The organism is Sphingobacterium sp. UBA1498 (assembly GCF_002325125.1).
Lineage (GTDB): Bacteria > Bacteroidota > Bacteroidia > Sphingobacteriales > Sphingobacteriaceae > Sphingobacterium.
On the sequence record NZ_DCRG01000021.1, the window covers coordinates 115344 to 230686 of the forward strand.

The 115343-nt window shown below is 39.3% G+C and carries 104 protein-coding genes, 1 tRNA gene and 2 pseudogenes (2 of these 107 cut by a window edge); 59 read left to right on the forward strand and 48 right to left on the reverse strand.

What is annotated here, in order from left to right; translation table 11 throughout:
- The 4 genes from B3139_RS11720 to B3139_RS11735 all read left to right on the forward strand — a co-directional run.
- Positions 1–95: the final stretch of a succinate dehydrogenase/fumarate reductase iron-sulfur subunit gene (locus tag B3139_RS11720; protein WP_293883217.1), read on the forward strand. The gene continues 658 nt to the left of window position 1, outside the view; only the last 95 of its 753 coding nucleotides appear in the window; the start codon falls outside the window, past its left edge; its stop codon occupies positions 93–95.
- Between the two features lie 263 nt (positions 96–358).
- Positions 359–1246 (forward strand): polysaccharide deacetylase family protein, encoded by an 888-nt coding sequence (locus B3139_RS11725; protein WP_293883219.1) that lies wholly within the window; start codon positions 359–361, stop codon positions 1244–1246.
- 540 nt (positions 1247–1786) lie between these two features.
- Positions 1787–5002 (forward strand): SusC/RagA family TonB-linked outer membrane protein, encoded by a 3216-nt coding sequence (locus B3139_RS11730; RefSeq protein ID WP_293883222.1) that lies wholly within the window; start codon positions 1787–1789, stop codon positions 5000–5002.
- A 27-nt stretch (positions 5003–5029) separates the two neighbouring features.
- Positions 5030–6913, forward strand: coding sequence for a RagB/SusD family nutrient uptake outer membrane protein (locus B3139_RS11735; protein WP_293883225.1), 1884 nt, complete (start codon positions 5030–5032; stop codon positions 6911–6913).
- A gap of 40 nt (positions 6914–6953) precedes the next feature.
- Here B3139_RS11735 and B3139_RS11740 read toward each other — a convergent pair whose 3' ends face one another.
- Together B3139_RS11740 and B3139_RS11745 are read right to left on the reverse strand one after the other, a co-directional pair.
- On the reverse strand, positions 6954–8177 hold the full coding sequence (locus B3139_RS11740; protein ID WP_293883228.1) for an MFS transporter: 1224 nt from the start codon (positions 8175–8177) through the stop codon (positions 6954–6956).
- A 73-nt stretch (positions 8178–8250) separates the two neighbouring features.
- Entirely contained in the window at positions 8251–8910 is a 660-nt protein-coding gene (locus B3139_RS11745) for a FadR/GntR family transcriptional regulator (RefSeq protein WP_293883231.1), read from the reverse strand.
- Between the two features lie 115 nt (positions 8911–9025).
- Here B3139_RS11745 and B3139_RS11750 point away from each other — a divergent pair, with 115 nt between their 5' ends.
- Positions 9026–9292, forward strand: a complete 267-nt coding sequence (locus B3139_RS11750) for a hypothetical protein (RefSeq protein ID WP_293883234.1) — start codon at positions 9026–9028, stop codon at positions 9290–9292.
- Between the two features lie 75 nt (positions 9293–9367).
- On the opposite strand, the gene B3139_RS11755 is transcribed toward B3139_RS11750, so the two are convergent.
- Positions 9368–10945, reverse strand: a complete 1578-nt coding sequence (locus tag B3139_RS11755) for a Na+/H+ antiporter (protein WP_293883237.1) — start codon at positions 10943–10945, stop codon at positions 9368–9370.
- 143 nt (positions 10946–11088) lie between these two features.
- Here B3139_RS11755 and B3139_RS11760 point away from each other — a divergent pair, with 143 nt between their 5' ends.
- The 3 genes from B3139_RS11760 (at position 11089) to B3139_RS11770 (ending at position 14227) form a co-directional block, all read left to right on the forward strand.
- On the forward strand, positions 11089–11577 hold the full coding sequence (locus B3139_RS11760) for an NUDIX hydrolase (protein WP_293883239.1): 489 nt from the start codon (positions 11089–11091) through the stop codon (positions 11575–11577).
- 23 nt (positions 11578–11600) lie between these two features.
- The gene (locus B3139_RS11765) at positions 11601–12302 is read left to right on the forward strand and encodes an HAD family hydrolase (protein WP_293883241.1); all 702 of its coding nucleotides are present in this window, start codon (positions 11601–11603) and stop codon (positions 12300–12302) included.
- A gap of 173 nt (positions 12303–12475) precedes the next feature.
- A complete protein-coding gene (locus B3139_RS11770) occupies positions 12476–14227 on the forward strand; it encodes an amidohydrolase (RefSeq protein WP_293883244.1) in 1752 nt (583 codons plus the stop codon).
- Positions 14228–14237: 10 nt separating this feature from the next.
- On the opposite strand, the gene B3139_RS11775 is transcribed toward B3139_RS11770, so the two are convergent.
- Positions 14238–14537, reverse strand: a complete 300-nt coding sequence (locus tag B3139_RS11775) for a hypothetical protein (protein WP_293883247.1) — start codon at positions 14535–14537, stop codon at positions 14238–14240.
- A 209-nt stretch (positions 14538–14746) separates the two neighbouring features.
- Here B3139_RS11775 and B3139_RS11780 point away from each other — a divergent pair, with 209 nt between their 5' ends.
- The 7 genes from B3139_RS11780 to B3139_RS11810 all read left to right on the forward strand — a co-directional run bounded on the left by B3139_RS11780 (position 14747) and on the right by B3139_RS11810 (position 29828).
- A complete protein-coding gene (locus tag B3139_RS11780; RefSeq protein ID WP_293883250.1) occupies positions 14747–18757 on the forward strand; it encodes a hybrid sensor histidine kinase/response regulator transcription factor in 4011 nt (1336 codons plus the stop codon).
- A gap of 182 nt (positions 18758–18939) precedes the next feature.
- The gene (locus B3139_RS11785) at positions 18940–20148 is read left to right on the forward strand and encodes a PA14 domain-containing protein (RefSeq protein WP_293883253.1); all 1209 of its coding nucleotides are present in this window, start codon (positions 18940–18942) and stop codon (positions 20146–20148) included.
- Positions 20049–21587 (forward strand): TIM-barrel domain-containing protein, encoded by a 1539-nt coding sequence (locus B3139_RS11790; RefSeq protein ID WP_349676348.1) that lies wholly within the window; start codon positions 20049–20051, stop codon positions 21585–21587. The genes B3139_RS11785 and B3139_RS11790 overlap by 100 nt, the downstream gene beginning before the upstream one ends.
- Before the next feature lie 28 nt (positions 21588–21615).
- Positions 21616–24753 (forward strand): SusC/RagA family TonB-linked outer membrane protein, encoded by a 3138-nt coding sequence (locus tag B3139_RS11795; RefSeq protein WP_293883256.1) that lies wholly within the window; start codon positions 21616–21618, stop codon positions 24751–24753.
- Between the two features lie 12 nt (positions 24754–24765).
- Positions 24766–26394: a RagB/SusD family nutrient uptake outer membrane protein gene (locus B3139_RS11800; protein ID WP_293883259.1), complete on the forward strand. Its 1629-nt coding sequence runs from the start codon at positions 24766–24768 to the stop codon at positions 26392–26394.
- A gap of 49 nt (positions 26395–26443) precedes the next feature.
- Positions 26444–27379 (forward strand): hypothetical protein, encoded by a 936-nt coding sequence (locus B3139_RS11805; protein ID WP_293883261.1) that lies wholly within the window; start codon positions 26444–26446, stop codon positions 27377–27379.
- Between the two features lie 4 nt (positions 27380–27383).
- Positions 27384–29828, forward strand: a complete 2445-nt coding sequence (locus tag B3139_RS11810; protein WP_293883264.1) for a glycoside hydrolase family 2 TIM barrel-domain containing protein — start codon at positions 27384–27386, stop codon at positions 29826–29828.
- 210 nt (positions 29829–30038) lie between these two features.
- Here the strand turns inward: B3139_RS11810 and B3139_RS11815 are convergent, their stop codons facing one another.
- Both B3139_RS11815 and B3139_RS11820 read right to left on the reverse strand, forming a co-directional pair.
- Positions 30039–30407 (reverse strand): response regulator, encoded by a 369-nt coding sequence (locus tag B3139_RS11815; protein ID WP_293883266.1) that lies wholly within the window; start codon positions 30405–30407, stop codon positions 30039–30041.
- 438 nt (positions 30408–30845) lie between these two features.
- A complete protein-coding gene (locus tag B3139_RS11820; protein ID WP_293883268.1) occupies positions 30846–31646 on the reverse strand; it encodes an SMP-30/gluconolactonase/LRE family protein in 801 nt (266 codons plus the stop codon).
- Between the two features lie 430 nt (positions 31647–32076).
- Between B3139_RS11820 and B3139_RS11825 the strand changes: the two genes are divergently transcribed.
- From B3139_RS11825 to B3139_RS11835, 3 genes are all read left to right on the forward strand, one after another.
- Positions 32077–33078, forward strand: a complete 1002-nt coding sequence (locus B3139_RS11825; RefSeq protein WP_293883270.1) for an alpha/beta hydrolase family protein — start codon at positions 32077–32079, stop codon at positions 33076–33078.
- 372 nt (positions 33079–33450) lie between these two features.
- A complete protein-coding gene (locus B3139_RS11830; protein WP_293883274.1) occupies positions 33451–34146 on the forward strand; it encodes a hypothetical protein in 696 nt (231 codons plus the stop codon).
- A 29-nt stretch (positions 34147–34175) separates the two neighbouring features.
- Positions 34176–34889 carry a hypothetical protein gene (locus B3139_RS11835; protein WP_293883277.1) on the forward strand — a complete coding sequence of 238 codons (714 nt, stop codon included), beginning with the start codon at positions 34176–34178 and terminating at the stop codon, positions 34887–34889.
- A gap of 125 nt (positions 34890–35014) precedes the next feature.
- On the opposite strand, the gene B3139_RS11840 is transcribed toward B3139_RS11835, so the two are convergent.
- The 5 genes from B3139_RS11840 to B3139_RS11860 all read right to left on the reverse strand — a co-directional run bounded on the left by B3139_RS11840 (position 35015) and on the right by B3139_RS11860 (position 41614).
- The gene (locus B3139_RS11840; protein ID WP_293883280.1) at positions 35015–35824 is read right to left on the reverse strand and encodes a helix-turn-helix domain-containing protein; all 810 of its coding nucleotides are present in this window, start codon (positions 35822–35824) and stop codon (positions 35015–35017) included.
- Complete coding sequence (locus B3139_RS11845) at positions 35825–36796, reverse strand: aldo/keto reductase (protein ID WP_293883283.1); 972 nt, start codon at positions 36794–36796, stop codon at positions 35825–35827.
- A gap of 120 nt (positions 36797–36916) precedes the next feature.
- Entirely contained in the window at positions 36917–39883 is a 2967-nt protein-coding gene (locus B3139_RS11850; protein WP_293883286.1) for a response regulator, read from the reverse strand.
- Between the two features lie 124 nt (positions 39884–40007).
- A complete protein-coding gene (locus tag B3139_RS11855; protein WP_293883288.1) occupies positions 40008–40604 on the reverse strand; it encodes an NAD(P)H-dependent oxidoreductase in 597 nt (198 codons plus the stop codon).
- Positions 40605–40666: 62 nt separating this feature from the next.
- Complete coding sequence (locus B3139_RS11860; RefSeq protein WP_293883290.1) at positions 40667–41614, reverse strand: NADP-dependent oxidoreductase; 948 nt, start codon at positions 41612–41614, stop codon at positions 40667–40669.
- An 85-nt stretch (positions 41615–41699) separates the two neighbouring features.
- Here B3139_RS11860 and B3139_RS11865 point away from each other — a divergent pair, with 85 nt between their 5' ends.
- Positions 41700–42551 (forward strand): AraC family transcriptional regulator, encoded by an 852-nt coding sequence (locus tag B3139_RS11865; RefSeq protein WP_293883292.1) that lies wholly within the window; start codon positions 41700–41702, stop codon positions 42549–42551.
- A 105-nt stretch (positions 42552–42656) separates the two neighbouring features.
- Here B3139_RS11865 and B3139_RS11870 read toward each other — a convergent pair whose 3' ends face one another.
- The 10 genes and pseudogenes from B3139_RS11870 to B3139_RS11910 form a co-directional block, all read right to left on the reverse strand.
- Positions 42657–42971, reverse strand: coding sequence for a nuclear transport factor 2 family protein (locus tag B3139_RS11870; protein ID WP_293883294.1), 315 nt, complete (start codon positions 42969–42971; stop codon positions 42657–42659).
- Between the two features lie 85 nt (positions 42972–43056).
- Positions 43057–43299, reverse strand: a pseudogene (locus tag B3139_RS21545) (MBL fold metallo-hydrolase); the annotation flags it as partial.
- A 221-nt stretch (positions 43300–43520) separates the two neighbouring features.
- A complete protein-coding gene (locus B3139_RS11875) occupies positions 43521–44303 on the reverse strand; it encodes a phosphatase PAP2 family protein (protein WP_293883296.1) in 783 nt (260 codons plus the stop codon).
- A complete protein-coding gene (locus tag B3139_RS11880; RefSeq protein ID WP_293883299.1) occupies positions 44304–45506 on the reverse strand; it encodes a DUF3570 domain-containing protein in 1203 nt (400 codons plus the stop codon).
- 30 nt (positions 45507–45536) lie between these two features.
- On the reverse strand, positions 45537–45767 hold the full coding sequence (locus tag B3139_RS11885; protein ID WP_293883301.1) for a DUF4266 domain-containing protein: 231 nt from the start codon (positions 45765–45767) through the stop codon (positions 45537–45539).
- Positions 45764–46690 carry an FAD:protein FMN transferase gene (locus tag B3139_RS11890; RefSeq protein WP_293883303.1) on the reverse strand — a complete coding sequence of 309 codons (927 nt, stop codon included), beginning with the start codon at positions 46688–46690 and terminating at the stop codon, positions 45764–45766. The genes B3139_RS11885 and B3139_RS11890 overlap by 4 nt, the downstream gene beginning before the upstream one ends.
- Positions 46687–47136 carry a thioredoxin family protein gene (locus B3139_RS11895; protein ID WP_293883309.1) on the reverse strand — a complete coding sequence of 150 codons (450 nt, stop codon included), beginning with the start codon at positions 47134–47136 and terminating at the stop codon, positions 46687–46689. Before B3139_RS11895 ends, B3139_RS11890 begins: the two co-directional genes overlap by 4 nt.
- Positions 47137–47146: 10 nt before the next feature.
- Entirely contained in the window at positions 47147–48301 is a 1155-nt protein-coding gene (locus tag B3139_RS11900) for an efflux RND transporter periplasmic adaptor subunit (RefSeq protein WP_293883312.1), read from the reverse strand.
- Positions 48302–48303: 2 nt separating this feature from the next.
- Entirely contained in the window at positions 48304–52647 is a 4344-nt protein-coding gene (locus B3139_RS11905; protein WP_293883314.1) for a CusA/CzcA family heavy metal efflux RND transporter, read from the reverse strand.
- Between the two features lie 168 nt (positions 52648–52815).
- Positions 52816–53211 (reverse strand): hypothetical protein, encoded by a 396-nt coding sequence (locus B3139_RS11910; protein ID WP_293883316.1) that lies wholly within the window; start codon positions 53209–53211, stop codon positions 52816–52818.
- A gap of 220 nt (positions 53212–53431) precedes the next feature.
- On the opposite strand from B3139_RS11910, the gene B3139_RS11915 reads away from it, so the two are divergent.
- The 5 genes from B3139_RS11915 to B3139_RS11935 all read left to right on the forward strand — a co-directional run bounded on the left by B3139_RS11915 (position 53432) and on the right by B3139_RS11935 (position 59450).
- Positions 53432–56311: a PAS domain-containing hybrid sensor histidine kinase/response regulator gene (locus tag B3139_RS11915; RefSeq protein WP_293883318.1), complete on the forward strand. Its 2880-nt coding sequence runs from the start codon at positions 53432–53434 to the stop codon at positions 56309–56311.
- A 42-nt stretch (positions 56312–56353) separates the two neighbouring features.
- Positions 56354–56935, forward strand: coding sequence for a Crp/Fnr family transcriptional regulator (locus B3139_RS11920; protein ID WP_293883320.1), 582 nt, complete (start codon positions 56354–56356; stop codon positions 56933–56935).
- Between the two features lie 63 nt (positions 56936–56998).
- Complete coding sequence (locus tag B3139_RS11925) at positions 56999–57388, forward strand: RidA family protein (RefSeq protein WP_293883322.1); 390 nt, start codon at positions 56999–57001, stop codon at positions 57386–57388.
- Between the two features lie 519 nt (positions 57389–57907).
- A complete protein-coding gene (locus B3139_RS11930) occupies positions 57908–58531 on the forward strand; it encodes a hypothetical protein (protein WP_293883324.1) in 624 nt (207 codons plus the stop codon).
- A 181-nt stretch (positions 58532–58712) separates the two neighbouring features.
- The gene (locus tag B3139_RS11935) at positions 58713–59450 is read left to right on the forward strand and encodes a hypothetical protein (protein WP_293883326.1); all 738 of its coding nucleotides are present in this window, start codon (positions 58713–58715) and stop codon (positions 59448–59450) included.
- A gap of 49 nt (positions 59451–59499) precedes the next feature.
- Here B3139_RS11935 and B3139_RS11940 read toward each other — a convergent pair whose 3' ends face one another.
- The gene (locus B3139_RS11940) at positions 59500–60201 is read right to left on the reverse strand and encodes a VIT1/CCC1 transporter family protein (protein WP_293883328.1); all 702 of its coding nucleotides are present in this window, start codon (positions 60199–60201) and stop codon (positions 59500–59502) included.
- 332 nt (positions 60202–60533) lie between these two features.
- Here B3139_RS11940 and B3139_RS11945 point away from each other — a divergent pair, with 332 nt between their 5' ends.
- From B3139_RS11945 to B3139_RS11955, 3 genes are all read left to right on the forward strand, one after another.
- Positions 60534–61214: a type 1 glutamine amidotransferase domain-containing protein gene (locus B3139_RS11945; protein WP_293883330.1), complete on the forward strand. Its 681-nt coding sequence runs from the start codon at positions 60534–60536 to the stop codon at positions 61212–61214.
- 142 nt (positions 61215–61356) lie between these two features.
- Positions 61357–62676 (forward strand): NAD(P)-dependent benzaldehyde dehydrogenase MdlD, encoded by a 1320-nt coding sequence (gene mdlD, locus B3139_RS11950; protein WP_293883333.1) that lies wholly within the window; start codon positions 61357–61359, stop codon positions 62674–62676.
- Between the two features lie 217 nt (positions 62677–62893).
- The gene (locus B3139_RS11955) at positions 62894–63259 is read left to right on the forward strand and encodes a response regulator (protein ID WP_209579570.1); all 366 of its coding nucleotides are present in this window, start codon (positions 62894–62896) and stop codon (positions 63257–63259) included.
- A 30-nt stretch (positions 63260–63289) separates the two neighbouring features.
- Here the strand turns inward: B3139_RS11955 and B3139_RS11960 are convergent, their stop codons facing one another.
- The 5 genes from B3139_RS11960 to B3139_RS11980 all read right to left on the reverse strand — a co-directional run bounded on the left by B3139_RS11960 (position 63290) and on the right by B3139_RS11980 (position 68237).
- Positions 63290–65269, reverse strand: coding sequence for a PAS domain-containing sensor histidine kinase (locus B3139_RS11960; protein WP_293883338.1), 1980 nt, complete (start codon positions 65267–65269; stop codon positions 63290–63292).
- A 158-nt stretch (positions 65270–65427) separates the two neighbouring features.
- Positions 65428–66669, reverse strand: coding sequence for an RNA polymerase sigma factor (locus B3139_RS11965; protein WP_293883341.1), 1242 nt, complete (start codon positions 66667–66669; stop codon positions 65428–65430).
- 83 nt (positions 66670–66752) lie between these two features.
- Positions 66753–67097: a YciI family protein gene (locus B3139_RS11970; protein ID WP_209579575.1), complete on the reverse strand. Its 345-nt coding sequence runs from the start codon at positions 67095–67097 to the stop codon at positions 66753–66755.
- Positions 67098–67387: 290 nt separating this feature from the next.
- On the reverse strand, positions 67388–67579 hold the full coding sequence (locus B3139_RS11975; protein ID WP_209579577.1) for a cold-shock protein: 192 nt from the start codon (positions 67577–67579) through the stop codon (positions 67388–67390).
- 340 nt (positions 67580–67919) lie between these two features.
- A complete protein-coding gene (locus B3139_RS11980) occupies positions 67920–68237 on the reverse strand; it encodes a winged helix-turn-helix transcriptional regulator (RefSeq protein WP_293883346.1) in 318 nt (105 codons plus the stop codon).
- 152 nt (positions 68238–68389) lie between these two features.
- Between B3139_RS11980 and B3139_RS11985 the strand changes: the two genes are divergently transcribed.
- From B3139_RS11985 to B3139_RS12005, 5 genes are all read left to right on the forward strand, one after another.
- Positions 68390–68785, forward strand: a complete 396-nt coding sequence (locus tag B3139_RS11985; RefSeq protein ID WP_293883349.1) for a DoxX family protein — start codon at positions 68390–68392, stop codon at positions 68783–68785.
- A gap of 102 nt (positions 68786–68887) precedes the next feature.
- The gene (locus tag B3139_RS11990) at positions 68888–69601 is read left to right on the forward strand and encodes a DsbA family oxidoreductase (protein ID WP_293883351.1); all 714 of its coding nucleotides are present in this window, start codon (positions 68888–68890) and stop codon (positions 69599–69601) included.
- 33 nt (positions 69602–69634) lie between these two features.
- Positions 69635–70297 (forward strand): SDR family NAD(P)-dependent oxidoreductase, encoded by a 663-nt coding sequence (locus tag B3139_RS11995; protein ID WP_293883354.1) that lies wholly within the window; start codon positions 69635–69637, stop codon positions 70295–70297.
- Positions 70298–70403: 106 nt separating this feature from the next.
- Complete coding sequence (locus B3139_RS12000) at positions 70404–71513, forward strand: NAD(P)-dependent alcohol dehydrogenase (protein ID WP_293883357.1); 1110 nt, start codon at positions 70404–70406, stop codon at positions 71511–71513.
- A 172-nt stretch (positions 71514–71685) separates the two neighbouring features.
- Positions 71686–73683: a PAS domain-containing sensor histidine kinase gene (locus B3139_RS12005; RefSeq protein ID WP_293883360.1), complete on the forward strand. Its 1998-nt coding sequence runs from the start codon at positions 71686–71688 to the stop codon at positions 73681–73683.
- 71 nt (positions 73684–73754) lie between these two features.
- On the opposite strand, the gene B3139_RS12010 is transcribed toward B3139_RS12005, so the two are convergent.
- Complete coding sequence (locus B3139_RS12010) at positions 73755–74858, reverse strand: serine hydrolase domain-containing protein (RefSeq protein WP_293883363.1); 1104 nt, start codon at positions 74856–74858, stop codon at positions 73755–73757.
- 258 nt (positions 74859–75116) lie between these two features.
- Positions 75117–77480 (reverse strand): TonB-dependent receptor, encoded by a 2364-nt coding sequence (locus B3139_RS12015; protein WP_349676346.1) that lies wholly within the window; start codon positions 77478–77480, stop codon positions 75117–75119.
- Positions 77481–77926: 446 nt separating this feature from the next.
- On the opposite strand from B3139_RS12015, the gene B3139_RS12020 reads away from it, so the two are divergent.
- The 4 genes from B3139_RS12020 to B3139_RS12035 all read left to right on the forward strand — a co-directional run bounded on the left by B3139_RS12020 (position 77927) and on the right by B3139_RS12035 (position 81004).
- The gene (locus tag B3139_RS12020; RefSeq protein ID WP_293883368.1) at positions 77927–78622 is read left to right on the forward strand and encodes a hypothetical protein; all 696 of its coding nucleotides are present in this window, start codon (positions 77927–77929) and stop codon (positions 78620–78622) included.
- 120 nt (positions 78623–78742) lie between these two features.
- The gene (locus B3139_RS12025; protein ID WP_293883371.1) at positions 78743–79315 is read left to right on the forward strand and encodes a Crp/Fnr family transcriptional regulator; all 573 of its coding nucleotides are present in this window, start codon (positions 78743–78745) and stop codon (positions 79313–79315) included.
- A gap of 89 nt (positions 79316–79404) precedes the next feature.
- Positions 79405–79926 (forward strand): YceI family protein, encoded by a 522-nt coding sequence (locus B3139_RS12030; RefSeq protein ID WP_293883374.1) that lies wholly within the window; start codon positions 79405–79407, stop codon positions 79924–79926.
- A gap of 10 nt (positions 79927–79936) precedes the next feature.
- Positions 79937–81004 (forward strand): NAD(P)H-dependent flavin oxidoreductase, encoded by a 1068-nt coding sequence (locus tag B3139_RS12035; protein WP_293883377.1) that lies wholly within the window; start codon positions 79937–79939, stop codon positions 81002–81004.
- A 207-nt stretch (positions 81005–81211) separates the two neighbouring features.
- Here the strand turns inward: B3139_RS12035 and B3139_RS12040 are convergent, their stop codons facing one another.
- Positions 81212–81442, reverse strand: coding sequence for a hypothetical protein (locus tag B3139_RS12040; RefSeq protein WP_293883380.1), 231 nt, complete (start codon positions 81440–81442; stop codon positions 81212–81214).
- Between the two features lie 122 nt (positions 81443–81564).
- Between B3139_RS12040 and B3139_RS12045 the strand changes: the two genes are divergently transcribed.
- From B3139_RS12045 to B3139_RS12065, 5 genes are all read left to right on the forward strand, one after another.
- Positions 81565–82356, forward strand: coding sequence for a hypothetical protein (locus B3139_RS12045; RefSeq protein WP_293883383.1), 792 nt, complete (start codon positions 81565–81567; stop codon positions 82354–82356).
- A gap of 473 nt (positions 82357–82829) precedes the next feature.
- Positions 82830–83216, forward strand: a complete 387-nt coding sequence (locus B3139_RS12050) for a hypothetical protein (RefSeq protein WP_293883386.1) — start codon at positions 82830–82832, stop codon at positions 83214–83216.
- 199 nt (positions 83217–83415) lie between these two features.
- The gene (locus B3139_RS12055; RefSeq protein ID WP_293883672.1) at positions 83416–83805 is read left to right on the forward strand and encodes a PD-(D/E)XK nuclease family transposase; all 390 of its coding nucleotides are present in this window, start codon (positions 83416–83418) and stop codon (positions 83803–83805) included.
- 9 nt (positions 83806–83814) lie between these two features.
- The gene (locus B3139_RS12060) at positions 83815–84069 is read left to right on the forward strand and encodes a hypothetical protein (protein ID WP_293883389.1); all 255 of its coding nucleotides are present in this window, start codon (positions 83815–83817) and stop codon (positions 84067–84069) included.
- 489 nt (positions 84070–84558) lie between these two features.
- Positions 84559–84987, forward strand: a complete 429-nt coding sequence (locus B3139_RS12065) for a hypothetical protein (RefSeq protein ID WP_293883391.1) — start codon at positions 84559–84561, stop codon at positions 84985–84987.
- A 325-nt stretch (positions 84988–85312) separates the two neighbouring features.
- Here the strand turns inward: B3139_RS12065 and B3139_RS12070 are convergent, their stop codons facing one another.
- Positions 85313–85750 carry a carboxymuconolactone decarboxylase family protein gene (locus B3139_RS12070; protein ID WP_293883393.1) on the reverse strand — a complete coding sequence of 146 codons (438 nt, stop codon included), beginning with the start codon at positions 85748–85750 and terminating at the stop codon, positions 85313–85315.
- A gap of 282 nt (positions 85751–86032) precedes the next feature.
- Between B3139_RS12070 and B3139_RS12075 the strand changes: the two genes are divergently transcribed.
- Positions 86033–86374: a GNAT family N-acetyltransferase gene (locus tag B3139_RS12075; RefSeq protein WP_293883396.1), complete on the forward strand. Its 342-nt coding sequence runs from the start codon at positions 86033–86035 to the stop codon at positions 86372–86374.
- A 236-nt stretch (positions 86375–86610) separates the two neighbouring features.
- On the forward strand, positions 86611–87393 hold the full coding sequence (locus B3139_RS12080) for a hypothetical protein (protein WP_293883398.1): 783 nt from the start codon (positions 86611–86613) through the stop codon (positions 87391–87393).
- 322 nt (positions 87394–87715) lie between these two features.
- On the opposite strand, the gene B3139_RS21550 is transcribed toward B3139_RS12080, so the two are convergent.
- Positions 87716–87883 (reverse strand): DUF1398 family protein, encoded by a 168-nt coding sequence (locus B3139_RS21550; RefSeq protein WP_409530112.1) that lies wholly within the window; start codon positions 87881–87883, stop codon positions 87716–87718.
- 13 nt (positions 87884–87896) lie between these two features.
- On the opposite strand from B3139_RS21550, the gene B3139_RS12085 reads away from it, so the two are divergent.
- The gene (locus tag B3139_RS12085; protein ID WP_414711828.1) at positions 87897–88214 is read left to right on the forward strand and encodes a VOC family protein; all 318 of its coding nucleotides are present in this window, start codon (positions 87897–87899) and stop codon (positions 88212–88214) included.
- Positions 88215–88436: 222 nt separating this feature from the next.
- On the opposite strand, the gene B3139_RS12090 is transcribed toward B3139_RS12085, so the two are convergent.
- Positions 88437–89003 carry a TetR/AcrR family transcriptional regulator gene (locus tag B3139_RS12090; protein ID WP_293883403.1) on the reverse strand — a complete coding sequence of 189 codons (567 nt, stop codon included), beginning with the start codon at positions 89001–89003 and terminating at the stop codon, positions 88437–88439.
- Positions 89004–89127: 124 nt separating this feature from the next.
- Here B3139_RS12090 and B3139_RS12095 point away from each other — a divergent pair, with 124 nt between their 5' ends.
- Complete coding sequence (locus B3139_RS12095; protein ID WP_293883406.1) at positions 89128–89475, forward strand: nuclear transport factor 2 family protein; 348 nt, start codon at positions 89128–89130, stop codon at positions 89473–89475.
- 185 nt (positions 89476–89660) lie between these two features.
- Positions 89661–90089, forward strand: a complete 429-nt coding sequence (locus B3139_RS12100; protein ID WP_293883409.1) for a GNAT family N-acetyltransferase — start codon at positions 89661–89663, stop codon at positions 90087–90089.
- 60 nt (positions 90090–90149) lie between these two features.
- Here the strand turns inward: B3139_RS12100 and B3139_RS12105 are convergent, their stop codons facing one another.
- The 3 genes from B3139_RS12105 to B3139_RS12115 all read right to left on the reverse strand — a co-directional run bounded on the left by B3139_RS12105 (position 90150) and on the right by B3139_RS12115 (position 93347).
- Positions 90150–90482 (reverse strand): DUF4870 domain-containing protein, encoded by a 333-nt coding sequence (locus B3139_RS12105; RefSeq protein WP_293883412.1) that lies wholly within the window; start codon positions 90480–90482, stop codon positions 90150–90152.
- 115 nt (positions 90483–90597) lie between these two features.
- The gene (locus B3139_RS12110) at positions 90598–91341 is read right to left on the reverse strand and encodes a LytR/AlgR family response regulator transcription factor (RefSeq protein ID WP_293883415.1); all 744 of its coding nucleotides are present in this window, start codon (positions 91339–91341) and stop codon (positions 90598–90600) included.
- A gap of 2 nt (positions 91342–91343) precedes the next feature.
- On the reverse strand, positions 91344–93347 hold the full coding sequence (locus tag B3139_RS12115; RefSeq protein WP_293883418.1) for a sensor histidine kinase: 2004 nt from the start codon (positions 93345–93347) through the stop codon (positions 91344–91346).
- 177 nt (positions 93348–93524) lie between these two features.
- Here B3139_RS12115 and B3139_RS12120 point away from each other — a divergent pair, with 177 nt between their 5' ends.
- The 6 genes from B3139_RS12120 to B3139_RS12145 all read left to right on the forward strand — a co-directional run bounded on the left by B3139_RS12120 (position 93525) and on the right by B3139_RS12145 (position 97865).
- On the forward strand, positions 93525–94013 hold the full coding sequence (locus tag B3139_RS12120) for a hypothetical protein (protein ID WP_293883421.1): 489 nt from the start codon (positions 93525–93527) through the stop codon (positions 94011–94013).
- Between the two features lies 1 nt (position 94014).
- Positions 94015–94473, forward strand: a complete 459-nt coding sequence (locus B3139_RS12125; protein WP_293883424.1) for a hypothetical protein — start codon at positions 94015–94017, stop codon at positions 94471–94473.
- Positions 94460–94969, forward strand: a complete 510-nt coding sequence (locus B3139_RS12130; RefSeq protein WP_293883427.1) for a hypothetical protein — start codon at positions 94460–94462, stop codon at positions 94967–94969. Before B3139_RS12125 ends, B3139_RS12130 begins: the two co-directional genes overlap by 14 nt.
- A gap of 55 nt (positions 94970–95024) precedes the next feature.
- Positions 95025–96704, forward strand: a complete 1680-nt coding sequence (locus B3139_RS12135; RefSeq protein ID WP_293883429.1) for a tetratricopeptide repeat protein — start codon at positions 95025–95027, stop codon at positions 96702–96704.
- 36 nt (positions 96705–96740) lie between these two features.
- Positions 96741–97241: a GNAT family N-acetyltransferase gene (locus B3139_RS12140; RefSeq protein ID WP_293883431.1), complete on the forward strand. Its 501-nt coding sequence runs from the start codon at positions 96741–96743 to the stop codon at positions 97239–97241.
- Between the two features lie 87 nt (positions 97242–97328).
- Entirely contained in the window at positions 97329–97865 is a 537-nt protein-coding gene (locus B3139_RS12145) for a hypothetical protein (protein ID WP_293883433.1), read from the forward strand.
- Positions 97866–97922: 57 nt separating this feature from the next.
- Here B3139_RS12145 and B3139_RS12150 read toward each other — a convergent pair whose 3' ends face one another.
- Positions 97923–98507 carry a hypothetical protein gene (locus B3139_RS12150; RefSeq protein ID WP_293883435.1) on the reverse strand — a complete coding sequence of 195 codons (585 nt, stop codon included), beginning with the start codon at positions 98505–98507 and terminating at the stop codon, positions 97923–97925.
- A 251-nt stretch (positions 98508–98758) separates the two neighbouring features.
- Between B3139_RS12150 and B3139_RS12155 the strand changes: the two genes are divergently transcribed.
- Positions 98759–99277 carry an N-acetyltransferase gene (locus B3139_RS12155; protein ID WP_293883437.1) on the forward strand — a complete coding sequence of 173 codons (519 nt, stop codon included), beginning with the start codon at positions 98759–98761 and terminating at the stop codon, positions 99275–99277.
- A 116-nt stretch (positions 99278–99393) separates the two neighbouring features.
- Here the strand turns inward: B3139_RS12155 and B3139_RS21555 are convergent.
- Both B3139_RS21555 and B3139_RS12165 read right to left on the reverse strand, forming a co-directional pair.
- Positions 99394–99477 (reverse strand): annotated as a pseudogene (locus B3139_RS21555) (hypothetical protein); the annotation flags it as partial.
- A 62-nt stretch (positions 99478–99539) separates the two neighbouring features.
- The gene (locus B3139_RS12165; RefSeq protein WP_293883441.1) at positions 99540–100946 is read right to left on the reverse strand and encodes a PLP-dependent aminotransferase family protein; all 1407 of its coding nucleotides are present in this window, start codon (positions 100944–100946) and stop codon (positions 99540–99542) included.
- 75 nt (positions 100947–101021) lie between these two features.
- Here B3139_RS12165 and dxs point away from each other — a divergent pair, with 75 nt between their 5' ends.
- On the forward strand, positions 101022–102935 hold the full coding sequence (gene dxs, locus B3139_RS12170; RefSeq protein WP_293883443.1) for a 1-deoxy-D-xylulose-5-phosphate synthase: 1914 nt from the start codon (positions 101022–101024) through the stop codon (positions 102933–102935).
- A gap of 166 nt (positions 102936–103101) precedes the next feature.
- A complete protein-coding gene (locus B3139_RS12175) occupies positions 103102–104310 on the forward strand; it encodes an MFS transporter (RefSeq protein ID WP_293883445.1) in 1209 nt (402 codons plus the stop codon).
- A 371-nt stretch (positions 104311–104681) separates the two neighbouring features.
- Here B3139_RS12175 and B3139_RS12180 read toward each other — a convergent pair whose 3' ends face one another.
- Entirely contained in the window at positions 104682–105605 is a 924-nt protein-coding gene (locus B3139_RS12180) for a helix-turn-helix domain-containing protein (protein WP_293883447.1), read from the reverse strand.
- Between the two features lie 104 nt (positions 105606–105709).
- Positions 105710–106474, reverse strand: a complete 765-nt coding sequence (locus tag B3139_RS12185) for an SDR family NAD(P)-dependent oxidoreductase (protein WP_293883449.1) — start codon at positions 106472–106474, stop codon at positions 105710–105712.
- A 376-nt stretch (positions 106475–106850) separates the two neighbouring features.
- Between B3139_RS12185 and B3139_RS12190 the strand changes: the two genes are divergently transcribed.
- The gene (locus B3139_RS12190) at positions 106851–107867 is read left to right on the forward strand and encodes an LLM class flavin-dependent oxidoreductase (protein ID WP_293883451.1); all 1017 of its coding nucleotides are present in this window, start codon (positions 106851–106853) and stop codon (positions 107865–107867) included.
- A 139-nt stretch (positions 107868–108006) separates the two neighbouring features.
- On the opposite strand, the gene B3139_RS12195 is transcribed toward B3139_RS12190, so the two are convergent.
- A complete protein-coding gene (locus tag B3139_RS12195) occupies positions 108007–108891 on the reverse strand; it encodes an NAD(P)H-binding protein (protein WP_293883453.1) in 885 nt (294 codons plus the stop codon).
- 80 nt (positions 108892–108971) lie between these two features.
- Between B3139_RS12195 and B3139_RS12200 the strand changes: the two genes are divergently transcribed.
- Positions 108972–109325: a winged helix-turn-helix transcriptional regulator gene (locus tag B3139_RS12200; protein ID WP_293883455.1), complete on the forward strand. Its 354-nt coding sequence runs from the start codon at positions 108972–108974 to the stop codon at positions 109323–109325.
- Positions 109326–109542: 217 nt separating this feature from the next.
- Here B3139_RS12200 and B3139_RS12205 read toward each other — a convergent pair.
- A tRNA-Ser gene (locus B3139_RS12205) sits at positions 109543–109633 on the reverse strand.
- Between the two features lie 144 nt (positions 109634–109777).
- On the opposite strand from B3139_RS12205, the gene B3139_RS12210 reads away from it, so the two are divergent.
- Both B3139_RS12210 and B3139_RS12215 read left to right on the forward strand, forming a co-directional pair.
- On the forward strand, positions 109778–110248 hold the full coding sequence (locus B3139_RS12210) for a hypothetical protein (protein ID WP_293883457.1): 471 nt from the start codon (positions 109778–109780) through the stop codon (positions 110246–110248).
- 74 nt (positions 110249–110322) lie between these two features.
- Positions 110323–110835, forward strand: coding sequence for a BON domain-containing protein (locus tag B3139_RS12215; protein ID WP_293883459.1), 513 nt, complete (start codon positions 110323–110325; stop codon positions 110833–110835).
- A gap of 75 nt (positions 110836–110910) precedes the next feature.
- Here B3139_RS12215 and B3139_RS12220 read toward each other — a convergent pair whose 3' ends face one another.
- The 5 genes from B3139_RS12220 to B3139_RS12240 all read right to left on the reverse strand — a co-directional run.
- The gene (locus tag B3139_RS12220; RefSeq protein WP_293883461.1) at positions 110911–111636 is read right to left on the reverse strand and encodes a tRNA threonylcarbamoyladenosine dehydratase; all 726 of its coding nucleotides are present in this window, start codon (positions 111634–111636) and stop codon (positions 110911–110913) included.
- Between the two features lie 75 nt (positions 111637–111711).
- Positions 111712–112377: a TatD family hydrolase gene (locus B3139_RS12225; RefSeq protein WP_209580694.1), complete on the reverse strand. Its 666-nt coding sequence runs from the start codon at positions 112375–112377 to the stop codon at positions 111712–111714.
- A 61-nt stretch (positions 112378–112438) separates the two neighbouring features.
- Positions 112439–113725, reverse strand: a complete 1287-nt coding sequence (locus tag B3139_RS12230; RefSeq protein ID WP_293883465.1) for an anthranilate synthase component I family protein — start codon at positions 113723–113725, stop codon at positions 112439–112441.
- Positions 113726–113728: 3 nt separating this feature from the next.
- Complete coding sequence (locus B3139_RS12235) at positions 113729–115006, reverse strand: adenylosuccinate synthase (protein ID WP_209580692.1); 1278 nt, start codon at positions 115004–115006, stop codon at positions 113729–113731.
- 127 nt (positions 115007–115133) lie between these two features.
- Positions 115134–115343, reverse strand: the final stretch of a protein-coding gene (locus tag B3139_RS12240) for a Fur family transcriptional regulator (RefSeq protein WP_209580691.1). Its footprint extends 282 nt past the window's final position; only the last 210 of its 492 coding nucleotides appear in the window; its start codon lies beyond the right edge, outside the window; the stop codon is at positions 115134–115136.

The window sequence follows — 115343 nt, forward strand, 5'->3', positions numbered from 1 at the left end:
GTGAGGTAGAGTGTCCTCAAGGTATATCCGTATTGAATATTGCACGTATGAATTTTGAATATAACAAAGCTTTGATTTTTAAGAAGCGGCAATGATCTTCATGAATGGTATTCTATAAAACTGGCACGATTGTTTCTTCAATCGGACTTTAAGTATAGAATTGACTTCATAAAAAAAAGATGCATAGTTTATTGCATTGTATTATCGACATAGAGATAAAGAATTTAAAATATTTTATGGACGAAAGAAGGGTTTTTTATACTAATTTTGGAAAAAGAAAGTCATTAAAGTTATAGCGATTGATATGAAGTGTAGCAGGTTGTTTGCCTTAATTTTCACATGTAGCGTGATGTTAAGTATGACGTCATGTAAAGATTTTTCAAATAAGGTTTTAGGAAAGGGGGATCTGAAAGATACAATTACAGAGCAGTTAAAGGTTGAGGAAAAGATACCGCATTTGTTGGACAGATGGGATTCTCTTCAAAAAAATCAGATTCTTTTTACGGTTGACAGTCTGCATCCTATTTCCGTAAGACAGCAAAAGCGTGAACTTAAAGATTCCTTGCGTAAAGCTTTTGATAGACACCCTAAACATATTTATTTAACTTTTGATGACGGTCCATTGATTGGTAGTGCTTTTATTGACTCCATTGCGAAGGAGAAAAATATCAAAGTTAGCGTATTCCTTATTGGTAAGCACGCCAATATGAGTAAAGGTAGGAAACGTGATCTTGCGCGATATGAATCAAATCCTCTTGTAGCGTGTTACAATCATAGTTATACACACGCGAATAATCAATATTCTAGATTTTATAATAACCCTCAAAAGGCTTTTGCTGATTTTGAAAAAAATGAAACAGATCTCAACTTGAAGCATAAAATCGTTCGACTTCCAGGAAGGAATATCTGGATCTATGAAAATGTTCGAAAGATCGACCTCAAGAACGGGGCCAGTACGGCGGATTTGCTTCATAAAAATGGATATACGATTTATGGTTGGGATGTGGAGTGGAGACTCAATAGTGTCACTGGAGCACCCATTCAGAGTCAAGAATCGACCTTAAGTCACATTAGGAATTATATGAACAACAAGAGTTCAATGGTACCGAACAATGTCGTTTTCTTGATGCATGATGATATGTTCCAAACGAAAAAGGGACAGCAGGAATTGTCTTTGTTAATTGATGCACTCAAAAGCGAAGGCTACCAATTTGAATTTATGCAAGATTATCCCATTAAGTATTAATTAAGCACGCTGGCATCAAAGGATTACAGCGTGTTTTAATTACCTACCTTTCTATTTGCTCTCCTGGAGTTTTTTTTCTTATCTCTTAATAAGTGCTATTTAATTACTGCGGTATCCTGCAATTTTGGCTATTTTTATTAAATTAATTATAGATGTAATTAGAAGGCATGAAAAGCTGTCTTTTCATTTTATCTGCACTAATATAATTTCGATATTGTAAAGATGTTTTTATTCATGCAATCGATTGTAAAGTTCTATGTTATAGGGCGGTCAAAACAACCTTAAAAAAACTTTTAAAGTCATTTTACGATCTGTGCGAAAAGGTGGCTTACTTATGAAATTTCAAATAGCTTATTTACAAACGTTTGTGTAAAATATGTTAAATAGTGTAAAAATAACACTTGTATTTTATCATAATTTTTGTAAATTCAAAGTGAATATTCAATTATAAACCGCTGTCTTAAGATGCTAAACCGATAAATCTTATCACAGCAAAAAAAATAACTATTATAAATAGAATTTAAACATTAAACAGTTTTTATGATCAACTGCCATTATTTCTCAAATCAATGGAAGAGAGCGTTTTGGACAGGTTCGTTGTGTTCTTTAGTCACATTGAGTCCCCAATTCGTCGACGCTGCAACGTTTGCAAGCTATGGAATTTTCTTTCAACAAGAGTTAAGTGTTACCGGTAAAGTGACCGATGAAGCTGGAATGCCTATTCCAGGAGTGACCATTTCGGTAAGTGGAAGTAACTTAGCGACTAAAACCGACAACGAAGGTAAATACAAATTGGATAAAGTGCCAAGTAGTGGTACCCTCAATTTTCGAATGGTTGGTAAGCTATCTATGGATGAAGCTGTAAAGGGAAGACGTATTGTTGACGTCATTCTACTCAATTCACAATCTAGTTTGGAAGAGGTTATCGTGGTAGGTTACGGAAAGCAAAAAAAGGAGACTGTGACTGGGTCAGTTGCGACGGTTAAAGGGAGTGATCTTGCCAAATCACCAGCATTAAACATCTCAAATGCGTTAACAGGCCGGGTACCTGGTGTCACAGCGACCAATGGGAGTGCTGAACCCGGTTATGATGGATCTAACATCAAGATCCGCGGGACAAATACGTTAGGGAATAGCAGTCCTTTGGTGGTAATTGACGGTGTTCCGGCGCGTGAAGGCGGAATCGAGCGGCTTAATCCCCGTGATATTGAAAATATATCGGTACTTAAAGATGCTTCCGCAGCAATTTATGGGGCCCGTGCAGCTAACGGCGTTATTCTTGTCACTACGAAAAGAGGAAAAACAGGCAAGCCACAATTTTCCTACACTTTTAATCAGGGATATTCCCAACCTACAGTAATCCCCAAATTGACCACTGCTGCTCAATTTGCTGAAATTAGAAATGAACTTGAGATCTATAATCTATCGGTCGACGAATGGTCTGCAGCATATAGCGCAATAACGGATAAAGGGAGTTATATTAAAAAAGATGGTGGAATATTAGATGCACCTTTTAAACCCGAGGATATCCAAAAATACCGCGACGGGTCTGATCCTTGGGGCCATCCAAATACAGATTGGTATAAGTCTACCCTAAAAGATTGGTCGCCGCAACAACGCCACAATCTTCAGATCAATGGCGGTACTGAGGATGTCAAATATTTGATGTCCCTGGGCTATCAAAATCAGGATGCATACTACAAGAACTCCGCCACAGGATATAAACAATATGATTTGCGAATTAATCTCGATGCTAATATAAGTCAATATATAAAAACGCAATTCGGCGTATTAGGGAGACAGGAAAATCGCAATTTTCCAACAAAAACTGCTGGTACAATCTTCAGAATGCTCATGCGCGGAAATCCCACTCAACCTGCAATTTGGCCAAACGGTATGCCAGGGCCAGATATAGAAAACGGTGAAAACCCCGTCGTTATCACTACTAATGCCACAGGATATGATAGGGACAAACGCTATTATTTCCAAACGAATGGACAGGTTGAAATTACTAATCCATGGGTTGATGGTCTGAAGCTAACACTGAATGCATCTGTAGACAAATATGTGAAAAACCAAAAAACGTGGGTGATACCTTGGACATTATATTCGTGGCAAGGTGCATATGAAGCTGATGGGGAAACACCACAACTGGTCCCTGGGCGGCGTGGTCCTGCGGATCCGAATCTGAATCAAAGCAATGAAGATCAATTAAACATCTTGCTTGGTGGTATTTTGAGCTTTGACCGGAAATTTGGAAACCATCAAGTGAATGCCATTGCGGGTATCAATAGAGAAACAATTGATAACGATAAGTTCAGTGCTTATCGCCGCTACTTTCTTTCCAATGCGATTGATTATCTTTTCGCCGGCGGGGAACAGGAAAAAAATAACGACGGTGCGGCATGGAAGCGCGCTCGTCTAAATTATTTTGGTCGGTTTGGTTATAACTATAAAAGTAAATATATCGCCGAACTCTTGTGGCGTTACGACGGTTCTTACATGTTTCCTGAAAAGGAGCGATTCGGGTTCTTCCCTGGGGCAATGGCTGGATGGGTCGTGTCAGAAGAAAATTTCTGGAAGGAAAATGTACCTGTAATTAATTATTTCAAAATCCGTGCTTCGTACGGCCAGATGGGAAATGATAACATCTATTATGATGATAAATTACAAGAATATCAATATTTTTCCACGTATTCTTTTGGAACGTATATCGTAAATGACAAGTTAGCCAAGTCTCTTTACGAAAGTCGTGTACCAAATGAAATGATTACTTGGGAAGTAGCCAATAATTACAATCTCGGATTTGATTTTCAGTTTCTTCAGGGCAAGTTGAACTTGGAATTTGACATCTTCAAAAACCGGCGTAATTCAATTTTATGGCGCAAAAATGCGTCCATACCGCAAAGTACAGGAATGACGCTCCCAGCCGAGAATATCGGTAAGGTCGATAATAAGGGATGGGAGTTTAATCTCGGTTATCATGGTAAAGTCGGGGAACTTGGTTATACTGTAGGTGTTAACGGTGGGTATGCGAAGAATAAAATCATCTTCTGGGATGAGGCACCAGGAGCGCCAGCATGGCAGCAGAGTACAGGAAAGCCAATAAAAACTGATATCTATTATATCTATGATGGCGTATTCAGGGATTTAAATGATATTGCAAACAATCAGTTAGATTATAGCGCCATAACAAAAACTCTGCGTCCTGGTGACATGAAGTATAAAGATTACAACGGTGACGGAAAAATCACACCCGATGATAAAGTTAGACGCGATAAAAATAGTGATCCGACATTTCAAGGCGGTTTCAATTTTAGCCTTACCTATAAAGATTTTGACTTATCGGTATTATTTCAGGGTGCTACAGGCGGAGAGATCCGTGTCGGTACAGATGAGTCTGGATCTATTGGAAATTTTGTGGAGGAATTCTACGAAAACCGCTGGAGTATCAGTAACCCGAGCAGTGTATATCCACGTCTAACAGACCGCGGTAATCAATATTATTCCTATAATAACACGTATTGGATGCGAAGTACAGATTACCTCCGACTTAAGAATGTAGAATTAGGATATAATCTATCCTCTAGTATTTGCAATAAAATTGGTATAGGCTCATTGCGTTTATTTGCGAATGGAATGAACCTCATTACTTGGAGTAAAATCAAAATGTATGATCCGGAAGCTGTGAATGCATTAGGACAATATTATCCGCAAGCAAGATTAATCAATCTGGGCGCGTTGTTATCGTTTTAATCAACCCGAATTTAAAAGAAGAAGAAGATGAAAATGAAAAAGATTACCAATATATCACTCATGCTACTCGTATTATCTGCAACATTACACGCTTGTAATGATGATTTTGTAAGTACAAAGCCACTTAGTGAAGTGCCACAGGAGGTGGTGTGGTCAGACGCGGGCTTATCAGAAGCTTTTGTGATTGAAATTTATAATGGATTTGGAGTAGGTGGATTTTATGAACAGCAAATGGCTTCGATGACAGATGAAGCACTATTCACCCATCCAAACCGGGGAATAAATACAGTTACTGAATCGCGCTCGAATCCTGCCGATCAGGGCTATATTATGGAAACTTATGAATATGGGCGCATGTATACACGCATCCGGGCGACTAATATTGCGATTTCTAATTTAACAGAAGCCAAATTTGATAAAACAAAGGCAGATAAACTTTTAGGGGAGGCCTATTTCTTACGTGCTTATTATTATCAGCAGTTGTTACGTTACTATGGCGGAATACCGATCGATAATAAGATCTATACGCTGAACGATAAAGACTACATGGTTCCTAGAAATACCTATGAGGAATGTGTCGATGCCATAGTTAAAGATCTTGACAACGCGGCTCAGCTTTTGAAAGGGGCATCTCAAGTAAAAGGACGGGCGAGCGAAGCTGCTGTACTGGCATTAAAATCAAGAGTTTTGTTGTATGCCGCTAGTGACCTTCACGATGCAAATAAAGCAAAATCAAAATCTACATTATTAGCAGGATATAAAAACCCAGAATACCTCATGTATACCACAGGTAATCAAACAGATCGTTGGACAAAAGCAAAGGCCGCTGCCAAGGCTGTCATTGATCATAGCGAATTTGCCTATAAACTTGATTTAAATCAGCCTGTTTCGGCTTCCGATGGAGCGATTAATTACATGGCTCTTTCCTTAGGAGGGGGGAGTAAAGCAGTTGACTTTACGGCGGCTAAAGACATTATTTTGGGGCGATTTTTTATCGACGAAAAAGATGAACGCGGTGGTTGGGTAGGTCGCGACAATGGACCGAATGGCTACCACAATTGGGCTGGAAATACGCCAATACAATTGTTGGTAGATGATTACGAGACGATTGCCGGTGAAAAGTTCGATTGGTCAAATCCAACTATGGCAGCCAATCCTTATCAAAATCGTGATCCGCGTTTGAAGGCAACTCTATTGTATGATGGTGCAGACTGGAAACCTCGAACAGCTGATGTTGCCGCCCGGGATAAGGTAAACCAGATTCAGACAGGGCAATATGAGGTTGTTAATGCACAAGGTCAAAAAACCACACATTTTGGTCTCGACACAAGAAAGAGCCCTATTGAAGATTGGAATGGCTCCCGAACGGGCTATTATATCCGTAAATTTACCGATCCAGATCCTACAATGGAAGACCAAAATACAAGACAACGTATTCCATGGCCGATGTTTCGTTATACGGAAGCGGTATTAAACTACGTCGAGGCATGTCTGGAGTTAGGTGAGGAAGGCGAGGCTAAAATATGGATGAATAAAGTTCGGTTTAGAGCTGGAATGCCTGCAATACCTAGTAGTGAGAGTGGAGCGGCGTTAAAAGCACGCTATCGAAACGAACGTCGTGTAGAGTTAGCTTATGAGGAGCATCGCTTCTTTGACGCGAGACGTTGGATGATAGCTGCAGAAACAATCGGCCGCAAGGCAAATATTATCAATATTACTGGAACTCTTAAGGCAGGCAAAAGTGTGACACAATACAAATACGATCCAAGCAGTTACACCTATAAATATGTTGTATCGGATATTGATCCAGGAATTGAAAACCGAAACTGGGATGACAAGATGTATTTTACATCTTTGCATCGGGACGAGATTAATAGAAATACGAAATTAATTCAAAATCCCGGATATTAATTCAGAAAGGCCTTCATTATAAATGGAGGCCTTTTTAACGTTATTTCTTAGGATGATTCATATTGGGTAATAATCCGGTCACAATACCAATCAATGGGAGGTAGGCGCAAATGTTAAATACGTGCTCAATGGAGGTACGGTCTGCTAACCACCCCAATAGAGCAGAACCAATTCCCCCCATTCCAAATGCAAAACCGAAAAATAAGCCAGCGATCATGCCCACTTTCCCCGGGATGAGCTCTGTTGCATAAACTAGGATTGCTGAAAAAGCAGAGGAGATTATAAGGCCAATTGATATTGAAAGGATAATTGTCGCTTCAAGACCTGCATGTGGTAAAAGTAGCGTAAACGGTGCGGCACCGAGAATCGAAACCCAGATAATGAGCTTTCGACCGTAACGATCTCCTAATGGTCCGCCTAATATTGTTCCCGCAGCAACCGAGGCGAGAAATACAAAGAGGTAAATTTGAGATTCCTGAACTGAAACATGAAACTTATTGATCAGATAGAAAGTGAAGTAGCTGGTCATCGAGGCCATGTAAAAATATTTGGAAAAAATCAAAACCAATAGAATCCCCAAGGCAAAAATTATCTTTGATTTTGGTAGTTTCGATGTTGGCTGATTTGCCGGTATAACCTCTGTTTTAGGTTTGAGATGAATTTGATACCACTTCCCAACGTAGGTCAATATCACGACTGCAACGATTGCCAATACGCCGAATAAGCCAATGTAATTTTGACCAAAAGGAATTACAATGAGTGCTACAAGGAGGGGCCCAATGGCACCACCTGCGTTTCCACCAACTTGAAAAATGGATTGTGCAAGACCTTTTTTTCCACCTGAAGCTAAATGTGCTACACGTGAAGCTTCAGGATGGAATATAGAAGATCCCATGCCAATGAGACTTACAGACAATAGTATATACAGGAAGTTTGAAGCAAAAGAAATACAAATTAACCCCATTAATGAGAATAACATGCCAACGGCTAAGGATCTCGGTGTGGGATTTTTATCGGTATACAAGCCAACAAATGGCTGCAAGATAGAAGCCGTCAGTTGAAATACCAATGTTATAATACCAATTTGTGTAAAAGTAAGCGCATAATTCGATTTTAGCATCGGATATACCGCGGGAATGACAGATTGAATTAAATCGTTGAGCAGATGTGATGCACTGATGGCAAATAAGATTGGGTACACAGTGCCGGAACTATTCCAAGAAGCACGTTGGTTTAAGGTTTTAATTTTTAGAGGACTTTTCATCAGGTCATCAGATGTTTGTTGCTAAATTGATAGCGGATTGTTAAATTTGATTTTGAAAATTATTATTAAGTAATTATAGTTGTTTTATAATTCGATTAGCGATGTCGACCGCCCGTTTGACATCCCTATCTTTAATCGCCAGCATTAACTCTTCATGTTGTTTTTGAGATGATAGGAAGGGAGTGGTGTCTTTATATATGGACATAAAGAACTTATTGACATGCACCGATAATGTGGTATACAGTGCTGTTAAAATGCTATTTCCGCAAGATTCTGCAATTGCACTATGAAAAGCTATATCAGCTTCAACACAGGCTATCAGATTATTTAACTCTGCATATTTTAGTCTATTCTTTAGCGCCGAAGCCATATCTTTCAGCCCCTTAGTTGTCCTATTCAGGGCAGATTTTTCAATAATTCTAATCTCCAATACTTGCCTAACTTCAAAGATATCATCAAAATTTCCTTTTTCAATTTTGGCATCCAAGGCGTGATGTCCTATTGAACTCTTCACAAATGTTCCCAACCCCTGTTGTACATTTAGATAGCCAGACTGGCATAAGTATTTAACAGCTTCGCGAATTGTTGATCTACCTACAGCAAATTGCTTCATTAATTCAGGTTCCGTGGGAAGTTTTGACTCTACCGGAAAAGCGCCCATTTTGATTTTTTCTTCAATTGCAGTAGCAACTTCCTCTGCTAGCGATTTCCTTATAATAGCATCATTCTTCATATAATCACATCATCTGATGATTGCAAAGTTAGTAGAATTTGTTTTACAATTAGTTCAGACGTGGAAAAATTTTTGGGACAGGTGAATTGCGCCACTTTTTTCTTAATTTGCATGCATGTCAAATCAAGCGAGTAATTATCAGTTATTTTCTACTGATATTTTGGCACTTTGGAGAAGCCAAAATGTTTCTTATATCAAAGTGGAGGAACTATCTGTTGTTAATGGAGTCACCTTTTTTGAACTTATACCAGATTCGGAACTGTTGGATGAGGGAGGGCTTGACACCCTTTACCCTATAGATTCTGAAGATGTTGAAGATATGATTGTTTTCAACAAGGATATTAAATTTGTCGTTCATGGTATTTACCTGGATGAAGATTAATCAGTTTTTTATTCATGATCGGTCAATATTTTTATTGCCGATCATGAAAAATTAGGTGATCTGATTGTACAAGACCTAGCTCTTCATATTTAATCTTTCTTCCTGAAGATCCAATAAACGAAGGTGCTTCTTAATAATTTCTTCGTCTAGTAAAAGCTCCTCACGATTTTTATTGATAAGCCACATGCGTTGCGTTTCAAGAATGTCAATATATATTTTGCGATATTCTGCATAATTAATGATAATTTCAGAGCTCCGCAATTGATTTTCATACTTATCTAACTGATCCTTTAAGGTCGGAAAATTTTCAATTTTGTCGGCGTAGTCATTTCGAATTTTATCGACAGCAACTTGAGCTAGCCTATTCTGAATTTCATAATCGATTTCCTTCTCGCTTCGGACAAAATCTCTATCTACTAATTTGATTGTTCTTAATATAAAAGGAAGTGTTAATCCTTGAACGACTAAGGTTAAAAGAATGACGACAAATGTGATAAAAAGAATAAGGTTTCTTTGTGGAAAAGGGGTACCATCCGCCAGTGTTAAGGGAATGGACAGAGCTGCCGCCAGAGAAACTACACCACGCATTCCGGTCCAACCAATAATCATTGGAGTTTGCCAACCTGGTGATTGGGCATCGGCGACTGTTATGAAATGTTTCATTACTAAAGTGGTGATTACCGCAGCATATCCAGCGAAAATTCTGACGAGAATAAGGACTATTGTTACGGCTACACCGTAGCCGATCGCGGTAGAAATATTGGTGTCTCCCAATCCCGAAACAATTTCAGGTAAATCTAATCCGATAAGCATAAAGACAATACCATTCAATAAAAAGCAGAAGCTTTCCCATACTGTTACGGTGCGGATTCGGGATGCGCTACTCAAAAAGTCGTGGCTGCGATAGGATAAAAATAATCCGCCACTTACCACTGCCAAAACGCCGGAAGCGTGAAGTTGTTCTGCGATCAAATACATAGAGAAAGGCGCTATGAAAGTTAGCAATAAGTCTGTATTTGAATCGGTGGGCAAAAGTTTGTGCATTTTAAGGAAAACATATGCGATTGCAAGCCCTATTGCTACACCGCCAACGCACATCCAAACAAAGCTTCCGGCAGCTTGGTACCATACAAATTGTCCTGTAGCTGCGGCGATCATTGCGAATCTGAAGATTATTAATGAGGAAGCATCGTTCAATAAACTTTCACCTTCCAGAATGGAAGCCAATCTTTTGGGTACTTTTACGAATTTTAAAATTGCACCAGCACTAACCGCGTCAGGCGGTGAAACTATGCCTCCCAATAAAAATCCAAGTGCTAAGGAGAATCCTGGGATAAAATAGTTAGCAAATACGGCAACCGATAAGGCTGTAAAAAAGACCACAACGAAGGCAAAGCTAAATATAATCCTACGCCATCGCCACAGTTCTTTCCATGACGTTGACCAAGCAGCCTCGTACAAAAGTGGAGGTAAAAAAATAATAAATATTAATTCGGGCTCTATTTTTATAGTAGGAACTCCTGGTATAAAACTAATTACAAGTCCGGCTAATACAAGTAAAACGGGGTAGGCAACCTGAATTTTTCTCGCCAGTAAGATCAGCATCGTGATCAATAGGAGCACAAATAGATAGAATTCAAAATTTTCTAACATATATAAACTTTAGGTATATAAATATAAATCAAATTTCCAAAATTCTTTCAAAAAAGAGGGCTAATCTGCTTATTGAAAATTGGAAGAAATATTTCTTGAAGACTGTCGCATCTTTTCCTATTTTTGTTAGAAACAGAAAAAAGATGGAGAACGAAGTGATCGGTTTGAAACGAGTCGCAACACTATGTATCTTGAGAAATAAAGATAAATTCCTATTATTAAGACGCTTAAAAGAACCCAACAAGGATATGTACGTTCCTGTTGGTGGAAAAATAGACCCCTTTGAAAATCCTGATGTGGCTGTTGAGCGAGAGGTAATCGAAGAAACAGGTATCCATATAACTTCAAAACAGTTTTGTGGTATTTTGACAGAAACTTCTCCAGTTAATTACAATTGGATCAGTTACGTATATGTATCAGACATCGAATTTGTCGATGTACCTTATTGTAATGAAGGAGATTTAGAATGGATTTCAGCAGCGGATTTATCCGCTATTCCGACGCCAATAACCGATCTCTATATCTATGATTATGTGGCAAAGAAAAAGCATTTCGCTCTTAATGCTACCTATGACTCAGCCGTAAACTTGACGGGACTATGGGAGCAGTATAGCAATACTAAGCTTATTTAGGACGCTTTAATTGAATAAGAAAAATGACTATCGATAAAGACGCGATTAAAATCATTGCCTTTGATGCTGATGATACATTATGGGTAAATGAACCCTATTTTCAAAAAGCAGAACATGATTTCTGCGCACTGTTAGAGAACTATCTTCCGCAGCATGCAATTTCGCAGGAACTATTTAAGACGGAAATGAACAACCTGTCGCTTTACGGATATGGCGTAAAAGGTTTTATTCTTTGTATGATAGAAACTGCCAGCCGTATTTCTGCTGGCCAACTGCCTTTGAGCACAGTGAACAAAATTATAGAAATTGGACAATGTTTATTAAAAATGCCGATTGAATTATTGGATGGCATAGAGGATACGTTGGTACAACTTAGTGCACATTACAAATTGATTGTAGCGACAAAGGGCGATCTGTTGGATCAGGAAAGAAAGTTGAAGAATTCGCCTCTTCAAAAATATTTTCATCATGTTGAGATTATGAGTAACAAAAAAAGTGCGGATTATACGAAATTGTTAAGCAAAATTGAATGTCCGTCCAAGAATTTCATGATGATAGGAAATTCAATAAATTCCGATATTCTACCCGTTTTGGAAATTGGCGGACAGGCAATACATATTCCGTATCACGTAACGTGGTCCCATGAACAATCAAGCGATGACATAAAGCCGAGTAGTTTTCTACAGATAGACAGTTTAGATCAATTGCTACCAATCTTGCTTTAGTTAAAGATATAGATCTCGTTAAGCGTTTGTTGTAAAATCACTTTTTTAACTTGAAGGACCCAACTAATATCGCCATTTAATAGTTAAATTTCCGTTTGTAGATTGGTCGTTTTAATAACATTAAAACAATGAAGATACTTCATTGTTATTAGAAAATATTATTAACCGGTCACATGGAAACAGTTAGAAACGTAATCATTTTCCTTTTTTTCTTAATTTTTTTAGGCTGTAAGAGTAATCAGCAAAAAGGAGACGTTGTATATTTCGGCGGAAATATTGTTACGATGGAAGCGGATTTTCCGGAAGTAGAAGCTCTAGTATTAAAGGAAAGTAAAATCATTTTTGTTGGAAGCCAAAAGGAAGCGGATAACTACATAAAAGACAATACAAAGCGGATTGATTTAAAGGGTAAAACCCTACTTCCTGGTTTTATTGATGCTCATGGGCATATCACTTCAAGAGCCGGGATGGAACAAGCAATAGATCTTTCTCCAAGCCCTTATGGAACCGTAAATTCCATACCGGATCTTCAAAAGACATTAAAAATGGTAATAGATCGGATGAAACCCGGATCTGTTGCGCCGATATTGGGAAACGGCTATGACGATGCTATTATGCGTGAACATCGCCATCCTACCCGTCAGGAACTAGATGCGGTTAGCACTACACATCCTATTATTGTCATCCATTCTTCTGGTCATGCGAGTGTTGTTAATAGCGCTATGCTGACCTTGTTAAATATTACAGAAAACGTCAAGGATCCAGAGGGAGGACACTACGGGCGAAGTTCCGATAATCGCTTAAATGGTAAGTTGGAAGAAAATGCCTCCTTTGCGGCATTAATAAAGCTGACAGCTTTGTTGCCTAAGCCCAAAGAGGCTAAAGACGAACTATCTCAATCGCTTAAAGATTTTGTTAAAGCGCAAGACGAGTGGCTTAGTTATGGTCAGACAACGATCTGCGACGGGCGTTCGATGGGAGGGAATATTGAACTCTTAAAAGAAGCCGCTTCAAAAAATCTTCTTAAGGCAGACGTGATCTATTTTCCAGATTTCGAAGCCAACAAGTCAGATTGGAATTCCTTTAAATCTAATTATATGATATACGAAAAGCGTTTGAAATTTGGCGGTTTTAAATTTTCAAACGATGGTTCTCCGCAGGGAAAAACAGCGTGGTTAACAGCACCCTATCTCGTTCCTCCACAAGGCCAGTCGACAGATTATAAAGGCTTTCCAATATTTTCGGACGAAGCTCTATACAATGATCTGAAAACAATATTTTCACACGATATTACGGCGCAACTCCACGTCAATGGTGATGCGGCTATTGATCAGGCGATTCGGGTGATCGAAAAACTGAAAAATGAAGGGGTTTACAAGCCCGAACTCAGAGCGACGTTAATTCACGTGCAAAACAGCAGACCTGATCATATCGCTAAGATAAAAAAAATTGGCGTTATACCGTCTTATTTTTCATCCCATGTATATTTGTGGGGAGACTGGCATTATCAAAGTGTTTTTGGCCCAAAACGTGCCTCTTTTATAAGTCCCGCGCAATCAGCAAAAACTGCTGGAATACTTTTTACTATCCATCATGATAGTCCTGTAACACCACCTGATTTAATGACTGGGGTGTACGCCGCTGTCAACCGTATAACGCGGAGCGGAATGGTATTAGGGCCAGGAGAACGTATTAGCGTATGGGATGCGTTAAAAGCAATTACGATAAATGCGGCGTATCAATACCAAGAGGAAAAAAGTAAAGGGTCTCTGAAGGTAGGGAAGTTAGCCGACCTTGTTATTTTGAATCAGAATCCGTTAACAATAGATCCTCTAAAATTAAGAGATATCATCGTTGTAGAAACGATCAAAGAAGGCAAGTCAGTTTTTAAGCGAGATTTAGAGAACCCTTTTAATTCTCATTAATGTAATCCTCCTAGTGATGCCTTTTCCCTCTTTGGTGGTAGGGCACATGTTTAGCGAGGCTTTGTGCAACCTCATTACTGTTGGAAGATATGGATGAATTAGCATACTGCAACGAAACAATATCTGCAGCATCTATGTCTGGAAGGTTTTTGATTTGATTGTGCCATTTAGGTGGATAGAATAGATTGCTCTTTTCGTGTTGATGGTCTTTCTCCGTATTGATATTTACAAATCGTCTTTTCCAACGGCTGTAAATAAATGCAGCAACACCCGCTGCTGCTGTGATCATTAATCCAATTCGTGTATTCATTGCTCTGATTTTTTTATTAGTTGAACAGTTCCTCAGTTCAAATTGTTCAAAAAACTTTAAATTGATGTTACCAGAGATGACACATCTAGATTGACATGATCTCCTCTTAAACCATACAAATGAGTCAATGTAGGAGGTATACACCTGAAATCGTACAGCAGATTTGCTGGATTTGCTCAATTTTTGTATCATTGGGAAGATCATAACCAATGCAGCAACTTAAGTCTTTTTTATACGCGTATCTCAACCTTTTTCTTCTCCTTTTCATAGGTCATTTTTCGGCTTGGAGCCAGGTCAATACTTATGCGTTTAAAACCTTAACTTCTGACCAAGGCTTGGTTCATAATCACGTCAACTGTGCCATTAGAGATAAGAATAATTACCTGTGGTTTGGTACCGAGTCGGGCTTGAGCCGATTTGATGGGGTACAATTCACAAATTTCCGATATTCTGCCAGTAAGCACACAGGCCTGAGTGGAAATGTGATTTCAGCAATCTTCGAAGGACCGGAAGGCAATGTCTGGATCCGTACCAACAACGGGATGAATGTGTATGATCAGCGCTCAGGCATTATCCGCCAGCACCTGGATTCTATACTCACCAGCTTGAAGCTGCCCGTCAAAGACGTACACACGATAAGGCCGCTTGAAGAGCAGACCTTTGCACTATTGTATAGCGATCGTTCGCTGGTCCTGTACGACGCCCTAACCAAAACGTACCGTACTGTGCCGCAGCTGACCAAAAGCAGCCGAATTGCGGATGTGATAGCGGGGCAAGGGCAAACGATCTGCGTAATCTACGAAAATGGCCTCCTTGGCTATATCGATACAAAGTCGCTGCAAAGTATCAAAACCAGTTTATTGCCGCTCATTAATAAAACGGTAAATTATAATCTATTTGCCGATCAAGAGGGCGTCATATGGATATTCTCAAAGGATATCCCCATTGGGGTATACTGGCTTGACCCGAAAGACGGGGTAATTCGGCATATTCAAAAAGAACTGTCCAACCCCTTTGTAGGCAATATCGTGGAAGACGACAAAGGACTTCTCTGGCTGGGCACAGACCATGGTGGCATCAATGTCTACGATAAGAAAACGAAAAGTGTCGAAATCATCGGCAATGATAAATATGACTTACGGAGTCTGCCTTACAATAGTATAACGTGCTTATATCGGGATAAGTCAGGCATTATATGGACAGGAACCTATAAAGGTGGCATCAGTTATTATCATCCCAACCTGTTGTTATTCTCCTTAATCAAGAACTATCTGGGGCTTCCCAGATCACTTCCCTTTGACGATGTCAATAAGTTTGTACAGGATCGCAGGGGCAATCTCTGGATCGGGACAAACGGTGGGGGATTGCTCTATTATGATATCAGTCAGAAAACATTTAAGCAATATTTGCATGATCCTCGGGATCCCAATAGTTTGAGTTCCAACGTAATTGTTTCCTTATTGCTGGATACAGAAGACAGGCTGTGGATCGGAACTTATCGAGGTGGTATGTGTCGATTCGACGGCAAAAGTTTTAAAGTTTTCCATCGTGACCCGGCACCTGGAAAATTGAACGACGATAGTGTTTGGGAGATCTATGAAGATAGTCAACATCGGTTTTGGATAGGAACCCTAAGTTCCGGCTTGTACCTGTTTGATAGAAAAACAGAACAGTTTTCGAAAACGTATTCTCGGCAGGGCCAAGCCATCAACAGCAATTATATCTCCGTCTTATTTGAGGATTCGAAAAAAAGGCTCTGGATTGGCACAGCTACGGGGTTGGAATTATTGGGTCCCGACGGTAGGATCAGCTATATTAATACCTCCAGTTCGCCTATGAAACTCATGAATGATCTGATTTATGATATCAAGGAGGACAAAACCGGTCGCATCTGGATAGCGACACAAGAGGGGTTGCATGTAATCGACGGGACGAAAATAAGCTGTCTCACACAGCAGGATGGGCTCAGCGACGATGCGATCCTGGCACTATTGGTCGATAACCAAGAGGATATTTGGGCTTCAACAAACAAAGGACTGTCGGCGATCGTCGGCAAGGGGCAGGCCGAGAAATTCATCATTCGCAATTTTACACAGGAATCGGGCCTACAGGGGAATGTATTCAATGAAAATGCGGCTTTAAAAATTAGGGACGGAAGACTTGTCTTTGGTGGACCAAAGGGATTCAATTTTATCGACCCTACAAAAATTAGCAGCGAAAATGAACTGGTCTTGCCCCTTTTGTCCAACCTTTATTTATTTAATAAGCGGGTAGCAGTAGGAGAGGAATTTTCGGGTCGGGTCATTTACGATCAAGCCCTGAATAATCTCAAGGAACTGAGTCTTCCGTACAATCTAAATGCCATTTCGCTGGAATTCTCGACTTTTGATTACCTGCAACAGCATAATGGACTCTACCAATATCAGCTCGCCGGTCTAAGTGATGAATGGTTTGATTTTGAACCGGGGACCATGCGCGCCAATTTCACCAATCTAGACACCCGCAGCTACAGCTTATTTATTCGGCATGCCATCGATACGAATAGCTGGTCGGAGGGTGTACTGCTCTTGAAAATCGATGTACAGCCGCCTTTTTGGCGTTCTACCTGGGCCTTTCTTTTTTATGCCTGTATGATACTAGTCGTCCTATGGGCTTATTTTTATTTGACAAAACTGCGTGTCAAGACGCGTAATCAACTTTACCTTGCCCAGGAGCAGGCAGCCCAGGCAAAGGAGCTGGATGCTTTAAAAACACGTTTCTTTACCAATATAAGCCATGAATTCAGGACTCCGATCAGCTTGATCCTAACTCCAGCACAACAGTTGCTGGAGGAAGAACAGCATCCAGAAAAAAAAGCTGACCTAAATTTGATCAAGAAGAATGCGGACCGCCTCCTCAAACTGGTTAACCAGCTGCTGGACTTTAGGAAATTAGAGAAAAGTGAACTGGAACTGAGCGAGGAATATGGGGATCTCATGGGATTTATCCATGAACAGCTCAATGCCTTTGCCGGAATGGCCCAAAGCAATCAAATCTCCCTACAGGTCAATATTGCCCAAGACACATACCCGGCGTGGTTCGACAAAAACAAACTGGAAAGCATTATTTTCAATCTGATGTCGAATGCGATCAAATTTAGTCCGATATCCGGCATTGTGGCCTTCAATGCCGAAGTAACTGAAGAAGAAGCAGGAAAGGTACTGCTTATTGAAGTTCAAAACCAGGGTACAGCGATTCCAGAAAATCTACAATCCCGTGTTTTTGAACGTTACATACAGCTGGATGTGCCAAATGGAAAACTGAATCAGGGTACGGGCATCGGGCTCTCCATTGTCAAAGACTATGTAGAATTCTTGGGTGGAAATATCAGGCTGAGCAGCAATGGGCAATGGACGATATTTTATGTTCAACTACCTTTAAATAAGGTCGCAGCGAGCACTGACTCTGTCGAAAGCAAAAGGCAGGATAAACCCGCTATTTTATTGGTCGAAGATGATATTGACTTTCTTCATTACCTGGAGCGGACCCTAAGGTCAACCTACGTAATCCACTCTGCAAAAGGTATCAATGAGTCGAAATTGATTTTAAGCAAGCAACAAGTTGATCTTGTCATCACCGATCTCAGCCTGCCCGGGGAGAGTGGGTTGGATTTTTGCCGCTATATAAAAGCCCAGGCTAAGCTGGTCCATATCCCTGTGCTGATTGTAACGGCGATAGTCAATCAGAAAATTGAACTGGAAGCCTTGCAGTCCGGTGCTACAGATTACATCAACAAGCCTTTTAATATTAACCTGCTGCGTTCCAAATTAGCGCAGATACTCCATCAGCAGCAGACGATGGTAAAACGGTATAAAAAACAGATTAATGTCAATCTGGCACAGCCGGATATCGCATCTGCTGATGAACAGTTTATCCGTGCGCTGGTAAAGGAAATTGAACAGGATCTCAGTGACTCTTCGCTTTCTGTCGAACTGCTTGCCAAAAGAATGAACATCACCCGCGTAGGCCTTTATAAAAAGGTGCTTGCCATCACCGGTTATTCGCCGATGGAATACATCCGGCATATCCGGCTCAAACGTGCCATGCATTTAGTTCAGAACTCGAAATTATCGATAGCTGAAATTGCTTATGAAGCGGGATTCGGAAATCCGAAACAGTTCAGCAAATATTTTAAATCTGCATTTGGAAACCTACCGTCTTTTTACCGAAAAAGCCTGTAATTCATAGGTTTGAAGTTTATTGTACCTTCAAATGATCCCTTACATGTTAACAAAGGAGCCCCTAAAAGTTAACAAAATATACCCCTTATACAACCGGTTACATTCTATATTTGATCAGTTCTTTCAATAGGAAAGGACGTGTAATAACCAAGGGAATATAATAACCAATAAATCTTATTTAAATGCGCAACTTAACGTACGCTTTAAGTGGTCTGATGCTCTTCGCGATCGTGCAGCAGGGATTCAGCCAGACGAATAAAGCTCATTATGAAAAAACACCTACTGGTATTAAAGTTAGCTTCAAAAATTCGGAAACCTCCATTGATCAGGATGTCTATTTGGATGTCGTGACCGATAAGATCGTGCGTGTCACGGCTGTTCCGGCTGGTGCAGCCTTACCAGGACAAACAAGCTTAGTGATCGTCGATTCACTGCGCCGGCAAGTAAAATCACTCGCGGTAAGTTCGACCGACTCGACGGTACATGTACAAACTGCCAATATGCAGGCAGTAGTTTCCTTGATGAATGGTAAAGTGGAATTTTTTGACCTTAAGGGGCAATCCATCCTTAAAGAAGCAAAGCGGAATTCAAGTTCTTTCTTAGCCAATAGTTATCAGGGAGATGTCTTTTATCAACTTAACCAAGACTTTATTGTCGATCCTGAGGAAGGGATCTATGGATTCGGCCAGCATCAGAATGCCGTGATGAACTATAATCGCGGAAAACAGGTTTCGCTGCTGCAGTACAATACAGAAATCGGAATACCCTTTTTACTGTCCACCAACAACTACGGTATCTTATGGCACAATTATTCCATTACAAAAGCGGGCGATGTGAGACCATTATTGCCCTTAAATGCTTTTAAGTTGCAGTCCAAGGAAGGTGAGCCGGGCTGGCTCACTGCAACCTATGTAAATCGAAACAAAGTCAACGAGGTCTATTTATCCCGGCCGGAATCGATTATCGATTATGGCTATCTAACGGATCAGCACAAGTTTCCAAAGGGAGTAAATCTGGCCGACAGTAAGGTTATCTATGAGGGAAATTTCTCGTCGCCCTACACGGGCAGGCATGTGCTGCATTTTAAATATTCGGGTTATATGAAAGTCTGGATTGATGGTGAAGAGGTCGCCGACCGCTGGCGGCAATCCTGGAATGCTGGTACCTTTGAAATAGAAAAGGACCTGCAGAAAGATAAGACGCACCAGATCCGAATGGAATGGATACCGGATGGGNNACGCAAGCGGAAATTGAAGAGGTGGCAACCGAATTTCGCAAGCGCAAGATCCCGATCGACAATATTGTGCAGGATTGGTCTTACTGGTCTGAAAACGACTGGGGGAGTCAGAAATTTGATGGAAAGCGTTTTCCAGATCCTCAGGCCATGGTGAAGAAGCTGCATGATCAGCACTTTAAGATCATGATTTCGGCCTGGCCCAAAATCAATGAAGAATCTTCGGTATACCAAGAATTTAAAGCGAACAAATGGATCTATCCACGCAATATCTATGATGGTCGTAAAGATTGGATTGGAAAGGGTTATACCTCAACTTTTTATGACCCTTTCAACAAAGAAGCACGCGATGGGTTCTGGAAATTGTTGGACAACAACCTTTTCAAAATCGGGATCGATGCCTGGTGGATGGATGCCAGCGAACCCGATATTCATTCCAATATTGATCTGGATGAACGAAAGTCGGTTTTTCAGCCAAGTATAGGATCATCGGTGCGCTATTATAATGCGTTCCCTTTACAAAATGCTAAGGGCATCTACGAGGGACAGCGTGAAACAGACCCCAATAAACGGGTATTTATTTTGACACGCTCCTTTTTTGCAGGCCAACAGCGCTATGCCGCGGCGGCCTGGAGTGGCGATATTGCTTCTAGATGGCATGATATGAAAGATCAGATTGCAGGGGGCATCAATTTCTCGATGTCCGGTACTCCGTACTGGACAATGGATGCCGGTGGTTTTTTGGTTGAAAATAGATTTCACAAACCTAATGCGGTGGACTTGGAGGAGTGGCGCGAGCTGAATAGCCGCTGGTACCAATACGGGGCATTCTTGCCTTTGTTCAGGGCGCATGGACAATATCCCTACCGCGAGCCGTACAATATCGCTCCGGCAGATCATCCAGCCTATAAAAGCATGACTTATGCGATCGGCCTAAGGTATAAATTACTCGCCTACAACTACAGTCTTGCCGCAAAGACTTTTTTTGAAGACTATACGATGATACGTGGGCTTGCCATGGATTTTCCACAAGACAAAGATGGATTCGATAGCAATGACCAATACCTCTGGGGGCCATCTTTATTGATCAATCCAGTTACAGAAAAAGGGGCGACTTCACGCAAGATACATTTTCCGAAAGGAACCAGCTGGTATGATCTATACAATGGCAAGATGATAGCAGGTGGGCAGGATCTGCTTGTTGCGGCACCCTACGAACGTATCCCTGTCTATGTCCGGGCCGGATCTATATTACCTATTGGACCCGTTATGCAGTATACGACAGAGAAAAAGGCGGATGTGCTGGATCTTTATATTTATGCAGGGGCAAACGGTCAGTTTTCACTCTATGAAGACGAAGGCTGCAACTATAATTATGAAAAAGGAAGGTACAGCCGTATTGATTTCAGCTACGACAATTCGACACAGACACTTTCTTTGGCTAACCGTCGGGGAGATTTCGAGGGCATGTTGACCAAAAGAAAGTTCAATATCATTTTTGTCAGCGATAGCAACGCCGTCGGACTGGATGTTTCATCAAAAAAATCAACAGCAGTAACCTTTACAGGGAAAGCCGTACAGATCAAATTAAAATAATAGAAAACCAATTTATAAATCAAGACATATGATAAGCAAACAATTGTTGAGCAGGGGCGTGGCCGTCGTGGTCATGACCAGCGTGACCTCTTTGGTCTGGGCACAATCCTTCACCGGATCGGTTGTTTCGGCTGATTCAGGCTTGCCAATCGTGGGAGCGAGTATTAGCATAAAGAATCAGAAGATTTCAACCAGCAGTGATGAATCGGGCAGGTTTTCACTGAAGGCCAGCACAGGGACAGTATTGACCATTACCTACGTGGGGTATAGAACAGAGGAAGTTAAAGTTACCGGCCCCAATATGGTAATCCGCCTGCAGCCGCAAGCTTCTGATCTTGAAGAAGTGGTGGTCATTGGCTACGGTGTACAGAAGAAAAAATTGAATACAGGAGCCAATTTGAAAGTTGAGGGTGAAGAACTGCAGAAACGCAATCAGCTGAACCCGCTGCAGTCGCTTCAGGGGCAAGCACCGGGTGTATCCATTACATCAACTTCGGGTCAGCCGGGAGCAGATATGAAAGTCGTCGTCCGCGGACTGGGGACAATCGGTAACTCAGGTCCTTTGTATGTCATTGATGGTGTCCCAGGAGGAGATATTTCGGTCTTGAATGCGGCCGATATCCAATCTATCGACGTACTTAAAGACGCTGCTTCGGCTGCCATCTATGGGTCGCAAGCGGCAAACGGAGTGGTCCTGGTCACTACCAAAATGGGGGCAGCGGGTAAAAATGTGCTATCGTTTGATGGCTATACAGGCATTCAGAATGTTTCGCGTAAAGCGAAATTACTGGATGCAGATCAGTACAAGCTAATCATGAATGAGCAATCACTGAATTCGGGAGCCGCGCTGATTGATTTTAACAGCATGGAAGGTTTGGCCAATACCAATTGGATGGATTACATGTTCAAGGATAATGCAAAAACGGACAATTACAATTTTGGCCTGACCGGTGGGAATGAGAAATCCACCTACGCTTTATCCATGAACTATATTGGTCAGGAGGGAATTGTGGGTGGTAAGGACGTTTCCAACTATCAGCGTTATGGTTTCCGGACGAACTCGGAGCATAAACTTTTTGATAACTTTGTGAAAATAGGTCAACACCTCAACTTTAACTACATTAAGAATCGAGGCATCAGTGTCGGCAATCAGTACAGTAATACGCTGCGTGGTGCTTTTGCTACTTCGCCCTTGTCACCGGTGTATTCGGACAATGGCTTGTACGGAAGTCCTTTCAATGATACCTCCAATTCGCCCTGGTACAATGGGGACAGCAATCCATATGGGGTGATGATGACCAATTCGAACAACGCCAATGATGGTCAAAAATTACTGGCCGATGTATTTGCAGAGATCGAACCGATTAAAGGCTTAAAGGTCCGCTCACTGCTGGGGTTCAACTATTATGCTTCAGAATACAGAAGTTTTACGCCCTTATATCGCTTCTCCATCTACACCTACAACCAAGATCATACAACCACCTCGCAGAACATGAGCAAAGGTCATACGCTGACCTGGACAAATACCGCTTCCTATGACTTTGATATTCACACGGATCACCGTTTTTCGGCCATGGTCGGTATGGAGTCGCTACGTTACCAGGGAACTTACCTTTCGGGGGCCAACTGGAATCTGCTTTCGCAGTTCAACGATTTTGCACATGCCTATTTGGACAATACCACAGGCCAGGCACACCTGGATGAAAAAGGTAATGTCGTCGAAACGCGTACGGTGTCTGGAAAACCAGAGAACATCACCCGCAGGGTCTCGTATTTTGGACGCCTGGGCTATAACTATAAGGAAAAGTACCTCTTGAATGCTACATTGCGTGCCGATGGATCCTCTAAATTTTCGCGTAGCAACCGCTGGGGATATTTCCCTTCGGTATCGGCGGGCTGGGTAATTTCTTCTGAAGAGTTTTTTAAAGAGCATTTAGCGGCTGTAAACTTCTTTAAACTCCGTGCTTCATGGGGACAAGTTGGTAACCAGGATATTGCTGATTTTCAATATGCGGCACCCATCAGTACCTCAACTGGCATTACATCGTCCAACCCCGGCGCACATTATGTTTTTGGAACGAGCAACAATAATATCGCTGGGGCCTATCCGAGCCGCTTATCCAATCCGAATCTGACCTGGGAAACTTCCGAACAGACCAATATCGGATTTGATGCCAAATTTGCGAACAGCCGTCTGGATGTTGTTGCCGACTTTTATGTCAAAAAGACGAAAAACTGGCTGGTTACAGCGCCTGTTTTGGCGACAACTGGAACGTTGCCCCCTTTTATCAATGGCGGTGACGTGAAGAATACAGGGGTGGAACTGGGACTAAATTGGGCGGATAAGATCAATGAAGTCAAGTATCGTCTTGGGGTAAATGGTGCCTATAACAAAAATAAGGTGGGACAGATACCAACTGAAGATGGTATTATCCACGGACAGACAGCCATGTTATACGATAACTCGGAAGAATTTTACCGCGCCGCAAACGGCCTACCCATTGGCTACTTCTGGGGGTATAAAACAGACGGTCTATTCCAGAACCAAGCCGAGATCGACGCCTGGAAAACAGCCGGAAAAGGTATCCTTCAAGCGGATGTAAAACCGGGCGATGTGAAATATGTAGATCAGAATAACGATGGTATTATCAATGCCTCGGATAAGACAAATCTAGGTGTTGGCATGCCTAATTTTACCTATGGATTTAATATTGGACTGGATTATAAAGGATTTGATTTCTCGGTGAATGCCTACGGTTCCCTTGGAAACAAAATTGTACAGTCTTACCGCAATCATGCCAATAAACAAGCAAACTATACCACACGAATATTAGACCGATGGACCGGAGAAGGTACTTCCAGTAAGATCCCCCGTGTTACGGAAACTAATGTCAATTGGCAGTTTTCAGACCTTTATATTCAGGATGGAGACTTTCTTCGGATCAGCAATGTGACCTTTGGTTATGATCTGTCGAAGCTGATCAAATGGAAGTATGCTAATCAGATCCGGTTCTACGTACAAGGTCAAAATCTGTTCACGTTCACCAAATATGATGGGATGGATCCCGAGATCGGCTATGGAACAGATGGTTGGGTATCGGGTATCGACCTCGGCTACTATCCAAGACCAAGAACGGTATTATTTGGCCTAAATGTTAAATTCTAAACACAAGAAATCATGAAAAAAACGAGCTATATCTATCATTCCATGTTATTTGGGTCCTTAATTTTAGGATCGTGTTCATCTAGTTTTTTGGATGTCGAACCGATGACAAGCGTTTTGGAAAGCAATTTTTATAAAACCGTCGCCGATGCTGACATGGCGCTGGTTGGTTGTTACGATGGTTATCAACGGACGACCTCCAATGGGAGCCAGTCTTTCTATCTGACAGCAGAGGTGGCTGCAGACAATTGTTTTGGCGGAACAGGTACAACAGACGGTCGCTCATTTCAGGCAATAGACCGTTTTGATATTGCGCAGTCCCAATCGGACAACAATATCTTTGACGGCACCTGGTCGGATTACTATGCTGGAATTTTTAGGTGTAATACGCTGTTGGGAAAATTGGACGGTACTGATTTTTCGGGCAATACAACTGCACGGGCACGTATTGAAGGAGAAACGAAATTCCTGCGGGCCACCATGTATTTTGATCTCGTCCGCCTATTCGAAAACATACCTCTGCTTACAAGCCCAACCAATGAGAATATCCCGCAGTCGGACCCCAAAGCGATTTATCAGCTGATTGTTTCCGACCTTAAGTTTGCGGCAACCAATATCCCAGCCACAGCTTACCCCAAATCAGCTGCGGCAACCAATGATGGCCGGGCAACTCCCTTTGCTGCAAAAGCACTATTGGCCCGTGTCTATCTATTTTATTCCGGTTATTATGGAAAGGAAGATATCGGTATCTCCAAAGCCGAAGCCCTTGCAGGCTTAGAAGAGATCATTAGCAGTGGTCAGTATGCGCTGGTGGCCGATTTCAAAAATCTGTGGCCGGCAGCCAGTTATATTCCGAATGCAAGCAATAATACTCTAGACATCTCCAAATATGCCGGTAAGGGGAATGTTGAGGTGGTATTTGCACAGAAATTCAACAATACATCGAATTACAACGGTTATGTTGATGGCAATCGCTGGGTCGTCTTTCTGGGCCTACGTGGTAAAAATTGGTCGCCTTATGGCCAGGGATGGGGTGCATGTACGGTAAGCAAAAAATTCTTCAATGAGTTTGACAACACGGATACGCGCAAGACTGCTTCAATTATTGATATTGATGGCGAGAAGATTACGGGATTTGACCTGAAAGATCAGCGTGAGTATACAGGGTACACTATAAAAAAATACGCCCCCACAGCATTGCCGGACGGTACCAGCAATACAGGTGGCGATAAGGATATGCAATTGTCCCAAGACCAGGATTACTTTGTTATCCGCTACGCTGATGTCTTGTTGATGGCGGCAGAACTCGGTTCCGCAAATGCGCAGAAATACTTTGATGAGGTACGAAAAAGAGCCTATAAGACCAATTTTGTCTCCTTATCAGTTTCAAAAAATAATATTCTGAAGGAAAGAAAGTTTGAATTTGCGTTTGAAGGTGTCCGCTATTGGGATGTATTGCGGCAGGGGCTAAACAATGCTGCTGCTACACTGGAAACAACAGAAGATGTCCTCAGCGGTTCAGTACCGGAGAAGGTCACCGTAACTAAAGAGCGTTTTCTGACAACGAAAGGATTTATGCAGATTCCAAACAAGCAGATTACTCTTTCCAATGGCGTACTGAAACAAAATGCCGGCTGGAACTAGACAAAATCTTAGTAGAATTTGGTACCCGTTGAATTATAACTAGACAAACATGAAAAAGATATTCACATATGCCATCTGCTTCTTTGTAGCGATGGTACTTTTTGGAGCCTGTTCTCCGGAGAATTATACACTGGGGGACATCGATGTCACATCGGCACAGTTGGAGAAGGGAAAAGCCTTTACTGTTGAACATGATGCCAATAATCCCAATATAGTGTATTTGACAAGCTTGATGGATGCCAGATACACCCCATTGTGGGAACATCCACAAGGGCGGAGTCAAGAGAAAAAGGTAACCCTGAAAATGCCTTTTCCCGGTGAATACACCCTTAAATTTGGTGTCGAGACGCGTGGCGGGATTGTCTACGGTGAACCTGTAACATTTAAAATCGATCAGATGTATGCCGAATTTATCAGTGACGAGACCTGGACCTTATTGACGGGCGGGGCCGGGGAAGAGAAAACCTGGTACCTCGATCTAGATGCTGACGGTATCTCTCGTTACTTTAAAGGTCCGCTGTACTTTTACGGCACCGGTGACTGGTGGGGTAGCATCAACGAAACAGCTGCGCCTCTTAACAGCGATAGTTGGAGCTGGGAACCCGACTGGAAAGGCAATAGTTGGCTGATGCCTGCAGGCGATTATGGGAGTATGACCTTTGACCTGAAAGGTGGAGCAAACATCAATGTGAATCATGCCATGTTGGGTAAAGTACAGAAGGGGACTTTTAATATCGATACTGAAAAGAAAACCATCCGTATGACGGGGGCTTCGCCTTTACATGGAAAACCACAAGATGGGATCGTAGTCGACTGGGGTGATGTCCGTATTATGTCGTTGACCGAGAATACCATGCAATTAGCGGTATTGCGAGATCCGGTGCTTTCGAATGATGGAGCGGCCATGCTGACCTTTAATTTTATTAGCAAGGCCTTCAAGGAGAGTCTGACCGAAAATAGGTCGAATACCAAAATGAACAAATAAATGTATGTTGAAGCAATTATTTGACATGGGGTATAGCAGATTAATAGGTATATTGTTGCTATTATTGACGCTCACGGGCTCCGTGATTGGACAGTCCAGAAAGGTTATTGATTTTAATGGGGGCTGGTGGTTTAAACTGGATAGCAACCAGCAATATAGCGATGGACGAAAAGGAGAAAGCTGGCGAAAGCTCGATCTGCCGCACGACTGGAGCATCGAAATGCCTTTTAGAGAAAACAGTCCCGCAGGCAGCGGGGCTGCTTACCTCGATGGTGGCGTAGGCTGGTATCAAAAATCTTTTAAGCTGCCTAGCGCGGAGCGGGGCCAGCGGATATTTGTCGCATTTGAAGGTATATACGAAAACAGCGAAGTCTGGATCAACGGGCATTTCTTAGGGAAACGGCCCAATGGTTATATCGGATTCGAATACGAGCTTTCCCCTTATTTATACTGGGATGGTAGGGACAACCTGCTTTCAGTAAAAGTAAACAATAAGAATCAGCCCAATTCGCGTTTCTATTCGGGTTCGGGTATCTATCGGGATGTCAAATTAATCAGCCGGAATCCAGTCAGTATAGGAACGAACAGCACCTTCATAAGGGCTGAGCAGCTCAGCGAGAAACGTGCTGTCGTGGATCTTTCCCTGGAAATTGAGCACAGCCGTAAAGAATCAAAAAAGATGACGCTGCTGACGGAGGTCCTTTCCGCTCAAGGTGCTGTTATCGCAAGCAAACGTACATCTTTGAACGCCGTCAAAGCAGGTCTACATCCCATCGCTCAGCAGATTGTTCTCGAAAATCCCGTCTTATGGGATATTGAAAAGCCCTATCAATATACAGCAAAAATGCAGCTCATTGTGGATGGTGAGGTGCTGGATGAACAGCATACCAAATTTGGCTTACGCCATTTTAGATTCGATCAGCAGCAGGGCTTTATACTGAATGGAAGACAGCTTAAAATCCGAGGGGTCTGTTTACATAGTGACCTCGGCGCACTAGGCATGGCATTTAATCGGTCTGCAGCATTACGTCAGCTCCGCATGATGAAAGCAATGGGGGTGAATGGGATACGAACATCACACAATCCCTCGGCCCCAGCATTTTTGGACCTTTGCGATAGCTTGGGTTTCGTCGTGATGAGTGAAACATTCGATGTTTGGAAAGGTCGTAAAAATGCCTATGACTATCATTTATACTGGGACCAATGGTACAAGCGAGACTTCTCGGATCATGTCAAACGGGACCGGAATCATCCGTCGCTGTTTATCTGGTGTCTGGGCAATGAAGCACAGGAGCAGTGGCATTCCAAAGCTGATGGTACAGCTATTCCAATATCGTTAGCCGCAATCGTCGATAGCCTGGATGGCACACGCCCGACCGCCATTGCCAATAATGAGCTCTCCAAAGCCAATCCCGTACTCATGAGTACGGCGGTGGATTTAGTTGGCTATAATTACAACCATCACAAATGGGCAAGCTTCCCACAGGATCATCCGGGAAAGAAGTTTATTGTAACAGAAAGTACTTCGGCATTGGAAAGCAGCGGGAAATATGATTTGGTTCCTTACGATTCCATTCGTATGTGGCCTGAAAGATGGGATATTCCTTTTGATGGGGGCAACAGTGACAGGAGCATATCAGCTTACGACAATGTATTCACGCCTTGGGGATCAAGCCATCAGACGAGTTTGCGGCTAATGGAGAAGTACAGCCATATTGCAGGCATGTATGTGTGGACGGGTTTTGATTATCTCGGTGAACCCACACCATACACTTGGCCAGCGCGAAGTTCGTACTTTGGTATTGTGGATCTAGCTGGATTTCCGAAGGATGTTTACTACCTGTATCAAAGTGTGTGGACAGAAAAACCGGTTTTACATGTATTACCACATTGGAACTGGAAAAAAGGCGACCGAGTTGACGTGGTGGTCTATTTTAATCAGGCTGATCGGGTAGAGCTTTATCTAAACGACAGAAAAATACGAGAACAGTCCAAAGATCCAGATCGGTACGACCTTGTATTTAAAGGAGTGGAATTTGAGCCTGGTAAGCTCGAAGCGGTATCGTACCTTGGAAACAAGAAGGTACTCAGCAAGGCAGTACATACTGCGGAGAGCGCATATCGAATCAAACTAATGGCAGAAAATTCGATCGCAAAAAACGGCAGCGATGAACTATTCTTTGTGCAGGCCTTCATTGTTGATCAATATGATACTATTGTTCCGGATGCAGCTGATGAAATAGAATTTATGACAGATTCTGCCAACACAACGGTTATTGTCACTGATAATGGTAATACAGCCGACTTAACTAGTTTTCAATCAACAGCCCGAAGGGCATTCAACGGCAAAGCTTTGGTGATGATAAAAAGCAAAGAAAAAGGTAAAATCATCCTTCGAGCCAAAAGCAAGGGGCTTTTGGCTGATGAAGTAGTGTTGATGAGTGAGTGAATTATAATTCAACTTAACAGCAACAACTATTAACGCACTGTCTGCATAAATCATACTTTCAGTGCGTTAAATTACGTCCATAAAGGTCCTGGAGCGACAGCATTTACGCGAATACTTTTAATCTGCTCTAGAAGCATTTGTGGGAGATTCGGAACAGTATGTGGTGTACAGGAGATGCTGTACGCAAAAAGAATTGAGGATATATTTTGTCTATTCCCTGTTAATCATTCTATCAATATTCGCTTTAATGTCATCTAGATCAAAAGGTTTTGCTATAAAGCCATTTGCTCCATTTTCATTGGCTATGGTGGCGCCATCAACACTAGCGGAAAGTACTATAATAGGCAAATCCATTATTTTACCGTTTTTGCGAATCAGGCTTATCACCTGATCGCCAGACAACAAAGGCATCCAAAGGTCAAGCAGGAGCAGATCAGGTGAATGCATTTCTATCTGCTCAATTAACAGGGTACTATTGGCGACAGTGAAGACAACATAACCTTCCAATTCTAAATATAGCTCGAGAACTTCAAGTATTCCCTCGTCATCGTCACAAATCATTATTCGTTTAGCTTCCATGTATTTTTTGTTTTTGCATAATAGGTAATGTAAAATTAAAAGTAGCACCCTCATCAACCGACCTTTCCATCCATAATGTACCTTAATGATTCATAATGATTTCTTTGGATGTATAGAACCCAATACCTAAGCCTGGGAATTTCTTTTGTGTAAGTTGAAGGTGTTGCTTTAATTGCTTTACATTCGCGTTGTCTTTTATAATATTAGGGCGATAAACGACCTTATAGCAGGCTATAATAGCATAGTATCTACAAGGCAATTATACTTATCAGAAGAATTACAAATCATATGCCTTTAATACCGCTGACCGTATAAATCACGGGTAATTCAAGTAGTTTAACTCTTAAGAACCGCGGTAGGAAACTTTTTTAAATGGATTTAATTCAACAGAATCTGAGCGACATGGATACATGTTTAATTAAGGATACTGGAGATATTTCATTTAACTCCTTTTGTGCGCATTGGAATACAATATATTGCTGTAGATGCGGTAATAAATAAATCAGTCCTATCTTTTCCTCCAAAACACACGTTCGATGTCCAAGGTTCATTTATCTCAATATGTCCGATCAATTCACCTTTCGGGCTATAGATAGAAACACCTCTTCCAGTAAGGTAAATATTTCCTTGGCTGTCTAGGGTAAGTCCGTCAGAACCTTGCTCAATGACCGCTGTCTGACTACTTAATTTACCTTTAGACTCAATGACATATCTATACGTTTTATTCCGTTCAATGTCTGCTACATACAAATATCTTCCATCAGGCGAACCTACTATTCCGTTGGGCTTAGTGAGATCATCAGCCACCACAATTGGCTTCTTTCCTTTTCCGAAAGGAAGGTAGTATACTTTTTGCCCCGCTATCTCGGGTTTCTTTCTATCCCAATAATCACGCTGATAATAGGGGTCTGTAAAGTAAATGCCTCCTTTTTCATCCACCCATAGGTCATTTGGACCATTCAATTTTCTTCCATCTACAGCTGATAGCAGGACCGTAACCTTACCATCCATGTTGATTGACCAAATTTCGTTTTTCTCATCCGAACATGAAAGCAGTTGATTCAGATGATTAAAGTAAAGTCCATTTGCACGGCCTGAAGAATCTTTAAACAACGAAAGATCACCATTTGTGCTGTATTTCCAGATTTTGTTATTTGGCTGGTCAGTAAAATAAATATTCCCCTCCCGATCCACGGCAGGACCTTCTGTAAATGTAAACTCCCGAGATATTAATTTCAAGCTGTCTTGATTAAATAACTGCGCTCTTGTGTTTATTCCCCCTACCATGAAAAGGATGAATAAGAACGTATGAGAGTACCTGCAATAACTAACTGAATGTCCCATAGTAAAGTTTATAATTTCAAATTATTATCATCAATTAGCGTTCTACCATTAACGTGAAATGTCCTATTAATATACTTGCTAAAGAATCCATATCTTGATGTGGTCGAATGATCAGATACAATATAGCTTTTATTCTTTAAATTTATTGGTAAAAGTGTCTCTTTAGCAGCGATATGAAAAACCTTTTTGAATAAAGTAACGATTTTTATTTATATGGTTAAATATAACCATTGACTGAAGTATAACATCGCTGGTAACTTTGGGAGTTGTATAGATGTTCTATTTACTATTTAAAGTGTTAAGATCCAAATTAGCAGTGCCAAATATGACTATTCCATTTAGTATTGTTTTGTTAAGTCTTTTTATGATGATTTATCATACGCCTATTACAAACGTAGGAGAGCGGCAAGTTACTTATACTGATCATTCTCGAGAGCGACCTTTGAAATCCCAAATTTGGTATCCAACAACGGGTACGAATTTTAAAAATACGCAACAACCATTCGTTTTACCACCGACAGTAAAAGATGCAGAATTTATACAAAAAAAATATCCATTGGTTGTCCTTTCTCATGGGACAGGAGGCAATCGATATAGCTTATCATGGTTGGCGATTGAATTAGCTAAAGACGGATATGTTGTGATAGCTCCGGATCATTGGGGAAATACTCTCGATAATAAAATTCCTGAAAACTTTGTACGTTATTGGGATAGGCCGCTGGATATGAGTTTTCTAATTTCATCATTGCTTGATGATCCTGTTTATAATAGTTACATAGACAGTAGTAAAATAGCGGGAATCGGATTTTCGTTAGGTGGATACACCACTTTAGCACTTGCTGGAGTTAAAATAGATTGTGATAAACTCAAGATAAATGCATCGATAGCCAAAAATCGCAACCAATTTGTTGTTCCTGAACTGGGTGATCTTCAAGAACTCATACAAAAAATCCCATGCAACCAAGTGCCAGAAAATTTAAAAGATAGTCGATTTAAAGTCAACATAGCTTTATCTCCGGCTTTGGGACTGGGACTTTCGGAAGAAAAACAAAGCACAAAATCTTCGGTTTTGATCATCGGTGCCGCAGATGATTCCATTGCTCCGCTGGCATCGAATGCGCTTAAATATAGTGAAGTAATAAAAGGCTCAAAATATAGCGTACTTCCAGTTAAAACGGGGCATTATGTTTTTTTAAATGAAGGAAAATCATTTTTAGTTAATGAAGAACCGACTTTTTACAACGATCATGAAACTATTGACAGAAAATCGGTACATCGTCAAGTGGCTTCAGAAATAAAAAATTTCCTTAGAGAGCATCTGAAGTAATTGACCACTGATTTGTTAATATTAAGCTCAAATGCTTATCAGAGAATTTATTAAGGGTAGAATTTATGTTGAATTTTAAAATATATCAATTGCTTGCAACCTTTTTAATGAGGCGAATTATTTTTTAAATGTAATTTCATCGCATATCATCGGGTTAGCATACCACGGTCTAAAGTATTTGAAAAGTAACATGGTCGTAATTCAATTAGTCAAAAAATAAATTTATTAGTTTCTGTATTAATAAGTTAATTGATACAGGATTGTTACAAATAAAGTTTTTTCTTAATTTTGGCATTTTAGTATTTATAATTTATTCAATTTATGCTTTTCATTTATACGCGTTACGAGTACGTTCTAGGGAGTAAAAATATCTTGGCAACATTAAAAAATGAGGCCGTACCCCAGAACTTTAATCTTAGTATCATCACACCTGCAACCAAATTTTTAGGATTCCCAGTTGGTGGAGGTTTAGTAAAAATGTCTCGTTTAGTGAATCAAAACGGACAGGTCATCCACGCTAGAAATTATTCACCTGAAATAAAAGAAGAGGTTAAAAAATTTAAAAAGACGCTTAAAATTCCCTATTTCAAACTATGGAAAGGGTACTTGATGATAGCCTCAATAGCAATTGTCGGCTCTATTATTTACGGTATAAAACTAAATTTGGATGGCAAAAAATATCGTAATGAAAAGGATAATCTTGTGAAATCGGCTCGACAATTACACGCGGGTCAACTTTATGGAGCAAGTTTTTTTACTGACGCTGAAGGAAATAATATCGAAGGTTTGCCTGTCGGTTGGGTTAAAATTCTAAAGATAGAAGGAGATACAATTTTCGTCCAACGGTCAAAAAAAATGACAGATCGCGCGATGTTTGAAATGAAAGATTTGCAATCAATCAAGCCAACAACAGATGAAGACTGGAATAACCATATCGAAAAGATGAATTATCCACTATTTAAAGAAGCTTCCCTCAATAAAGATTTATCAAGAATAGATCTGTCATATATTGGTGCAGACCATGATAAATATTCTGGCGTCATCATGTCTTTCAAGGGTGTTGAGTAGTTACTTTTCTTAAACTAATCATATGGAAAATGGGAGAGAAGTTTACCAAATTCGACGGGGTGGAAAACGAAAATAAGCAGGAAACACAACACAGTATAATATTTCAAAAAAGTGGTCGATTTTTAATTGTGTTGCCTTTTTTAATCCCCTTATTTTTTATCGGAAAAACTTTTGGTTGGTGGCAAAAGGAATTTGTTGCCAGAGGTTATATTATTGGGATTTCATCAAATGGTAAAATCTATGAGCTCGGCAATGGAGGTGTTTTTGCGTTCAGTAAACGTTTCGTTAGGGATAAGAAAGTGTTTTTGAAGGCAGGATCAGGCACGGTATGTTTTATTTCTGCACTAGCGGAGCAACACTATCAACTCAATTCTGAAAAACCGAGCAATCCATTTTTCCAGGGGAGCGTCACCTTTATCAATTACGACAAATCGAAGATTTACTGTCGGGAGGAGAGAAAATACATTGACGCTAGTTCATACTATACCGTAAATAGTGCGTTTGATCGCAATGGCCAACTTTTGTTAGCTTACAGTACTGACGACGAAGCTCCAAAATCCTTAAGGCAGCCCCAATTTATAAAAACAATCATTAATCAAGGCATGTCTCGGCGCTCGGGAGGAAGTGTAAGTGATGTTGAAGATCCTTATATTGATGTATCAGCGATCTTTGAGCAATTTTTTCATAGAAAATTGAATTATTCGGTTGACGAGGAAAAGAAAATCATACGTTTAATCTTATAATTATCAATGGAGATCTTGTACGTGCACTATGCAAAAAACTAAACTTAGATTTTTTTATAGCCTTTGTAGTTATGGATGATCGCCCACCTTTTTTGGATGTCAAGTTCATGTGCAACACAAGCTTTTTAGCCAACTAGGGTAGGCGCTTTTCCAAATTTTTTCTTAAAGGCAGTGGAAAAATGAGACAGGCTCTCGAAGCCAAGATCTAAATAGATAGTTGTGGGCTTTTTTTTCTTTTTTTCAATTAAATACCATGCTTCGTTTAATCTTTTATCCTGTAGCCACTTTCGTGGCGGCATACCAAAAGCCCTCTGAAAGTCTCTTTTATACCCTGAAAGGCTTCTTCCTGTAAGTTGTGCAAATTTCTCGATGGGAACGTTAAAATGAAAATTGTGGAGCATAAATTTTTCAAGGTCTATTTTATAATTTTCCGAAAAATCAAAGAAAAAGTTACGTAGTGCTGGCACTGCAATCAGTATCAATTTGAGTCCCTCTTTGACTTTTAAAAGTCCCATTTCATCAGTCATTTCACGTCCAGCGCTTCGAGCATAGGGTATAATCGATTGAAAATAGCCTGTGAGATATATATTATTGGGGAGACATAGATTCAGCGGTCCGCTGTATTTACCGCTAACTTCCAATTTTTCCTCAAACGCAATCTGACGCATTAGATTTTCTTGCAGGGATATAACAATTGTTTCATAATGGCCATTTGTTTCAGGTGTTTTAGTTAACGTTCCAAGTTGATTTTTATGAATTAGCAATACTTCTCCAGCAGTTATGCTTATATTCTGTTGAGTAGTTTCGAGATGCATGTGACCTGATACCTGCAATATTAGGGTATGGTGATTCCAAACGCATGCTTTCTCTTTTCGCTTCGAAGAAAGGTAAGAATAGAATATAACGCCGGGAAGTATTTCTGCTGGACTCTCCATTTATCTTTGTAAGTATGTACTGCCTTTGATTGCACCTATTGCAAATGTACTGTTTAAAAGGCTCATCTCCTGCGGTGTAAATACGATTTTCATAGCAGCAATATTTTCAGGTAGCCTTGATCTGCGGCTCATACTCACCAATGGCATGATATTGTCGCTTTGTTCTTTAACCCATGCGATTGCAAGCTGCGCAGGTGTGACATTTTTAAGATGCGCAATTTCTTTTAATATGTCAACTTTTTCAAGATTATGGATTAGGTTATTGCTCTGAAAACGGGAAAAATGGTTTCGATAGTCATCCATAGGAACTGGCGCTTTTAGCTGACCACTTAGCAGACCTTCGGCAGTATTAGCAAAAGCCACTACACTAATTCCTAACGCTTCAGCCACCGGCAAAAGATCCTTTTCGATCTGACGGTCGGTCAAAGAATAGGCGATTTCAAGTGCACTGATGGGGTAAACATTATTTGCTCTACGAAGTTGATCAGCGGTAATTTCTGATACGCCGATATGGTGTACTTTACCTTCTTTAACCAAGTCGGCTATTGTACCGATAATGTCTTCTATCGGCACGCTGCCATCCATTCTACTGGGCTGGTATAGGTCGATGGCTTCAATGCCTAGACGTGTCAAGGAGTAATTGATAAAGTTCTTAATGGCTACAGGGCGGAGATCCAAGCCGATCCATTGTCCATTATGGAAGATCGCGCCAAATTTGACACTGATGAAAGCATCATTCCTTCTTTCTCTAATTGCTTTCCCAATAAGCATCTCGTTGTGCCCTGCGCCATAAAAATCTCCGGTATTCAGGAAGTTGATCCCCATGTCCAACGCCTGATGGATGGTCGCGATGCTCTCCTTTTCATCGGGCGTAGCACCGCCCCATATTGATGACATCCGCATACAACCCAAGCCGAGTTTTGAAACCGCAGGTCCATTTTTGCCCAGTTGAATTCTTGTAATTTCTGACATTTGATTGATTTTAATGTAATAAGACAAAAGTCTTTATTTTGTAACATAATCACTTTCTTACACGGTTCAATTTGCTTGTCTGTATGGTTCTGATATGATTTTAAAATTATTAAGTAATAATTACTCAACATTTATATATTTTTTGAGTACTTCAAAAAGGTCAGCCTGTCGTATAGGTTTGGCAAGAAGGTCATTCATTCCGCATTCAAGGCAATTTTCTCTTTCTCCATGTACATTTCCAGCAGTTAGGCCTATGATAGGTACATCTTGATAACCTGGCAACATTCTAATATATCGGGTTGCATCAATACCACTCATTATTGGCATCTGTACCTCAATAATAATAACAGAGAACTGCTTCTTCTTACATTCTTCCAATGCCTGCAAACCATTGACAGCTTCTGTTAGTTGCACAGTAGGGGCAAAGGATCTGATTATCTTATTATTCAGGGCCATATTCACAGGATTGTCATCAACCAATAGTACGTCCGATGATAGAACAAATAACGGTGAATGTCCTCCAACTTGGTCAAGGATGTTTTCTGTTGCATTACTTTTGTCAATGTTTTTAAGTATTTGGTATAATTCATCGGATTTTATAGGCTTCATCAATAGATACATATTTTCAGTATTTTTACGGGATGTATACGTATCCATTTCCTCTGAAGAAGCAGAGAGTAGTATAAATGGGGTAGTCTCTTTGCGCTGATTTAACAATCCTTTTATTTTATCGATTGTTTCCAATCCTGACATAATAGGCATATGATAATCCATCAGGATCACGTCGAACCGTTCACCTCTCAACATGATATCTAACGCTTCCATTCCATTAGAAGCCAAGGTAACCTTGATATCTTTATAGGCAAGCATGTGTTCTAAAATGATTCTGTTGGACTCATTATCATCGACGATTAGAGCCGTTTTGATAGATATCTCATCCTCATCTCGCCATTCGGTGATTTCATAGGGGACCTTGATATCGAAGAAAAATACGGAACCGTTTCCCATTTGGCTAATTAGGGATAAATGACTTCCCATATATCCCAAAATATTGTTCGAGATGGTTAGCCCGAGCCCCGTGCCTCCATATCTTTTGCTAATAGAACTGTTTTCCTGGGTAAAAGCATCAAAAATATATTTCTGTTTCTCAGCAGGAATTCCAATTCCGGTATCTCTTACTGAAAAGCGTAGAGTGATGGTATTATTGTCTATACGTAATTTCTCTACCTTTAATTCAATCTCTCCCTGTTCTGTAAATTTAACGGAATTACCCAAAAGGTTGATTAAGATTTGCTTTAACCTTGCTTCATCAATGGATAGCATTTTCGGCAATTCCGGTTCTACATTCAGCAAGAGTTCGATATTTTTTTTCCGGCATTGATAAAGAATAACATTTATAACTTGGCTTAGTATATCATAAATATTGCTTTTTTCGATTGAGAGCTCCATTTTTCCGGATTCTATTTTAGAAAAATCCAATATATCATTGATAATTCCAAGCAAGTTTTCACCGGACTCGTTGATATAATTCAGATATTGCATCTGTGTTTCATTCAGTGGTGTTCTCAAGAGAAGGTCAGAAAAACCAATAACCCCATTCAAAGGGGTACGAATTTCATGACTCATGTTGGCTAGAAATTCAGATTTTGCCTTGCTGGCAAGATCTGCGGCTTCTTTCGCATTTTTTAGCTCTTCATTAATTTTCACGGCATTAGTAATATTCTGTATGGAAATAATTACGCCGCCTACCTCGTCTTTTGTAAGATACCAAGGCCCCACTTTAAGGTCGTAATGCTGCATTTCTTCCTTTCCCTTCACCTTTAATTTAAAATCTCCATCGGTGTAAGTTTGTCCTAACAATGCATCCCTGTAGATTTCCTTTCTTTCTCCAGGAATATCCGGAGATGTGCTGAAGAGATTTTTACCGATAAGATCCACATCATGAATATCAAATTCCTCTTTCCATTTGCTACTTACAGCAACATAGTTAAGGACTTTGTCGAACATCGCTAAAGGAATAGGGACATCAGTGGCAAAAGATTGCATCATCGCCTCTTTCCGCGTGATTTCCAGAAACATTTTTTTAAAGGTATCGATGTCCTGGATAATTCCATAAACTCTGTTGCAGATTTCATCTTCAAATTCAGGAATACCCTTTACTCTTACCCAGATTGTAATGCCGTCATTACGCAAAAGCTGAAGCTCTTCATCAAAAGAAATTCCTTGTTGTACAGCCCTGTCAAAGAGATATCTTATTCGTTTTTCATTTTCTCCTTCATAAAATCCAAGAGCATTTTCAAAAGTTGGTTGAAAATTGCTTTTGATTTTGTGAATTTCCCTCGTGCTTTGAGACCAGAAGAGCTTACCAGTTTTCATATTAGCCTCCCAGCCGCCAACTTGTGCAACCGCACTTGTTTCCTCAAGCATTTCCTTGGTACGAAAAAGATCCTTTTCGAGCTTATCTCTGCGTAAGATGTCGGATTTTAATTGTATATAAACGAAGATAGTAACACCAATGGCTGCAACTGCAGAAAAGAGGATAAATAGAATAGTCCATCTAGAAGACGTATTTAGATCTTCATTTTTTATAGCGAGCTGAATTTCCTCATATTTGACAAATTGGTTAACGAGCATACGACATTTATCCATTGTCCTCTTATTTTGGATCAGTTCTTCTGAGGTCATTAATACCCCCTTTTTACGATTTTCAATCAGTAAGACATAACCTTTCATCATTGCTTCTGAAGTCTGTAGCAGATCACTTAAGGTATTCATTTGTTGTTTATCTTTGAGATGAAATGTGCCTTTTTGAGCAACTAGCAGCGGATACTCTTTCCTGCTTTTGTTAAAAGGTTCCAGAAAATTATCCCTACCGGTAAGCTGATATCCCCGATTGCCTGTCTCAGCATCTAAGAGTGTGTTTAGAAGATCTTTTATCAAACTGATAGATTCCTTACTTTTTAGGAAGCTTTCTCTATTCTCCATCTGGTTTCGTATGCTGATATAGGATGCTACGGAGCTCGCAATCAGCAGTATCAAGGAGAGCACTACACCTATCTGAAGATTTCTAATAATTTTTTTAGGCATTGTATGTTTGTTTACAGTTAAGATACTAAAAAAGTGGAACATTATATACTCAGGTACAAACGTACTTTAAACTATCAAATATGCACAGCGATTTATAATAATCTCTAATAAAAAAAACTGTAAACTAAGTTGCGGGTGTTATATTCATATCATTAAAAGCCATCGAGGCTGTATATTCCAAATATTTTGCCCTATCAAATCTATCCATATTGTGTAATGGGCCTATAAATGCACTTTGAATGGAAGACACGCCACAATATCCCAATATGCCTTTTTCCAATTGAACGAGCCCACAAGAATGATAAATTTCTTGATAAGTATCCAGAGATAAATCGCCTGATGTGGTAATAATTCTTGCTGTTTTTGAACGTAGCAGACCCGTACTAATCCCATTTTTATCAGTTTTAAAAGCTAATCCTGGTAGAAATAAACGATCGATAAAGCCTTTCATAATTGCAGGCATACCCACCCACCACAGCGGATGTATCCAAACCTGGTGTTGGCTCCATTGTATATCTTCCAATGCTTTTACCAAATCTGGTTCAAGATCCATCCTTTGTCGATAACCAAACTGGAGATTGGGGTTAAAATTTAATGCTCCTATGGCTACGTAACGTATATCAGCGCCATTTGCTAAGGAAGATTTAATATATGACTGTGCTAATGCTTCGTTGAAACTTTCGTTATCGGGATGTCCGTTGATGACTACTATTTTTTTCATTTCTTTTGACTTAAAATGCTGCTGGATAACTTGACTGGGTGGTTGTAAAATGGCTGAACGTTTTATAAAGTGACTACTATTTTTCCGACTGTACGGCCGGTTTCGATGTGTAGATGTGCCTTTGCCATCTCGTCGAAATTGTACACATGAGAAATATGAGGTTTCAGAATACCTCTTTCTAATAGTGATGCAATTCGCTGCATATCAACACCGCTAGAATAAACGGACATGAAATAGCAGGCATGTAACTGCTTTTGTTGCGCTTTAAGCTCATCGTCTTTAGTATGGCCAGACGGTAATGCCACTATAGTTCCAAACGGTTTTAATACACTTACGGACTTTTGGAAATTATCGCCTCCAATGGATTCTAGTACAAAATCTATGTCATGAAGTACATCTTCAAAATGTGTCGTTTTATAATTAATGTGTTTATCTGCACCCAAGCTGAGGACGAAATCTCGATTGGAATTAGATGATGTTGCAACCACATAAGCACCAATATGTTTTGCAATCTGTATAGCAAAATGTCCTACGCCTCCCGACGCTCCGTGAATAAGAACCTGATCGTGCGGTCTCAATTTTCCATAACTGTCAAACGCCTGCCATGCTGTTAAGGCCGATAGGGTACTGGCCGCCGCTTCGATATGGCTAATGCTATGCGGTTTCAAAGCAAGATGTTCCGCTGGTGCGGAGACGTATTCGGCGTACGCTTTGCCGTGACCAACAAAATTGATCATCCCGAAAACTTCATCACCAATTTTGAATTGCTGAACCTGCTCCCCGGTTTCTATCACTTCTCCAGATACATCCCACCCCAAAATCAATGGATCATGATGTGCTAAATCTTCTGCTAAAGGTGCTTGCCTGCTACGGACTTTAGCATCAACAGGATTAACACTTATGGCTCTCACCTTTATCAACACTTCATGTGCTTTAACACTTGGTCTTTCCATATTCTTGTAAACAAGACCAGTTGTATTTCCGAACTTTTCTAATATTATTGCTTTCATTTTCTTACGATTTATTAGGCAAATATAGACCGATAAAAGTCCCTAAAACAGGTACTTTTACAGTATTTATTGGTATTTTTGCAGTATGCCGAAGGAAAATATTTATCAATCAATAGAAGTTTTTTATGAAAAGGTGGACCACTGCCCATTGCGTGACAGAGAATTTAATTTTTTTGAATTGGTTTATGTTATTTCGGGATGTGGAGTTCACGTTGTCAATGGGAACAAGGTCGCTTACCATACGGGTGATATGTTTCTTCTTGCACCGCATGATCGTCACGAGTTTGATTTAGAAAGCGTATGTGAGTTTATGGTTGTGCGTTTTGGGGAAAGCTATATAAAGGAATACCAATGGAAAAGTATTGACCATTTGGAATGTATATTATATTATGCTTCCCATATAGCTGGCTCCGTCCTTGTAAATAGAGAAGATCAGCAAATGGTTTCTTTACTTATGCAGAATTTAAGACAGGCCATAGCCCATCAATCTATGTACAACGAGGATCTTATCCGTCATTTGGTCAATGCTGTAATTGTCATTGCAGGAAGAAATATTGCTGTGATGAAGCCTAATGGCATCTCCTCTAAATCAGACGGTCGAATATTGCAGATACTGGATTATATACAGGAAAATATTCGAGAGCCAGAATTACTGAAAATTTCAGCAATTGCTAATCAGTTCGGTATATCTCCAACTTACCTCGGTACTTATTTTCGAAGACAGTGCAACGAAACCATCCAAAGTTATATATCCTCCTATCGTATTCGTTTGATAGAACATAGATTACGGTTTAGTGACAAAAGGGTTCATGAATTAGCCGATGAATTTGGGTTTGCAGATGAAAGCCATATCAATAAGTTCTTCAAAAGGCATAAAGGGTTGAGTTTAAAAGGTTATCGCAATACTGTACACTTAAATATGGGAGAAGACTCCTAAAACAAATGCAGGCGCAGCTATGCCATTTTTTTTCAGATGATAGAGTATACCGTTATTGTCACAAATAAGTGTATGCATGTAGGAAAGAAAGGCTGACGCATTAATTTAACTCATGGCATCTACTACAATTTTACTATCCACAAATTGTTCAAAGCGTACAATTTTGCCTTCTTCCAATTCCCACACATGGACAACTCTTGCGGCCATTGCTTTTAATGTAATCTTATAAGTACCTGTGTATGTGCCAATAACGGCGATATGACTATCACTTACGATATATTTCTCGGGCGTAAATTTATAATCTATCCATTCTGTTGCTAATCGATAGAAAACATTTTTCGAAATTTCCGCTATTCCAATATAAGTTCCGGCGTAAGGAAAACCCGCAGCTTCTGTCCATTTTTTCGCCTTCCAATTCAATTGTATTACCTTTTAAAACTTGAGGCAGCACCACGTTAGATGTAATTTCATTACCTAAACGTTCGCCCCAAACATCTAATTTTTTCTGTGAGGTTTGCATAATCTTTTCAACGACAGCGGGCACTGCATAAGCTGTTACTTTTGGGAAATGCTTTTTAAAAACTTCCAACCCGAAATAAAAATCCGGATCATTATGTGATACGTAGACTGTGGTCAGATTTTTTCCAGATGCTGCAATTTTTTGGGCGACCGTTTCTGCGTCAGCCAATGTGAATTGCGCGTCAATTAATATCGCATCAGTTTTTCCTGAAACGATTATAGATGCCACACCAAAGTTGTTTTCCGATGCACTGAATACATCAAGGTTATAATTGTTTGCTTTAATCCTATACCTAATTTTAGGAACTAAATTATAATGATCGACCTAAATTAATGATTATAATCTAATTCCTAAGGGTAGTTTGTATTGAATTTGCTCAGCCGTCTGATAGATCATTTTATATCATGAATCGGTAGATTTATTAATGGCAAAAAAGAATATTTCATTTTTTAAAACTTTAAAATACAGGCGACCCCCAACTTATTTGATTGATAGTAGGGTAAAACAAGTGGATTTTTTTCCCTTTTGCTCGAAAATAATTCAGACAGTTTTGGAAATGACCAATAGGCAAGCTCTGTTGACAAAATTCCAATGCCTGCTCCTGCAACCACATCGCCTACCCAATGCTTATCATTGAACGTTCTATATGTTCCAGTGAATATGGCAAAAGGATAACCGAGTAAACTGAGCCACAAATTATGCGCACGATATTCACGGAACATAAAATGAGCTGTTGCAAAAGCTGTAGCTGTATGGCCCGATGGAAAAGATAAATTATTTGAACCATCGGGTCGCTGTTCGCTGACTAGGTGTTTTGTAGGCGTCACGATCGCTGTGGAAATTAGCAAAGCGGTGGCCAAAATTAGATTACGATCTCTAAAGCCATGTATTCCTTTTATACCAATGGCATTTAAGCCATAAACTAAAGTTCCAGGCACAAATTGCGTGTAATTATCAAAATTAATATGCGATGGGCTGTGCTCTCCAATTTCAAAACGCGTTGAACTGTTGATTTCTTTTATGCTTGGGTTAGTAAGACTGAGAATACCGTATCCAATGCATAGGGATGGTATGATCATCGTTTTATAATTTGGCTTATACATTTTATCCAAAGAATCCAAGTTATTCGACTCGTTCCCAAACAGTGTATCACGACTTGAACAATGATGCATTCCAGACGCTAAATTAGCGAAGAGCAAACATACCATCGTGGTTAAGATTATGGTCTTCATTTATTTAAATCTTAGATTTAATGAAATAATATCGGACTTCATGCCCACTGACTTGGTGTAATGTCCGTACCGTAGTTCCAACAGATCCAATTTACGGATACCGAACAGTCCATTTGGAAGATTGAAACGGACACCGGCACCATAGAAATTGCTGGTGAATTGCGATAAATCATAGTTACTGGTGTAGTAATCGTCCAATCCGGTGTGTTGCTGATAAGCTGCAAAATATTTAGCGGCAGTCTGACGGTAATACCGATAAAAAGGACTTAGCGAAACAAATGGTGAAAGCTTTATCGGCATTTCTAGACTTGCTGTGCTGGACTTTATTCCCCAGTCGTCTGTGTAATAACGATAATAGGCGCGCATGATGAATTTGTCGCCGAGGAAATAATTTGCCCGTACACCCAATGGAATTTTAAATCTTCTATCGGGTAGGGCTTCTTGATGCACCGTGCCATCTGTAAAATAGACCCTGTGAAAGGGCAAACTCAAAAAACCTGATTGCTGTACGGCATCAGCCAAAAATTCCACCTGAAAATTGCTGTTGATAATCTGTGAATAGCTCAGTGAAAGCGCATAGGTATTTCTGCCGCTTGAACCATAGTTATTATCATGCTCATTTCCATTCGACCCAAGGTTGGTGTTTAAGCGTAGCTCGATTGGGGTGACCAGCTTTACTTGGTCGAGGTAGGTTTGGAATCGTGCTGTGAATTCGCCCATTCTGTTTTTGGTTTTCTGCGCAAAACCAATATTGGCACCATAGGATTGATAGTCAAATTCTGAAGAAAGGGATATTCCACCCATCAATGTCGATCCCTTTTTTTCATTTTCCCGAGACCAGGAAATTGACGGGTAGATTCGATTGTCGGCATGTGAAGCAGAGGAATTGGCCTTGAGATCGATCATATCTGAAGATGCCGAAGTGTAATGGTCCAATCCGATATTGAATGTGAATTTGTTTTTCCGGTCTTTCTTGTCATATTTTAAGAGGACCACCTCGATATTATTGGAGATATCTGTTAATCTTTCTGAACCGATACCGCCTGTTACTGCCGAATTGTTGCCGTCCTGATGATAATAACTTGAGACAAGATTTGCCTCTTCAAAAGTAAGCTTCCTCGATTTTTCCGTGGGTTTGCTTTCCTGTGCTTTTGTGTGCAGCAGGCCCAGAAGGGCAGCAACGCTAAGAAATACTTTTTTCATTTAGTAGTGTGTTAAAAAACAGGAATCATTTTAATTGCAGCCACAGCCGCCGCCAACCTTTCCGGCGTTTGCGCCAGAAGAACCTTCTCTATAAGACTGAAAGCTGAGTTCAGTCTTTTCGACATGGCGGTTTCCCAACCTCATTTCAGCATCGTTGAGTTTATTTTTTTCGTATTCTTTTACTGTACTGCAGGAGGAGGCCAGTACCGATAGTACAATCATAGCGAGGCTCCAGTATATCTTATTGCTTTTGTTTTTCATTTGAAGTTGATTTTATGAGATGAATAAATATGGTTGTCATCGTCAATGATGATACATTCTACCTGTTGAATCTGATTGATGAGCTCAATACCATTTTGAACACCCATGATGCTGATCGGCGTTGCAAGGGCATCTGCTATTTCAGCATTCGGGCAGATGATCGTAACACTCTTTATACCGCTTATGGGCATTCCTGTTTTTGGGTTAATGGTATGAGAATACTTTTTACCGTCTATCAGGACGAATTTTTCATAGTTGCCCGATGTTGCAATAGCAGTATCAGTGATGTTCATATAGGAAAAGGGAAGGCCTGCCTGCTCCGGATTGGCAATTCCAATGGTCCATGGCTTTCCATTAGCCTGATTTCCCCAGACGGTAAGGTCACCCGAAGCGTTTACCACACCCGCATCTACGCCCCGCTGCTGTAATATTCGTTTCCCCATTTCGGCCGCATATCCTTTTCCGATGCCTCCAAAACCGATACGCATGCCCTGCTTTGTTAAAAATACCGTACTTGCCTTATCATCGAGTACTATATTGTTGTAGTTCACTAAACTCAAATTGCGTTCAACAGTTTCTGCATCAGGAAGACATGGCATACTGCGATCAAAATTCCAAAGGGCCTTATCAATGCTCCCGTAGGAAATATCAAAATAGCCATCCGTCAAGCGGCTAATCCGCAGGCTTCTTTTGATAAGTTGGTAGATTTCCCGGTCAACTTTGACCGGACGGATGCCCGCATGACGGTTGATCAGGTTCGTTTGACTGTTTTCATTGAAGGTGGTCAATAATCGCTCTATATGTTGTATTTCTGCAATAGCCGCATCAATATGGGCGTTAGCTTTTACCTCATTTTCATCGACTACTGTTAGCTCAAAATGATTACCCATGAGTTTGAGTCCACGTCGAAATTCTTTTTTCATGGCCGTGTTATTTGTTGGTAAACTGTCCTGATTTCATCGCAAAAAGCAGAGCGATCTTCCCGAGGTAAGCCGGCCCAGCTCTTTAAAATTTTCCCATTGGCATCCAGTAACAGCGTATAAGGAAATATGCCCGTAGGATTATATTGATCTGCAAGATTCGCATTCTCTTTTTTCAGTTCTGCCGGCAGTTGATTTTTTCTGCTTCTTGGAAAGTCAGCATTAAGAAAGACAATGATCTGTTCGTTTAGAAGTTGTTTGAACTGCTCGGTATCAATGATCTCTTTATGCAGCTTTATACAGGGAATGCACCAGTCCGAACCGGAAAAATTGAGCAGTATAAGTTCATGTTGCGCTAGTGCCTGTTGTTTAGCAACATCCAGTCGATTCTGCGCGTGAGCGGTATAACACAACAGTGTTAGTACCAACGTATTTAATAATGTTTTCATAGTGATTTTATTAATCTTCTCCTTCGGTTGTGTTTTTTAACTGCATTAATAGGGTATAAGCATTTTTACTAACGATTTTTTTACCTTCGAAATCTCGACCGTTTAACACCTTAGCTAGGCCTTTTTGGGGCTCCTCAACGGATATTGCTGTCAGACGATAGTTCCTGTTTCCTTCTGAGACGAATACGTAACTTTTTCCTTCGAAATCTACAATACATTCTTCCGGCAGAGCCTGTCCCAAGCTCGTTGTCGTTTGGATTTCAGCATTCATATATACACCTGGTACCAGCTCCTGATCATAGTTATCCAAATGGCAATGGACATCTGTCATGCCTATAGGATCGACATCTTTGCCGATCAAATGGATTTTTCCAGCATACTTCTTACTGGGACTAGCATTGGTGTAAGCCAATAGTGATTGGCCTGGACGTAATTGTTCAAGATCCTTTTCATAGACTTTCAGATTTAGATGAATGTCCGTCGGATTGATCAATTCAAAGAGGATATCGGAAGGATTTACATATTTTCCGATATTGACATTCACTTTACTTACATAGCCATCGATCGTGCTATAGACTGGAGCGCTTTTACGGATATTTCCTGCAGTAATAGTACTTGGTTGTATATGAATAAGTTCTAGCTGTCTGGCGATTGCATTCATAATTATCTGCTGGCTGTTCATTTCGGCCTGTGCTTGCTGCATTACTTTGTCACTGCTTGCCTGGCTCTGGTTGAGTTCTTTTTGACGTCTGTAGTCGATCTGGGCAAATTGTAATTTCGACTGGGCGGCAAGATAGTCTTGCTGCAGTTGAATAAACTGAGGGTTTTCGACGATAGCAATAATATCGCCTTTTGATACTTTCATACCGGGCAGCAGGTTGGTACTTTTTAAATATCCCCCCAAAGGAATACTTACCGATACCAGGTTCTGAGGCGGGACATCAATTTTTCCATTCAGTTTTAAGATGATGGCTATCGGCTGGTCTGAGAGCGTTACAGTTTCTATTTGGGTATTGTGCAGTTGCGCTTCCGTTAAGGAGACAAGAGTTTCGTCCTTCGACTTGGGTGATGACGGTGAGACATCTCCTTTATTACCCTGGCAAGAGATGACAGTTGTTGTCAACATAAGGACGATGTATTGGACTATCATATTTTTTGTTTTCATTTCTATTGATTTATCATGATGTAATGAAGTTGAATGGCATTTTCATTGAGCTGCCACAATGCATCTGTATAGCTACTTTTCAGCGAGATCGCCTGATTGATTAAAGTGACAAATTCGAGATAGTCAATTGCTCCATTGGAAAACTGCTTCTGTGCTGTTTCAAAAACTATTGTTGCATTTTTGAGTCCCTCGGATTCATATTGATTGACAATAGCAAGACTGGTCTGATAGCGTTGAGAAAATTCTTGGGCTCGTCTTTCAAGCGCAGATTGTGCATTTTGCAATTCATCGCTGGCAATGGCTTCAGCCAGGCGCATCGTTTCGATCCGGGCACGCTGTCCGCTCGAAAATACCGGTATGGAGAGCCCTAACTGCACCGAATGAAATCTTGGACTCGCTTCGTAAATTCTGTTATCAGGCCCTGCACCTTTAAAACTATTCAGATTGTAGCCTAGCAGTAATTGGGGAAGCAGCCTGGATTTTTCCACTGCAGTCGCCTGAGCTGCGATTATCTTTTCTTGTTCCAGTACTTTGAGTAAAGGATGATCGACTACCGATGACTGAACGAAAATAGTCTTTTCCACTTGGATAGGGCTGTAGGCTTCTGGTGTATTTAGCAACCATTGAAATTGGAGGTGAAAGACTTTTAGTTCATCAGCCACCTGTCTCAATTGGATTGTGATTGCTGCCTTTTGATTTGCCGCTGTTGCGCTTTCTAAGGCATTACTTTCTCCTGCTTTTTTACGTAGTATAGTTTTGTCAAGGAAGCCGCTATAAAGGGACAATGCCTCGTTTAAAAGTATTTCCTTTTGCTGCCAATACAAGATGTTATAGTAGGTTAGACTGACAGCCTTTTTCAGCTCAAACTCTTTGAGAGTGACATTGAGCTGGCTTTTTTTCCATTCTTCGGTATAGCGTGCGCGTTGCCTTCTGTAGACAGCAGGAAATCCAAAACGTTGACTGACACTGATTTTTGTATCTTGATAGGCGCTATTGATCTGCCCGTAATCCAAGCTTAGGTCCGTTTGAGGAACATCAGCAGTGGATGTCGCTATCATTGCCTTTGCATAGGCTACACGCAGTTTTTCAATTTTTATGTTTCGGTTGTTTTGGAGCGCAAGTTCAATAGACTGATCTAAAGTGATCTTGGTCTGTGCTGTGGATTTTTCTGTTGCAAAAACAACAAAGGCTATCACAAGCGGTACAATTTGCTTTCCTTTTAATTTACGCGTTTTAAATCCGCTTTCCATCGTTACGAAAAGCAGTGGAAGCACAAATAAAGTTAATAGTGTCGCAATAAGGAGACCACCGATAACCACAGTTGCTAAAGGGCGTTGTACTTCAGCTCCAGCTCCGTTGCTCAGCGCCATTGGAATAAATCCCAGTGAGGCCACCGATGCGGTCATTAAAACAGGACGTAACCGATTTTCTCCACCATCAACGACAATACGCACAATATTACGGATGCCGCTTTTTCGAAGTCGGTTAAATTCAGATATCAATACGATTCCATTGAGCACAGCGACCCCGAAAAGCGCAATAAATCCAACTCCGGCACTAATGCTAAAAGGCATTCCCCGCAGCGCCAGTAAGAACACGCCACCGATAATTGATAATGGTATAGCTGTATAGATCAATAAGCTTTCTCTAACAGATTTAAATGCAAGGAATAAGAGTATAAAAATTAGCGCTAACGCAATAGGTACAGCAATCAACAGGCGCTGTTTGGCGTTATTGAGGTTTTCAAAAGAGCCGCCATATTTGATGGAGTATCCAGTTGGAAGTTTGATTTCTTTTTCAATCTTAGCTTGTAGGTCATGAACGATACTTTGTACATCTCGACCGTTGATATTAAATCCGACAACAATCCGCCGTTGCGCATTTTCCCGTTGGATCTGGTTAGGGCCCTGTACAATCTCTACACGGGCCAATTGGGACAATGGAATTTGGTTTCCCATGGGAGTAGGTATTAAAAGGTTACGGATATCAGTAATGTTATTTCGGTCTCTGGCGGCAAGCCGTACGACCATGTCGAATCGTTTCTCACCCTCGAATACCAGACCTGTTCGCTGTCCAGCAAAGGCAGCATTGATGGTTCTGTTCACTTCAGCAATCGAGAGGTGATACTGCGCTATGATGGGGCGATTATAGGATATGACAACTTGCGGAAGCCCAGCAATCGGTTCGATGTAAAGATTCTGGGTTCCCTGGACTGTTTCGATAATTTTACCTATTTTTTGAGCATGTAAAGTTAGGGAATCCAGGTTGTCTCCAAATATTTTGAGGACAACATCCTGACGTGCCCCCGTCATCAACTCATTGAACCGCATTTGGACGGGGTACTGAAAACCCGCGGTAATACCGGGGACATCTTTCAATGCTTCGCTCATTTTTGTAGCAAGTTCAGGAAACGTATGTGCCGAAGTCCATTGCTTCTTGTCTTTTAAAATAACCATCATATCCGATGCCTCCATGGGCATAGGATCGGTTGGCACCTCGCCACTGCCAATTTTGGTGACTACTTTTTCTACTTCCGGAAATCTGCTCTTTAAGACATGGGCAGCTTTCTGGGTGCTTTCAATGGTCGTCGTCAGGTTGCTTCCCGGGAGTACGCGGGTATCCACCGCAAAATCACCTTCCTCCAGTGAAGGGATAAATTCACCACCTAGCTGACTGAGTACCACTACAGCTCCTATAAAAAGTAAAATCACCAGTGTAAAAATTGTCTTTGGAATTCGCAGTACTTTGAGTAGTGTGTGTAGATAAAACTTTTCCAGTCTTTTCATCAGCTTATCCGAAATCGAAGGTCTGTTACTTTTTGACCGAAGTAGGAATGAGCTCATCATCGGAATATAGGTGAGCGATAGAAGGAATGCACCCAATAGCGCAAAAGCAACCGTTTCGGCCATAGGCTTGAACATTTTGCCTTCGATTCCTTGCAACGTTAAGATTGGAAGGTAAACGATCAGAATAATGATCTGTCCAAAGACAGCACTGTTCATCATGCGACCGGCTGATGCTGTTACCAAATCGTCCATTTCAGAAGCGGGCACTTTGAATAGGGCTTTGAATCGTTGCTGTTGCATAAGCTGATGCATGACGGATTCAACAATAATGACTGCCCCATCAATGATTAATCCGAAATCCAGTGCACCAAGACTCATTAGGTTACCACTCACCCCAAAAAGGTTCATCATACAGATTGCAAAAAGCATGGCTAGCGGAATGACGGAAGCTACGAGCAATCCGGCGCGTATGTTGCCCAAAAAGAGGACCAGCACTAAGACCACAATAAGTGCGCCTTCCAAAAGATTTATCTGCACGGTGCTGATGGCATTATTGACCATTTTGGTACGGTCTAGAAATGGCTCTATGACGACTCCTTTGGGTAGGGTTTTTCGGATTTCCTCTACCTTGGCCTTTACATCCGCAATCACTTGGCTGCTGTTGGCTCCTTTAAGCATCATGACGACGGCTCCAGCCACCTCACCATTGTCATTGTAGGTCATGGCACCATATCGCGTTGCAAAGCCCGTGCGGACATCGGCTACATCCCGAATGAAAATTGGTAAGTTATTTTGCTTCCCTGTGATCGCAATATTCTGAATGTCTTCAATCGTGCCAACCAATCCTTCACTTCGGATGTAAAGCACTGTCGGTCCTTTTTCGATGTAAGCACCGCCGGTATTCTGATTGTTGGTGTTGAGGGCATCAAAGACGTCGTTAATGGTAATCCCATAAGCATTTAGCCTGTCGGGGTTTACAGCGATCTCATACTGTTTAAGTTTACCGCCAAAACTGCTGACTTCGGCTACACCTTTAACACCCAGCAGCTGCCTTCTGACAATCCAGTCCTGGATTGTACGGAGCTCAGTCACATTATATTTACCCTCATATCCATGCCCCGGGCGAATAACATATTGGTATATTTCGCCAAGACCTGTTGAAATCGGACCTAACTGCGGAGAACCTATACCAGGTGGGATTTCCTGTTGCGCCTGTTGGAGACGCTCAGCTACCTGTTGCCTCGCCCAATAGATATCGATATTGTCATCAAAAACAAGGGTTACCAAGGATAAGCCAAATCGCGAAAAACTCCGGATTTCCTGTAATCCACCAATATTACTGTTGGCCTGTTCGATTGGAAAAGTAACGAGCCTTTCAATATCTGTTGCTCCAAAGGATGGAGCTATTGTAATGACCTGCACTTGATTGTTGGTAATATCGGGCACGGCATCAATAGGCAATTTCGTCACCTGATAAGCACCTACACCGATCAAAGCCAACATCAACAGCACGACAATGAGTTTGTTCTTTACAGAGAACTCAATAATTTTCGTAAGCATATCAATTTGATTCTGTTAAATCGTAAGTTTTGACAAAGACATGAATGAACAGCAATATATTGACATTGAAAAATGCTTCCGTATTTCCAATACAGAAATTATAGGCATTTACTGTCAAGAAAGATGCTGAACTGCGGACGTCTTTATCCTAATAAAAAGAGGAATATATTAACAGAATTTTGGCGGTTGCCAGATGGAACTAAGAAATGTATCGTCTATAAACCGATCGTTATGGATTGGAGTAGTGGTATGCTGCTTCGGTTGGGAGCTATTGTGCATTTCCACTTCTATAGTGGGAGGGCAAACAAAAACAGCATAGTATGAAGCTGTATGCATTATGAATGGGAGCTTCTGATCTTCTTCAAAGTCGTCATCATGTGGATGGTTTTCCAGGTGATCCCCATTATAGTGAATCTTTAGAAATTCGAAGACAGATAGCTGTGGATTTTTCGCCTTATGCTCAAAATAATGCTCAATCAACAATGGAAACCGCAACAACTGCGCAATTTCTGTTGCAGAGGCGATATAGATCGTCAAAAAGCATATAGCAAGCATTTTTTTCATCCTATACAAAGTTATTAAAAAATAGTATTGAATTTGTTTTGCCATCAAATATTTTCTTGAATTTTATTTTCTACTCAAGCTTTATTACTCAGTAACTAGTTTAATTAGGAGGGCACCAGTAAGCTATAATTCAACTTAAATCTTTTTTATTAAAAAACCATTTGATTAACACGGTTGTTTTGTTCATATATTTTAAATTTCTCTAGCATATTATGGCCTTATGCACAACCAAAGATATCCTAAAAACGAAAACACTTTTCACTTCGTAGCTGATCAAAATTATAGGCTGATAGCTGATATGATTAAGGATGATTTCTTTCGGGTGCTCCTTAAGGCTAAATTGATCAGTTATGCGGAGATGGCCATATTAACTTTATTTGATAATAATCGAAATTTTGTCGGTACATACTTCCACGATGCTAAAGGAAATGTCAGTGTAGACAAAGTGTTCCTGGATTATATGTTTGATGATGGTATTCATTCAGAGCTTTCAGATCTGAAGAATGAGCGATGTTTGTTGCGTAATTCCGTGGTTTTCCAAGAATATAACATTATGTACTACTTGGAAATACCACTAAAAAATCCAGATGGAAAGACGGTTGGTTTTTTAAGCGTTATGGATAGCAATGTTAGAGACATTGATGATAATCAACATACGCTCTTATCATTATTATGCCTCGAAGTGCTTGAACTGCTCTACGATAGGAATAGCCGTTTTAATCTAAGCAGTGAATTGGCATATGTAAAATCCACAATAGACATGACGAGTAAAGTGGCTAGGGTAGGTGGCTGGGAGTATGATTTAATAGAACACTCAATCAATTGGTCTGAAATGACTAGAACTATCCATGGCGTTTCTATGGATTATAATCCTACTGTCGAAACAGCAATTGATTTTTACAAGGATCCGCAACATAGAATGAAAATTGTTAGGGCTATGAATGACGCTATTTTTACTGGAACACCTTGGGATCTGGAATTGGAGATTGAAACATATCAAGGCCAAAGACTATGGGTTAGAGTCCTTGGAAATGCAGCGTTTGATAATGGGAAATGCGTTCGACTATATGGGACTTTTCAGGATGTTGATAAGCGAAAGCGTTCTGAGGAGGATTCGATGCAGTCAAAAAAACTGCTTGAAGATGTATTAAACGCTACAACTCCAGTAGGCATTATTGCAACTGATTCAGAAGGGTTGATAACACTTTTTAATCGGGGAGCTGAAAACCTTTTAGGATATCGCAGTGAGGAAGTTATCGGAAAAATTAGCCCAACATTATTTCATAGTAGCAATGAAATAAAAGGACGCGCCAATGAATTGGAAATTGAACTGGGCTATCCTGTTAGTGAATTTAGGGTATTTGTTGAGAATGCGGAACGTTATGGATCAGAGCAGCGAGAATGGATATATGTAAAAAAGGATTTGACCCAACTTTATGTATCTGTAGCTGTTACGGCAATTCGGGATATTTCGGACCAGATTATAGGTTATCTTTGCATAGCCACCGATATCACGAAGAGTGTTTTGCAGCGTGAAGAATTAAAAAAAGCTAAAAAACTTGCTGACCAGGGAAGTGAAGCAAAATCTGAATTTTTGGCTAATATGAGTCATGAAATTCGCACACCTCTTAATGGAATTATTGGTTTTACGGATTTAATGAGTCGTACAAAACTTGATGTTACACAAAAAGAGTATCTATCTATCATCGATCAGTCCGCTAATCTTCTCTTGGGAGTTATCAATGATATACTTGACTTTTCTAAAATTGAAGCAGGGAAATTAGAACTTTTAGTTGAGAAAAGTGATTTATACGAAATGCTTGCTCAGTTAACGAGTTTGATCGATCCTCAATTAAAAATCAAAAAGTTAGATTTTAAGTTGAGCTTATCTGAATCGTTACCGCATTATATTTGGGTTGATACTCTTCGATTAAAACAAGTGCTCATGAATCTACTAAGCAACGCGTTAAAATTTACTGAGAAGGGAAAGATTGAGCTTCTTGCTGATGTACTTTCTACCGACAGCAGCACCACAACGCTACGCTTTAGTGTTACTGATACCGGGATGGGTATTAAACCAGACAGACAGGAAAAAATATTTGAAGCATTTTCGCAGGAAGACGCTTCAATAAGCAAAACGTTTGGAGGAACTGGACTTGGACTTAGTATTTCAAATCAGTTGCTAAAAATGATGAGTAGTCAACTAAAATTAGAAAGTGAATATGGGGAAGGGAGCAAATTTTATTTCGAAATAACCATAAGATCCTTAAAAGGTGAGGTATATGAGTGGAAACTTTTGGAGTCCTTACATATGCTGATTGTGGCTCGGGAAGATACCGACAGAGCTAATACTGCATTAATGTTAAATATGAAGAAAGTTAATGTGTCTTTAGCTGATAACGGATTTGAAGTTCTCCAATTATTAGCCAAAGGACATCGGTATGATATGATTATTATTGATCATGATCTGCCTGTAATGAACGGTATGGATACAATAAAAAAAATTAGAGAAAAACTAATCTACAATGATACTGAACAGCCGATTGTTTTAATGTTATCTACCGTAGAAAGCCATGCCGCTGATAGTATTAACAGTGAATTCACTCCTTCTATTAATAAACCCTTTAAGATCGATCAGTTATATTCTGTGTTGGTTGGCGTATTAAAACAGCATGTTAAATCAGTCAGATCCAAAGATGAAGAAACCATTTTCTTGGAGTCAAAACACAAAATATTAATTATAGAAGACAATAAATTCAATATGTTACTCACCCATACTATTGTGCAGAATCTTCTTCCTAATGCTGAGATCATAGAGGCTTCCGATGGTGTGAAGGGGTATGAATTATTTAAGGAACATGCGCCAGATTTGGTATTCATGGACATTCAAATGCCTAAGATGAATGGTTATGAATTAAGCAAATTAATCAGAGAAAATGAGGACCAAGAAAATCGTACACCGATTATAGCATTGACTGCGAGTAATATTAAAGGTGAGAAAGAAAGGTGTATTGCGTCTGGCATGGACGATTTTGCGGTGACACCCTTTGTTAAGAAAACGTTGACGGAGCTATTGTACAAATGGTTGCCACGATACTAAAAAAGTTTATCCATAATACGCATATTCATATATTTGCTAGACATGAGCCAACTTCTGATCAACGATATAAAGCAAACAATCGATGTTTCCGAAAAGGAAATAGAACACATTATGACATTCTTCGTTAGCGATACGTTTAAAAAGAAAGATTTCATTATACGAGAGAACGATAAAGTGGAACATATGTACTTTATTTTATCGGGACTTGTAAAACTTTCGGTTATGGATAATCACGCTAATGAGCACATTATATCATTTGCTATGGATGCCTGGTGGGAAACTGATTACCATGCATTCTATACCCAAACTAGAGCTTCGCAATCGTTAAGATGTATTGAAAATACCAGAGTTTTAAAACTTTCGTACGGGGGATACCATCGATTGCTGCAAGAAGTTCCCAAAATGACTCATTTTTTTCTAAACAAGGCTGTAAGAGGCCATATTTCCAGCCAGCACCGGATTCTTTCTCTCATGACCTTATCTGCACAAGGAAAATACGAGCATTTCCTTAAATATTATCCTCTACTGCTACAGCGGATTCCCAAGACTACGCTGGCACTTTATCTTGGAGTTTCAAGGGAAACGTTAAGCCGATTTTTTCGGAGCCCAAGTTATTGTGATTAATGTCACACAAAACATGCATTCATTTCGACGAACTTTGAACTTTCTTTAACTAAAATAAATAACATGGAAAAGAGAGTTATCAACCCTTGGCAGTGGCAGGATGCTAGAGACTATGTGCAAGCTGTAGAAGTTAAAAATGCACGGAGCACGCTGTATGTTTCAGGACAGACAGCAATCGACGATGATGGAATTTCTAGCGACGCCGATATGAGAACCCAGATATTGATGGCGCTAGAAAATCTTGAAAAAGTCATTTTTCAGTCTCAATTTGAAATAAAGAATATTGTTCGACTTAATGTTTACACAACCGAACAGGAAGAGTTATTTAAAAATTTCGATGTTCTTCAGCTCTGGATTAAAAAGCACCAATTACAGCAGGCAACCACCGTTATGGAAGTTAACAAACTTTTTGAGACACTCAAGATTGAATTCGAAGCAACAGTTGTCAAATAAAATTATTTCGCCCAGCAATTAGCGCTAATTCTGGGCGGAAAGGATTTATAAGGGATCATTAATGGATGATTTTTCCGTGTTTCATTGATATTGTAATTTTTAACATTCCTTTTTAACTCACTGTAATACGGCTATAAAAATTATTCATAAAATAACCTTTATACGTACCAAAACATTTTAGATCGTTTGATGTTATTTGGAAGATTACAAACGACCCTATTATGAAAATAGTCCTTTCATCGATTTCTCTGATTTTTTTTTCATTAGCGCTGTTGACAAGTTGTTCATCCTTAATCAATACTGTTCAGGTACAGACCTTGACTAAGAATTATTGCATGCCAAATGTTACCTATCAATCCATTCCAGTGCAACAAATTTCTAATTCTGATAGTCTACAACTTGTAAAGCATTTCTCTCCACATAATTTTGTTCTGATTAAATACCTCAACCTATCACGCTCAAGTACTAGATTATGTAAATAGTGATGATGATTCTGCAAGAAAACTTGTTGCCAAACAGATGATGACTGAAAAATATATCTTGTTTGAGTCCGAATTGAATGCCATTGCAGCGGAACTTGATTGTAATGGCGAACGTATTGATAAGCTCGCGAACTACATAGATGGTCTTAATGCAAAGAGTCAGACTCGACTTACCGTAGCTTCCATCCTTTTAGGTGCAGTTACGCCTGTAACCGCAACGACAGTAAACAACAAGGAGCTCAATAATGGACTTAGCATTGCAGGAGGTCTGGGTACAGCTGCCTTAGGATTTATGACATTAAATCCTAAAGGGAAAAAGATCCGGATGACCCTGCAGCGTAATATGCTCGAAAGTATATGGTATCAAAATAATAACGCACAGATTTATCCAAGTTCCATTTGGGGCATTATATCTGAGAAGAATTTTAGTAATTCTAAAAATCTCTCTTTAATCGAGACAACTCGCCAACGTTGGTTGCAGTATGGCCTGGATGATCAGCAGGAAAGTTCATTGGAGGAACTCTACTTTAGAGATGGCGGGGTGTTTGCAGCTGAGGAGCTTCATGATCTGGCGAATATGCACAATGAACTGCAGGCGACCATTCGATCAATTCAACAGGATATACGAAGTCTTATGCTAAGCATAACGTCGCTAAATTAATTTTTATTAATTTTATATCGAAATATTCATTCAACACGATTATAGATGTGCTCATCTACTATATTTATTTTTTTAAATTTTTAAAATTTCGGTTCTTTGCTCAGCCTCGTCCTAATCGTGACGCAGTGAAATTAAGCAGCCGTTAGACAATAGTATATGATCTTATTTTGAGGAAAGCCTAATGAAAATATTCTGGAAAATCGTTCAATGGTTGGTGCTTGCGGGATTTGTTGCTGTTGTCGTTTTTATAATGAATAGCTATCGCTATCTAATCTATGCCTTTATAATTACTTCGTTGTTCTATTTTCTATTAAGAGATATAATTGCCCGCAAATTAAGCAATTCAGACATTAATAGGAAGGTGCGGTATGAGATCAACGGAAAGCCCGTTAGCATGTCAATAAGCAAGCTCAGTGCCTTTGTCACTTTGTTATTCATTATTTATGCCCTAATCGTAACGGTCTTTGCAGTAAGTCCGTATTTGGATCGGAAAGAATTTAGGATGACTCATCCAAGTTGGACTGCAGTAACCCCAGTCATTCGAGATCTAACAAGTAATATACAACGTGGGAGGACCAAATACGTTTATATCGATTTGGAATACCAATTTACTGCAAACGGTAGCTCGTATGAACAAAAAGTTAAAAAGGCTGAAAAGCGATTTTCATATTTTCCAATTTGGGGTGATCGGAGTTTTGAAAATATGCGTGTGGAATTGTTAAATAGGGCGAATCAGAAAGATAAAGCAAAAGAAACTTTATTGTTTTATGACCCACACAACCCCAATCAGCAGCGTTTTTTTTTAGCAAACGATGCCTTTTACCCACAGGGCGCATGGCTGTACGATCTGTTGTTTGTATTCTCGATTATACTGTTAATTATTATATGTATTTCGATGGCTTTTAGCTTAAAAAAATAATTTCGGCATGAAAAAGACCACCAGGGGAAATGTAGTTCTCTAATTTATATTAAATATTAACACCGAAAAGATAACCTACACCGGCAGAAAGGGCCATAGCTATTGTTCCCCAGACTGTTATGCGTATTATCGCTTTCTTTATACTTGACCCGCCCGTTTTAGCAGCTATAGCACCCAAAAGGATCAAAAAGAAGATTGTAAATCCATAAAGCCAATATTCCATTCCAGTAACGGGGGCAAAAAGAATAACCAATAAAGGCAAAATACCTCCAACTGTAAACGAAGCTCCTGATGCAAGTGCAGCCTGTATGGGCTTTGCCTGACTAATTTCATTTATGCCAAGTTCGTCTCGGATATGCGTAGCCAATGCATCTTTTTCTGTAAGTTCAATCGCAACCTGCATGGCAGTTTCTTTTTTTAATCCGCGCCGCTCGTAGATCTGGGCAAGAATCTGCAACTCCTCTTCAGGCATTTCCTGCAACTCTTTTTTTTCTCGCTCGATGTCGGCCATCTCGGTATCTGTCTGCGAGCTTACCGACACATATTCACCTGCGGCCATTGATAAAGCACCCGCAACAAGCCCAGCAACTGTTGCCAGTACAATCGGATCTCGCGCAACACTGGCGGTAGCTACACCAATGGCCAAACTGGAAATAGAAATAATACCATCATTAGCACCTAGAACAGCAGCCCTGAGCCAGTTACTACGGTGGATGTAATGATTGTCGAGATAATTATCAATTGTTATCATACATTATTATATTGGATGCCCAGCTCCATTTTAGCTTTCCGGTTCAATAATTGGATCTATTTCTTATAAATATACTGAATTAAAAACACTCAATTGTATTTTCGGTCAACATTTAAAACAGTAATGAGCCAACCATTTTATAGTATTCGATGTTATTAGACAGGCATACGTGTTAGAATTATTTTCTCAAACAGGTATTCGTAAAGTAAGGTAAAAATAAAGTCACGATATATGTATTTCAATATTATATTTCGCACAACATAATTTTATTTGTAAATTTGATTTACAAATCGAGGTTTTAAACAAAGTAAAAATCACTAAATATAAAAAACATGAAAGTACTATTTGTAGTTACCTCCCATGATGATTTGGGAAATACAGGACATAAAACAGGATTTTGGGTGGAAGAATTTGCTGCACCTTATTATTCTTTTAAGGATGCTGGGTTTGAAATAACTGTGGCCACTCCAAAGGGCGGACAAGCTCCAGTCGATCCAAATAGTGAGGTTCCGGATGCGCAGACAGCGGCTACCGAGCGATACTATAAAGATAAGGAAGTACAGGGCATTATTGCGAATACACAAAAATTGAGTGACCAAAAAGCTGGCGATTTTGATGCTGTATTTTATCCTGGAGGTCATGGACCGCTTTGGGATTTGGCAAATGATAGCGATTCTCAACAGTTGATACTTGATTTTTACAATAGCAAAAAACCTGTAGGAGCAGTTTGTCACGCTCCTGGAGTATTTAAAAATGTAAAATTCGAGAATGGTGAACCATTTGTTAAAGGTAAAAACGTAACTGGGTTTTCTAATAGCGAAGAAGCTGCTGTTAAACTGACAGAGGTTGTGCCGTTTCTTGTAGAAGATGAGTTGAAAAAATCGGGCGGTCATTATACCAAAACAGATGACTGGGGTGTGCATGTAGTGGAAGATGGTCTTCTTATCACTGGACAGAATCCAGCATCGTCAGAAGCTGTGGCGGAGAAATTAATTACACTCCTTAAAAGATAATTTATAGACTATGTAAAAGGCAGTTTGTACTGCCTTTTATAATTTAACGGCAGCGCGCAACTGCTTACTATTCGTAAGGAGAATATGCACGCACTACACCTATGCCGGACAAAGATTTTGAAGCTGCAAAAATAATAATAAAATGAAAACTGAAATTCAAAAGAAGATAAAAGACGTATTTGAAAAACAAAAAGACTTTTTCAGAACGCAGACTACGAAAGAAATTACGTTTCGCAAAATGCAATTGCAAAATTTCCGTAAGGTATTTACGAGTTATACTGACGCAATCTGTGAGGCTTTGAATATCGATCTTGGGAAAAGCAGGGTAGAAGCGGAATATGCCGAAATTCAGATAGTACTCAATGAGCTTGACGATATGATCCAAAATATGGAAGAATGGGTAAAACCGACCTTTGTCAAATCAAAACCGCATACCTCAGGAGCTGAAGTCATTAGCAAGTATATTTACGAGCCCTACGGTGTGAATTACATCATCGGTCCGTTCAACTATCCGGTTCAGTTGACTTTCAGTCCGCTCATTGGCGCCCTTATGGCGGGAAACACAGCTATTATAAAACCATCTGAAAACACACCACATGTTGCAAAGGTAATTGAAGAGATTGTGAAAGAAGCGTTTGATGAAAAATATGTTGCCGTATTTCAAGGCTCCATCGAAGAAAATAGCTTCTTATTGACTCTACCTTTTGATTATATCTTTTTTACGGGAAGTCCAAAGGTCGGTAAAATCATCATGAAAGCTGCCGCTGAGCAGCTCATACCGCTTACATTAGAGTTAGGTGGGAAATCTCCAACGATCGTTCATCACGATGCTAATCTAGAGAAAGCTGTTCAGCGTATTTCTTCAGGAAAATGGATCAATTGCGGGCAGACCTGTGTAGCGCCCGATTACATCTATGTACATGAATCCGTCAAAGATGCGTTTATAGACCATTTTAAGTCTTATTTAAAAACAACTTACGAAGATAAATCATTAGGGAAAATTGGAAAGATCGTAAGTCAGCATCAAATCAAAAATCTAGCTTCTTATCTTGATGCGGCACCTGAAAAAGTAATCTATGGAGGGAAATACGATCTTGATACACGTCATTTCGAAGCTACACTAATGACGGATATAAATTGGGATGATGCTGTGATGCAACAGGAAATATTTGGGCCAATACTGCCTATCCTGACTTACATTGATATTGACGAATCAATAAATGAAATTAACTCCAGACCAAAGCCTTTGGCACTCTATGTATTTTCGGAAGACCAAAAATTTGCGGAGGATGTGATCGCTAGAACAACAAGCGGTGATGCCGAAATTAACAGTACATTGATCCACGTCGGTTCGCATTATCTTCCTTTCGGTGGAGTCGGCACCTCGGGAATGGGTAAATACCATGGTAGATTCAGCCTGGAGAATTTCAGTCATCAGCGATCAATTCTCCAAGTTAAGTAAGTTATAAATATGGAATTTTACATGAACAACTTATCCATGAATAATGTTGATTGCATGCTTGAATAACATCGACTGCAAAATTCTTTAAAAAAATCCCTCACGCAGTATAACAGTTGCACAATTTTTGTTTAACTAAATTGAACTATTTGATCATATCTTAGGTTAGTTACTTAAGGCATTTTGCTCAGTCAATTTATTGGGTTCCTTAAAAGAAAATATGAAAACTGTTTTTATTCTAGAAGATGAGGTTGGTATACAGGAAGTGCTTGAACTTCTTTTATCATCACAAAATTATAACGTAGTAACCTTTTCAACCGTAAAGGAGTTTAACTGTAGGGAGATGGATATTCAGCCGGATTTATTTATGCTTGACGTGATGTTGCCTGATGGGCTCGGAACCGAGGTGTGCCGAGAACTTAAATGCGACCCAATAACATCCAATGTACCGGTATTATTGATGAGCGCCCACGCTAAAATTATGAAAACGGACGATCCACATAGCGCTGATGATTTTATGAGCAAACCATTTGACATCAACGATGTTATTTCAAAGGTTGATAAGTTGACCGCACTCCAGGCATAAGACTGACTGAAGATTATAATGCTATTGCGCTTAATAGGGGAGTGGAAGGCTGAAGGAAAAGACGGTACCTTCATTCTGAACACTCTCTACGCGTATAGTTCCATCATGAAGTTCTACTATTTCTTTACATAGATAGAGTCCGATACCCAGGCCCGCAGTTCCACCAGTGCTAATTTCCTTCACCCGATAATAACGTTCAAATATTCGTTCCTGATCATCCAATGGAATGCCTTTTCCATGATCCCGAATACTGATATTGATATTTTTACCATCCACAACATAATCTGTAATTATCGTCGACCCCACAGCAGAATATTTTATGGCATTGCCAATCAGGTTATGGATCACCTGTGCTATCTTTTCTCGGTCCGCATATATATCCACAGCCCCAGAAGATTTAAAAATAAAATTATGGGTTTTGGCTGTAACGCGAATCTCTTCTTCAATTTCTGAAAACAACAATTTAAAATCAAAAGCTCTTTTATCCATATACATCATACCCGATTCTAATCGCGACACGTTGAGAAAGCCATTAATCATACTGGTCATATAGTCAACTTGCTTTATAGATTTCCCAAGCATATTTTGCGGCGCAGCCTCTTTTGTATGAAAGTCCATCTGCTGTAACATTTGAAGATAGGCCTTAAGCGATGTTAGAGGTGTCTTTAGCTCATGACTGACCATGCCCATGAAATCGTCCTTCCGCTGTTCCTCTTTTTTTTGCTCTGTAATATCTCTAAGCGTACCGTTGAGACTCAATGGAATACCATTTTGATCATAGAACACTCTTCCATTTGCTTGAAGAAGCCTTATTTTTTTATCAACCTTATTTTTAATCTTATATTCTACAAAATAATAGCCATCCGAATCTGTACTAACGGCGTATTGAATTGCAGCAATCACGCGATCTCTATCCTCTGGTAAAATCACCGATAAAGCCTGGTTGAGGTCCACATTTTCATTTGTTGAGAGGCCAAACCACGTCTTGAGCATTGAATTTCCAGAAAAATGGTTTGTGGCGATCTGATAGTAGAAAGTCGCGAGCTCACCCGCTTCTATCGCCAGCGCGAGCATCTGCTGATTATTCTCATTCCGTCTTCTTTCCAAAACCTGTTGAGTAATTTCTTCGAGGATAATAAGCACACCTGAAATATCGCCATCTTCTGAAAATATAGGCTGATAAACGGAATTTACGATCGCTTCTCTCAAGCCGTCTTTGTGGCGCAGTTTCACCGTGAATTCCGTATTAATTTTAGGCTGTCCGGTTTTGTAAACCTGCTTAATCCAATCGTTTACGGGTTGCCCCTGAAGCTCCGGAAGCGCACTTTCATGCGGAAGTCCGATTATTTCTGACTCTTTGCGCCCCCAAATCTTGAGAATAGCGGGATTGGCAATTTCAATGAGATGTTCGGGACCATTTAACATGGCAATACCCACAGGCGCCTGCTCTATGATTGCTCGGATATACTCCCGACTATCTGCAAGCTGCTTTATATAGCTATTGAGTTCTTCATTAGTAGCAGTAAGTTCCTCAAGTGTAGCAGCCATCTCCTCATTGAGTGCCTGCTCTATTTCTTCTTTCTGCTTTATCTGCCGCAAAAACTCCCGGCGTGAGGTTACTTCGAGTGCGGTATTTAAGATACACCATGTTTTCTGATCTTGGTCAACGAGCGCTCTATATTCGTAATCAAAATAATCCAGTGTTTCCTTTCCGTTTTTGATCAATACGGCAGGCGCCTCAGATACAGCATACGTTTTTCCGGTATGCCACACTTCTTGTAGAAGTTTTAGAAACGGCTGTCCTTCGAGTTCGGGAATAGCTTCCATTAAAGGTTTGCCGATAACAGAAGATTCTTTGCCCCAGAGTGCCAACATACCGGCATTCGCAAAGCGGATAATCATATTTTCGCCGGAATATATAGCGGTAGGTGCAGGGGAGGAAGCTAAAGCCTGAATAATTAATTCAGCACTAAAGGAATTATCAAATGGGCCTTCGGTTGGGGAGTTCATACACCAGCAAAAGTATGGAAAAGATAATTTATATCCATGTATAATCGTACTAAAATGCGCTCTATATTTTGTCAAGAAACTTAATAATAGCTATCGTCCGAATTTTCTGATTTTATCGTATCGGTCTATCTAGATTGCGCATTTTTGATCGATAACATTTAATGCGATATTTCCGATTTCTTCAAAATGAGACTAAGTTCCTTTATTTTCTTTGATAGAGTTTGCCTTTCAGTATTGGATTTGATTAGGTTAATGGCCTGTTTGTAATGTTCAATAGCTCTTTCAATGTTCACGTTGGAATACAGGTAACCTAACAATTCATGATAATAATTGCTTTCAACTAAATTTAACCTTTTGGCTACAGCAATGGCCTCTTCGTTGCCATAAACTTTGGCAAAAGCAAACGTTCGGTTTAGTGCTGTGATTGGTGAATATTCAATTAAAATAAGTTGGTTATAAAGCTTTAAAATGTAATGCCATTTGTTTTTATCGGTCGTTGTAGTATGCCAATAAGCAATTCCCGCTTCGAGATGATATTTTGAAAGTTCGTTACCTGTTGTTGCATTTATCAGATAATAATTTCCTCTTTCAATAAGTGATTTATCCCACAGACTTTTATCTTGCTCGTCAAATAAAACAGCCTCGTTTTTATCATTTGTGCGCGCCATAAGCCGTGAACTTTGAAAACACATAAGAGCCAATAAAGCATTGCATTCAGGTGTGTTTGTCAATGGATTCTCCGTCAATAACAATGTGAGTCGCGTTGCTTCCGAACAGAGATCTATTTTGATTTGCTGTTTGTCTGATTTAGAAAAATAGCCTTCGCTAAACAACAAATACAATGTTCTTAAAACCATGTCCAATCGTAAGCAAATATCGGTTTTTGTTAAACTTTTAATTTGAAAATTATCTTTTCGAAGATTTGCCCTTCCTCTTTGTAGTCTCTTCTTAATGGTTTCTGATTTTGTCAAAAACGCATTTGCAATTTCTTCAATGCTAAAACCGCAAAGAATCTGAAGTGCCAGGCAAATTTGGCTTTCATCTGAGTTTACAGGATTACACACCGCAAAAATCATCGCTAATTGACTATCGGAAACCATCTGTGAATCAAATTCGAAATTGGGTTCAACTTGAAAGTCAGGCTGTATTTCGTTTTTAATTTTTATTTCAAAAACCAATAATTTCTTGAAGTAGTCTTTGGTTTTATTCTTCGCAACCACATAGAGCCAGGCCCTTGGATTTTCGGGTATTCCGTTGACGGCCCAATGTTGCGAAGCTTTTAAAAATGTATCGCTGACAATATCTTCTGCAATTTCAATATGCTTTAAACCAAAACTACGACATAAAACCGCCGTCATTTTTGTATACTCCAGGCGAAATAAATGAGGTAGAAGCTCCATGGTATAGAATTTTGTTACACACTCCATTAAAATATACAAAACTTTCCAACAAAAATGCTGTTGGAAAGTTTGCTTGGATTTCTCTAATCACGTTTTACAACTTCTCGAACTTCAATGCTTCCACCCACTTGGGTAAAAATTGGATTGTCTTTCGCTATTTCTACCGCTTCGTCAATGTTATCTGCTTTCACAACAATATAACCGCTGATAAATTCTTTAATTTCTGTATAAGCCCCATCTGTTATCACATTGTTGGGCTTCACCGTTTTCGCACTTCCCTCAAATGGTAAAAGTGTGTTGCCCTTATCCACCAATTTGTTTTGTGATGCAATTCCAGCTAACCAATTCATACGTTCCTGCATTTGTTCAGGAGAAGGTTTGAAGTCTGAAATGTCCTTTAATCTAAAAATTAATGCAAATTCTTTCATATATTTAAAGTTTTTATTATTTGCAGTTAAGACGATCGATTGACTAAAATAGGGACAATCTTGTGCTGATTTTAATACTAGAATATCAAAAAAAGCGCTTATAGCCAAGTTTACTTATCTCTTTGTAACCGCATTGTCAAATACAGTGCTATTCACAATAAGGACTTAAAAATTCCGGTGAAAGATTGATTTGATCATGAAACCGTGCTATAAAATAGGCAAAAAAAAGCAGATAACATACCTGCTACCTGCTGAACTTAATTTAACGAAGTGTTTAAGCTTCTACTTAATTATGCGATGCGCACATTAACTGCGTTAATGCCTTTTTTTCCATTTTCGAGATCAAATGTTACGGCGTCATTTTGACGTACATCATTCAGTAGACCTGATGAGTGGACGAAAATATCCTGACCTCCATTTGATGGTGTAATAAAACCAAAACCTTTAGTTTCATTGAAAAATTTTACTGTTCCTTGTTGCATTATATTTATTATTAAATTATATTTTACCCAAATTCTCCCTGCGTCTGCGAGTACTTAATATATAGCGCTAGGCATAAAGCAGTTAAATCAAATTGTAAACAAAAAATGAGGATGGTATTTTAATCGTATTGAAAATATCAATTTGAAGAAAGGAACTTTACCTGATCTGCTGATAACAAAAACTAGCGGCTGAAAAAGCGAAGACTGATAAGATGGAGTAAACTCAAAAGTTCAGAAGAAGCGATGGCAGAAGCCTGATTATTTCACTAAGGTACACAATGGTTTTAATAAAAACAAGTTATTTGTCTAAAAATATTTTCCTTGAACTATGGTCGTAACACTACTTCCCTAATATCTTTTTCCGATGATTCACACCCCAGTTGTGTAGCTCTTCAATGACTTTTTGTAACGTAAAGACATAATCAGTGGCCGTATATTCTACCAGCACTGGCGACTCATCATAAACGGTACGTTTGACGAGCTGGTGTTCTTCCAGATCTTTTAGTTCTTTAGCAAGTACCTTTGAAGAAATTTTCGGAATACTTCTTTCTATTTCTCTAAAACGTTTGTGGCCACTCATAATGGAAATAATGATGAGGATTTTCCATTTCCCGCTGATAACGTCAAGGGTGTCACGAACGGTTAGCATTCTCGCCATACAGTCGGATTCGGTGCTTTTTGGAAATTGATCTTTCATTTTACTTACTTTAAGGTAACTGCTTACTTTAGGGTAACTGCTTACAAAATGTAAGCAAATGTACGTATTTTTGATTTATAAAAATCTATTTCAACAATTAAAGTAAATTAAAAATGACAAAACAGAATGATTTTTCCCAGAATCCAGATGCAAGAACAAAACGTAGCTATTGGATCATCACCGGTATTACCATGGCGTTAATCATCCTGCCATCCTACTTCGCGCCACGAGAATACCTCATCCAGACGACGAAAAACTTGCAGTTTCCAGATTATTTCCCACTTGAACTGGATATCTTAAAAATCGTGGGAGCCATCTTCATTCTCATTCCAGCTATCCCGACGATGCTCAAAGAATGGGCTTATGTAGGTTTCGGGATTCTATTGCTTTCCGCAAGTCTAGCACATGGTATTGTCGATGGGCTGGCGAAAGGTATTGCCCCGCTTATTCCGTTTGCATTGTTGGCTGTATCTTATTATTATTTCCGTAAACTGAACTATGAAAAATAGTACACTAGCGGTACTATTATCCCTGCTCTTCATTATGACGTTTGGTCAGGAAAAGAATCAAATGCAATTAAAACAAATAAAAAATAGGACGATGGAAAAAAAATGAAAATAGAAATATGGTCGGATATTATGTGCCCTTTCTGTTACATCGGAAAGCGTAATTTCGAGAAAGCTTTAGCTCAGTTTCCCCATAGGGACCTGGTAGAAGTAGAATGGAAAAGCTTCCAGCTTGACCCAGCCATACCCGAAACACCTAAATATCAAAACGATATGTATATGTTTGTGGCCGACCGGAAGGGATTAAGTTATGAGCAGTCAAAAAAGGGGCATCAGGATCTGATCGAGTATGCTAAAACTGTAGGTCTTCAATTCAACTTGGATAAAGCATTGGTCACCAATTCAATGAAGGGTCACCGAATCATACAGTTTGCTAAAACCAAAGGTTTCGGTGAGAAAGCTGAAGAGATTTTATTTAATGCCTATTTCACAAAAGGCAAGAATCTTAATGATCAGAAAACACTGGTCGAACTTGGACAAGAAATCGGTTTAACGGAAGGCGAGATCAATACTGCACTGACAGACCCTATCTATATGCGAAAAGTAGCACATGAGGGCCAAGAAGCACAGAAATTAGGCGCTAAAGGTGTTCCTTTTTTCGTAATCAACAGCAAATATGCCATCGCTGGTGCACAACAGCCCAATGATATTTTACAAACCCTTGAAAATTCTTTCTTTGAGTGGCGGAAAGAGAATCCGCAGGCAACATTAGAAGTAATACAAGGAAAAAACTGTTCAATTGACGGCGAGTGCAATTAAAAACCATAAAATACATTCATTAAATCAGTACAAGTGAAAACAATAGCAATAGTTGGAGCAGGCGCTGGACTGGGCCTCTCCATCGCAAAGAAATTTGGTGAAAATGGTTTTCTGATAGCCCTTATTGCAAGAAATCAGCAAAAGCTGAATGACCTAGTCAGCCGATTGAATATATCAGGAATCGAAGCAGCGGCTTTCACGGCAGATATCTTGGATAAAGCTCAGATCGCATCTGCCTTTGATGCTATCAAAGAAAAATACGGTTTCATAGATGTTCTTGAATACAGCCCAATACCAAGTGTCCATAATTTGGCAGCAACTTTAGATGTTAATGAAGAAAATGCACTTTATCAATTTCAATTCAATGTGCTTGGTGCAATTTCATCCATCCGTGAAGTGCTTCCGGATATGTTGGCTAAAAATACAGGAGCGTTATTATTCACAAACGGAGGTGCTTCATTTTCGCCTGTACCCATGATGGGTAACGTAGGAATAGCGATGGCTGGTCTTCGCAATTATGTTCTTAATCTGAATACCGAGTTATCTGGAAAAGGTATTTACGCAGGTCATATCGGTATTGGTATTTGGATGCAGGAAGACTCCGCTGTACAGGACAAGATCGCATATATATGGTATGATATGTACATGAAGCGAGACAGAGCTGAAGAGTATATTTCCGAAGATAAGGTGAAATGATTCGAATTACCTAATAAAGCAATTGAGTAGGCTGATTTTTCTTGATCTAGATCAAGAAAAAAAATCTTGTAATGTGATAAATTTAATCTAACAAAAAGATAATACAATGGAAATAACAGCCGCATTAGTAAAAGAAAAAGGTGGAAAATTCGAATTGGAAAAAATAACGCTACAAGAACCTCGGCAAGATGAGGTACTAGTACGAATTGTAGCAACCGGAACTTGCCATACTGATATGGCTGCAAGAGATCAACAAACGGGCGCTACTCCTTTTCCCATCGTATTAGGACATGAGGGTGCTGGAATTATCGAGAAAGTAGGAGATGGTGTGAAAAACCTTAAAGTGGGTGATCATGTTGTTTTAACTTTCGGTTTCTGTGGAGAGTGCTACACATGTCAGCGTGGTAAACCCACTTACTGCGAAAATTTCCCGGCTTTGAATTTTGGGGGAGCACGTATGGATGGCTCTCATAGTCACCAACACAACCAACAAGATATTTTCGATAATTTCTTTTCTCAATCCTCGTTTGCAACATACGCAATAGCAAATAAAAGAAACGCTATAAAAGTTTCTGAAAAAGCGCCGTTAGAATTATTGGGACCGTTAGGTTGTGGTATTCAGACTGGGGCAGGAGCAATCATCAACTCGTTGAAAGTATCTCCGGGAAAATCAATTGTTATCTCTGGTGCCGGCGCTGTCGGATTGGCTGCTTTGCTGGCGGCAAAAGCATGCTCGACTGCGGAGATCGTATTAGTCGATATCAATCAAGAACGTCTAGATTTTGCGTTGAAACTCGGTGCAACCCATACCATTAACAGCCGTAATGAGAATGTGGTAGAATCTTTACAAAAGATTTCCCCGAAAGGATTTGATTTTGGGTTTGACACCACCGGTCGTAATGATGTTATTAATAATACCTTATCGAGTTTGAAGTCCTTGGGACAAATGGGTATTGTTGGTGTGGCTACAAAGCCCCTTGAAGTTGAAATGAATACATATGTACTTAAAGGAATTAAGTTGATCGGGATTGTAGAAGGGGACAGTGTACCGACCGAATTTATCCCAGAGATGGTAGAGATGTATCTGAATGGACAGTTCCCATTTGATAAATTAATTAAGAAATATAAATTCGAAGATATCAATCAAGCTATAGAAGATTCAGAATCAGGAAAGACCATTAAACCAGTAATTCTTATTGGTGAGTATAAAGGGTAATCAGCAAAGGGATAAGTCAGTAGCATTAAATGTTACTGACTTATCTATTAAAAATATTTATGTCCGTAGCATCATTTATTTATGGGTCAAAATCGTTAGGGTGAGAACTATTTAAAGCATTATCGGTTTATAGCAAATAAATTGATTACATTTGTTTTATTGATCTTATCGTATGAATTCTCCCAAAAATATTGATTCTGAGTCATTGCTCAGTGTACTTTTTCACTCACCCAATGCCACTGCAGTCTATCAGGGAGAAGACATAAAAATAATGACTGCCAACCTAGCAATGCTCAATTTTTGGGGAAAGGATAGATCGGTTGTGGGTAAAAACCTACAAGATGCCGTTCCCGAACTTAAAGGACAGCCTTTTGTTGATATTCTCAAAGGAGTTTGGTATTCTGGTAAGACTTACATTGCAAAAAACTGTTCCGCATTTCTTCAAAAAGATGGTGTACTCCAGGAATTTTTCTTCGATTTTGAATATAAAGCGATTTTAGATCAAAACGGTAAAACTGCATATATTCTTCATACTGCTTCGGAAGTATCAGAACGTATGAATGCCTTAAAACTTGCAGGTGAAAAGTCCCTTGCGGAAAAAAATCTCAACGAAAAGCTTTTGGCCATAAATGAGGAGTTTAAAGTAGTAAATGCCGATCTGCTATCTAAAAACGAGGAACTCATCACTTCAGAAGACAATCTTCATAAACTATTTTCGCTGTTGCATGAACAGCAACAGCTTTTCCGCATCATGATCGAGCAGTCCCCCGTAGCTATGGCTACTTTGAAAGGCCCTGACTTTATTGTGGATGTTGTAAATCAGCATATTCTTGATATCTGGGGCAAAGATCGCTCTGTATTAGGGAGGCGACTCGCTGAGGCATTACCAGAACTGAAAGATCAGCAATTCCTTGATATTCTGAAAAATGTTTATGAAACTGACGAACCTTTTTACGGAAAAGAACTCAAGGCCCTGCTTACTGTCGACGGAGAAACGCTGGAACGCTATCTTAATTTCGTTTACCAGCCTACGAATGGTCTCTCAAAGGAGGAGAAGCTTATTCTTATTGTTGCTACGGATGTGACAGAACAGGTCAATAGCAGAAGAGCAATCAATGAAATAAATACCCGACTGGAAATTGCGATGGACGCCAGCAGATTAGGATCTACCGAGGTGCAGCTAGCTACGGGGAAGATGCAGAGCACGGATCGGTTTAAGATGAATTATGGATTTATGCCGGAGGAGGATTTTTGTTATTCGGATCTTTTTGAGGCAATGTATCCGGAATATCGTGACAGGGTAAAAGAACTGGTGCAGGAGGCGATTCGCACCAATGGAATCTATAGCACAGAATATCCTGTCAAATGGCGCGATGGCTCTACGCATTGGATTCAGGCCCATGGACGTCCTCGTTACAATGATTTGGGAGTCGCAGACCGCATGGTAGGCATGACATTGGATATCACAGATCGAAAGCTTTTTGAACAGCAGAAAGATGACTTTTTAAGTATTGTGAGCCACGAGTTAAGGACTCCAATTACAGTTTTAAAAGCTTCCCTGCAGTATCTTGAACTTTTAAAGGATAAACCTTATAGTAATATCCATTCGAAAATGATCAACCAGTCCTTAAGAAGCGTGGAGAAGATGAACGATTTGGTTGCTGAACTATTGCAAATTCGCCGCCTTACCGAGGGACAGCTTGAAATCAAAAAAGATTGGTTTAATATGTTTGATCTTCTTCTGCGTACTTGTGACCATGTCTGCTTTGAGGATGAATATCAATTGGTTGTTTCGGGAAATCAAACTGCGAGGGTATATGCCGATGAGCATAGGATCGATCAGGTTGTTATCAATTTTGTCAATAATGCAATTAAGTATGCGCCGATGTCGAAAGAAGTCCATCTAAATGTCGAGGTATTGGAAAATCAATCCGTAAAAGTCTCTGTCCGTGATTTTGGCATAGGCATCGAGCAAGAAGCTCTGCCTAAATTATTTGACCGATATTACAGAGTAAGTCATTCTGGCAAAGAATATTCTGGACTGGGGCTTGGGCTATACATCTGTTCGGAAATCATCAGAAAACACGATGGAAAGATAGGAGCCGAGAGTGTCCTCAATGAGGGCAGTACATTTTGGTTTATCCTACCAGACCGCAAGTCATCGGAATAGGTTGGAGTGTCAGATCTCTCTGCGACCAATATAATCTACAGAAAACAAATTAAAACACCTCGCTTTTGAAATTATTGTTTATACAATATCGCTCTTACTTTTTGTAAAAATGAATTTATTTTAGCTTCTGAATGATTTTGCAGAATTACAATTGTTTTGTCGCTGTCCAAATGCCTTTCTATATAAGTGGAATACCCTGGCCAACCTCCAGTGTGATAAACTATTCGACCATATTTTTTCGAATTGACTACGAACCAACCAAAGCCATAATTTGTTTCTTTTCCATCGTTGGTTTTTAAAGAATTAAATATCAGATCCTTATCTTTTGGATCAATTAATTTATTGCCATATAGTGCTCTGTCCCATTTTAATAGATCCTCTGTAGTAGAATTAACTGTTCCGTCCCCCACGATTCCATCTAAATAATAGGTATAAAATCCTTTGCCGAAGCTATCTGGAAGCACTTTGTTACCAACACTATCTGTAACATATCCAAGAGCATAATTTTCTATTTTTTTAGGTTTAAATCTACTCCTATAGATAAAGGTGTTTCTCATGTTCAAAGGTTGAAATATATTTTCACTCAAAAACTTCTCGAAAGTTTGATGAGATACTCTTTCTATTATCAGAGCCAATAGCGTATAACCTGTATCACTATACTGGAATTTTGCGCCTGGTTGAAAGATCAATTTCGGTCTGTACTTAGCGAAGACGTTAACAATATCCTGGTTGACAGCAATTTTTGCCTTATCCCATTTTTCTTCGAAAATCTCCATATAGTCAGGAAGTCCACTCGTGTGATTTAGTAAATTTCGGATGCTGATATTATCATAGAAACCCAATTCAGGAATATATTTTGACATTGTGTCATCATAGTTTAGTTTTCCTTTTTTCTCTAACAAAACGATCCCCATGGCAGTGAATTGTTTGGAAACAGATGCCAGCTCAAATATGGTGTGGTTATTAAGTTTTTGGCCGTTTTTCTCATTCGCAAAACCGTAACTTTCTTCAAATAAGATTTTTCCTTTCTCTGCAATCAACACATTTCCGTTGAACTCTTTCTGCTTAAAAAGAGTATTGAATAAACTGTCAAGCTGCTTATGTTGCCGTGACTGAGCAAAGGTATGATTGAATATTATCAATACAATTGGTATCAATAAAAATGATTTTCTCATCATGTATTATTTGTAATTGCCTACAACTTGGTCTTTATTCCCAAAAGACTGGATTAGATGGCCTATGCTACGTAAATATACTAATTGTTGACAACAACATTATCAACAATTAGTTGGCATTGATTATTCGTTTTTTTCGGTGGCTTTATTGCGAAGAGAATTGCATCTACTTTTAAGATTCACTTTTTTAATAAAAATCTTCTGAGCCAAACAGACCTGAAAATATTCTGAAAAGAAAGTTACTCCCAAATACCGATATTACAATTTGACGGCTAAATTAGCGGAAAGACGCCTGGGCATCATCTGGTTCACGTAATTACCCCAGTATAGCTTATTTGTGAGGTTATCCACTTTAAAGCTTATCCGAAATCTCTTGGTCTCATAACCCGCCACAGCATTCATGACCACATATTCCGGAATATAAAATTCACCAAACTGACGCGATTGACTGATGTAGGCTTTGCTATTATAATTACCACCTGCACCAATAGAAAATCCCTGCAAGGCCTTAGCCTGAAATGCATAGTTGACCCATAAATTGGCCGTTTGTGCCGGTCCCGTCCACTGACGCAATCCATCGATATCGGTGTTTGTATTTATGGAGTAAGCTTTATTGTAAGAATATCCAGCGATAACATTGAAACCTTTGACCATGTTAACTATTAATTCTGTTTCAAGTCCTCTACTGATTTGGCCGCCGTCCTGTATGGTGAAACCATTACGGGCAGGATCAGGTCGGAGGATATCGTTCACTTTAATATCATAATAACTTATTGTCGAATTTAATTTGCCATCAAGCACATTAAGTTTAAGACCGGTTTCCCATTGATTAGCATTACTTGGTTTAAAAACCGTTCGTGCGCCATCGGGCTGTATAGCAGGGCCATTGTTTGCGAATCCGTTCATGTAGTTTCCAAATAAAGATATCTTATCTGGTATAAGCTGATACACGAGTCCAAATTTCGGCGAAAGGTTTGTTTGGCTATACTTTCCGGTAACAGTATCAGCCGCCAGATCGTGTGATCCCCCAGATGCAAAGTGGTCAATGCGAAGGCTGGCCATGGCTAAAAAATTATGAGAAATATTAAAAACATCAGAAAAGTAGGCGCTATAAGTACTTTGTTCACTGATTGTACGTATGGGACTTAGTGTGGCTAAAAAAGCATCTACAGTAGCTTTCGAAATATGAGTATAAGCTGGATCTTTTCCTTTTAGTGCAATACGGTCGAACGGGTAGGCAATAATGAAGTTTTCATTCGATCGGGCGTTATAATAATCCAGCCCCACTACTAAACGGTTGCGATGGCCAGCAAGTTCAAAGTCACCCGTGAAATTTTGTTGAATTTCAATACTATTATAATTTGAGTTACTATATCGGATATTTCTATTCACACTGTCCTGCATAATTTCATTCCATACGCGGTAGCCGACACTGGAGTGTTTTGTCTGCGAGATCAGCGTTTGTGATTTCCATTTATCTGACAATTGATAAGCGGCTTCAGCGTAAATGCTAACGGATGGTTTAGACTCCGTTAAGTCGTTCCCATGATAATATCTCTTCCAATTGATACCCAAGCTCTCTGTACTTGTTTTTGTAAATGACATTTCGGGAAATAGACGATGGAAATCATTTGCTTTCTGTTGATAAATCTCCGCATCGATCGAAATTGTTAAACGATCATTTACCTTATACAAGAGAGATGGTGCAATAAAAAGACGTTTGGTAAAGCCTGCATCCATGTAGTTGCCTTCATCGTGGTAAGCAATATTTGTGCGCATCAGAAGTCCGGCATCTTTTGCCAGGGGGCTGTTAATATCGGCCGTAATTCTATTCAGGTCAAATCCGCCCAATGTATATGAAATCTCACCCTTAGCTATGTCAAAAGGTTTCTTTGTTACCCGGTTGATCAATCCGCCAAAGGAGGTCAAACTATTTCCAAATAAGGTGGCGGACGGGCCTTTCAATACTTCGATGTGTTCAATATTAGCGACTTCCAAACTATTATCTTTTCTATCCTGAATACCGTTCCTGATAAAACTGTTGTTCTCAAAACCGCGCATATAAAAAGAGTTGCTTCCATTGACCAAACCCTGGCTCACACCAGTTACATTTTTTAGCACATCATTATAGGTAACGATGACCTGTTCTTGCAAAATTTCCTTGGGCACAACATTGTATACCTGAGGGTTCTCTAAATTTTTCAAAGGCAACTTCGCTACCTGTTCGGATTCTTTCTTTCCAAACCTGCGGTATCCCGATATTTCGATGCCGTCCAGTACCCTTTCTTTTAAACTTAATACAAAGTCTAATACCATTTCCTGGCCGTTAAGTAATGTGATTTGTTTTGACTCCATATCTGTGCCCAAATATTTTGCAGAGACTATATAGGTTCCAGCTTGTAGCTTAGTAAAGCTGTAATTTCCATTATTGTCCGTTTGGACAGATTTTTTGATTTCGGAAAGCGACACCGTTACAAATGGCATTTGTTCCCCAGTTTGCGATTTTATTGTACCACGCACTGCTGCTGTTTGGCAGACAGCTTTGTGTGACGAAAAAATCATAAGTAGAATAAAAAAGATCCCTATGGGATTATTAAAGTTAAAATTGATTTTCTGTTGCATGTCAATGAAATAGATAATTATGACTAAAAGGTTGTGTTTAATATTTATTTAGAACAAATATAAATAATATACCTATACTCCAAAATACTATTTGAATTTTGTGAATTCAACAATGGATGCATACGATTAGGAATGCTGCAAATATGCTTTGAGTGTAGTTTAATAAGAGTTTAGAATCTACTGGAAGATTGTTATGACCGCGACTTTTTATCAAAGTAGCGGCTAATAGCAAAGAAAAACAGTTGCTGAATAAAGAAAAGATCTGTATTTTGAACAATAATACTAAAAGCCTTTAATGGCCAAATATGCAGTATTAATCGGAGTAAACGAGGTCCATAACTTGGATTAAATATAGGTGTTCGTGTTGATAAGCAATTCAAACGCAACAAAGGAGAGGTTCCAAGATTGTACTAATGAGGGACGAATGTATATTCACCGTAAAAAACATGGAAGACAAAGAATTTAGATTTCAAGGACTGGATGCTAAAACTGAACTACACATTTCATTGGTGCTTGTTATTCCCGCATTAATTATGATGATCGGAACCCTGTATCTTTCCCATCTGTTTGTTTCTAATACATTTTTTCTTTTCCCAATTATTATTGCTGCACTGATTACAATTTTAGGAAGTATAACACTACTGAAGATCATGACCAATAGGATAAAAGAGAAGGAGTGGATCATCAGGATCATCAGAATCAACGATCAAGAAACTATCACCGCAAGATTTAGAAATTATGTATATAATTTTAATATGACTGATATCGTGATGATTAAAAATATGGGTAATGAAGGGGTCCGCTATTTAACTATTAAAACTAGCGATAAATTTCTTAAAATAAGGGTCGGCCACACCGGATTCGCTCCCTTTTCCAGCGACGAAGATATTAATAAGCTGGATGCATTTATAGATTACCTAAGGCCTTATATCGATCAGAATTTTAATACAAAGGTGCTCAAGAATGCAATAAACCCCAACGTTATTCCAAATTTTGGAGTATTTGTAAGAAAAGGTGAAAAAATAAAATACAGCATCATCAACAAGATGCAACCCTGGCAGGTTATTGCAATGATCTTATCCATAGGCATCATCATCATGATTCTTTTTTTCAATATAATGGAATATTACTTTTTTAAATAAAGTAAAAATAGCCGTATTAAAACTATTTAGAAAAATAGAAACTGGACCAAATTTATGGCGAAATAATAAGTTATTCATCGTCGTGACAAGACGGTGAAAGATATATATTTAAATTTAGACATGAGTAAAATTCTACGAGAACAGTTCCGAAAATATATCGAGATAACAGATGTCGAGTTTGATTATATCTTGAGTCATTTCATCTTTAAGAAATTCAAAAAGCATCAATTCCTCATACAGGAAGGTCAGTCCGTATTAAATGATTATTTTTTGCTTTCTGGCTGCGTGAAATCATATTATACTGACGAAATTGGGAAAATACATATTCTTCTTTTCGCTATTCAGGATTGGTGGATAACAGATTACGAAGCCTATTATGATAAAAAGAAAGCAAAAGTAAATATTGACTGTCTGGAAGATACCGAAGTGCTATGCCTTAGTAATGAAAACAGAGAAAAGCTCTGCCGGGAATACCATCAAGTCGAACATTTTTTCAGAAAGAAAACAAACCGCAGGAACGTGGCGTTGCAAAACAGAATCCTATCGTTATTAAGTAGCTCTGCAAAGGAACGTTATGAAAAGTTTGTACAGGAGTATCCATCGTTGGTGCAAAAGTTGCCCAAGCACATTGTAGCTGCTTATCTTGGTGTAACAAGGGAAACACTGAGTCGTTTATACTCGCCAAACAATTGATCTACCTCACATTTTTTTTGTGAGGTATGTCCTTTATATCTTTAAAGAATACCCTGATTTTTGTTTTGTCAAATTAAAAATCAAGAGCAATGACAAAATTTAACATTCAAACAGAAAGCAGCACTGTCAACTGGACAGGAAAGAAAGTTCTAGGCTTACACACGGGAACTATTCAAATCAAAGATGGTTTTTTGAGTTTCGAAAACGATGAGATCATTGATGGAGAAATACATATTGACATGACTTCAATTGTCATCACCGATATTTCTGACAAATCTATTTACAAGGAGTTTTTTGATCATTTAAACCACGATGATTTTTTCTCGGTCGATCAATTTAAGACGGCATCTTTGAAAATCAACAATGGAAGAAAGGAAAATACGCATTACATCATTAGTGGCGATTTGACCATTAAGGAGATTACACAGCCCATCCATTTCGCGGCAAATGTAGAACTATTTAACGATTTCTTGCATGCATTGGGCGAAATCAAAATTGACCGTACATTGTACAATATTCGGTATGGCTCCGGAAAGTTTATACCGAATTTGGGCGACAAATTGATTTACGATGAGTTTGTACTACAGTTCAAATTAGTTGGGCAACGCTAAATTTATTCATATGTGGACAAAAACAAATTTCACTAAATTACTTGGAATAGATTTACCCATCGTTCAAGGACCCTTTGGTGGAAAATTATCCTCAGAGGACCTTACAGCACTCGTGTCAAATAAGGGTGGATTAGGGTCTTACGGTGGACAGCCGTATGATGCTGCCGAATTAATTTCTATTGCTAGCGGCATCAGAAAATTAACCACAAAACCATTTAACATTAATCTTTGGGTTAATGATCAAGACGCTACGGCAAGAGATTTTGATGAAAGTAAGTTTCAGCAAGTTATCAAACTTTTGGAACCGTACTTTGAAGAGGTCGGTACAGAACCACCCACATTTCCTTTGCCAGGCGGTCCTAAGTTTGAAGAGCAGATTGAAGCTATTTTTGAGATAAAGCCAGCAGTTTTTAGTTTTGTTTATGGCATACCCTCTGAAGCTATTTTGGAGAAATGTCGGCGGTTTGGAATCATAACGATAGGAGCTGCTACTACTTTAGATGAAGCTATCGCTATAGAACATGCCGGGGTAGATGCCGTGGTAGCCACAGGATTTGATGCAGGTGGGCATCGGGTTTCATTTCTGAATAAACCTGAGGAAAGCTTAATAGGAACCTTTTCATTGATTCCGCAAGTCGCGGATACCGTAAAAATTCCTATCATAGCCGCTGGCGGTATTGCCGATGCCCGTGGGGTAAAAGCGGCAATGGCATTAGGTGCCGATGCTGTGCAAATAGGAACTGCTTTTCTGGCTACCCGGCAATCAGGAGCAAGTAAAATACATCGTGAAAAATTATTCTCTAAAGAAGCCCGCTATACAACGTTGACCAAAGTTTTTACTGGAAGGCTATCGCGAGGGTTGAAAAACCGCTTGACAGAGGAGTTAAAAGAATTTCAGAATAGTCTTGCCCCTTATCCATTGCAGGGAAAAATTGTTGGTAAACTGGGAGCGTACCCTGCAAATTCCGAATCGAATCCTGAAATGAAATCGTTTTGGGCAGGTCAGGCAGCCTCTATTCTCCAATATCATGATGCGGAAAAACTGATTGCAGCTATTATTGCTGAAATGGAAAGATAATAAGTATGTGTGATTTAAAAATGATCCAAAGATTACTTTTTACAGGTTGTATCAATTATAGAAAAGCCGAGTTTTAAAGGTCGGCTTTTCTATACCCAATTTTCGCATTTGAAATTCGTCCATAATGGATGTCATATAGTTTTTTGAAACATGTTCTGATATTCCCTACATATTCTAAGTCATAAGCCTTCATTCTTTCGAATTAGCTCAGCGATATACCGATTTTAGGCGTTCCCCATTGGAAATTCCATATCCGCAGTCAATTGCCTCCGGATAACCTCGGCTGTCCATCGATCGAGGTAATACGCTGTGCCAAGATGCCGCTAAAGCCCGATCCGCGGAGTGAGTAGGACGGATTTTCTCATCGGGAAAAAACAGACATAGCGAAAGTAAAGCATATAACATATCAGGTTTTACGGCCTCTCGAATACTGTCCAAGCGGCCTTTTTTTATAGGAAGTCACCAGAAGATCATTCCGCCCGCTAGTAGTATCAGTTTGGCGCGGAAAACGTAAGAATGTGAGAATAAAACCGTAATTTCATCGATCAAACAGCTTTAACATGACATTTCTATACCAATATCTTCGTGTATTTGCGGTGCTAGCTACATTCCAATTTTCTCTCCATGTTTTTGCGCAAAAACAATCAGGAGTGGACAGCAATGCGTTGGCAATTCAATTCGTTGAAAGACAACTTCCTGAGGGCGACTATACCGCGGCGGTGTTGGGTGTTCCCCGACCCAACGCAGCGCAGGGCGCAATTGTTGAGAAAATGAAACAAGCGATGAGAGCCAATGAAGATTGGTTTTTTAAAACAATGAAGGAATTAAAACCAGGAGAAACGATACCGTATCACAAAAATCTAGGTATTAGCGAAGAGGAGTATGCTATATTTATAGCTTTCTCCCAATCTGTCAAATTAGACAAAATAGGGGTTATGGAGGTCAAGATTGTGCGTAAGGAAAATAGTTTACATTTTGAACCGAAAGACTTCGGAGACTATTTAAAATACCTAGTCGTCGATTTAAAAGACCACAGACTCAGAGTTGATAATGTGGGCTTGGAATACAAAGAGCAGATCACTATGGATGCCAAACGGACAACATTGGTTGCAGGGCCTTGGGTAGGTTACTCCTGGCAACTCGAAGAAGTTAAGAAAGACGGAAAACTAATTTCAGATCCGAATAAAGTAGCTCCTGCAGAAATGGAAGAACTGGATATAAAATCTATTAAGGTAATCATTGGCAAACTCGATCATAGCAATCAGTGTTTTCTGTATCTCAAGAGTAACATCGTCAATAAAGGACATTTGCTTGCAAAACAGGATTTAGCTCTTTTATTAACGAAAAAATAAGCCGAAATCCAACGTTATGTCTAACTCATCCACTCATCCGTAGTAGTATTGACAACCGCAATACCGTTTCTGATGTTAGCTTTAAAAGTTTAAGAATGCAAAAAAACAGGAACGCCTAATTTTAGCAGGAGCTATGGTATTACTTTCTGGTATGATGGCAATAGCGGATGTTTTAAGTCCTCTATGTTGGTAAGCTGCTAAAGTTATCGCCTGCCCGGGAACCAAAGTCAGGCCTTCTTTGGGATTTGAATATAAGCTATTGATCGACTTTAATACATTATCGTAAAGTTCTTGCTGTTTAAAATTTGTGACCCCCCCTGCAAAAATGGAGCATTTAAAAGTAGAGAATTCGGACTTGAATTACTAATTTAAAAGGGATGAGAACAGCAGCCTCATTCCAATTTAAGTTTATGAAAGGAATATTTCACTTAATTTAGTTAAAACTCAAGAGTTTTATCATATCAATCAACAAAATGAAATCAGAAAAAGAGATTGTACTGAATATACCTAAAGATTGCGATAATTCCCCTAAAAGAAGAATTATTAGGGATTTTGTAGTTGCCTTTTATAAAAAAGATTGGCAAAAAATTAATGAAATGCTTGAAGACAAATTTACTTTCAAAATTATCGGCAATAGAAATATAGAAACTGATGATGAATTTGTAAAATACTTACATAGTTTTATTAATGTAGTCGAACTGAATATAGATGAAATTCTAAGCCACGGTAAATATGGTGCATGTAATGGAACGATTAAATATAAAGCAAAAGAAGTAAATTATGCATATTTCTTTGAGTTTCAATCTGCAGGGAAAAATACCATTAAAATAATTTCCGAGTATAAAGTTATCAATCAATAGCTAAAATTCTCTTTAATTCGAAAGAGATCGATTATGGGACAAATCTCACACGCACTATAGCAATGGTAACCAATCTTTTTTTGTGCTAATTATTTTAGTATTTTTCAATTTATTATTGTATATTTACTCGATAACCAATTAATAAATAATATGGCTAGATCAAAAAAACATTTGGGTAGGTATGTAGATCCACGTACCGATTTCGGTTGGAAATTTTGTCAATAAACAATTAGCACGAGGTAAGAAGGACAGTGATTATTACCTACCAGAGGTTTACTTTATTGGTATTTTGGAGTTTGACATGGATAGAAATGGAAGCTCTGGTGTATCCCGTGTCACAGGGCGGCCTTATTTCTATGATGTGGCGCTGTGTGACAAAATGACCAAAGAAATATTTTATGATAAATTGGGATATAAAATGATTTCGCTTCCATTATTTAACAAACAGCCAGAAGAACTAAAGACAGTTATGGATCAGTGGTTGTACTTACTTAAACATTTGAGTACCATGGATAGATTGCCATCATTTTTGGATAAAAGAATATTTGGTCTTATCTTTGAGATAGGAGAGATAGGTAAATTAACTTAGGAGGAGCTAATGTCATACGAAGCAAGTTTAAAACATAAGCGTGATGCTGAGAGCGTATTTAATTCGGCCAAGAAATCCGGAGAAGCTTTGGGTCACGCTAAAGGCCTAGCAGAAGGTAAAGCTAAAGGTCTAGCAGAAGGACTAGCAGTAGGAGAGCGTAAAAAAGCTCTTGAGACTGCTAAAGCATTTAAGGAAATGGGGCTACCTATAGCTGATATCGCTAAGGGCACAGGACTTTATGTCGAAGAGGTCCAAAAACTCTAAGTTTCTTTATTTTGGATGACTGCTCCACACCGATAGATGAATGGGCGGAGCCCATTAAATTGGTTGACACAGTCTATGTTGCAGTCTCGAACCTTTCAAATTATGTTTGATAGATTTTGTTCAATTGTTATCTTCAATTCTTTGCCACGTGTTTTTAAGATGTGTTTAAATTTAGCAATGTCAGATCACATTCTTCGCTAGGGCAACTTCTACCTGCAGAATTTTTAATGAAATATGGTAAACAGGACAGTTTCACAATCATCCAACAAGATAATAATAATAAATTCGGCTGGAATTATTTAGTTTTGAATATAGTTAGTTAGGGTGAGATTACAGTGGTGCCGGTAAAAAGTATCCGGATAAGGTCTGGATCGGAAAGAAATAAAATCAGTGATATTAATCAGAATGAGAAGTGGATTTTGATCTGTCTCGCCCATGATTCGTGAATACTACAGCAGGCACAAAAATTTATAACTGAAAAGTAATTATATGCTTGAAATAATCAGGGTCACAAAGGAAGAAATTACAGCAGATAGTCTAAAAGTACTTTTTGAAATTGATGCTATCAAAAAAAGTATTGCGGCAGAACTGTTTTTAGAGCAGGACGATTCATCAAAAGAAGGCTATAAAGCGCTTTTGGCACAAAGTAAGCGAGTGCTCGAGACATTGTTTATTAAGAATGAAATTGTTGAAATTACAAAGGCGATTGCAATAGAAATCACCGAGAGTGCCTACGAAGGCGATTTGAGAGAGAAAGAGTATGCTGAGCTAAGGCAAGATCTGCTGATAGATCAATTTCATTTTTTTGAAGAAGAATTGATCATCGTTTTTGTAGCGCCGAAGATTTTTTCCAACAATGCCATCAATGTACAGCTAGATTATTCATTGGAAATACAGGATCTTAGTATTGATATGTAACTATTACAATTGAAGCGCGAAAGTAAGTTATGCTTTTTATTTTACAAATTATTTGTTCAACTCAGTCTTGAATTATGGTTTCTCTGGATTCATATTACGACTTGTAACCTTTAAACTAGTGATTATACTCCAGTTATTAAGTTGTAAACAAATTCTCTAGGCATGATTACATTAAAAGTACGCTTTGGTTCCAGCCAGAGTTGCCTAATATATTCAAACGAGGGTGCTTGCCCGATTGGGCAAACGGAACAATAAAGAGGAACAAATAAGGCGCACTACAACGTACGCCTTATTCTCATATCCAAAAAGCAAAATTCGAAAATGTTTAGCTATGAAACATTTTTGTAGATACCGCAATTCTGTTCCAAAAATTCATCTGATTGATGGCAACAATCATTTGAGCGACCTGATGGTCGTCAAAATATTTCTGAACTTCTTGAAAGACGGATTCACATACACCGTTTTCAGAAATTTCTGTTACCTGGTCAGCCAATGCTAAAACAGCTCTTTCCTCATCATTAAACAATGGGCTTTCCTTCCATGCTGTCAGAGCATAGATACGAGATTCCGTTTCCCCTAATCTTCTAGCATCCTTTGTATGTATCTCAATGCAAAAAGCACATTTGTTGATTTGCGAAACCCGAATTTTGATTAGCTCACGAAGGTTTACGCTTAGGTTTGTAGTTGATAAATATTTTTCCATAGCATATAAGATTTCATACACTTTTGGTTCAAATTCCTTAATGTTGATGCGTTGTTTCATTTTTGTCTATTTTTCGTAGTTAAAAAGATATTTCTGTTTTCCTCCTGTTATGCTCATATTTGATTTTATAATTCATTATTTGAGTAATGCAAAGTTGAATAAATATAATTTGATAATACTTAAACAGGTTTAAGAAATGGATTAAGATCATTTTTTACCTATCAGGATATTAATAGATTACTTTATTTTCTTAAATTAGGTAATTTGAAGTAATGAAAAATATTAAAATGATATATAGTTGAACTGCAGACATATGAACAAAGAGTTCAGCTTTCCACCCTTGTGAATCTCGTTCAGCCGGGCTATTTTAAAGAGAAAACTGCTGATTTAGGAACATATTATGGTATTTATAAAGATAAAAATCTCATTGCAGTGGCGGGAGAGCGTATGAAGATGAACAATTATACCGAGTTAAGTGCTATTGTGACCCATCCCGACTATACCGGTAAGGGGTATGCAAAACAGTTGATTAGCCACGTAAGCAATAAAATATTTAACAGATCCAAAATTCCCTATTTGCACGTTGCTTCTGATAATGCGAATGCGATACGCTTATATCAAAAGCTGGGGTTCGTATCTAGAAGAAAATTAAGTTTCTGGAAGATGAGTCGCGTTTTGCGGTAGAAATTAAATATAAAAAAACGTACTATAGAGAGTAATAAACAATTACTGATACGTATTGTTATACGAACTGAATTATTAAAGAACTAATGATATATGAAAGAAAAGGTAAGAAAATATTTAAAAGAGCATGAGGTTAATCTACTTGCTGATAGTCAAGTTATGGCAAAAGAAATACTGCAGCAATATAGGTGTGGCAATCACTAAAAATAAATATGTATAGAAACTAGAATAAAGCCATGCCTATATTACGTGTTATTAGTACCTGCATATTATTTTTTCTCTGTCTTACACACCATGCCCAAAATAGTAATACATCTTTTGATGGTGATTCAATTTTAATAAATAGTATTGAGAAAGGCGCTATTCAAAAAATAATTACAACACCAGATAGCATCTGTGCGTTGAAAAAGAGATTAAAGTGTGCTCTAGAAAGAGATGTAGAAAGACCATTTATGTGGGATCTTTTTGTTTCATCTAATGACACCTTATTGCAATTTTATAATTACAAAGATCTGGTTATCGACGGCACAACGTTTAAAGCTTTCTATTTGAAAGTAGATTATGAGGATGGAGATTATCAGGCAATTCTGCTTGTTAATGAGCTACCTTTTGTAGAATACACGAGTTTGTTATGTTACGAGGTACTTCATTCAGAAGAAACCTACCGGCGTTACAGCGAGATTAAACAAAGTCTAGTCACTATTCATTTAAAAACCGAAAAAGCTGATAAAGCTTTGAAGTATGAGTTTAAGGATGGTTTGTTCCTTGATTACCTAAGCACGCCATCGGTTGATAAAAAATGGGGAGATTACCAGCTAAAGGGCCTAACCAAAGATCACCTGAAAAATGGCTATTGGATTGAGAAACGGTATGACATTATGTTCAATAAAAATATGGTCGAAGATGGGCATTATATCAACGGTAAACGAACAGGTGAATGGAATTATTCTGAAAGTGGGCCTGTCCAACTCATTAAAACGTATCGCGATGGTCTATGTATCGCTATAAAATACCCATAACAAGGAATACGAATGGCCTTTTATTATTTCGATGCGAAAAGGTGCCGGGCAGAGGAAATTATAAATATTGTAAAATCTGAAGAATTTCAACAACGAAATTTAGATGGCGACTCCTGGGAGTATGTCGAGAAATCTTTAAAAAAAGAATATTCAGATCAATTAGATATTTTAAAAAGGATATCCACTACGAACTTTTCTAAACATTTTTTTAAAGAGCTAATAAATCAATATGAGATAGAATTCTCCTAAATCTCTATAAAAGCACTACAAAGATATATAAAATGTAAGCGCGTGATGGCGACGAGCTGTTTGCGTAGTCTGTTTAGCCTGGCTGGTGATCTTTTAATCCTTGTTTAAATTGTTCGGAATAAACACTCGAACCGATTGTTAAGAATTCGTGATTGCCGGCAGAACTGGTTTTGTAGCGATTATTGCCATAAAAATCCGAGTGTCCATCGGCAACAAAAACATCATAAGAGGTAACGCCCAATTTTTTTGATATCCTGGGAATGGAAATAATTGGAAAATTTGAAGCTCATCTGGGTTACGATGGTGTGATGTTGGGTATGCCTGACAAAACCTATCATCTGGAGTTTACCCAGCAAGCGGAAAAGTTTCCTTTACCTGAGCCGACGAAAGAAAACCTACTAGTCCTTTACTACGATAATGAAGACGACTATAAACGCGCAAATGACCGTTTCAAGAATGCGGGAATTGGCGCCGTCGAACCTGAAAATCCTTACTGGAAAGATAAGAGTGTGACGTATGAAGATCCAGACGGATGGAGGGTTGTACTGTTTAACGGAGTATATAATCCTTAGTCAGTAATCGAGCAGTCTATTTATATAGCTAGTCGCAGCGATTTTTATTTTTAGCCTCGTATTATGAACGATAGACCAGCGCCAAAAAATCAAAATTTCTTGGCGCTCTTTTTTGAAATGTCTATTCTTTTTCGAAAATTGATGGCAATAATTGACCTGCAATATAGGTACAGTTCAACATGATCGAATCGTCACATTTAACCAGTAATATGTATTACATCTTTATTCATCCACGATGGAGATTATCCGTAACATCATTGTAATCACCTTTTCTTTAGTCAAAGGGATGACATTATGAACAATCGTATAACCTTCCACAAAAGGAATAAGGAAGTTCACAACATCTTCAGGCTTGCGGCAAAATTTGGATACCAAATTAATCATCCAAAGACAGTATGTTTTATAATATGCTTCTACTGCGTGCTGCAAATCTTCATTTCTAGCTGCCAAAGTCCATATCTCCTGAAACATCAATGTTTGATGGCTGGATTTGCTATCAATTAATAACATGCTCAATACCTTTTCCAAAAAAGTATCTTTATCGGGCACGCTATTCTCGGTTAAAAGTTTTATGGCCTGGGTAAGTTCTTTTTTACAGCTTTCAAAGTAAAATTCAACTGTGGCAATGAAGAGGAGGTCCTTATCCTTATAATAATATTGAAGGTTACTGAGCGAGATATTAGCATGTTTAGCAACCATTCTCATCGATAGTTTTTCGGCTCCCTGTTCAGTTAGGATCGCTATTGTTGTGGATAAAATCTTGTGTAACCGCTCTTCCTTTTTATGCATTCGACAAATTTAAAAATAAAATATCAAAAAATATTTTTATATAGGTCAAATGACCTATATTTGTATTAGGTCGATTGACCTATTTTAATAATGCAATAGGATAATAGCAAAAAGATATACGAACATGAAAAATGCATCAATTTTACACACAGCCAATGAATTTGTATCCAAAGGAGACCATGAAGGGTTCTTAGCCTACTGTACTGATCAAACAAAGTGGGTATTTGTCGGGGAGCGAACGCTGAATGGTAAGGAAGAAGTCCGTACTTATATGGAGGAGTTTTATGAGGAACCGCCAGTTTTCAACGTAGAGAAGACGATTGAGGAGGAGGATTTTGTTACAGTGACCGGAGAAATCCGATTGAAAAACAAGGCCGGAGAATATGAGCATTTCTATTATTGCGACATTTGGAGATTCGAAGATGGAAAAATAGCAGAACTTAAAGCATTTGTTATCGGGAAGCCCCAGTAATTCACGGATCTTTATACTATTTGCCCCTAAAGCTTAGTTTAAATTTTCTGTTGGCTTATTTCTGATAGTTGAATGCATGTAGTGGGGAATCTCCACACTAGACTGACAACATAGTTCCTAATACATCGAAATGAGTTATGAAAATAGTCCACGTATTAAAGCATGAGAAGAAATAGCGTTTTAACATGATAAAAATAGTAGTTTTAAACCATACCAATATCAATGGAAATGTCCAGAATCAGATTTTTGAGCTGTTTAAGCAATTGAGTCCCAATAAAAGACAATCGAAATTGGATGAAATTTTAATTCAAAACAACGAAGTAACTTTACTAGCTTGTTTTATCGGAGACAGAATAGTCGGCATTGCCTCCATGGCAGTCTACCACGTAATCTCAGGTAGGAAAGGCTGGATTGAAGATGTTGTGGTAGACAAGGGCTATCGTGGAATGGGAATCGGGAATAGACTTATCGAAAAACTACTGTCCATCTCCAACGAACAGCAACTAAGTGAAGTGCTGCTATTTACCGAAGAACACCGTACGTCTGCCATCGGACTCTATGAAAAGCTTGGTTTCAGTAAAAAGAGTAGCAACATCTATATATTAAAAAAATAATGGAGATTAGAAAATGCATCTTATTTTTATGTCTGATGTTTAATTTCGGTTATTCACAAGTTATTGCTCGATGAAATTAAACTGGTTTTCGAACAGTTTACCAATCAAAGGAAGAGGTTTCTTGACTTCACCGGCAGCATTGATGACTCCTATGATAAAAAGAATGAAAAGTACGATTCCAATAAAATTAATAAAATAGAGTGAAGGAACTAATAAAAGAACAAACCACATGCTGAAATTAAATATCACTGTAGTGATAAAGAGGCCAAAACCCTGTTTTAAATGGTAGGTTACAAGATCATTTTTAGGAGTGATATCATTCCTTTTAACATACGCTATTAACCATCCGATAATGGTGATGTAAGATAAAATTGATGCAGTTTTGCTAGTCATAATCTGATTTTTTTTTACAAAACTATCATAACGCCCGAATTTTTTGTCAGCAGATTTTTTTTCTGTCCTGATGACTTTGCGTTTCTGCAGCTTGGATTTTTATCCGGTTTGAAGTCTAATGCTCTTCGTTTTTCATGATTCTAAAGAAATATTCTCTGTTTGCTCGCGATATGGGGATGGTATCATTGTTTAGCATCATGATAATCCCATCCTTAGAAAAGCTAGTCACGAAATCTGTATTTATTAAATGCGACTGATGTACGCGTATAAAATTGGGTGAAATAAGGATATCTTCGTAATATTTCAATGGTTTGGAAACAATTATGTGCTGCCCGTTCTTGAGAATAAATGTTGTATAAGAACCCGAGGTTTCACACCTGATGATGTTTTTGAGCTTCACAACATGCATAGCCTCTATGGTGGGAAGCACTATTCTATCATGCTTTTTTGCGATACTCGAAGAAGGAGGAATAACATGTTGAAAATCCATATATTCAGATTTTTTGCCTGCTATACGATCAAGCGTCTCTCTTAACTCATGATGGTCTATTGGTTTCAGAAGATAGTCGATAGCATTAAATTTGAATGCCTTTATCGCATGCTCCTCATACGCCGTAGTAAAAACAAGATGGAAATTCTTATGACTAATCTGTTCAAGAACATCAAAACCGGTCCCGTTTTTTAGCATGATATCCATAAAAACCAGGTCTGGCTTTAAACGGTCAATAATTTTGACGGCTTCCGGCAGCCCTTCCGCGTAACCGATCACCTGGATTTGTTCGGACGCCACCATTTCAAGAAGGATAGAAAGGGCCTCTCTTAGATGATATTCATCTTCTATAATAACTGCTTTATACATTTTTATACGATTGGAATATTGATTGTGATTGTGCATCCATCACCAGAGCTTTGGGAGGTAAAATGAGGTATACGCTCGCCTGAGTCATTCTTTGCATAGAGTGCCAGTCTTTCATCTATTATTTTTATGGCCAATGGATCATGTTTGTTTTTTTGTTTTCCTGTTTGAGAAGCCTCCATTCCAATTCCATTATCTTTGATAACACAAATCAATACCTGCTCCATTGATTTTTTTGTAAATGTTATAACTAAGTTTCCTTTCCGATGTGTCAAAGGTTTTAGCCCGTGTTCGATCGCATTTTCCACCAAAGGTTGTATGAGCAGGGGTGGTATTTTTTTGTCCATATTGATGTCGTCTGCAAATTCGATGCTATAATCAAACGAATGGTTAAGCCTCAGTTGTTGCAGTTCAATGTAACTTTTCAAGTTTGCGGTCTCCTCCTGCAAGGTTACTGATTCTTTTCTGGAATGATACAAGGTCTCTCTGGTTAGCCGTGCAAATTTATTCAGATAGGTGAGCGCTTTTGTACGGTCATCTTTCAGGATAATGCTCTGAATATTCGCGAGGCAATTAAAAATAAAATGAGGGTCCATCTGAGACTGAAGAAACCGTCGTTCCAGCGAAAGCTTCGCCAATAGGTTTTCAAGACTGTCCTTTTCCAGCAGGTTGAGCTTGAGTTGATCATTTATTTGCTGCTGTTTCAAGTTATCCGCTTGCTTCTGGTAAAATCGCTTTCTATAGTAAAAAGAAATGAAAATAAAAATAACAATAACCAGCAAGATCAGGGAAATTACATAGCCCAGATTCTTATTTTTTTCCTGAAGCAATTTTTCATTCTCTAACTGCTTTATTTTACGAATTTTTTCAGCCGATTCAAATTTTATTTCCGCAAGCTGCAAATTCCGCTGCATGGTTTCGTCGTAGGTAAGGCGATTATATTTGCTAAAGGACTGGTCATAACGATAATAAGAAGAATAATCTTTTTCGCTAGCAGCGACTTCCTTGAGGCTGGCATAAAACTGGGCTAATATTTCATGGTCTTTATACGGTAGCCGAAGCTGGTAAGCAATTCCTTCCAGAAACATTTTCTTTGCTCTGCTATATTCCCCCTGATACAATAAATATTTTCCACGCAATCCGAGACTGTTTCGGTAAGTAACCTTCACATTGTATTTTTTGCTTATGGCAATGGCCGTATCCAATTGCCGTGTAAATAACATGCCATCCATCAGCTTTGGCCGTCGTATCAACAGTGCCGCAAGATTAAGATGAGAAATAGCAATGTTACTCTTACTCGGTATCCTATTGTTGTTCACAGAAGCGTAGTCTGCAGTCTGCTTTAAAAATTGTACAGAGTTCTCCCATAAGGAAATGTTATCTGCGTGTTTATCTGTCAACCCTGTCAGGTAAGAGCCCATTGCCAATCGGGCGTGTAGTATGCTTTCAGCATTTGAAGATTGTTGCGCATGTTTCATCGCTTCGCGCACATATTTTTCGACCCGATCATCCGAACTTAAGGAAAAGCTATAAGAAATATCGGCGCATATCTGAGCGCATAGCGCATAATTTTTATGCTTTTCAAAAAGTGTATTGGCTTGAAGCTGGTAATTCAGCGCGGCTGTATTTTCATCGAAATAGGACTTGAGGTTTCCCATAACCATATACGCGTAAGCCTTTGCCCGCTCATCATTTGTTTGTGAGGAAATTTTGTAGGCTTGCTCGGCATAGTTATTAAATTCCTTTGGGCTATTCAGTCTTCGATAAGTTAATGCCAAAAAGGCAAGACAGATTGCTTCATCTTTTTTAGAATTTGATTTCCTGGCCAATAAGAGCGCGTTATTGAGCATTTGTTTCGCTTTCGCACTATCCGTAAATCTGTACGAGTATCCCTGAGATGCCAATGATTCTATTTTTGAGTCCTGGGCTTTCAGTGAGGCGGTGAATACCATCAACGGAATTAATATTGCATGGAAAAAATAGCGTTTGGTGAAATGTAGGTGATCCATAAAATGCTGCAATATTTTTTTTCAAATATAGCTATTAAATCATTGGGTTAGTTTTTCGTATAGGGGCTCAAATCTACCAAACAACAAGTAAAAACGTCCAGATACAGATTGCCTATTGGAATCGATAGCTTTAAAGTAGTAATATTGATCTACTTGATATACAAAACACATCATTATATGTATTTTATAGAAATATTTAAGCCGTTGAAATTTTCCCTGTTCTTATTTTTAATGATTTCTAGTATCTCTAATGCGCAGACTAAAAAGAATACCAAAAATAAGATCGAATTTTTAGTGAAAGGTAAAGATGGTATAGCTATTCATGCAGCACGGGGAATATCGCTGACATTCAGTAATCCTAACAAAGGTGCTTCATTTAGTTTTGCTTCACCCAGTGAAAATAAAAGAATAGAAAAAAAATATTTTTTGACTATCGATTTTGAAAAGATGAACGCTGAAATTCTCAAATTGTTGACCGACTATGAAAGTGATTTTTCAGGTGAATTGCGGGTCATTAGTCACGCGAACAATAACCTTTCGCAGAAAATAGAATTTTTTGGCGCATCTCTGGATAACGTTGCCTACCAGAGTACGCAGGATGAGGCTAGTATGTTCCTCTATCTTTGGTGCAGCGAAATAAACGTAAACGGCGTAAAACTTGATTAATATGGAAAATACAATTAAAAATTTTAAGAAAGAGGGTAACCGTTATATACTTAAACGGCAGTATGGATTCGGTATATTGATTGTCGCTGGTCTTACAGTTTTGGCCTGGTTCGGATACACATCTAATAATGCAGCGATGATGTGGATTTTTGGAATCTTCGCGGCACTATGTTTTTTATCCATTTATACAGAGCGCATGGTGATTGATTTAGATGCAAAAGCTTTGTTTATCAAAAGAGGTTTAAAAGCAGAGACATGCATTCCATTTTCAGATATTGCCCATTACCAGATGAGTAGGTTGATCTACATCTTTATACCCGTCAATACATCACTCAATGTACGCTATTTTTCAAAAGGTGAGGAGAAATTTGCCATTGTTGCACAGGGTCTGTCAAAACGTGGTATGCAGGATATTTTAAATGATATCGAAGAAATAACACGTCCTTATGTCGGAAATTAGCATGTATAAAATCGTTGACAGTGGTAAACTATTTAGTTTTACGCCCAATCGCCAAAGCGTTAAGCTATCAGTTTGGACACTTGTTGTTGTTTTATCACTGGTTTTACTATCCATTATCTTTTTTCATGATATCAACCGGGGAATGGCCATTCTTCTTGTTGTGCTCGGTCCATATCTCATTCTACATAGCCTTTATGATATTTTCATACGCGCCGAAATCTGCTACATGTTTGATCAAGAAGACCGAATTGTATATAGGAAAAAGCCGTTATTTCCTACAAAAAAGATCATGGCATTTGAAGAAATGGTCATTTTCACCAGCACCACCGGAAGCTATTGGCACTATGCCATTGGGGCAAAAAATAATCATCTGGTAAAAAGTTATAGGATCAGTGAAGACTTTAGGGAGGGAAGAAAAAAATCCGCAAATGAATCAGCATACGAGAGCGCTATTTTAGCAAAGCTCCATGAAATGCGGCAATTGCCCGTAGGTTAGAATCGAACTATATGGTTGTCAGTTTCTCTGAATTTAAAAACAATTAAACAAAATAATGAAAGATACATTGCATCAGCACGCATTAAAAGCACTTGCCGAAGACAATTATGCCGTGGCAGCGAAATTTTGGCTGGACGGCTATGCTCTTCCCCATAATTTGGAGGAACTTCATGAATTATTTTACCATATCGATAACCTCAATAAGGCAAGCATTGACCCTAATCTATGTGCCATATTGGGTCTTATAGCACTCGACTATAATGAAATATTTGAATCCAACAGGGAGAAAGCTTTAGAAAAATGCTTAGACTGGGCTATTGGTGGGCTTAAAATTGATCCTCACCATTACCACTGTTGCCGGAATGCTGGATCTGCGTTGTACTGGCTTGAAGACTGGGATGGGGCTTTGCATTATTACGAAAGATCCTGTCAATTACGATCGTCTCCGGTGTTAGAGGTCCGCATCTTCCGAATAATCAATAGACACAATGCCTATCCGGATTTTTCGCAACTTCGTCCTTCTGTGGATTCGCAATCGGCTATGGAATTATACAACGCCGGGGTTGAAATCGATTATGTTCTCAGGCAATATGCCGGAATGTCCGAAGTCGAGAACCTACGACTCACCGAACTAAAAATAGAATTGTACACCCAAGCTTATCAACTTTTTAAAACCGTAGTTTTTACCGAGCAGACAAACAGTCTTAATTACGATCCACATACCTTCGCCATGTGCTGTAATAATCTTGCTCGGGAACTCAATTTCAAAGAAGCATATCAAGATGCTGTCACCATTGTCAACGAGGGCATAGCGCAAAGCAAATTTATGGTGATTCTTCTCAATAGAATGTACATTTATATGTGCGCTGGTATGCCCAAAAATGCCATTATGGATGGTGAAGAGCTTTTGCAAGAATATGCTGAAGAAATGGACTTTATCACCTTAATTAGCACTATTGATGGAATATGTCTCAGCCACTCAGATATGGGTCAATACAAGGAAATGCTGTACTGGGCCGACCAAGGACTTGAATACTATCAATCGGTAAATCCAGGTGATCAGATTCTTCAAGACGAGGAAATTGTACGCTGTGTGACGAATTTTTACATATCGAAATCCAAAGCTGCGTCAATGCTTGGCTTAGATGTTGATAATTCGGTGGATTCCAAACAGGCTGACTCCTTACTGGAAAATATGCCTGACAATCCGAGTTTGATGATAAGCAGAGGAGAATCGTTTTTAAGGGATAAACAATGGGAAAAGGCGTTGGAGTGTTATAATCAGGCAGTACATTTCGGGCTAGAAAAAGGAATGGCAAGATCTGTTCAGGTTGCATTGTACAACCGGGGATATGTTTTAGAAGTGCATATGAAAGATAGTGAATCAGCTCTTAAAAGTTTTGAGCAGAGCATTGGGCATGGCAACACAGATTTTTGGTGTTATTACTGGGCCGTACACAGTGCATACCACTTGACAGAAAATGAAAAAACTGTGCATTACGGTACATTAGCAATCTCCATGCTGCCGGAGCAGCAAGAAATTACAGATGACATCGCGGCAGAACTATATGAACATATCGGTACATCGCTGATTGATATCGGACACTATACAGAGGCAGTGAAAAATCTTCAAATTTCGCTTGAACTTTGCTATAATCGTATCGCAGAAGATAACTTAAAAATCGCACGGGCAAACGCCAAAGAGCCAGGCTTTTTTAGAAAATTTTTCGGATAATAGCAAAATTTCAGTTTTATAAATTTACTATCCCGTATGGAGAATGCAATCATCAGGAAAATAGAAAAATCGGACAACGATACGCTTTCAAAACTTATCAGAGCTGTTTTTGAAGAGCACAACGCACCAAAAGAAGGGACTGTTTATTCCGATCCTACCACTTCAGACTTGTATGCACTTTTTAGCAAAGAAGACGCTGTGCTTTGGGTAGGTGAGGTAGATGGCATAGTAGCGGGCTGTTGCGGGATTTATCCCACTGCTGGATTGCCGCCGTACTGCGCAGAGCTGGTTAAGTTCTACCTCAATCCAGTGTTCAGGGGCATGGGGCTTGGTAAAGCGTTAATGAATAAAAGTATAGAAAGCGCAAAGCGTCTAGGCTACAATAAAATCTATCTTGAGAGCTTTCCAGAGTTTTCAAATGCGATAAAAATGTATCAAAACATGGGCTTCAGATTACTTCAAAAGCCATTAGGGAATTCTGGACATCATGCTTGTTCAATATGGATGCTTCGTTGTGAAGAACCTACGAGTATTTAGGCTTTGTAAGTAATCAGCCAAGCGCTTAGGTATGGTAATTGTTAGAAAATAATGTGTAAGTATCTTTAAAAAACCAACTTCATTTGTATGGCTTTAAAAAAATTGGGCATAGTTTCGTTTACAGTTTTATCGTTTATATTGCTTTGTGGATGCATAAAGAATAAACAGGCCATTCAATTGAAAAAAATTATAGACGAGAAGGAGGATCAGACAACTGCTATTTTGATTGGCGAAAAAGGTATGGAATCTGCTAAACTGAACTATTTGATCGAAGGTGATTATGACAGCGCCCTATTAGTTGTCGATCAACAGGAAACAGCTTTCAATGTTATCCTTAAAGATTTAAAAAATGTAAATGTTGTGGGTATAAAAAAAGGTAAAGAGCTCCAGCAAGCTGAGATTGATTATTATACGGCGCTTAAAAATCTATATCTCTTCTCGAAAAAAGAAGTTGAGCAGCAAAAGAAAATAGAGCAGGAAAAAAACGAAAAGAAATTCAGGATTGCCATCGATGAAAGATATAAACTTGCTTTGGATAAACAACGCTTATATCAGTTAGTTCACAAAGCGGATGATAAAAGGAATCGTATAAAGAAGCAATTTGAAGTTGAAAATAGTCTTTGATAAATCACATTTTTTCCTGCGATTCTAAGCAAGACGATTAATCATTAATAAAGGAGTTTATTTAATCTGCGCAACGTTAAAAAAATAGTTATCATCCTCCCTGGGATCTTTATATCCACAAAATTCATCGACCTTATCTAAGCTAAATAAATAGCCAAAATTCGGCTCAGGAAATGCCTTTTCAATGCGGCGTCTATAGCCCTCGATCTTAACAGTGTATTTTCCGGAAGGGTACCGAAACTTGAAACCCTGATAAAGCTTGTCGCCATCCAAAGTTTCATAGAAAATGCTTTCCGCTTCGAAACTCTCCTTAGCAAGATCGGAGAGAAGACCTATACTGGCAATCCAAAAGCTATCATATACATTTAGGTTGAAACCATCTTCTTCTAAAGTCTTTTCCCATTCATCCCCAAAAGCTTCGCCAAGGTTTGAAGTCTTAATTTGGTATTTGATTGAATCAACAGGTAGAATTGGAATCCAAACTCCTTTGGCTAGTGAATCGAGATATAAAGATTGATTTTCTTGAAAAATTTTTAAGAGCTTTTTGCTCCTAATTTTATTTTCCTTTAAAAATGTGCTAACAGCATTCTCGGACAGTAATGCTATACCATAACTTGAAACCGTAATTACCTTTTCTTTCATTGTTTATATAAAAAATCTAAACTTCCTGAAGCCTTCCCACTTTTTAAACATTGAATAAAGATAAAGATATGCATTAAGAAACTCAAGATTATTCGAAAGTATATTGGTACAATGCTGGTACAGAGAAGTTATTCAAACATTGCTTTAAGGATCGGCGTCATGGATTGATCTGTACTGCCTGTATTTACGGAAGTTGTACCGTGTCAGATGATCCAAACTTCCATAGATTTGTTTAAAATTTTAGGAATACAATGGATATACTTACCAAATTTGCACTTGCAACAGACGAAACTGTAGATATGCTACTGGACTTAATACATGAACTGGCCTCGGAAAAATTCAGTTCCATGGTCGATCAGATGTCTGTAAAGCTTTACATGGAGAAATATTACGACAGAAAGTACTTTATCAGTGAAATGAACAGTATGTCCAACCAGTGGCTAATCGTATATGTCGATGAGAAAGCAGTGGGTTACGCAAAAGTTACTTCCAGAGGCAATGTGCCACAATCACTTAAAGACATGCGTGCGATACGGATCGGCGATTTTTCGGTGCTCAAAAAATTCACGCATCCGGAAGTTCTTGAATCACTATTTCATAAATGTCAATCATTATGTAACTATGTAGATGCTATCTGGATCAATGAATATGTTGGAAATCCCATGATCGAATTCTTTGAAAGCAAAGGGTTTCAAAAAGAGGACGGTTCATGGGAATTCGACCAAATCGCTCTGCCATCGGTCTGTCTGATCCACATTAACGGTCACTAGGAAGAAAAAAACTGCTGATGGTAGCGGCAATAATCGTTGACATGGACAATCTGTTGATCAATTCAGAAACTTTTTGGAGAATCGCAGAAAAGGAAGTCGCTGTAGCTATAAGTCTATCAGCGGCCTTTCTTTTTTGTCAGTGGGCGTTTCTCCCACCAAAGTATGCCTGTCTCTATATCTCCAATGCCTGCCCAAACCGCATAAGACGTACCGAGTGGTAATGCATTAGTGCTAAAGTGCTAAAAAATATACAGTACAGATACTATAATAACAGCTGTCCAACAAGCCTAATTGCTTCAATCCGTTTTGGAGAGAAAGTGTCAGCAATAACTACCCTGAAATACTTGTTAAAAGTATCCGAAAAAGAAAAGGTGTATCCTGGTGTAAATCTCACTCCAATTTTTTCACATTGATCATAAAAGTAACTCATATCGATTTCCTCCGGCATTTTTACCCATAGATTATACCCACCCGTAGGTGTTGCGATATATGTGTTTTCGGGAAAATATTTGGAAATCAGATTGATTGCCAAATGTGCGTTCTTGGCCAATTGCATTCTGAAAGCCCTAACATGCCGGTCATAGCTACTACCACTAACCAATCGACTGACCGTTTCTTGATACAATGGAGATACTGTACTTCCCAAAGTAAATTTTACCTGCTCGGCGCGCTCAACAAATTTTCCAGCGCTTAGCCATCCAAGCCTTATTCCCGGAGCAAGTGTTTTTGCGTATGATGCATAAGTTAAAACCAATCCACTATCATCAAAGCTTTTAATTGTGGTGGGTCTGTGTCCCTGAAAATGCAGGTCACCATATATATCGTTCTCGATAACTGCCACATTGTGGAACCTGGCGATTGTCAGCAGCATTAATTTTTGTTCATCACTCAGTAATACTCCAGTAGGATTATGGAAGTTGGGTGTGACGATGACCGCTTTAACAGTATTTTTTTCGCAAGCCTTTTTAAACAGATCTGTGTCAAAACCATTTTTTCGGTCAACAGGAATTTCGATTATTCTCAGTTTTAGCACCTTGATAACTTCCAATACCGAAAACACACAAGGGCTTTCTACCGCGATTACGTCCCCTGTATCACAAGTAGAAGCCAGAGCGATATACAATGCCTGCAACGCGCCATCAGTAATGATCAGTTCGTGAGGATTAAAGATTGTTTGGTAACCGGCAGCACGCTCAATGATAGCCTCTTTTAGCGCAGGCAAGCCATTCGATTGATAATAGCGTAGTATCCCAGCTCCCTGATCCCGAATCACCTGCTGCATCGTACGAAGCAACAATTTTTGAGGAATCAATAAATCACCGGGAGCCGCCACGTTGAACTCAGATATTTTCCTTCCCATTCGCAGCGAAGTCGTGAGCGCAAGATTATTTTTAAAGATAGCGTCTCTAACCACAGGAAGGTGTCTGGTTTTTACAGACTCGTGCTTTGTTTCTGGTCTGTTACTGACATAATATCCCGATTTTGGTATACTTTCTACTAAACCGCTTATGATAAGATGTTCGTAACCATCCTGTACAGTACTGATACTAATATGATATTGTTCTTTAATCTCTCGCACGGAAGGCAATTTATGGCCCGGCTTGAAAAGCCCTTCCTTGATGTTTTTTTCTATAATGGTAGTGAATACCTCGAATTTATACGACTTCATCTGTATTGGTAGTTTTTATTGAAACTGTATCTGTATTCCAAATTTAATACTTTTAATTTTGAGAAAACTAACAAAATGGCATTAAACTATAATATCAATATACCCCAGGACTTACGAAATCTACCCACGACTTCATTAACTGACTTCTGTGAAGATCTACGGTCTTTCCTCATCGACCATATTTCATTAAATGGAGGTCATTTTAGTTCAAGCCTTGGCGTTGTAGAGCTTACCGTGGCGCTGCATTATGTATTTAATACGCCGACGGATAAAATTGTTTGGGACGTAGGGCATCAGGCCTACCCACATAAGCTGATCACGGGACGAAGAGGCATTTTCCATACCAATAGAATGGAGGGAGGGATCAGCGGTTTTCCATCGAGAGAAGAAAGCGAATTTGACGCTTTTGGGACTGGACATTCCTCAACATCTATTTCTGCGATGTTGGGTATGGCCTGCGCCGCAAGGTATCGCAATGAAAATGACCGTCAACATATCGCTGTAATAGGGGATGGAGCTATGACAGCGGGATTGGCCTTTGAAGGATTGAACAATGCCGGATTTGAAAAAGCCAATATGCTGATCATATTAAACGACAATAATATGTCAATCGATGCCAATACGGGGGCGCTACAACAGTATCTTACGGGCTTAACCGCAGGAAAACAGTATAATATGCTGAAATCACATATTAAAAAATTGTTGTTACTCATTGGTCAAAATAACGATTGGCCGCTTACGAAGATCAGGAAGCTTGAAAAAATAATCAAATCCGGTATTTTAGATTATAGCAATCTTTTTGAAGCTTTAAATATTAGGTATTTTGGACCTGTAAATGGACACGATATTCAAAAGCTGACTAGCCTATTACAAAAGCTTAAGTATATACCTGGTCCCAAAATATTGCATTGTGTCACTGTCAAAGGCAAAGGATATCTGCCGGCATTGACAGATCAGGCGAACTGGCACGCGACGGGTAAGTTCGATAAGCAGACAGGGGAAAGATTACAGGACATAAAGCAGCATAATATGAAAACTTTTCAGGAGGTATTCTGTGAGACATTAGTAAAGCTCGCCCGAAAAAACAAACGTATTATTGCCATAACCCCCGCTATGATGTCCGGAAGTGCGCTTACCACAATGAAGAAGGAAATGCCTGATCGCGTTTTTGACGTAGGGATCGCAGAGCAACATGCCGTTACTTTTTCCGCTGGTCTGGCCGCCGACGGATTAATACCGTTCTGCACGATATATTCTACTTTTTTACAGCGAGCCTACGATCAAGTTATCCATGACGCTGCACTACAAAAGTTAAATATTATTTTTTGCATCGACAGGGCAGGAGTTGTTGGTCCCGACGGGCCAACTCATCATGGTGCTTTTGATATATCTTTTCTTCGGTGTGTACCCAATATTATAGGCGCTTCGCCAATTAATCTGGAAGATTTCAGAAATCTTCTGTACACTGCTCAAGAAAAAGAGGAAGAAGGCCCTTTTGCTATCCGTTACCCTAAGGGAAATGGTATAAGTACTGATACTGATTCTTCCTTTAGGAAATTGGAAATAGGAAAAGGGCAGAAGATAAGAGATGGTGATGACATCGCAATACTTTCTCTTGGTCCTATCGGACAATATGCAATAGCGGTATGCGAGGAGCTTGCCCTTGACCATATAGAAATAGCACATTATGATCTAAGGTTCTTCAAACCGCTGGATGAAGATATATTACATCAAGTATTCCAAAAGTTTTCAGTTGTCGTTACAATAGAAGACGGCTGTATTGTCGGAGGTGTGGGGAGCGGCGTAATGGAGTTTATGGTCGAGCACGGTTATTCATCTGTCATAAAGCGCCTTGGTCTGCCAAATACCTTTGCCTCGCAAGGCACGCAACAGCAAATCCATGAAAAGTATGGGTATGGCAAAAAATCGATCCTAGCGCATATCAGGAAATTACATCACAACTTTATGATGAGCAAAAACAAGCAATGATATCAATCATTTATCAAGCGCCTATTTTTTCTGATAAAGTTATTGTAAATATCCTTTTGTAAGCAGTTCTTTATTACAAACTGTACTAGTTAATCAGTCAGTTTCTGTAATGCTATAGTCATGTCATTCTTTATTTTATTTGCGATATAAAATATATTTTTCAAAAATGAATACAGATAAAGTAATTCAGGACACACTTTCTCAAATAAAAAAAGCAAGGCCGACAATGACCTTAGTGGTAATTTTATCGCTGGGGACTTTTATAGTTTTCTTTCAGGGATTTATGGTAGCACCGATCTTACCTCAGCTTTCTTCACTCTTCGGTGTGTCTGTTCGTTATGTAAGTTTTATCGAGCCTGCATATTTGTTAAGCTATGGACTATCTACTCTAATATACGCCCCTTTGTCAGATAAATATGGGCGATTTCCCATAATTATATTTTCCATGATCGGCTTTATATTGATGACAGGTTTTACAGGTTTTGTGAACACTATCGATCAAATGCTCATTCTGAGGTTGTTGACCGGTATAATAGCAGGAGGGGTAGCTCCTACAACGATTGGTTGGATAGGAGATCAATTTCCTTATGAAAAGAGGGGGCATGCACTAGGTGTTTTTTTTGGATTTATGGCCGCTGGTACAGCTTTTGGTTCGAGCTCGGGAGCGTTGTTAACTGCATTTGTTGGATGGCAGATGTTATTTTGGATCGTTGCTTTGGTTAGTTTATTGATTTTGGTCGTTTTGCTGATCAATCATAAAAATTTTGTTCAGGACCAATCTGAAAAAGAGTTCAGCTTGACGAATACGATTAAGAATTACAAGAATATTATTCTACTGCCAAGAGGTTGGCGAACTTACATGTTTGTACTTTTTAATTCTATGTTTCATAGTGGAGTATTTGCGTGGACGGGGTATTTCTTTTTCAAGAACTATCATTTAAATGAAGAAGGTGTGGGATTGGCTTTGCTAGGGTATGGCATACCAGGATTGTTGTTTGGACCTTTTATAGGTAAGCTCGCTGATAAATATGGGCGTAATCGAATAATTCCCATAGGTATTTGCGTGGGTGCGCTGTCGGCTTATTTGTTGGGGATGAACTATACATTGACACTATCATGTATTTTTATAGCAACGCTATCGCTAGGATTTGATATGACACATCCGCTATTTGCGGGAATTATTACAACCCTTTCTAAACAGAAAGGCGTCGCCATTGGATTGTTTGCTTTTGTAATGTTTATGGGATACGGATTGGGTAGTTTAGGTTTCAGTCTTATAGTGAACATTGGATTGAACACTAGTTTTAAGTTATTTGGACTTATTGCAGGTATTGGAGCTGTTATGTCTATGTTGGCTTTTAAAAATGAAAAGTAATTTTTTTTAACAAATCGTAACTTAGTCTTAAAGACTATCGGTTTGCGAGAGATTGGCACCATCTTTTATATCGGTAAATCACCGTGACTTTTATAGTAAAGATATCATCTGCCGCAGGTTGGGTTGTCTGGAAATTTTGCTTACTGCGCAGCAAGCTATTCTACTGTCTCCGAATTCGTAATCGACGGGGCATTACCGCAGAGTAAAATCTATGAAGGAAATCTTAAAGATAGGTATTTAAAAAGCACGTGCTATAAATGATGAGTATTTAGCTGTATTTAAAAGTTTTAAGGTTCTTTCACTCGAGCCGGCTGTTTTTGAAGACAGTCGGCTTTTTTATATAAACTAATCATTGTAATTTCAAGCATCTTTTAATTAAATGACCTTCGAAAACTCAATGGCGAAAGTTTCGTCTTTGTCTTGAAAAGTTTGCTGAAAGACTGAGGATGCTCAAATCCCAATTCATAAGCGATTTCAGTTACGGACAGATTGGTGGTGGATAACCTCTCTTTTGCTTTTTCGATCAATTTCTGATGTATGTGCTCCTGAGCATTTTTGCCAGTGAGCTGTTTCAGCAGACCGCTCAGATAATCAGGAGAAACATTCATGGCATCGGCGACGGTTTTTACCGAAAGAAGTCCACGGTCAGGCCGCTCGTCATCTGAGAAAAAGGAATTCAGAAAGTTTTCTACTTTGGCAAGCATTTGATGGCTGCTGATTTTTCTTGTAATGAACTGCCGGTTGTAAAAGCGCTCACAGAATTTGAGCAACAATTCGATCTGAGCGTCGATGATGCCCTGAGAGTAGCGATCAATATTCGCATGATATTCCTCTCTGATATTCTCCATAATATTAAGGATGGTTTGTTCTTCCTTACTATAAAGGAACAGTGCTTCATGAATCGAATAATCGAAAAAGGAGTAATCTTTAATATTTTTAGATAAAGGATGTCCCCAAAAAAAATCAGGATGGACCTGCAATAGATAACCGCTGCCCTCGCTGCACTTGCTGCCAGATGAATCCGGACTTCTTTCTATCCTGAAAACCTGGCCTGGTGCAATAAAGAACATCAATCCTTCATCAAAATCATAAATTTGCTGACCATAGTAGAGCTTTGTCCCGACATCTCGCTTTAAAGCAATCGAATAAAAATCCATGACAATATTCACCTCACCGATGTTTTCGGGAAGCTGCAACTGTGAATATTCAACCAGGCTTATTAGCGGATGCGCAGGTTTGGGTAGCCCCCTCAAGCGGTGGTATTCCGTAATCGATTTTATTCTTACAATTTTCATATATGCAAATTTAAAATTTATGGAGAGTTGGCGGTTTTACTCTTACCTAACTAAATAGTGATGCCTGTAATGACTACACCATTTAAATATCCTTGATTCGGTTATCAAAGATTTGATCCTCCCGAGATCTCGATACGCTGTGCAGTGATATAACCGGCAGCATCGCTGCATAAAAAAGCCACAACGCCACCGATATCTTCCGGAATCCCGACTCTTCCCAATGCAGTCTGAGAGGCCAGATGCTTATTCATCTCTGTATTATCACGAACAGCGCCCCCCATAATATCGGTCTCAATCGGTCCTGGTGCAATGACATTGGCTCTGATGTTTCTGCTTCCTAATTCTTTGGCCTGAAATTTTGTCAACGTTTCCATAGCACTTTTAAACGCGGCATAAACTGCAAAACCGGGGGTGGTAAAACGCGTAATACCGGAAGAGACATTTACAATACCTCCGAAGTTATTGATTTGAGGAAGCAGTTTTTGGGTAAGGAAAAACGGCCCTTTAAAGTGTACATTTTCCATTTCTATAAATTCCTCTTCAGTTACATTTTCATACTCAGCATGAAGCATAAAACCGGCGTTATTGATAAGAAAGTCAAACTTGTCCGTGTCGAAATGGGACTGCAATTCAGCTGTCAGATTTTCCACAAATACATCAAAACCAGAAGATTTTGAAACATCAAGCTTCATCGCAATTCCCTGGCGCCCTAAGTCCTTAATTTGTTTTACTACTTCATCGGCAGCTTCTTTTTGATTGTTGTAGGTAAAAATGATATCTAGCCCATTCTTCGCAAGACTGAGCACCATGTCTTTTCCCAAACCCCGGCTTCCACCTGTTACGACTGCAATTTTGTTTTTTGATAACATACGTATTTTTTTTGTTTTAATATCAAGCAAAATTAGAATAATAGTTCAATGATGATTTAGCCAAAAGCCGGACTGATTGTAGCCAAAAGCCGTATAATAATAGTTCATCGGCAATTTTTCCGATGATAAGCATTTCGAATATAATTATAAGATGAATGCTTTAGATAGGTCTATCTGAGTTGTTCGTTTTGTTGTTCCCAACTCTTTTCTAATCTAGATTGTCCCATCTTTCTAGAGTTTTGATAGTTTGATACGGACTCATTCTGGGAGCATGTCATCATTTCATCTGTCAATTGTCAAACTATGAGAACCATCTCACAATTTCAAATCAAAACCACAAATTTGTAGAAGAATAATTAATAGAAAAGGCTTCTCAATGATCAAATATTCAGTTCTGGATCTGGCAACTGTCGTACAGGGTGACCAGCCAAGCGATACTTTTAAGAAAAGTGCTGATCTTGCACGTGAAGTTGAACAGCTAGGGTACACTCGTTTCTGGCTGGCCGAGCATCACAATGTGGCTAATGTAGCAAGTTCAGCAACAGCAGTTCTGATCGGGCATATTGCAGGTGTTACAAACCGGATTCGGGTAGGGTCGGGGGGCATCATGTTGCCAAACCATGCTCCCTTGATCGTAGCAGAACAATTCGGTACATTGAGTTCACTCTATCCAGGCCGCATCGACCTAGGTGTGGGACGGGCGCCAGGCACGGATCTATTGACAATGCTGGCCATCCGCGGTGAGAATTTCAGGGTGGAGCCAGATTTTCCCGGAGACATTAGGCGCCTGCAGCTTTTCTTTTCTGCTGAAAACAGTACCAGCCCGGTAAGAGCCATTCCCGGAGAAGGACTCGATTTACCGATCTGGGTTCTGGGATCAAGTCCCGAAAGTGCTTTATTAGCCGCTGAGATGGGATTGCCTTATGCCTTCGCCAGTCATTTTGCACCGAGGCATCTTAAGACTGCGATACCTTTATACCGACAGCACTTCAAGCCGTCGGCCCAATTGCGTGAACCGTATGCTTTGGCATGTGTAAATGTGATAGCTGCTGATTCCGACGCAGAGGCCCACCGATTGTTTACTTCCCTACAACAATTGTTTCTGGGAATCGTTTCCGGGAACTATAAACCACTTCAGCCGCCCCTTGATGACATGAATGAGGTGTGGAGCAATTCCGAAAAACTCTCTGCCCAACAGATGCTCACTTATTCGTTCGTCGGCAGTCCTAAAACGCTGCAGTCGTCCCTTTCGTCGTTTCTGCAGGAGGCAGGTGTCAATGAGATCATGGCGACTTCCCCTATCTTTGCGCACGATGCCAGGTTAAATTCGTATCGCCTGTTTGCAGAAACCATACAAGCAATAAATAGATCGGTAAAAGGAAGCAAGATCTAAGGTAAAGTCGGTGAGCCATGGCCGGTATTTAATACACTGCTTAAATCAGTCAAACTTTTTAAGGAGAGTACAATCGGATTTTTTTTCTTAAATTTTCTCATTTTCCTCCAAAGTTGAAAACAGGCAAGGTAAAATGAGATCAAAAACTAAAATTTACCGCAAATTCTTTTGCAAATTCCTCCAGTTTTATCACTCCGCTTACAACCGAACCATGCTCGATAAAATCTTGCTGCAAAACTCCTTTTCTTATACCCAATCCCATTTCTGTATAGAGTTCGGCTACCTCCTGTGGAAGTCCCCCCTGCAGCATTCCATTTAATGATTCTTCATCCTGAAATTGGACCCAGGGCAGGGCAGGCATCCCGATTGCACTACCTAAAATTCTAGCGAAATCGGACCCATTACGAACATCGCTGACAATATATCTTACTTTTTTGCCTGGCGAGCTGACAACTAATTCCTCAGCTGCAGCTTTTGCTATATCAAAGTGATGCACAACAGGCAACAATGTCGTTTCAGGAAAATTTGCTCCAATTATTCCTGCATTTTTGATTAAAGCAATATCATTAAAGAAGTTGGCGTAAAAATAGCCTGCTCTTAAGAAGGTTACCTCCGTATTTTCTAAATCGTTATAAAGCTTTTCTATAAGATGGAGACCTTTAATCGGCCCATTATCCACCGCGGATTCGACTCCTATGCTGCTTAGCATAACAATTTTCTTCACGCCTGTTTTTTTAACCGCTTCAGCATAATTCTTAGCCACACTCACTGTGTTTTCTACAATATTTATACCGCCCATATTGGGGGGTGTCATTAAGAAGACTGCATCAGCACCCTCGAAAGTTTTAACCAAAAAATCCAGATCCGTCATTGAACCAATTGCTGCGTTAGCGCCTAACTTTTTAATATCGGCCTTTTTGGATGCGCTGCTGCTAATGACTGTAATATCTTGTCCCGCCGCTGCTAATTGCTGACTAAGGGGGCGACCAACATTTCCTAAAGACCCTGTTATTATAATTTTCATAACAAAACATTTTTTATTTATCGAAACAAAGGTATATTTGCGCTTACTTATATACAAGTACTTACCCTAAAGTATGTATCATGACAGCTATTAAGACAACATCCACCATTCAGCAGAATAAGCAATATGCGCTTGATAACTGTCCCGTAAGTTATGTCATGGAAAAAATCGGAGGATATTGGAAACCGATTATATTATATCATCTTTCAAATGGGGAAAAACGTTATAGCGAGTTGAAGCGGGCAATACCGGCAATAACCGAGAAGATGCTAATTCAACATTTAAAGCAAATGGAGCATGATGGTCTGGTAATCCGCAGGGCTAAACCTATAGTGCCGCCACACGTTTCATATATCCTTAGCGAATCGGGTGAAGCTTTAATACCTGTTATTGATGCGATGGCAAAATGGGCACTTAAAGAAATGGAAAAGTAATATATTTTACTATTTTAAACTTTTGGTCGTTTAGCCTCCGTAAATGAGACACGTTGTCCATTTTAAATAAAAAAAGCCAGCAATATGGTGGCTTTTTTCGCTTTGCGGAAAGTAAGAGATTCGACCCTTATGGGTCAAAGCCGCTTCCAGCGCGTATTTTATAGTGCTAAAAACGAAAATGCCACGAATAGCGATTATTCGTGGCATTTGTATCATTTGGCGGAAAGGGAGGGATTCGAACCCTCGATACAGTCATCCCGTATACAGTCTTTCCAGGACTGCTCATTCGACCACTCTGACACCTTTCCGTGTTTCAATGCACAAATGTAGCAAATTTTTAAGTTATTGCAACTTTATTCGTACTATTTACCCGTCGATTTATTATATGCTATTGACACTAAGCGTATTGTTTTTATTTTTTTTGGAATAAAACTTATTGCTTATTTTTCGGGATGACAAATAATTATTTCGACATCAAACGTGAACTTCTCGATACAGCCCTAAAACGCACCGAAGATCGTATTTCCATGATAGTATCTGCTTTGGAGACAGCAAGGGATTCGAGTACCGACGACACCAAAAGTAGCGCTGGAGACAAATATGAAACATCACGTGAAATGATTCAACAGGATATCAATCGCTACCAAAAGCAACTTCTCGAAGCGAATAAAGATTTACAACAACTCCTCCATATAGAAGCTGCATTGAATAGTGACACCGACGTTGCTCGAGTAGGGACCCTCGTTCAAACCAATGTTGGCCTTTACTTTATTGCAACAAGTATTGGAGCAGTGAAAATAGGAGATAGTAATATTTTCATCATCTCGCCGCTAGCGCCCATCGGACAGCTACTTATCGGGAAGAAAATAGGAGATAGTTTTGTATTTAACAACATCGACCAAAAAGTGAGCGCAATTTATTAGGTATCCAAAAAGCTGAAATATTAAACAATAGTGCGCTTCATCTGTTCTTATAAAGTACAGATATGACGAATGACATGAAACTAAATAAATTACTTTTAACCCTATCAGTTGGAGCTTTATCCTTCATTCAAGCTTGTAGATCGCCCGAATCGGACGAAAAACTTAAATCAACAATCCAAGCGGCCTTAGAAAATACGCCTGGTATCGAAGTGAATGTTGAAGAAGGAAATGTTACGCTGGATGGACAGATTGGTTCTGATTCGCTTAAGCAGCATATAGAAGACAAAACGAAAATGGCAGGTGGGGAAAATATAAAATCCATTCATAACAATATCATGGTAAACCTCCCTGAACCTGAAGATGCGCGTGAAAAATATCATGAAATTATTGGTGGAGCGGTTGATTCTACCTTGACGCGGGATGTCAACCTGATTCTGGAAGATTTTCCTACTATTACCGCTCAGGTTAAGGAGGGAATTATCATGGCAACTGGTAATCTTGAAAAATCAAAAATAGATACACTGAAGAAACGATTGGAACATATCAAACCGAAAGGCATTGATATGAAAGGTGTGATTAGCCGTTAAGATTTAAAAAGATAAGCTCCCCATCTTGCAATAGGGCGCTTTATCTCTTGTTCATATGTTTATTCTGTTACTAAGTTAAACATTTTCGATCAAATCGCGTATCGCAACCGATGCAATTGCCCCACCAAACGCAGCAGGCAGATACGACATGGTACCATAAGCTGATTTCTTAAAATTACTCCCATCAGTATACAGCAAAGAATCCTTATTTGGCAATTCGGTTGAAAAGGCTACTTTAACACCGTCCCGAATACCGTGTTTCCGCAATTTCTTACGAATGTGATGCGCCAATTTACAGTTATAGGATTTACCAATATCGTCAATTTTGATCTTTGTGGGATCCACTTTTCCTCCTGCACCCATTGAACTCACAAAAGGTATATTGGCCTCCAACGCTCTTCGAATGAAAAATAGTTTAGGTGTAATACTATCAATAGCTTCTACGCAGTAGTCCGGAGACAATTCCAATAATGCAGGTATCTTTTCTGGAATGATAAAATCCTGTATTACCGTCAAGTCTAACTCGGGATTTATCGCTAACAATCGTTGACGCATAATCTCAGCTTTCGCCTCGCCATGATTGGTCGACAAGGCTGGAAGTTGTCTATTACGGTTGGACGGATCTACTGTATCTCCATCGATGATGGTCATTTTCCCTACACCTGCCCGGCATATAAATTCTGCTGCAAATGACCCCACACCGCCTAATCCCAACACCATCACATGCGAATTTGCTAATTTTTCAATCGCCGCTCGACCAATTAATGCTTCGGTACGTGACAGCCAACTTAAATCTTTCATTTATTTAATTCAATTTTTTATTTCATGATGCAGCCCGCGTATTTCATTCAATAGGAATAAACACAATATGCTGGCTTATTTATTAAATACTTTCTTATAATTCTGATATATAATGCATTTTAGCTCTTCCACTGCTATCGATCTCACCTGAGCTACGTAGCAATAAAGGGCATTAATTTCTATCATCGTATCTGTATCTGTCTCTAGAAACAGATGACAGAGTGAAATATGTTGTAAAAGCTCATCCTGACTTCCATTCAGACAGTGTTGGCCAATGGATAAATAATAACCTTTGCGTATTAATTGTTGACCCAAAATCCAATTTTTACGATATCCATGAAAAATGACAGGTTCTTTAAAATCTAATCTTTTCAGGCTGCTTACGATCTCCTCAAAAGCGCGCACACAATGAATGATTAGCGGCTTCTGATATTTTTGGGCTAAGCAAACCTGTTTATCAAAGATAGACTGCTGATCAGTGAGGGGAATTTCTATCGTTTTGTCTATACCGCATTCACCTATAGCTAAAACTTGCTTTCGTTCTAATGCGTTGGCCATTAGTCCTAAATCGTGTTCAGTATTCCCATTGATATACCATGGGTGCAAACCTACTGAACAATCGACCTCAGTAACGAGCTCTGAATGGTTCAACGCAACATTCTTTATAGAACGAACTTCGAGCTCGCTGACCGGATAATTCCGATGCGTATGTAAATCGATATAGGGAATCTGTGAAGCCAACGGAACAAAGGTCGAAAAAATACTTGAAGCAAAAAATATTCTCTACAAAATTAGTATAGTTTTATTCGTCCAAACTAGTCCCCAACGCTTTCAAGACGGCGGAAGCTTTCAAAAGACACTCTTGATACTCGTGTTCGGCATCTGCCTGATTAGTAACCGCTCCTCCAGTATGAAAAGAAAGGTACCTTTTTTGTTTATTGTAAAGTAATGAACGGATAACGACGTTAAAATCAAATTCATCATGTACAGTATCAAAATAACCAATAGATCCAGCATAGATACCACGCTTCCGGGCTTCAAGCTGATCGCAAATCTGCATTGCAGCAATTTTAGGAGCACCGGTCATTGAACCTGCAGGAAAAGTATTTCTAATGACGTCCACATTGGCAACATGCGGTGCCTGAACGCAGGTAATGGTCGAAATCATTTGATGCACCTGTTTAAATGACTGGATCTCAAAAAGGCGGGTAGCTTCCACAGTTCCGGGTAAAGCGCTACGCGTTAAATCATTACGAACCAAGTCTACAATCATCACATTTTCTGCAATTTCTTTTTTTGATCTCAACATGTCAGCAATAATTTCTTGGTCTTCTATTGCATTCGTTCCCCTTTTCGCAGTACCTTTAATAGGTTGAGAAATCAACTTTCCTTGTTGTTTCGCTAAAAATCGTTCGGGGGAAGCGCTCATGATAAAATGATGCCCTAACTTGAAAAATGAACTAAATGGAGTAGGTGATATGGAATTCAAACGATGATAGACTTCAAAGGGAGAAACATCAGCATTTTCAGCAAAAAATTCCTGACAAAGGTTTACTTCATAGATATCTCCACGCTGAATATGTGCCTGTACATTTTCAAAAGCTTCGGTATATTCACTTTTTGTCCAGCGCGATTGCACATGCACAGCAATTGGGAACGCCTCAGGGATCTGAGTATCGGAAATAGCCTGATAAATTGCAACAGGATCTTCCGCTTCAATATGCACCTGATCACCAGTCCATCGAATCGTAATTGCCGGCACAAAAAAATAAGCTTCCGGAAACTCGAGCTCATCCTTTCCCGTAGTTTGCAATTCTTCGATCTCATTCTTAAGATCATAGGAAAGAAATCCAGGTATAAATTCAGATCGATGTAATTTCAAAAAAGCATTGAGCCCGTCAAATACATTTTGATTTGCGCGGAACGAATACAATGCCTTGACAGCCATTACCTGTTCAAATTTGCCCCATTGATCGGACATCCCATTACTATTAAAGAAAGAAATTTCATCAAATTGCCCCGACCAGTGTAGGGCTTTTTGATGAAATTTATCTTTAGAATCGAGAAGAGCAAAACTTTCGATCCGCATAGTTTATTTCGATAAAGCTAATGTTTGTTTACGATCAGGGCCTACCGATAGGATTGTAATAGGCACTTCAAGAGCTTTCTCTAAATAAGAAATATAATTTTTTAATGCTTCAGGTATTTCCTGTTCAGATGTAATACCGGTCAAATCTTGTTTCCAGCCGTCAATTTCTTCCAAAATAGGCTCCGCTTGATGTGTGATAATTTCATAAGGCATATAATCAATCACTTCACCGTTATATTTGTAGTGCGTACAGGCGTAGATTTTATCGAAAGTATCTAATACATCAGCCTTCATCATAATCAGGTCTGTAACGCCATTCAACATAATCGCATACTTCAAAGCTGGAATATCAATCCAACCAGTACGACGGGCACGGCCTGTAGTCGCTCCAAATTCATGCCCCAGTTGACGTAATTTCTCACCAGTCTCATCATGAAGTTCAGTAGGGAAGGGACCGCCACCCACACGAGTAGCATAGGCTTTAAAGATACCGTATACTTTACCAATTTTATTTGGCGCAATACCAAGTCCTGTACAAGCTCCTGCTGTAGTGGTGTTAGAGGAAGTAACAAAAGGGTAAGAACCGAAATCAACATCCAAAAGTGTGCCTTGCGCTCCCTCAGCCAACACGCGTTTACCTTCTTTCAAATATTGATTCACCAAATGTTCTGAATCCACATGTGGAATTGACTTAATGAATTCGATAGCATCTAAAAATGCTTTCTCTTTCTCACTAAAATCTGGTATATCACCATAATGTGAAAGAATATTAAGATGTTTTTCTTTCAACTTCTGGTAACGCTCCTGAAAATCTGGAAGCGTTGTATCACCTACACGTAAACCGTTTCTACCGGTTTTATCCATATAAGTTGGCCCAATACCTTTTAGCGTAGATCCAATTTTACCTGCACCCATATTTGATTCTGAGGCAGCATCCAATAATTGGTGTGTCGGCAGAATAAGGTGTGCTTTGCGCGCTAAAACCAAATTGCCTTTACCCACCGGATCAAAACCAGCTGTCTTTAGATTGTCTAACTCTCTTTTTAAGATAATCGGATCGATAACGACACCATTACCTATAAGATTTAGTGTACCTTCATTGAAGATACCAGATGGAATTGTGTTGAGTACGAATTTCTTGTTATCGAATTCCAACGTGTGTCCGGCGTTAGGGCCGCCTTGGAAACGAGCGATCAAATCGTATTTCGGACAAAATACGTCTACGATTTTACCTTTACCCTCGTCACCCCATTGTAAGCCCAAAAGCACATCAACTTGCATAGCTTTTAAAGTATAGTAATTAAATGTTATTAATAAAAATAGACCCTATTTAAAAATAAAATGTTCAGGAATTTTTCTCCTGAACATTCCTGAACAAATGTACTATTATATTTAAGAAAATATAAGATTAATTTGAAATAGCTGTGTGCACTACAGCCTCTTCTTTTTTGTTCTTAAGTTGACAGTCTTGACACACGCCATACAAATTGAGCGAGTGGTGCTTAATGTCAAATTTTAAAAGATCTCCCATCAGACTCTGAATTTGGTTGATACGGGGATCACAAAACTCAACCACCTTATTGCACTCAATGCAGATCACATGATCGTGCTGTTTGAA

Coding starts and splice junctions, on each gene's coding strand:
- B3139_RS11725 (WP_293883219.1), top strand. CDS start 359: ATGACGTCATGTAAAGATTTTTCAAATAAGGTTTTAGGAAAGGGGGAT.
- B3139_RS11730 (WP_293883222.1), top strand. CDS start 1,787: ATGATCAACTGCCATTATTTCTCAAATCAATGGAAGAGAGCGTTTTGG.
- B3139_RS11735 (WP_293883225.1), top strand. CDS start 5,030: ATGAAAATGAAAAAGATTACCAATATATCACTCATGCTACTCGTATTA.
- B3139_RS11740 (WP_293883228.1), bottom strand. CDS start 8,177: ATGAAAAGTCCTCTAAAAATTAAAACCTTAAACCAACGTGCTTCTTGG.
- B3139_RS11745 (WP_293883231.1), bottom strand. CDS start 8,910: ATGAAGAATGATGCTATTATAAGGAAATCGCTAGCAGAGGAAGTTGCT.
- B3139_RS11750 (WP_293883234.1), top strand. CDS start 9,026: ATGTCAAATCAAGCGAGTAATTATCAGTTATTTTCTACTGATATTTTG.
- B3139_RS11755 (WP_293883237.1), bottom strand. CDS start 10,945: ATGTTAGAAAATTTTGAATTCTATCTATTTGTGCTCCTATTGATCACG.
- B3139_RS11760 (WP_293883239.1), top strand. CDS start 11,089: ATGGAGAACGAAGTGATCGGTTTGAAACGAGTCGCAACACTATGTATC.
- B3139_RS11765 (WP_293883241.1), top strand. CDS start 11,601: ATGACTATCGATAAAGACGCGATTAAAATCATTGCCTTTGATGCTGAT.
- B3139_RS11770 (WP_293883244.1), top strand. CDS start 12,476: ATGGAAACAGTTAGAAACGTAATCATTTTCCTTTTTTTCTTAATTTTT.
- B3139_RS11775 (WP_293883247.1), bottom strand. CDS start 14,537: ATGAATACACGAATTGGATTAATGATCACAGCAGCAGCGGGTGTTGCT.
- B3139_RS11780 (WP_293883250.1), top strand. CDS start 14,747: ATGCAGCAACTTAAGTCTTTTTTATACGCGTATCTCAACCTTTTTCTT.
- B3139_RS11795 (WP_293883256.1), top strand. CDS start 21,616: ATGATAAGCAAACAATTGTTGAGCAGGGGCGTGGCCGTCGTGGTCATG.
- B3139_RS11800 (WP_293883259.1), top strand. CDS start 24,766: ATGAAAAAAACGAGCTATATCTATCATTCCATGTTATTTGGGTCCTTA.
- B3139_RS11805 (WP_293883261.1), top strand. CDS start 26,444: ATGAAAAAGATATTCACATATGCCATCTGCTTCTTTGTAGCGATGGTA.
- B3139_RS11810 (WP_293883264.1), top strand. CDS start 27,384: ATGTTGAAGCAATTATTTGACATGGGGTATAGCAGATTAATAGGTATA.
- B3139_RS11815 (WP_293883266.1), bottom strand. CDS start 30,407: ATGGAAGCTAAACGAATAATGATTTGTGACGATGACGAGGGAATACTT.
- B3139_RS11825 (WP_293883270.1), top strand. CDS start 32,077: ATGACTATTCCATTTAGTATTGTTTTGTTAAGTCTTTTTATGATGATT.
- B3139_RS11835 (WP_293883277.1), top strand. CDS start 34,176: ATGGGAGAGAAGTTTACCAAATTCGACGGGGTGGAAAACGAAAATAAG.
- B3139_RS11840 (WP_293883280.1), bottom strand. CDS start 35,824: ATGGAGAGTCCAGCAGAAATACTTCCCGGCGTTATATTCTATTCTTAC.
- B3139_RS11845 (WP_293883283.1), bottom strand. CDS start 36,796: ATGTCAGAAATTACAAGAATTCAACTGGGCAAAAATGGACCTGCGGTT.
- B3139_RS11850 (WP_293883286.1), bottom strand. CDS start 39,883: ATGCCTAAAAAAATTATTAGAAATCTTCAGATAGGTGTAGTGCTCTCC.
- B3139_RS11855 (WP_293883288.1), bottom strand. CDS start 40,604: ATGAAAAAAATAGTAGTCATCAACGGACATCCCGATAACGAAAGTTTC.
- B3139_RS11860 (WP_293883290.1), bottom strand. CDS start 41,614: ATGAAAGCAATAATATTAGAAAAGTTCGGAAATACAACTGGTCTTGTT.
- B3139_RS11865 (WP_293883292.1), top strand. CDS start 41,700: ATGCCGAAGGAAAATATTTATCAATCAATAGAAGTTTTTTATGAAAAG.
- B3139_RS11875 (WP_293883296.1), bottom strand. CDS start 44,303: ATGAAGACCATAATCTTAACCACGATGGTATGTTTGCTCTTCGCTAAT.
- B3139_RS11880 (WP_293883299.1), bottom strand. CDS start 45,506: ATGAAAAAAGTATTTCTTAGCGTTGCTGCCCTTCTGGGCCTGCTGCAC.
- B3139_RS11885 (WP_293883301.1), bottom strand. CDS start 45,767: ATGAAAAACAAAAGCAATAAGATATACTGGAGCCTCGCTATGATTGTA.
- B3139_RS11890 (WP_293883303.1), bottom strand. CDS start 46,690: ATGAAAAAAGAATTTCGACGTGGACTCAAACTCATGGGTAATCATTTT.
- B3139_RS11895 (WP_293883309.1), bottom strand. CDS start 47,136: ATGAAAACATTATTAAATACGTTGGTACTAACACTGTTGTGTTATACC.
- B3139_RS11900 (WP_293883312.1), bottom strand. CDS start 48,301: ATGAAAACAAAAAATATGATAGTCCAATACATCGTCCTTATGTTGACA.
- B3139_RS11905 (WP_293883314.1), bottom strand. CDS start 52,647: ATGCTTACGAAAATTATTGAGTTCTCTGTAAAGAACAAACTCATTGTC.
- B3139_RS11910 (WP_293883316.1), bottom strand. CDS start 53,211: ATGAAAAAAATGCTTGCTATATGCTTTTTGACGATCTATATCGCCTCT.
- B3139_RS11915 (WP_293883318.1), top strand. CDS start 53,432: ATGCACAACCAAAGATATCCTAAAAACGAAAACACTTTTCACTTCGTA.
- B3139_RS11920 (WP_293883320.1), top strand. CDS start 56,354: ATGAGCCAACTTCTGATCAACGATATAAAGCAAACAATCGATGTTTCC.
- B3139_RS11925 (WP_293883322.1), top strand. CDS start 56,999: ATGGAAAAGAGAGTTATCAACCCTTGGCAGTGGCAGGATGCTAGAGAC.
- B3139_RS11930 (WP_293883324.1), top strand. CDS start 57,908: ATGATGACTGAAAAATATATCTTGTTTGAGTCCGAATTGAATGCCATT.
- B3139_RS11935 (WP_293883326.1), top strand. CDS start 58,713: ATGAAAATATTCTGGAAAATCGTTCAATGGTTGGTGCTTGCGGGATTT.
- B3139_RS11940 (WP_293883328.1), bottom strand. CDS start 60,201: ATGATAACAATTGATAATTATCTCGACAATCATTACATCCACCGTAGT.
- B3139_RS11945 (WP_293883330.1), top strand. CDS start 60,534: ATGAAAGTACTATTTGTAGTTACCTCCCATGATGATTTGGGAAATACA.
- mdlD (WP_293883333.1), top strand. CDS start 61,357: ATGAAAACTGAAATTCAAAAGAAGATAAAAGACGTATTTGAAAAACAA.
- B3139_RS11955 (WP_209579570.1), top strand. CDS start 62,894: ATGAAAACTGTTTTTATTCTAGAAGATGAGGTTGGTATACAGGAAGTG.
- B3139_RS11960 (WP_293883338.1), bottom strand. CDS start 65,269: ATGAACTCCCCAACCGAAGGCCCATTTGATAATTCCTTTAGTGCTGAA.
- B3139_RS11965 (WP_293883341.1), bottom strand. CDS start 66,669: ATGGAGCTTCTACCTCATTTATTTCGCCTGGAGTATACAAAAATGACG.
- B3139_RS11970 (WP_209579575.1), bottom strand. CDS start 67,097: ATGAAAGAATTTGCATTAATTTTTAGATTAAAGGACATTTCAGACTTC.
- B3139_RS11975 (WP_209579577.1), bottom strand. CDS start 67,579: ATGCAACAAGGAACAGTAAAATTTTTCAATGAAACTAAAGGTTTTGGT.
- B3139_RS11980 (WP_293883346.1), bottom strand. CDS start 68,237: ATGGCGAGAATGCTAACCGTTCGTGACACCCTTGACGTTATCAGCGGG.
- B3139_RS11985 (WP_293883349.1), top strand. CDS start 68,390: ATGACAAAACAGAATGATTTTTCCCAGAATCCAGATGCAAGAACAAAA.
- B3139_RS11990 (WP_293883351.1), top strand. CDS start 68,888: ATGAAAATAGAAATATGGTCGGATATTATGTGCCCTTTCTGTTACATC.
- B3139_RS12000 (WP_293883357.1), top strand. CDS start 70,404: ATGGAAATAACAGCCGCATTAGTAAAAGAAAAAGGTGGAAAATTCGAA.
- B3139_RS12005 (WP_293883360.1), top strand. CDS start 71,686: ATGAATTCTCCCAAAAATATTGATTCTGAGTCATTGCTCAGTGTACTT.
- B3139_RS12010 (WP_293883363.1), bottom strand. CDS start 74,858: ATGAGAAAATCATTTTTATTGATACCAATTGTATTGATAATATTCAAT.
- B3139_RS12015 (WP_349676346.1), bottom strand. CDS start 77,480: ATGCAACAGAAAATCAATTTTAACTTTAATAATCCCATAGGGATCTTT.
- B3139_RS12020 (WP_293883368.1), top strand. CDS start 77,927: ATGGAAGACAAAGAATTTAGATTTCAAGGACTGGATGCTAAAACTGAA.
- B3139_RS12025 (WP_293883371.1), top strand. CDS start 78,743: ATGAGTAAAATTCTACGAGAACAGTTCCGAAAATATATCGAGATAACA.
- B3139_RS12030 (WP_293883374.1), top strand. CDS start 79,405: ATGACAAAATTTAACATTCAAACAGAAAGCAGCACTGTCAACTGGACA.
- B3139_RS12035 (WP_293883377.1), top strand. CDS start 79,937: ATGTGGACAAAAACAAATTTCACTAAATTACTTGGAATAGATTTACCC.
- B3139_RS12045 (WP_293883383.1), top strand. CDS start 81,565: ATGACATTTCTATACCAATATCTTCGTGTATTTGCGGTGCTAGCTACA.
- B3139_RS12050 (WP_293883386.1), top strand. CDS start 82,830: ATGAAATCAGAAAAAGAGATTGTACTGAATATACCTAAAGATTGCGAT.
- B3139_RS12060 (WP_293883389.1), top strand. CDS start 83,815: ATGTCATACGAAGCAAGTTTAAAACATAAGCGTGATGCTGAGAGCGTA.
- B3139_RS12065 (WP_293883391.1), top strand. CDS start 84,559: ATGCTTGAAATAATCAGGGTCACAAAGGAAGAAATTACAGCAGATAGT.
- B3139_RS12070 (WP_293883393.1), bottom strand. CDS start 85,750: ATGAAACAACGCATCAACATTAAGGAATTTGAACCAAAAGTGTATGAA.
- B3139_RS12080 (WP_293883398.1), top strand. CDS start 86,611: ATGCCTATATTACGTGTTATTAGTACCTGCATATTATTTTTTCTCTGT.
- B3139_RS12090 (WP_293883403.1), bottom strand. CDS start 89,003: ATGCATAAAAAGGAAGAGCGGTTACACAAGATTTTATCCACAACAATA.
- B3139_RS12095 (WP_293883406.1), top strand. CDS start 89,128: ATGAAAAATGCATCAATTTTACACACAGCCAATGAATTTGTATCCAAA.
- B3139_RS12100 (WP_293883409.1), top strand. CDS start 89,661: ATGATAAAAATAGTAGTTTTAAACCATACCAATATCAATGGAAATGTC.
- B3139_RS12105 (WP_293883412.1), bottom strand. CDS start 90,482: ATGACTAGCAAAACTGCATCAATTTTATCTTACATCACCATTATCGGA.
- B3139_RS12110 (WP_293883415.1), bottom strand. CDS start 91,341: ATGTATAAAGCAGTTATTATAGAAGATGAATATCATCTAAGAGAGGCC.
- B3139_RS12115 (WP_293883418.1), bottom strand. CDS start 93,347: ATGGATCACCTACATTTCACCAAACGCTATTTTTTCCATGCAATATTA.
- B3139_RS12120 (WP_293883421.1), top strand. CDS start 93,525: ATGTATTTTATAGAAATATTTAAGCCGTTGAAATTTTCCCTGTTCTTA.
- B3139_RS12125 (WP_293883424.1), top strand. CDS start 94,015: ATGGAAAATACAATTAAAAATTTTAAGAAAGAGGGTAACCGTTATATA.
- B3139_RS12130 (WP_293883427.1), top strand. CDS start 94,460: ATGTCGGAAATTAGCATGTATAAAATCGTTGACAGTGGTAAACTATTT.
- B3139_RS12135 (WP_293883429.1), top strand. CDS start 95,025: ATGAAAGATACATTGCATCAGCACGCATTAAAAGCACTTGCCGAAGAC.
- B3139_RS12140 (WP_293883431.1), top strand. CDS start 96,741: ATGGAGAATGCAATCATCAGGAAAATAGAAAAATCGGACAACGATACG.
- B3139_RS12145 (WP_293883433.1), top strand. CDS start 97,329: ATGGCTTTAAAAAAATTGGGCATAGTTTCGTTTACAGTTTTATCGTTT.
- B3139_RS12150 (WP_293883435.1), bottom strand. CDS start 98,507: ATGAAAGAAAAGGTAATTACGGTTTCAAGTTATGGTATAGCATTACTG.
- B3139_RS12155 (WP_293883437.1), top strand. CDS start 98,759: ATGGATATACTTACCAAATTTGCACTTGCAACAGACGAAACTGTAGAT.
- B3139_RS12165 (WP_293883441.1), bottom strand. CDS start 100,946: ATGAAGTCGTATAAATTCGAGGTATTCACTACCATTATAGAAAAAAAC.
- dxs (WP_293883443.1), top strand. CDS start 101,022: ATGGCATTAAACTATAATATCAATATACCCCAGGACTTACGAAATCTA.
- B3139_RS12175 (WP_293883445.1), top strand. CDS start 103,102: ATGAATACAGATAAAGTAATTCAGGACACACTTTCTCAAATAAAAAAA.
- B3139_RS12180 (WP_293883447.1), bottom strand. CDS start 105,605: ATGAAAATTGTAAGAATAAAATCGATTACGGAATACCACCGCTTGAGG.
- B3139_RS12185 (WP_293883449.1), bottom strand. CDS start 106,474: ATGTTATCAAAAAACAAAATTGCAGTCGTAACAGGTGGAAGCCGGGGT.
- B3139_RS12190 (WP_293883451.1), top strand. CDS start 106,851: ATGATCAAATATTCAGTTCTGGATCTGGCAACTGTCGTACAGGGTGAC.
- B3139_RS12195 (WP_293883453.1), bottom strand. CDS start 108,891: ATGAAAATTATAATAACAGGGTCTTTAGGAAATGTTGGTCGCCCCCTT.
- B3139_RS12200 (WP_293883455.1), top strand. CDS start 108,972: ATGACAGCTATTAAGACAACATCCACCATTCAGCAGAATAAGCAATAT.
- B3139_RS12210 (WP_293883457.1), top strand. CDS start 109,778: ATGACAAATAATTATTTCGACATCAAACGTGAACTTCTCGATACAGCC.
- B3139_RS12215 (WP_293883459.1), top strand. CDS start 110,323: ATGAAACTAAATAAATTACTTTTAACCCTATCAGTTGGAGCTTTATCC.
- B3139_RS12220 (WP_293883461.1), bottom strand. CDS start 111,636: ATGAAAGATTTAAGTTGGCTGTCACGTACCGAAGCATTAATTGGTCGA.
- B3139_RS12230 (WP_293883465.1), bottom strand. CDS start 113,725: ATGCGGATCGAAAGTTTTGCTCTTCTCGATTCTAAAGATAAATTTCAT.
- B3139_RS12235 (WP_209580692.1), bottom strand. CDS start 115,006: ATGCAAGTTGATGTGCTTTTGGGCTTACAATGGGGTGACGAGGGTAAA.